General features: G+C 69.2%; 105 protein-coding genes, 1 pseudogene and 1 riboswitch (1 of these 107 only partly in view). Of the genes and pseudogenes, 61 read left to right on the forward strand and 45 right to left on the reverse strand.

Annotated features, from left to right (window positions below; translation table 11 throughout):
• From CKO28_RS04045 to CKO28_RS04080, 8 genes are all read left to right on the forward strand, one after another.
• On the forward strand, positions 1–1,128 hold a 1,128-nt coding region (locus CKO28_RS04045; protein ID WP_200339261.1), incomplete at its 5' end, for a hypothetical protein.
• Positions 1,129–1,134: 6 nt separating this feature from the next.
• Positions 1,135–2,229, forward strand: a complete 1,095-nt coding sequence (locus CKO28_RS04050; RefSeq protein WP_200339262.1) for a DUF262 domain-containing protein — start codon at positions 1,135–1,137, stop codon at positions 2,227–2,229.
• Complete coding sequence (locus CKO28_RS04055) at positions 2,226–3,188, forward strand: RelA/SpoT-related domain-containing protein (protein WP_200339263.1); 963 nt, start codon at positions 2,226–2,228, stop codon at positions 3,186–3,188. Before CKO28_RS04050 ends, CKO28_RS04055 begins: the two co-directional genes overlap by 4 nt.
• Positions 3,189–3,409: 221 nt before the next feature.
• Entirely contained in the window at positions 3,410–4,864 is a 1,455-nt protein-coding gene (gene guaB / locus CKO28_RS04060; protein ID WP_200339264.1) for an IMP dehydrogenase, read from the forward strand.
• Positions 4,865–4,894: 30 nt separating this feature from the next.
• A complete protein-coding gene (locus tag CKO28_RS04065) occupies positions 4,895–6,301 on the forward strand; it encodes an RsmB/NOP family class I SAM-dependent RNA methyltransferase (RefSeq protein ID WP_200339265.1) in 1,407 nt (468 codons plus the stop codon).
• Positions 6,298–6,852, forward strand: coding sequence for a GNAT family N-acetyltransferase (locus CKO28_RS04070; RefSeq protein ID WP_200339266.1), 555 nt, complete (start codon positions 6,298–6,300; stop codon positions 6,850–6,852). The genes CKO28_RS04065 and CKO28_RS04070 overlap by 4 nt, the downstream gene beginning before the upstream one ends.
• Before the next feature lie 283 nt (positions 6,853–7,135).
• A complete protein-coding gene (gene guaA, locus CKO28_RS04075) occupies positions 7,136–8,704 on the forward strand; it encodes a glutamine-hydrolyzing GMP synthase (RefSeq protein WP_200339267.1) in 1,569 nt (522 codons plus the stop codon).
• Between the two features lie 191 nt (positions 8,705–8,895).
• Positions 8,896–9,552, forward strand: coding sequence for a Crp/Fnr family transcriptional regulator (locus CKO28_RS04080; RefSeq protein ID WP_200339268.1), 657 nt, complete (start codon positions 8,896–8,898; stop codon positions 9,550–9,552).
• Positions 9,553–9,662: 110 nt separating this feature from the next.
• Here CKO28_RS04080 and CKO28_RS04085 read toward each other — a convergent pair whose 3' ends face one another.
• The 4 genes from CKO28_RS04085 to CKO28_RS04100 form a co-directional block, all read right to left on the reverse strand.
• Entirely contained in the window at positions 9,663–10,070 is a 408-nt protein-coding gene (locus tag CKO28_RS04085; protein WP_200339269.1) for a hypothetical protein, read from the reverse strand.
• A 396-nt stretch (positions 10,071–10,466) separates the two neighbouring features.
• Positions 10,467–10,934, reverse strand: coding sequence for a RidA family protein (locus CKO28_RS04090; RefSeq protein WP_200339270.1), 468 nt, complete (start codon positions 10,932–10,934; stop codon positions 10,467–10,469).
• A gap of 246 nt (positions 10,935–11,180) precedes the next feature.
• Positions 11,181–11,804 (reverse strand): glutathione S-transferase family protein, encoded by a 624-nt coding sequence (locus tag CKO28_RS04095; RefSeq protein ID WP_200339271.1) that lies wholly within the window; start codon positions 11,802–11,804, stop codon positions 11,181–11,183.
• A gap of 42 nt (positions 11,805–11,846) precedes the next feature.
• Entirely contained in the window at positions 11,847–12,047 is a 201-nt protein-coding gene (locus tag CKO28_RS04100; protein ID WP_200339272.1) for a DUF2905 domain-containing protein, read from the reverse strand.
• A 121-nt stretch (positions 12,048–12,168) separates the two neighbouring features.
• On the opposite strand from CKO28_RS04100, the gene CKO28_RS04105 reads away from it, so the two are divergent.
• From CKO28_RS04105 to CKO28_RS04135, 7 genes are all read left to right on the forward strand, one after another.
• Complete coding sequence (locus CKO28_RS04105) at positions 12,169–13,308, forward strand: hypothetical protein (protein ID WP_207168735.1); 1,140 nt, start codon at positions 12,169–12,171, stop codon at positions 13,306–13,308.
• A gap of 368 nt (positions 13,309–13,676) precedes the next feature.
• Positions 13,677–13,808: riboswitch (guanidine-I (ykkC/yxkD leader) on the forward strand.
• Positions 13,809–13,943: 135 nt separating this feature from the next.
• Entirely contained in the window at positions 13,944–15,023 is a 1,080-nt protein-coding gene (locus tag CKO28_RS04110) for a putative urea ABC transporter substrate-binding protein (protein WP_200339274.1), read from the forward strand.
• A gap of 186 nt (positions 15,024–15,209) precedes the next feature.
• A complete protein-coding gene (locus tag CKO28_RS04115) occupies positions 15,210–16,031 on the forward strand; it encodes an ABC transporter permease (protein ID WP_200339275.1) in 822 nt (273 codons plus the stop codon).
• On the forward strand, positions 16,028–16,864 hold the full coding sequence (locus CKO28_RS04120) for an ATP-binding cassette domain-containing protein (protein ID WP_200339276.1): 837 nt from the start codon (positions 16,028–16,030) through the stop codon (positions 16,862–16,864). The genes CKO28_RS04115 and CKO28_RS04120 overlap by 4 nt, the downstream gene beginning before the upstream one ends.
• The gene (locus tag CKO28_RS04125; protein ID WP_200339277.1) at positions 16,851–18,089 is read left to right on the forward strand and encodes an agmatinase family protein; all 1,239 of its coding nucleotides are present in this window, start codon (positions 16,851–16,853) and stop codon (positions 18,087–18,089) included. The genes CKO28_RS04120 and CKO28_RS04125 overlap by 14 nt, the downstream gene beginning before the upstream one ends.
• Positions 18,086–18,559 (forward strand): hypothetical protein, encoded by a 474-nt coding sequence (locus CKO28_RS04130; RefSeq protein WP_200339278.1) that lies wholly within the window; start codon positions 18,086–18,088, stop codon positions 18,557–18,559. The genes CKO28_RS04125 and CKO28_RS04130 overlap by 4 nt, the downstream gene beginning before the upstream one ends.
• Positions 18,560–18,711: 152 nt before the next feature.
• Positions 18,712–18,936, forward strand: coding sequence for a hypothetical protein (locus CKO28_RS04135; RefSeq protein WP_200339279.1), 225 nt, complete (start codon positions 18,712–18,714; stop codon positions 18,934–18,936).
• Between the two features lie 69 nt (positions 18,937–19,005).
• On the opposite strand, the gene CKO28_RS04140 is transcribed toward CKO28_RS04135, so the two are convergent.
• Positions 19,006–19,542, reverse strand: a complete 537-nt coding sequence (locus CKO28_RS04140; protein WP_200339280.1) for a DUF2867 domain-containing protein — start codon at positions 19,540–19,542, stop codon at positions 19,006–19,008.
• 192 nt (positions 19,543–19,734) lie between these two features.
• Between CKO28_RS04140 and CKO28_RS04145 the strand changes: the two genes are divergently transcribed.
• Entirely contained in the window at positions 19,735–20,358 is a 624-nt protein-coding gene (locus tag CKO28_RS04145; RefSeq protein ID WP_200339281.1) for an SAM-dependent methyltransferase, read from the forward strand.
• Positions 20,359–20,634: 276 nt separating this feature from the next.
• Here CKO28_RS04145 and rpmG read toward each other — a convergent pair whose 3' ends face one another.
• The 13 genes from rpmG to CKO28_RS04210 all read right to left on the reverse strand — a co-directional run bounded on the left by rpmG (position 20,635) and on the right by CKO28_RS04210 (position 35,977).
• A complete protein-coding gene (rpmG, locus tag CKO28_RS04150) occupies positions 20,635–20,802 on the reverse strand; it encodes a 50S ribosomal protein L33 (RefSeq protein WP_200339282.1) in 168 nt (55 codons plus the stop codon).
• A gap of 128 nt (positions 20,803–20,930) precedes the next feature.
• Positions 20,931–22,604, reverse strand: a complete 1,674-nt coding sequence (locus CKO28_RS04155) for a S41 family peptidase (RefSeq protein ID WP_200339283.1) — start codon at positions 22,602–22,604, stop codon at positions 20,931–20,933.
• Between the two features lie 240 nt (positions 22,605–22,844).
• Complete coding sequence (gene rnr, locus CKO28_RS04160) at positions 22,845–25,346, reverse strand: ribonuclease R (RefSeq protein WP_242480329.1); 2,502 nt, start codon at positions 25,344–25,346, stop codon at positions 22,845–22,847.
• A 52-nt stretch (positions 25,347–25,398) separates the two neighbouring features.
• Positions 25,399–28,245: a type I DNA topoisomerase gene (gene topA / locus CKO28_RS04165; protein ID WP_200339284.1), complete on the reverse strand. Its 2,847-nt coding sequence runs from the start codon at positions 28,243–28,245 to the stop codon at positions 25,399–25,401.
• A gap of 49 nt (positions 28,246–28,294) precedes the next feature.
• Positions 28,295–29,443 (reverse strand): DNA-processing protein DprA, encoded by a 1,149-nt coding sequence (dprA, locus tag CKO28_RS04170; RefSeq protein ID WP_338050047.1) that lies wholly within the window; start codon positions 29,441–29,443, stop codon positions 28,295–28,297.
• A 174-nt stretch (positions 29,444–29,617) separates the two neighbouring features.
• Positions 29,618–30,250: a glycerol-3-phosphate 1-O-acyltransferase PlsY gene (gene plsY, locus CKO28_RS04175; protein WP_200339286.1), complete on the reverse strand. Its 633-nt coding sequence runs from the start codon at positions 30,248–30,250 to the stop codon at positions 29,618–29,620.
• A gap of 35 nt (positions 30,251–30,285) precedes the next feature.
• Entirely contained in the window at positions 30,286–31,617 is a 1,332-nt protein-coding gene (gene pyrC / locus CKO28_RS04180) for a dihydroorotase (RefSeq protein ID WP_200339287.1), read from the reverse strand.
• On the reverse strand, positions 31,614–32,642 hold the full coding sequence (locus CKO28_RS04185; RefSeq protein ID WP_200339288.1) for an aspartate carbamoyltransferase catalytic subunit: 1,029 nt from the start codon (positions 32,640–32,642) through the stop codon (positions 31,614–31,616). The genes pyrC and CKO28_RS04185 overlap by 4 nt, the downstream gene beginning before the upstream one ends.
• Positions 32,643–32,708: 66 nt before the next feature.
• Positions 32,709–33,104, reverse strand: a complete 396-nt coding sequence (locus CKO28_RS04190) for a PIN domain-containing protein (RefSeq protein ID WP_207168736.1) — start codon at positions 33,102–33,104, stop codon at positions 32,709–32,711.
• Entirely contained in the window at positions 33,101–33,388 is a 288-nt protein-coding gene (locus CKO28_RS04195) for a type II toxin-antitoxin system VapB family antitoxin (protein WP_200339289.1), read from the reverse strand. Before CKO28_RS04195 ends, CKO28_RS04190 begins: the two co-directional genes overlap by 4 nt.
• Before the next feature lie 57 nt (positions 33,389–33,445).
• Complete coding sequence (locus CKO28_RS04200) at positions 33,446–33,724, reverse strand: hypothetical protein (RefSeq protein WP_200339290.1); 279 nt, start codon at positions 33,722–33,724, stop codon at positions 33,446–33,448.
• Between the two features lie 79 nt (positions 33,725–33,803).
• On the reverse strand, positions 33,804–35,021 hold the full coding sequence (locus tag CKO28_RS04205; RefSeq protein ID WP_200339291.1) for a CaiB/BaiF CoA transferase family protein: 1,218 nt from the start codon (positions 35,019–35,021) through the stop codon (positions 33,804–33,806).
• 47 nt (positions 35,022–35,068) lie between these two features.
• Positions 35,069–35,977, reverse strand: a complete 909-nt coding sequence (locus tag CKO28_RS04210; protein WP_200339292.1) for an AEC family transporter — start codon at positions 35,975–35,977, stop codon at positions 35,069–35,071.
• Between the two features lie 214 nt (positions 35,978–36,191).
• Here CKO28_RS04210 and CKO28_RS04215 point away from each other — a divergent pair, with 214 nt between their 5' ends.
• On the forward strand, positions 36,192–36,737 hold the full coding sequence (locus CKO28_RS04215) for a DUF29 family protein (protein ID WP_200339293.1): 546 nt from the start codon (positions 36,192–36,194) through the stop codon (positions 36,735–36,737).
• Between the two features lie 155 nt (positions 36,738–36,892).
• Here CKO28_RS04215 and ruvX read toward each other — a convergent pair whose 3' ends face one another.
• The 7 genes from ruvX to proV all read right to left on the reverse strand — a co-directional run bounded on the left by ruvX (position 36,893) and on the right by proV (position 45,793).
• Positions 36,893–37,366 carry a Holliday junction resolvase RuvX gene (gene ruvX / locus CKO28_RS04220; RefSeq protein ID WP_200339294.1) on the reverse strand — a complete coding sequence of 158 codons (474 nt, stop codon included), beginning with the start codon at positions 37,364–37,366 and terminating at the stop codon, positions 36,893–36,895.
• A 3-nt stretch (positions 37,367–37,369) separates the two neighbouring features.
• Positions 37,370–40,609, reverse strand: a complete 3,240-nt coding sequence (locus tag CKO28_RS04225) for an efflux RND transporter permease subunit (RefSeq protein WP_200339295.1) — start codon at positions 40,607–40,609, stop codon at positions 37,370–37,372.
• Positions 40,606–41,775 carry an efflux RND transporter periplasmic adaptor subunit gene (locus tag CKO28_RS04230; protein WP_200339296.1) on the reverse strand — a complete coding sequence of 390 codons (1,170 nt, stop codon included), beginning with the start codon at positions 41,773–41,775 and terminating at the stop codon, positions 40,606–40,608. The genes CKO28_RS04225 and CKO28_RS04230 overlap by 4 nt, the downstream gene beginning before the upstream one ends.
• 33 nt (positions 41,776–41,808) lie before the next feature.
• Positions 41,809–42,354: a PadR family transcriptional regulator gene (locus CKO28_RS04235; protein WP_200339297.1), complete on the reverse strand. Its 546-nt coding sequence runs from the start codon at positions 42,352–42,354 to the stop codon at positions 41,809–41,811.
• A gap of 278 nt (positions 42,355–42,632) precedes the next feature.
• A complete protein-coding gene (locus CKO28_RS04240; protein ID WP_200339298.1) occupies positions 42,633–43,502 on the reverse strand; it encodes a glycine betaine ABC transporter substrate-binding protein in 870 nt (289 codons plus the stop codon).
• A gap of 160 nt (positions 43,503–43,662) precedes the next feature.
• Positions 43,663–44,598, reverse strand: a complete 936-nt coding sequence (locus CKO28_RS04245) for an ABC transporter permease (protein ID WP_437127611.1) — start codon at positions 44,596–44,598, stop codon at positions 43,663–43,665.
• 4 nt (positions 44,599–44,602) lie between these two features.
• On the reverse strand, positions 44,603–45,793 hold the full coding sequence (gene proV / locus CKO28_RS04250; protein WP_200339299.1) for a glycine betaine/L-proline ABC transporter ATP-binding protein ProV: 1,191 nt from the start codon (positions 45,791–45,793) through the stop codon (positions 44,603–44,605).
• A 525-nt stretch (positions 45,794–46,318) separates the two neighbouring features.
• Between proV and otsB the strand changes: the two genes are divergently transcribed.
• The 5 genes from otsB (at position 46,319) to CKO28_RS04275 (ending at position 52,637) form a co-directional block, all read left to right on the forward strand.
• Positions 46,319–47,176, forward strand: coding sequence for a trehalose-phosphatase (otsB, locus tag CKO28_RS04255; protein WP_200339300.1), 858 nt, complete (start codon positions 46,319–46,321; stop codon positions 47,174–47,176).
• Positions 47,177–47,309: 133 nt separating this feature from the next.
• The gene (locus CKO28_RS04260) at positions 47,310–49,190 is read left to right on the forward strand and encodes a glycoside hydrolase family 15 protein (RefSeq protein ID WP_200339301.1); all 1,881 of its coding nucleotides are present in this window, start codon (positions 47,310–47,312) and stop codon (positions 49,188–49,190) included.
• The gene (gene otsA, locus CKO28_RS04265) at positions 49,187–50,569 is read left to right on the forward strand and encodes an alpha,alpha-trehalose-phosphate synthase (UDP-forming) (RefSeq protein ID WP_200339302.1); all 1,383 of its coding nucleotides are present in this window, start codon (positions 49,187–49,189) and stop codon (positions 50,567–50,569) included. Before CKO28_RS04260 ends, otsA begins: the two co-directional genes overlap by 4 nt.
• Positions 50,570–50,576: 7 nt before the next feature.
• Positions 50,577–51,536 (forward strand): glucokinase, encoded by a 960-nt coding sequence (gene glk / locus CKO28_RS04270; RefSeq protein WP_200339303.1) that lies wholly within the window; start codon positions 50,577–50,579, stop codon positions 51,534–51,536.
• Between the two features lie 195 nt (positions 51,537–51,731).
• On the forward strand, positions 51,732–52,637 hold the full coding sequence (locus CKO28_RS04275; RefSeq protein ID WP_200339304.1) for a peptidoglycan-binding protein: 906 nt from the start codon (positions 51,732–51,734) through the stop codon (positions 52,635–52,637).
• 21 nt (positions 52,638–52,658) lie between these two features.
• Here CKO28_RS04275 and CKO28_RS04280 read toward each other — a convergent pair whose 3' ends face one another.
• Positions 52,659–54,647 carry a M1 family metallopeptidase gene (locus CKO28_RS04280; RefSeq protein WP_200339305.1) on the reverse strand — a complete coding sequence of 663 codons (1,989 nt, stop codon included), beginning with the start codon at positions 54,645–54,647 and terminating at the stop codon, positions 52,659–52,661.
• A gap of 182 nt (positions 54,648–54,829) precedes the next feature.
• Complete coding sequence (locus CKO28_RS04285) at positions 54,830–55,879, reverse strand: SEL1-like repeat protein (RefSeq protein WP_200339306.1); 1,050 nt, start codon at positions 55,877–55,879, stop codon at positions 54,830–54,832.
• A gap of 335 nt (positions 55,880–56,214) precedes the next feature.
• Between CKO28_RS04285 and CKO28_RS04290 the strand changes: the two genes are divergently transcribed.
• Positions 56,215–57,240, forward strand: coding sequence for a rod shape-determining protein (locus tag CKO28_RS04290; RefSeq protein WP_200339307.1), 1,026 nt, complete (start codon positions 56,215–56,217; stop codon positions 57,238–57,240).
• A gap of 196 nt (positions 57,241–57,436) precedes the next feature.
• On the forward strand, positions 57,437–57,640 hold the full coding sequence (locus CKO28_RS04295; RefSeq protein WP_200339308.1) for a YgaP family membrane protein: 204 nt from the start codon (positions 57,437–57,439) through the stop codon (positions 57,638–57,640).
• 19 nt (positions 57,641–57,659) lie between these two features.
• Here CKO28_RS04295 and CKO28_RS04300 read toward each other — a convergent pair whose 3' ends face one another.
• The 3 genes from CKO28_RS04300 to crcB form a co-directional block, all read right to left on the reverse strand.
• Positions 57,660–58,067: a GFA family protein gene (locus CKO28_RS04300; RefSeq protein WP_200339309.1), complete on the reverse strand. Its 408-nt coding sequence runs from the start codon at positions 58,065–58,067 to the stop codon at positions 57,660–57,662.
• Between the two features lie 91 nt (positions 58,068–58,158).
• Positions 58,159–58,599, reverse strand: coding sequence for a VOC family protein (locus CKO28_RS04305; protein ID WP_200339310.1), 441 nt, complete (start codon positions 58,597–58,599; stop codon positions 58,159–58,161).
• 227 nt (positions 58,600–58,826) lie between these two features.
• Complete coding sequence (gene crcB, locus CKO28_RS04310) at positions 58,827–59,219, reverse strand: fluoride efflux transporter CrcB (protein ID WP_200339311.1); 393 nt, start codon at positions 59,217–59,219, stop codon at positions 58,827–58,829.
• Between the two features lie 191 nt (positions 59,220–59,410).
• Here crcB and CKO28_RS04315 point away from each other — a divergent pair, with 191 nt between their 5' ends.
• The 6 genes from CKO28_RS04315 to CKO28_RS28825 all read left to right on the forward strand — a co-directional run bounded on the left by CKO28_RS04315 (position 59,411) and on the right by CKO28_RS28825 (position 64,313).
• Positions 59,411–59,842 carry a DUF4399 domain-containing protein gene (locus CKO28_RS04315; protein WP_200339312.1) on the forward strand — a complete coding sequence of 144 codons (432 nt, stop codon included), beginning with the start codon at positions 59,411–59,413 and terminating at the stop codon, positions 59,840–59,842.
• A gap of 307 nt (positions 59,843–60,149) precedes the next feature.
• The gene (locus tag CKO28_RS04320; protein ID WP_242480330.1) at positions 60,150–60,803 is read left to right on the forward strand and encodes an LpoB-related protein; all 654 of its coding nucleotides are present in this window, start codon (positions 60,150–60,152) and stop codon (positions 60,801–60,803) included.
• Between the two features lie 98 nt (positions 60,804–60,901).
• Positions 60,902–62,188, forward strand: a complete 1,287-nt coding sequence (locus CKO28_RS04325) for an outer membrane protein assembly factor BamD (RefSeq protein ID WP_200339313.1) — start codon at positions 60,902–60,904, stop codon at positions 62,186–62,188.
• A 42-nt stretch (positions 62,189–62,230) separates the two neighbouring features.
• The gene (locus CKO28_RS04330; RefSeq protein WP_200339314.1) at positions 62,231–62,740 is read left to right on the forward strand and encodes a putative periplasmic lipoprotein; all 510 of its coding nucleotides are present in this window, start codon (positions 62,231–62,233) and stop codon (positions 62,738–62,740) included.
• Positions 62,737–63,636, forward strand: a complete 900-nt coding sequence (locus CKO28_RS04335) for a hypothetical protein (RefSeq protein ID WP_200339315.1) — start codon at positions 62,737–62,739, stop codon at positions 63,634–63,636. Before CKO28_RS04330 ends, CKO28_RS04335 begins: the two co-directional genes overlap by 4 nt.
• Before the next feature lie 152 nt (positions 63,637–63,788).
• The gene (locus CKO28_RS28825) at positions 63,789–64,313 is read left to right on the forward strand and encodes a glycine zipper 2TM domain-containing protein (protein ID WP_200339316.1); all 525 of its coding nucleotides are present in this window, start codon (positions 63,789–63,791) and stop codon (positions 64,311–64,313) included.
• A 135-nt stretch (positions 64,314–64,448) separates the two neighbouring features.
• On the opposite strand, the gene CKO28_RS04345 is transcribed toward CKO28_RS28825, so the two are convergent.
• Positions 64,449–64,610 carry a hypothetical protein gene (locus CKO28_RS04345; RefSeq protein WP_200339317.1) on the reverse strand — a complete coding sequence of 54 codons (162 nt, stop codon included), beginning with the start codon at positions 64,608–64,610 and terminating at the stop codon, positions 64,449–64,451.
• Between the two features lie 303 nt (positions 64,611–64,913).
• Here CKO28_RS04345 and ubiT point away from each other — a divergent pair, with 303 nt between their 5' ends.
• The 5 genes from ubiT (at position 64,914) to CKO28_RS04370 (ending at position 69,558) form a co-directional block, all read left to right on the forward strand.
• Positions 64,914–65,612, forward strand: coding sequence for a ubiquinone anaerobic biosynthesis accessory factor UbiT (ubiT, locus tag CKO28_RS04350; RefSeq protein WP_200339318.1), 699 nt, complete (start codon positions 64,914–64,916; stop codon positions 65,610–65,612).
• Positions 65,609–66,601, forward strand: coding sequence for a ubiquinone anaerobic biosynthesis protein UbiU (gene ubiU, locus CKO28_RS04355; protein WP_200339319.1), 993 nt, complete (start codon positions 65,609–65,611; stop codon positions 66,599–66,601). Before ubiT ends, ubiU begins: the two co-directional genes overlap by 4 nt.
• Complete coding sequence (ubiV, locus tag CKO28_RS04360; protein ID WP_207168737.1) at positions 66,601–67,530, forward strand: ubiquinone anaerobic biosynthesis protein UbiV; 930 nt, start codon at positions 66,601–66,603, stop codon at positions 67,528–67,530. Before ubiU ends, ubiV begins: the two co-directional genes overlap by 1 nt.
• Positions 67,531–67,705: 175 nt before the next feature.
• Positions 67,706–68,188, forward strand: a complete 483-nt coding sequence (locus CKO28_RS04365; protein ID WP_200339320.1) for a type II toxin-antitoxin system RatA family toxin — start codon at positions 67,706–67,708, stop codon at positions 68,186–68,188.
• Positions 68,185–69,558 carry an ABC1 kinase family protein gene (locus CKO28_RS04370; RefSeq protein WP_200339321.1) on the forward strand — a complete coding sequence of 458 codons (1,374 nt, stop codon included), beginning with the start codon at positions 68,185–68,187 and terminating at the stop codon, positions 69,556–69,558. Before CKO28_RS04365 ends, CKO28_RS04370 begins: the two co-directional genes overlap by 4 nt.
• A gap of 250 nt (positions 69,559–69,808) precedes the next feature.
• Here CKO28_RS04370 and CKO28_RS04375 read toward each other — a convergent pair whose 3' ends face one another.
• From CKO28_RS04375 to CKO28_RS04390, 4 genes are all read right to left on the reverse strand, one after another.
• The gene (locus CKO28_RS04375; protein ID WP_200339322.1) at positions 69,809–70,882 is read right to left on the reverse strand and encodes a Glu/Leu/Phe/Val family dehydrogenase; all 1,074 of its coding nucleotides are present in this window, start codon (positions 70,880–70,882) and stop codon (positions 69,809–69,811) included.
• Positions 70,883–71,059: 177 nt separating this feature from the next.
• Positions 71,060–72,115, reverse strand: coding sequence for a threonine-phosphate decarboxylase CobD (gene cobD / locus CKO28_RS04380; protein ID WP_200339323.1), 1,056 nt, complete (start codon positions 72,113–72,115; stop codon positions 71,060–71,062).
• 3 nt (positions 72,116–72,118) lie between these two features.
• The gene (locus CKO28_RS04385; RefSeq protein ID WP_200339324.1) at positions 72,119–72,712 is read right to left on the reverse strand and encodes a 2-hydroxychromene-2-carboxylate isomerase; all 594 of its coding nucleotides are present in this window, start codon (positions 72,710–72,712) and stop codon (positions 72,119–72,121) included.
• Between the two features lie 88 nt (positions 72,713–72,800).
• Positions 72,801–73,694 (reverse strand): DMT family transporter, encoded by an 894-nt coding sequence (locus tag CKO28_RS04390; RefSeq protein WP_200339325.1) that lies wholly within the window; start codon positions 73,692–73,694, stop codon positions 72,801–72,803.
• Between the two features lie 376 nt (positions 73,695–74,070).
• Here CKO28_RS04390 and ugpB point away from each other — a divergent pair, with 376 nt between their 5' ends.
• The 4 genes from ugpB (at position 74,071) to CKO28_RS04410 (ending at position 78,539) form a co-directional block, all read left to right on the forward strand.
• Positions 74,071–75,396, forward strand: coding sequence for a sn-glycerol-3-phosphate ABC transporter substrate-binding protein UgpB (ugpB, locus tag CKO28_RS04395; protein WP_200339326.1), 1,326 nt, complete (start codon positions 74,071–74,073; stop codon positions 75,394–75,396).
• Positions 75,397–75,667: 271 nt separating this feature from the next.
• The gene (ugpA, locus tag CKO28_RS04400) at positions 75,668–76,555 is read left to right on the forward strand and encodes a sn-glycerol-3-phosphate ABC transporter permease UgpA (protein WP_200339327.1); all 888 of its coding nucleotides are present in this window, start codon (positions 75,668–75,670) and stop codon (positions 76,553–76,555) included.
• A 13-nt stretch (positions 76,556–76,568) separates the two neighbouring features.
• Positions 76,569–77,417: a sn-glycerol-3-phosphate ABC transporter permease UgpE gene (ugpE, locus tag CKO28_RS04405; RefSeq protein WP_200339328.1), complete on the forward strand. Its 849-nt coding sequence runs from the start codon at positions 76,569–76,571 to the stop codon at positions 77,415–77,417.
• Positions 77,418–77,456: 39 nt separating this feature from the next.
• A complete protein-coding gene (locus tag CKO28_RS04410) occupies positions 77,457–78,539 on the forward strand; it encodes a sn-glycerol-3-phosphate import ATP-binding protein UgpC (RefSeq protein ID WP_200339329.1) in 1,083 nt (360 codons plus the stop codon).
• A 131-nt stretch (positions 78,540–78,670) separates the two neighbouring features.
• Here the strand turns inward: CKO28_RS04410 and CKO28_RS04415 are convergent, their stop codons facing one another.
• Positions 78,671–79,345: a DapH/DapD/GlmU-related protein gene (locus CKO28_RS04415; RefSeq protein ID WP_200339330.1), complete on the reverse strand. Its 675-nt coding sequence runs from the start codon at positions 79,343–79,345 to the stop codon at positions 78,671–78,673.
• 269 nt (positions 79,346–79,614) lie between these two features.
• Here CKO28_RS04415 and phnC point away from each other — a divergent pair, with 269 nt between their 5' ends.
• The 7 genes from phnC (at position 79,615) to phnX (ending at position 87,846) form a co-directional block, all read left to right on the forward strand.
• Positions 79,615–80,445 (forward strand): phosphonate ABC transporter ATP-binding protein, encoded by an 831-nt coding sequence (gene phnC, locus CKO28_RS04420; protein WP_200339331.1) that lies wholly within the window; start codon positions 79,615–79,617, stop codon positions 80,443–80,445.
• A 176-nt stretch (positions 80,446–80,621) separates the two neighbouring features.
• The gene (gene phnD / locus CKO28_RS04425) at positions 80,622–81,569 is read left to right on the forward strand and encodes a phosphonate ABC transporter substrate-binding protein (protein WP_200339332.1); all 948 of its coding nucleotides are present in this window, start codon (positions 80,622–80,624) and stop codon (positions 81,567–81,569) included.
• Between the two features lie 277 nt (positions 81,570–81,846).
• Entirely contained in the window at positions 81,847–82,755 is a 909-nt protein-coding gene (gene phnE, locus CKO28_RS04430; protein WP_200339333.1) for a phosphonate ABC transporter, permease protein PhnE, read from the forward strand.
• An 18-nt stretch (positions 82,756–82,773) separates the two neighbouring features.
• Positions 82,774–84,153, forward strand: coding sequence for a phosphonate ABC transporter, permease protein PhnE (phnE, locus tag CKO28_RS04435; protein ID WP_200339334.1), 1,380 nt, complete (start codon positions 82,774–82,776; stop codon positions 84,151–84,153).
• A gap of 10 nt (positions 84,154–84,163) precedes the next feature.
• Complete coding sequence (locus tag CKO28_RS04440; RefSeq protein ID WP_200339335.1) at positions 84,164–85,741, forward strand: alkaline phosphatase family protein; 1,578 nt, start codon at positions 84,164–84,166, stop codon at positions 85,739–85,741.
• Positions 85,738–86,919, forward strand: a complete 1,182-nt coding sequence (locus tag CKO28_RS04445) for a TIGR03364 family FAD-dependent oxidoreductase (RefSeq protein WP_200339336.1) — start codon at positions 85,738–85,740, stop codon at positions 86,917–86,919. Before CKO28_RS04440 ends, CKO28_RS04445 begins: the two co-directional genes overlap by 4 nt.
• Before the next feature lie 99 nt (positions 86,920–87,018).
• A complete protein-coding gene (gene phnX, locus CKO28_RS04450) occupies positions 87,019–87,846 on the forward strand; it encodes a phosphonoacetaldehyde hydrolase (RefSeq protein ID WP_200339337.1) in 828 nt (275 codons plus the stop codon).
• 145 nt (positions 87,847–87,991) lie between these two features.
• Here phnX and phnF read toward each other — a convergent pair whose 3' ends face one another.
• Positions 87,992–88,717 carry a phosphonate metabolism transcriptional regulator PhnF gene (gene phnF / locus CKO28_RS04455; RefSeq protein ID WP_200339338.1) on the reverse strand — a complete coding sequence of 242 codons (726 nt, stop codon included), beginning with the start codon at positions 88,715–88,717 and terminating at the stop codon, positions 87,992–87,994.
• A gap of 172 nt (positions 88,718–88,889) precedes the next feature.
• Here phnF and phnG point away from each other — a divergent pair, with 172 nt between their 5' ends.
• Genes phnG through CKO28_RS04490 form a run of 7 tightly spaced genes read left to right on the forward strand, consistent with a single transcriptional unit; the run spans position 88,890 to position 94,799 of the window.
• A complete protein-coding gene (gene phnG, locus CKO28_RS04460; protein ID WP_338050048.1) occupies positions 88,890–89,420 on the forward strand; it encodes a phosphonate C-P lyase system protein PhnG in 531 nt (176 codons plus the stop codon).
• 6 nt (positions 89,421–89,426) lie between these two features.
• Positions 89,427–90,056, forward strand: coding sequence for a phosphonate C-P lyase system protein PhnH (gene phnH / locus CKO28_RS04465; RefSeq protein WP_200339339.1), 630 nt, complete (start codon positions 89,427–89,429; stop codon positions 90,054–90,056).
• 5 nt (positions 90,057–90,061) lie between these two features.
• Positions 90,062–91,162 (forward strand): carbon-phosphorus lyase complex subunit, encoded by a 1,101-nt coding sequence (locus tag CKO28_RS04470; RefSeq protein ID WP_200339340.1) that lies wholly within the window; start codon positions 90,062–90,064, stop codon positions 91,160–91,162.
• Entirely contained in the window at positions 91,159–92,046 is an 888-nt protein-coding gene (locus CKO28_RS04475) for an alpha-D-ribose 1-methylphosphonate 5-phosphate C-P-lyase PhnJ (RefSeq protein WP_200339341.1), read from the forward strand. The genes CKO28_RS04470 and CKO28_RS04475 overlap by 4 nt, the downstream gene beginning before the upstream one ends.
• Positions 92,043–92,840, forward strand: coding sequence for a phosphonate C-P lyase system protein PhnK (gene phnK / locus CKO28_RS04480; protein WP_200339342.1), 798 nt, complete (start codon positions 92,043–92,045; stop codon positions 92,838–92,840). The genes CKO28_RS04475 and phnK overlap by 4 nt, the downstream gene beginning before the upstream one ends.
• A 4-nt stretch (positions 92,841–92,844) precedes the next feature.
• Positions 92,845–93,603: a phosphonate C-P lyase system protein PhnL gene (gene phnL, locus CKO28_RS04485; RefSeq protein WP_338050049.1), complete on the forward strand. Its 759-nt coding sequence runs from the start codon at positions 92,845–92,847 to the stop codon at positions 93,601–93,603.
• The gene (locus CKO28_RS04490; protein ID WP_200339343.1) at positions 93,600–94,799 is read left to right on the forward strand and encodes an alpha-D-ribose 1-methylphosphonate 5-triphosphate diphosphatase; all 1,200 of its coding nucleotides are present in this window, start codon (positions 93,600–93,602) and stop codon (positions 94,797–94,799) included. The genes phnL and CKO28_RS04490 overlap by 4 nt, the downstream gene beginning before the upstream one ends.
• Before the next feature lie 126 nt (positions 94,800–94,925).
• On the opposite strand, the gene phnE (CKO28_RS04495) is transcribed toward CKO28_RS04490, so the two are convergent.
• Genes phnE (CKO28_RS04495) through CKO28_RS04505 form a run of 3 tightly spaced genes read right to left on the reverse strand, consistent with a single transcriptional unit; the run spans position 94,926 to position 97,499 of the window.
• Entirely contained in the window at positions 94,926–95,738 is an 813-nt protein-coding gene (gene phnE, locus CKO28_RS04495; protein WP_200339344.1) for a phosphonate ABC transporter, permease protein PhnE, read from the reverse strand.
• Positions 95,731–96,603 carry a phosphonate ABC transporter ATP-binding protein gene (locus CKO28_RS04500; RefSeq protein ID WP_200339345.1) on the reverse strand — a complete coding sequence of 291 codons (873 nt, stop codon included), beginning with the start codon at positions 96,601–96,603 and terminating at the stop codon, positions 95,731–95,733. The genes phnE (CKO28_RS04495) and CKO28_RS04500 overlap by 8 nt, the downstream gene beginning before the upstream one ends.
• Positions 96,603–97,499, reverse strand: coding sequence for a PhnD/SsuA/transferrin family substrate-binding protein (locus CKO28_RS04505; RefSeq protein ID WP_200339346.1), 897 nt, complete (start codon positions 97,497–97,499; stop codon positions 96,603–96,605). Before CKO28_RS04505 ends, CKO28_RS04500 begins: the two co-directional genes overlap by 1 nt.
• 312 nt (positions 97,500–97,811) lie before the next feature.
• Between CKO28_RS04505 and CKO28_RS04510 the strand changes: the two genes are divergently transcribed.
• The 3 genes and pseudogenes from CKO28_RS04510 to CKO28_RS04520 all read left to right on the forward strand — a co-directional run bounded on the left by CKO28_RS04510 (position 97,812) and on the right by CKO28_RS04520 (position 101,415).
• Positions 97,812–99,038, forward strand: coding sequence for an alpha-D-ribose 1-methylphosphonate 5-triphosphate diphosphatase (locus CKO28_RS04510; RefSeq protein WP_200339347.1), 1,227 nt, complete (start codon positions 97,812–97,814; stop codon positions 99,036–99,038).
• Positions 99,039–99,186: 148 nt separating this feature from the next.
• On the forward strand, positions 99,187–99,933 hold the full coding sequence (locus CKO28_RS04515) for a GntR family transcriptional regulator (protein WP_200339348.1): 747 nt from the start codon (positions 99,187–99,189) through the stop codon (positions 99,931–99,933).
• Between the two features lie 256 nt (positions 99,934–100,189).
• Positions 100,190–101,415 (forward strand): annotated as a pseudogene (locus CKO28_RS04520) (IS256 family transposase).
• Between the two features lie 131 nt (positions 101,416–101,546).
• Here CKO28_RS04520 and CKO28_RS04525 read toward each other — a convergent pair.
• From CKO28_RS04525 to xdhA, 5 genes are read right to left on the reverse strand one after another with little or no spacing between them, the layout of a single operon-like run.
• Entirely contained in the window at positions 101,547–102,761 is a 1,215-nt protein-coding gene (locus tag CKO28_RS04525; protein WP_200339349.1) for a urate hydroxylase PuuD, read from the reverse strand.
• Between the two features lie 42 nt (positions 102,762–102,803).
• Positions 102,804–103,682: a 2-oxo-4-hydroxy-4-carboxy-5-ureidoimidazoline decarboxylase gene (uraD, locus tag CKO28_RS28250; RefSeq protein WP_338050050.1), complete on the reverse strand. Its 879-nt coding sequence runs from the start codon at positions 103,680–103,682 to the stop codon at positions 102,804–102,806.
• Complete coding sequence (gene xdhC, locus CKO28_RS04540; protein ID WP_200339350.1) at positions 103,679–104,629, reverse strand: xanthine dehydrogenase accessory protein XdhC; 951 nt, start codon at positions 104,627–104,629, stop codon at positions 103,679–103,681. The genes uraD and xdhC overlap by 4 nt, the downstream gene beginning before the upstream one ends.
• The gene (gene xdhB / locus CKO28_RS04545; protein ID WP_200339351.1) at positions 104,626–106,989 is read right to left on the reverse strand and encodes a xanthine dehydrogenase molybdopterin binding subunit; all 2,364 of its coding nucleotides are present in this window, start codon (positions 106,987–106,989) and stop codon (positions 104,626–104,628) included. The genes xdhC and xdhB overlap by 4 nt, the downstream gene beginning before the upstream one ends.
• The gene (gene xdhA, locus CKO28_RS04550) at positions 106,986–108,425 is read right to left on the reverse strand and encodes a xanthine dehydrogenase small subunit (protein ID WP_200339352.1); all 1,440 of its coding nucleotides are present in this window, start codon (positions 108,423–108,425) and stop codon (positions 106,986–106,988) included. Before xdhA ends, xdhB begins: the two co-directional genes overlap by 4 nt.
• A gap of 323 nt (positions 108,426–108,748) precedes the next feature.
• Between xdhA and CKO28_RS04555 the strand changes: the two genes are divergently transcribed.
• The 5 genes from CKO28_RS04555 to CKO28_RS04575 form a co-directional block, all read left to right on the forward strand.
• Complete coding sequence (locus tag CKO28_RS04555) at positions 108,749–109,789, forward strand: ABC transporter substrate-binding protein (RefSeq protein ID WP_242480331.1); 1,041 nt, start codon at positions 108,749–108,751, stop codon at positions 109,787–109,789.
• Positions 109,790–109,986: 197 nt separating this feature from the next.
• Complete coding sequence (locus CKO28_RS04560; protein WP_200339354.1) at positions 109,987–110,775, forward strand: ABC transporter ATP-binding protein; 789 nt, start codon at positions 109,987–109,989, stop codon at positions 110,773–110,775.
• Positions 110,768–111,607, forward strand: coding sequence for an ABC transporter permease (locus CKO28_RS04565; RefSeq protein WP_437127612.1), 840 nt, complete (start codon positions 110,768–110,770; stop codon positions 111,605–111,607). Before CKO28_RS04560 ends, CKO28_RS04565 begins: the two co-directional genes overlap by 8 nt.
• Entirely contained in the window at positions 111,594–112,568 is a 975-nt protein-coding gene (puuE, locus tag CKO28_RS04570; RefSeq protein WP_437127613.1) for an allantoinase PuuE, read from the forward strand. Before CKO28_RS04565 ends, puuE begins: the two co-directional genes overlap by 14 nt.
• Positions 112,565–112,980: the 5' portion of an ureidoglycolate lyase gene (locus tag CKO28_RS04575; protein ID WP_200339355.1), read on the forward strand. 91 nt of this gene lie beyond the right edge of the window; the window shows 416 of its 507 coding nt (coding positions 1–416); its start codon is at positions 112,565–112,567; its stop codon lies off the right edge, out of view. Before puuE ends, CKO28_RS04575 begins: the two co-directional genes overlap by 4 nt.

The following is a 112,980-nucleotide window of genomic DNA, read 5'->3' on the forward strand; positions in this document are numbered from 1 at the left end:
ACTCCGCGATCTGGGCACAACTTTTGCCGTCATCCAGCAGCAGAAGGGCATTTGCCCGCCGTGCAACGCCGTGGTCCACGCGATGCCGACGCACGCACGCTTCGAGTTCGCGGCGATCTTCAAAGGAAAGGAAACCGGGGTGTATCATGCTCGCAACTGAATCCCGATTCAACCTCGCGTCAAGCCGGAATTCGGGTCTCCAAAGACTCTGAGTATAACACGGTTGTTGAGAGCATTACGCTTATCGGCTCTCGAAAGCTGGCGTTTGCGCGCGATGATGTTCTTCAAGAGATCGTGATCTTGAAAGCGCAAAGATCATCTGGCGAAAAATTGGAGCAGAACGAAATCTGTATTTCATACATGGATGGCTATAGCAACACCGGCGGTCGCGAAGTCGTTGTTAGACCAAATGTCGTGTTTCCTGAGCGACAGAAAAACGCACGTTTACAAATACCTACAAGTCAAGAGGATTTGAAAATCCTGAATTCTTTCGCCAGGCACACTGAAACGGTCGAAACAGCGGGTTTTCGCGTTAGAACCGGGGAGGTCGTACCATTTCGGTGCCAAAATTCGTTAAAATTCGAGCCTAGAAACGGACGTGTTCCGCTAATTTGGATGTCCGATGTTTGCCCAACTAAAAAGAATAACGCAAGGAAACGGGCGCAACCGCGATTTATTGACGCCACATCGAAATCTGCTATTAACTTTACACAAAATTTGGCTTTGGTTCGGCGATTCAGCGCAGGCGATAACGGCGTCAAGGTTATGTCACAAGAGTGCCTGAAAACAACGGAATCATCCGAAAAAATTGGGATCGAAAATCACGTGAACTATATTTTTCACAAAGAGTTTCACGATGATGAAAATCTTATTCGCGGGTTGGTCAAATATCTTAATTCGCTTCCCGTTCAAACATACTTCAAGTGCGTCTGTGGGACCACACAGGTGAGCGCACATGACCTCAGAGCGTTACCGGTACCATCCCTCGAGAAACTTAGGCGAGTCGCTCTTGACGAGCACAGCTCAGCGGACACTATCGCGGACACAGAAGAGGCGAGTGAGAGCGAACGTCATCTTTATGGCACTCTCACAATAGTGAAGTCCCAGAAAGTTGATAATGGAGCGTAACCAACCATGGCAGATGTAAAACGAAGCCCGCGTACCCAAGATATAAGTTGGTTTCTTGATCTAAACGAGAAGAACCAGCTTGATTTAGAGCCACCATATCAAAGGAGGAGTGTGTGGTCACCCAAAGATAAGCAATTTTTCATTGATACAGTTTTAAACGACTATCCGGCACCCCCGATTTTTTTGCACAAATCGCTAGATGAAGATGGCCGACCAACTTATCACGTCGTAGATGGAAAGCAAAGACTTGAGACACTTATCGAGTTTAAGAACAATCGGATCCGTGTTCCTGAGGGATATGGAAATGTCGAAATCGAGAAAAAAAAATGGAATGACTTACCTCGAAGTGTCAAGGAAACTTTCTGGAACTATGAGATCGTAGTCGAAATGCTACCGGATGTTAGCGAGCCGTACATCAAAAACATTTTCGAGAGGATTAACCGAAACTCACGTCGCCTAACTCGACAAGAGCTGCGTCATGCGAAGTATGACGGGTGGTTTATAAATTTTGCAGAAGATCAAGCCGCGCAACCTGAATGGCAACAGTTCGGCGTAGTGACGCGTGCTCGAAGCAAACGTATGGCAGATGTGCAATTTATTTGTGAGTTAATGATCGTCGTGATTGAAGGGAAAGTTATGGGATTTGATCAAGACAGATTAGACGACTATTCCGCGGATTATGATGATTTGGAATATGCTCCTGAGACGTTTGAAGAGACAGAGTTTCGGGAGAAATTTGGGGCTGTTAAAGATACTGTGAAAGGGATATTTGACGTAAGGGGAGAAGTGCTGAGAGATTACCTCAAAATTCAGGTTCATTTTTACTCGCTGTGGGGATTTTTGGTTGTCAACCTCGAAAACATGCCTGACGTTGAAACAATCACGCGGCTGTACGCAGAGTTCATGGAGAGTGTCGGGGTGGCGGTAGAAAGGTTTAAAGAAGGAACTGATTCAGAAAATTTGGTCGAGCGTGGTTCTTGTTGGGACAAGGCAGTAGCCAAATATGCGCTAAGCAGGACGGGTGCAAGTACTGAGGAACCGCAGCGCGTTGACCGTCATAAAGCGCTTGAGGAGGCACTGTTAGGTGGTGCTATTGCATGAAGGTTGCGAGGAGTATACGCGTCCTACATGAGGATAATCGCGCCACCTTTGAACGCCTCGGTGCATTTGTGGGGGAGTATCTTGGAAAAGTTTGCAACGATAAGGGTTGGTTTTTTTCGCAACGTGTTAAAACGCTTGAGAGCTTTGCGCTAAAGTTTGAAACAGGCAGATTCTCTAAAGAACGCATTTTTGAAGATTTCTATGTGTGTACAATCATCGTTCCCACGTTGCTCGATATTGACCAAGCAGAGGATGTGGTTGATGGGAAATTTGAACAGGTGGAGCGACGCCCTCGCGATGATCAGCATACCGCAAAAAATTCTTCAGACTTCCGCTTCGATTCGCTCCGAAAGTATGTGCGGAAAAAGCCTGCGGATACCGGTCGGGGGGAAGATATCGATGGCTTGATCTTTGAGGTGCAGATCAAGTCGATTCTTGAGCATGCATGGAGCCTTGCTACTCACGACTTAATATATAAGACAAATTCGGTTAGTTGGCCGAAAGAAAGAATTGCGTATCAAGTAAAAGCCACGTTAGAGCATGCCGATGTGTCGATTGCGGAGGCGGAGAAATTATCGCGAAGTCCGAGTGTCGCAAAAAGAAATAAAGATACCGAAGAGATGTTGTCGATTATCGAGTTGTGTGAGGATATTTGGCCGTTAGAGTCATTGCCCGAAGATCGCCGGCGTTTAGGAGAGAATATCCGTAATTTGAAACGCATTGCGAGTATTGGAAACGACGTGTTAGGGGAGGTTGTCCGGGAGGAGATACGCAGGTCAGGAATATTGCCGAAGAATCTATCTCCGTATTCATTTGTTGTTCAGGCGCTTTTACACTCTCGCAGATTTAATTTTATTGAGATGGTGCGCAGGAGCCGCCGTCAGGTGATCATTCATTCGGAAATGGAATTGCCGGCAGAGTTGGTAGCGGGTTCCGATGGGTTTGTGAAAATAGATTAAACAAATGTGGGGGTGGGCGCAGCGTGCTAGGTTGCCGTTGGCGATGGTGGAGGTCTTATCATTGGCCCGTGTTACAGGGCTTGGATGGGGTCGCTTCAAGCACGATCTGTTGAGTCGTCGAGCGTGTGCAAGTCTGGAATGCGCGCCGTCGAACCCCCTTGTTCGCCTAGGCTTAGACTGTATGATGCGGCGCCACGTTTCCGGGACAGGATAGCTGGCACATGGAACTTCGCACGGCGCTCACCTTCGACGATGTCCTCCTCGAGCCCGCCGAAAGCGCCGTCCTGCCCAACCAGACCGATACACGCACGCGCTTTACCCGGTCGATCGAGCTCGGCATTCCACTGGTGTCGGCGGCGATGGACACCGTGACCGAGAGCGCGCTCGCGATCGCCATGGCACAGGCCGGCGGGATCGGCGTGGTGCACAAGAACCTCGATATCGCCGAACAGGCCGACGAGGTGCGCGCGGTCAAGAAGTACGAGAGCGGCATGGTGATCAACCCGGTCACCGTACGCCCTGAACAGACCCTGGCCGATGCGCTGGCGCTGATGGACCGGCACAAGATCTCCGGCATTCCGGTGACCGAACAGCAGGGCCGCCTGGTCGGCGTGCTGACCAACCGCGACGTGCGCTTCGCCTCCAACCGCAAGCAGCCGGTCTCCGAACTGATGACCAAGGAGAACCTGGTCACGGTGAAGGAGAACGTCGGCCGGGAAGAGGCCAAGCGGCTGCTGCACCAGCACCGGATCGAGAAGCTGCTGGTGGTCGACGAAAGCTACCGCTGCGTCGGCCTGATCACGGTCAAGGACATCGAAAAGGCGAGCGCGCACCCGGACGCCTGCAAGGACGAGCAGGGCCGCCTGCGCGTCGCCGCCGCCACCGGCGTGGGCAAGGACGGCATGGCGCGCGCCGAAGCGCTGTTGGAGGCCGAGGCGGACGTGATCGTGGTCGATACCGCCCACGGCCATTCGCGCGGCGTCTTGGAGCAGATCAGCCAGCTCAAGCGGATCTCCAACAAGGCCGACGTGGTCGCCGGCAACATCGCGACCGGCGAGGGCGCGCAGGCGCTGATCGACGCCGGGGCGGACGCGGTCAAGGTCGGGATCGGCCCAGGCTCGATCTGCACCACCCGGATCGTCGCCGGCGTGGGCGTGCCGCAGCTGACCGCGCTGCAGAACACGGTCAAGGTCTGCCACGACAACGGCGTGCCGGCGATCTCCGACGGCGGCATCCGCTTCTCCGGCGACCTCGCCAAGGCGATCGCGGCGGGCGGCGACGTCTGCATGATCGGCTCGCTGCTGGCCGGCACCGACGAGAGCCCCGGCGAGGTGTTCCTCTACCAGGGCCGCACCTACAAGGCCTACCGCGGCATGGGCTCGACCGGGGCGATGGCGCGCGGCTCCGCCGACCGCTATTTCCAGGAAGAGGTCTCCGACCGCCTGAAGATGGTCCCGGAAGGCATCGAAGGGCAGGTGCCTTACAAGGGTCCGGCTGGTACGGTGCTGCACCAGCTGGTCGGCGGCCTGCGTGCGGCGATGGGCTACACCGGCTGCCCGACCATCCCGGAACTCCATCAACGCGCCAAGTTCCTGCAGATCACCAATGCCGGCATCCGCGAGAGCCACGTCCACGACGTCACCATCACCCGCGAGGCGCCGAACTACCGGAACTGACGCCGCGATGCGGTCCAGACGGTTCGGCCGATGACCCCCGGAGCCCGGATCGCCGCGGCGATCGAGCTGTTGGCGGAGGTCGACGCGCACGACCGGCCGGCCGATCAGGTCGTCCAGGACTACGTGCGCCAGCGCCGCTTCATGGGCGCCAAGGACCGGCGCGCGGTCACCGACATGGTGTTCGCCGCGATCCGCACCCGGGCGCGCACGGCCTGGTGGCTGGCGCTTGCCGGCGGCGCCGACGGCGCGCAGGCGGATGCGGTCGCCGGCGGTACGCCGCCCGACCCGCGCGCGCGGATGTTCGCCGAGCGGATCTTGAACGCCGGCTGGTCGGTGGCCCAGCTGGCCGAATTGTGCGACGGCACCGGTTACAATCCCCCGCCCCCCGACGCCGACGAACGCGCCCGGCTGACCGCGCTCGAGGGGCAGGGCCTGGACGACCCGCGCCAGCCCGACTGGGTCCGCCTGGAAACGCCGGCCTGGCTGCTGCCCGCCTTTCAGAAGGGGTTCGGCACGGCGATGGAGGCGGAGCTGACCGCCCTGCGCCAGGAAGCGCCGGTCGATCTCCGGGTCAACCGCCTGCTGGCCGACGGGCCCCGGGAGGTGTCGGAGGCGCTGGCGGTCGAGCAGATCGAGACCCAGGCGACGCCCTATTCCCCGCTCGGCCTGCGGCTGGTCGGACGGCGCGCGGTGCAGGCGACGGCACCCTACCGCGACGGGCTGGTCGAGCTGCAGGACGAGGGCTCGCAGCTGATTGCGCTGTTGGTCGCGGCCAAGCCCGGCATGGCCGTCTGCGACTTCTGCGCCGGGGCGGGCGGCAAGACCCTGGCCTTGGCCGCCCAGATGGAGGATCGCGGCCGCCTGGTCGCGCTCGACGTCGACGGCGAACGGCTGGGCCGGGCCGGCCCGCGTCTGCAGCGCGCCGGCGCGCGCAACGTCGAGCGGCGCCTGCTGGCGACCGGTGAGGACGGCGACGGCGATCCCTTCCTCGACGAAAACGTCGGCAGCTTCGACCGCGTCCTAATCGACGCGCCCTGCACCGGCGTGGGCGCCTGGCGCCGCCAGCCGGACAGCCGCTGGCGCCTGTCGGAGCACGCCCTGCGCCAGCGCATGGATAGCCAGGACCGGATCCTGGCGCAGGCGGCGAAGCTGGTGAAACCGGGCGGCCGGCTGATCTACGCCACCTGCTCCCTGCTGCCGCAGGAGAACCGGGAGCGCACCTGGGCCTTCCAGTCCGCCCACCCGGAGTTCCGCCAGATCCCCGCCGCGCAGGTCTGGGCCGAGGCTTTCGCCACCCGGCCGGACGCCGCCGGCGGCGACGGCCCGGCCGCGGACGCCCAGGACCTGACCCTGACCCCGGCCCGCCACGGCACCGACGGCTTTTACGTCGCCGTGTTGGAGCGCCTGAGCCGCGCGAACGGGGGCGGCGGCAAATGAGCGCGCGGATCCGCCTGGCCCAGCCTGCCGACGCCGCGGCGATCGCGCACGTCCATGTCGAGACCTGGCGCGCCGCCTACGCCGGCGTGGTGCCGGACAGCTACCTGGTGCGGATGAGCGAGCAGGGCCAGGCGCTGACCTGGCGCAAGCTGCTGGCGCGCCGGTCGAAGGACGAGCGCACGGTGGTCGCCGAAGTCGCGAAGGGCGAGGGCGACCTGCAGACCCTGGTCGGCTTCGGCTCGTACGGCCGGCAGCGCGGCACCGAGCTCGGCTACCGCGGCGAGATCTTCACCCTCTACGTGCTGCCCCACTTGCAGGGGCAGGGGATCGGCCAGCAGCTGATGCACGCGATCTTCCGGCGTCTGTGGGAAGCCGGCACCGCCGACTGCCTGATCTGGGTGCTGGCGGAGAACCCGGCGCGCTTCTTCTACGAACACATGGGCGGCCAGCGCGTCGCCGAGCGGATCGAGAGCTTCGCCGGCGAACATCTGACCCAGATCGCCTACGGCTGGCCCGACCTGGAAGCCTGGCTGCAGCAGACCGGCGGGTAGGGTGGTGAACCAATCTCCCTCCTCCAGCGGGAGGAGGGGCGAGGGGAGGAGGGACCACGCGCATCTAGGCCGCGGGCAACCGTGCCACAGGCTCGGGCGCCGCGGGCAACCTCCTCTCCCCGGCCTTCTCCTCCCACTGGAGGAGAGGGGATTAATTGAGTGGGGGATTAATTGAGTGTTGGAGAGGCGACCCGCGTTCTGCGCCCTGCCACGCTTGCCGCCTTTCGCCGCCGCCGCTAGCCTCCGCGCGCAGAGCCCGCCCGTTCCTGAGAAGATGCCCCGCATGACCGACGCCATCGCCCAGCAGCACGACTGCATCCTGATCCTCGACTTCGGGTCGCAGGTGACCCAGCTGATCGCCCGGCGGGTGCGCGAGAGCGGGACCTTCTGCGAAATCCTGCCGTATAACGCCGAGCAAAGCCGGATCCGCGGCTATAACCCCAAGGGCATCATCCTCTCCGGCGGGCCGGACTCGGTGACCCGCGAAGGCGCGCCGCGCGCGCCCGAGGTGGTGTTCGAGCTGGGCGTGCCGCTGCTCGGCATCTGCTACGGCCAGCAGACGCTGGTCGACCAGCTGGGCGGCCGGGTCGAGGGCTCCGACCATCAGGAGTTCGGCAAGGCGTTCCTGGAGGTCGACCGCGAGGTACCGCTGTTCGACGGCATCTGGCGGGCGGGCGAGCGCCATCAGGTCTGGATGTCGCACGGCGACCGCGTGGTCGATCTGCCGGATGGCTTCCGGGTGGTGGGCACCAGCGACGGCGCCCCCTGCGCGGCGATCGCGGATCCCGAGCGCGGCTACTACGGCGTGCAGTTCCATCCGGAGGTCGTGCACACCCCCGACGGCGGCAAGCTGATCCAGCGCTTCGTGCGCGCGATCGCGGGCTGTTCCGGCGACTGGTCGATGGCCGCCTTCCGGGCGGAGGCGATCCGCAAGATTCGCGCCCAGGTGGGCGACGCCCGGGTGATCTGCGGCCTGTCCGGCGGCGTCGACTCGTCGGTGGCGGCTGTGCTGGTGCACGAGGCGATCGGCGCGCAGCTGACCTGCATCTTCGTCGACCACGGCCTGATGCGCGCGGGCGAGGGCGAGCAGGTCACCGAGCTGTTCCGCAACAGCTACAACATCCCGCTGGTCCACCGCGACGCGTCCGATCTGTTTCTGGGCAAGCTCGACGGCGTCGAGGATCCGGAGCACAAGCGCAAGATCATCGGCACCACCTTCATCGACGTGTTCGAGGAGGCGGCGACCCGGATCGGCGGCGCCGACTTCCTGGTGCAGGGCACACTGTATCCCGACGTGATCGAATCGGTGGCGCCCAAGGGCGGGCCGTCTCAGACCATCAAGTCGCACCACAACGTGGGCGGCCTGCCCGAACGCATGAACATGGACCTGGTCGAGCCGCTGCGCGACCTGTTCAAGGACGAGGTGCGGGCTTTGGGACGCGAACTGGGCCTGCCGGAGAGCATGGTCGGCCGACACCCCTTTCCGGGGCCGGGCCTGGCGATCCGGATTCCGGGCGGGGTCACGCGCGACAAGGCCGAGATCCTGCGCAAGGCCGACCGGATCTTCCTGGAAGAGATCCGCGAGGCCGGTCTGTACGATGCCATCTGGCAGGCGTTCGCCGTGCTGCTGCCGGTACGCACCGTCGGCGTGATGGGCGACGCGCGTTCCTACGACTTCGTCTGCGCCCTGCGCGCGGTCACCAGCGTCGACGGCATGACGGCGGAGTCCTACCCGTTCGACCACGGCTTCCTGTCGCAGGCGGCGACCCGGATCATCAACGAGGTGCGCGGCATCAACCGGGTGATCTACGATGTGACCTCGAAGCCGCCCGGGACCATCGAGTGGGAGTGATGCGCGCCGAAACGCCTCCAAAGGCCGTCCTAAAGCCTCGGTGCCCGCGAAAAATGCATCCGGCCATGCGAGAAGGTCTGTATACTTCTGTTCAGGAATCGTCTTTGATTCCTGAGTGACGAAGCGGGCCCACGCGCCGGCGGTCGTCTTCCGACGTCAACGTGTAGACCTGCGTAAAAGTACAGACCCGCATGACTGATCTTCCCGTGACCGACCGTCCGGTATCGCACACCCACGGTCGGCTTGCTGCCGGGTATAGCGTCGCCTGCGAAGCCGGCCGAGACATTGCGCAGGCCGGCGACCCGAACCAGCTCTACCGGCTGGCTGACGGCTGGGCGTTCGGCGCGCACATGCTGGAGGACGGCCGGCGGCAAATCGTGTCGTTCCTGCTGCCGGGCGACCTCGTCAACGCGCCCGCCGTGCTGGGCTGTCGCGAGGCGACGCCGCTCTACGCCCTGACCGACGTCCGCCTGGAGGCGGAGCACGGCAGCGGTCCGACGGATGCGCTGCCGGCGGTGCTGGCGCAGATGGCCCGGCTGGGCGAGCAGGTGGTCAGTCTGGGCCGGCGCACCGCGTACGAGCGGATCGCGGCCTTCCTGCTGCAGATCGGGGAGCGGCTGGACGGCGCCGTCGGCGGGGCCGGACAGCGTTATTTGGTGCCGCTGCGCCTGGAACACCTGGCCGACCACCTGGGCCTGTCCGTGGTCCACGTCAGCCGGACGATGCGCCAGCTGCGCGACAACGGTCTGGCCAGCCTGTACCGCGGCGAGATGGAACTGGGCGACCGCACCGCCCTGGCCCGGGTCCGCGAGTGCGGCGGGCCGAAGCCAGCGACCGCCCCGAACTAAAGCAAAACCGATGCAAGCCGAATCGGCCTTCATCGTCTTTTTTTGCTCTAACTTCCTGAAGAGAGAGCAAGATTCAGCTGAAAGCTCGCTTCACCTTTCAGCATCTTGCTCTAACCGCGGCGCCGGCCGGGCGGATCGCCGCGGGCGGTCGTCTGGTCGGCGGGGGCAAGCGTGTCGGGCTGCGTGTCGGCGGCCGGGCGTTCCGCATTAGGGGCGGGGCTCTCCCCCGGTTCCGGATCGGGCGCGTGACTGGTGACCGGACCCAGGCCAGGCCAGGCGGGACGGGTGGCGATGTCCTTGCCGCCGCAGCCGGTGCAGCGCAGCCGGCCGCCGACTTCGGGCACAGGGAAGGCCGCGCCCAGCTCGCCGAGCAACCGGCCGATTTCAAGCACCGCGTTGTGGCCGCAGCGGTTGCACCAGCAGAAGACGCCCAGTCCGTCGGCCGCCAGTTCGCCCAGCGTCGCCGCCCCGAGCCGCGCGTCCACCTCCCGTTGCGCCGATTCCTTGATCCGACCCATCGCGTTCGCCCTGTTCCGACCGCTGCCCGCGCAAGAGAACATAAAGCGAACATAGGGGCCGGACAAGCGGGTTCGGCGCCCGGCCGGAACACCCGTCAGGCATCCTTCGAGACGCCCGGCCGCGCCGGGCTCCTCAGGATGAAGTTATAGGTTTTCCAATAAGATGTAATAGCTTCATGCTGGGGATCTGCCCGCGAGGGCCGCGTCTCGAAGCCTCCCAGACGGGTGTTGAACCGCCCGCACAAATGTCGTCCCTGAGGGGAGAGGGCTAGGTGGAATCCCACCCTCACCCTCCCACGACCCTGCGGGTCGCGGGCCCCTCTCTCTCCCCTCAAGGGAGAGGGGATTGGGGCACGCTCTCCGGCAGACTGAAAACAGGTCGTCGGGGTGGCCAGGCTATTTGATCTCGAAAATCCCCTCGACCTCGACCGCGACGCCAAACGGGAGGGAGCCGGCGCCGACGGCCGCGCGGGCGTGCGCGCCGGCATCACCGAACACCTCCGCCATCAGGTCGGAGACGCCGTTCACCACCTTGGGCTGGCCCGCGTAGTCCGGCACGGCGTTGACGAAGCCGGTCAGCTTCACCACCCGCTCGACGCGGTCCAGATCGCCGCCCAGGGCCTGGCGCAGCTGCGCGATCAGGTTCAGCCCGCACAGCCGGGCGGCCTTCTGGCCGTCCTCCAGGCTGACGTCGTCGCCCAGCTTGCCCTTGACCTGGATCTCGCCGTTCAGCATCGGCAGCTGGCCGGCCATGAACACCAGGTTGCCGCTGATGACATAGGGCAGGTAAGCGCCCTGCGGCGCCGCCACCTGCGGCAGCTCGATCCCCTTTTCCTGCATGCGTGCCTCGACCGTTCCGGCCATGTCCGTCTCTCCCCTGTGTGTCGGTTGAACTGCGATCGGTGCGCGGCAGCCTAGGCGTCTGAGCCGCGCGCGCAATCGTCCAGGCGCGACGGCGCTCGGCGTGGACGCGTCCTAACCGTCGCACAGGCAACGCCTAGAGCAAGATGCTGCAAGGTGCAGCCACTTTTCAGCTGAATCTTGCTCTCTCTTCAAGCAGTTAGAGCTAAATTCACGATGAAGGTCGATGCGACCTTCATCGATTTTGCTCTAGCTGAGCGGGACCATCACGTGATCGCGGAACGCCGGGCGCGCGCACAGCCGGGCGTACCAGTCAGCCACGTTATGCACCTGGGTGCGCCGGATCGCCAGCTGGTACCAGCGGTAGGCGCAGGCGCCGAGCGGAATGTCGCCCATGGTCAGGCGCGCGCCCGCGACAAAGGCGCGCCCGTCAAGCGCCTGATCGAGCAGGGAAAATGCGCGGTCGGCAGCGTGCTCGCAGCGGCGCACCAGGTCCAGGTCGCGTTCGGCCTCCGGGGTCCGGACCAGTTGCCAGAACGCCGGGTTGAAGGACGGCAGCAGCACCGTCTGCTGCCAGTCCATCCACCGGTCGGTCTCGCTGCGCGCGCCGGGATGCTCGGGCCACAACCCGCCCGGATCGTACTGCGCGGCGAGGTAGCGCACGACCGCATTGGATTCCCAAATCACCCGGTCGCCGTCGACCAGGACGGGCACCGTGCCGTTCGGGTTGAGGGCGCGGAACCATGGTTCGCCGCCGTCCTCCCGGTGGCCGCGGCCGATCTCGACGCGCGTGTGGGCAAGGCCGAGTTCGCCGATCACCCACATCGCCTTCTGCACGTTGAGCGAGTTCGGACGGCCGTACAGGGTCAGCATGCGCGGTCAACTTCCCAGGATATCGTGACGGCGAGGAGCGTGCTACCGGCCGATCAACCAGAGCACGAGCGAAATCACGACCGACACCAGGATCGACGTCGTGATCGGCAGATACAAGGTAAAGCCGTCGCGTTGGATCAGGATGTCGCCCGGCAGCCGGCCGATCCCGGCTTTCTGCAGCCAGGGCCACAGCAGCCCCGCCGCGACCAGCACGATGCCGAGGATGATCAGGGTTCGCGCCATACCCTGGTAGGTGGGGATCGGGCGCGCTCGCGTCCATGGGGATATCGGGGCGCGGGATGCTTCGACAAAGCCACAGTTTGGCCGTTTGACGGGCACGCCCTGGGCTCCGATACTTACGGCCATGCACCCGATGCGTTCGCGTCTGTTGCCGCTTGCCCTCGGCGTCGTGCTCGCCGGCTGCGGGCCGCTGCTGCCCGAGCCGGACCCGGGCGCGGCGCAAGCCGCGTCCGCCGGCGGCGCGGACAGCCGGGCCGGGCGCGCGGTCGACGCCGCCGGCGATACGGTGCGCTTCGATTACCGCTTCCGCGATGCCGCCGGGCAGACGCACAGCGTTTCCTTCGCCCTGCCGGCGGACGCCTACGCCGAGGCGCGACAGGGCTTGAAGCCGCTGCAGTCGGACGCGGTGACCGGCCGGCTGGACCGCAGCGTGCAGCGCTATGCCGAGGCCAGCAGCGAAACCTGGGCGGACGGGATGCGCGCCCGGATGGAGGCGCTGAAGGGCACGCTGCCGGCCACCATCCAGTTGGTCTACGAGTTCGAGGGTCGGCAGCTCAGCTGGTCGCTGCAGGGCCGGGGGGTCACGCAGCGCGAGCTGGAGCGGGAGGCGCAGCGTCTGGCCCGGCAGATCCGCCGCGCGAGCGCGCGGCTGAAGCAGCAGCAGCGCCGCGAGGTCCGGACCTACGCCCAGAACGTCCGCGCCGACCTGCTGGACGACCTGAACTACGTCCGCGACGGCGAGCTGGGCGGGCTGATCCGGCCCGACTACGCCGCCCTGGCGCGCGGGCAGGCGGACCTGCTGCGCCCGATGGCGCGCGCGATCGCCGAGGCCGCCGGCACCGGCGACACCCGCCGGCAGGTCGCGCTCGCGCTCGCGCTGATGCAGCAGATCCCGTACGACCCGTTGCGCATCCGCGGGGCGATCGACGGCACCGGCTTCGCGGTTCCGGCGGAGCTGCTGCACGTTAACCGGGGCGATTGCGACAGCAAGGCGACCGCGCTCGCGGCGCTGATGCGCACGCTCGCCCCGGACACGGCGGCGGCGATTGTGCTGCTGCCGGGCCACGCCGTGCTGGCCGCCGACCTGGAACCCCAGCCGGGCGATCGCACCCTGGAGTTCGACGGCGAGCGGTTCGTCCTGATGGAGCCCGCCGGGCCCGCCCCCATCCCGCTGGGACAGATCGGCGATACCAGCCGCCAGCTGCTGAGCGAGCAGGGCGTGGACTCCCTGGTCTGGATCACCGGCGGCCCGCAGGGCGCGTAAGCCGGCTGCTGACCCGCGATCCAAGCAGGCGTACAGCCCAGGTAGCGCCCGTTCAGGGTCCTTCGACACGGACGCCTTCGGGCGCCCTACTCAGGATGAAGCGTATGGTGGATCGATAACTTACTCCTCATCTTCCTGCTGATTGGCCAGCCGCAGGCTGGCGTGTCGAAGCGCGCCACACGCCCGCCCATGCCCGCCTGGGCCGCTTGGCGACGCTGCGCGTGGGCCCGAAAACGCTCCTAATCCTGTTGGCCAACGACCTGAAAAGCTAGCAAGAAAGGCTTTTCGTCGCCCCAGCTTCGGGCGTGCGGCGCCGCGCGCGCCATGCGTTCCTTGCGCCCCCGGCATGCGCTTGTTACATTTGTGCAGTGCAGCGCATCTAGGGTTCCGGCTGTTGCAGTGCGGCAGCGGCGACTGGTCCGAGAGATGCAACCCGGACGCCGGCGGTGCGCCGCCCTCATAGCCGTCCGGGGACACGGCGGGACAAAAGCCCGGGAGGACACTGCACCGGTTTGCCAGCGCAAGCCGCCTCCCGGAGCCGATCTTCCACGAGGCGTCCGCCCAAGCTGGCAATCCGTTCAAACCGTGAGAGGCCGCCCGCAAAGAGGCCCGGCCGCTTGAACAGGGAGCCAGCGATGCAACCGATCAAGATCGCCGCGAGCGCGTTCGCGCTCACGCTCACCGCCGCGCTTGGCGCCGCCCCGGTCCAGGACGCGCGCGCCCAGGACCGCGAGTCCTTCCAGGTCTGCTGGTCGATCTATGCCGGCTGGATGCCCTGGGGCTGGATCGAGAGCTCCGGCCTGATGGATAAGTGGGCGGACAAGTACGACATCTCCGTCGATGTCGTTCAGATCAACGATTATATCGAATCGATCAACCAATACACCGCCGGCCGGTTCGACGGCTGCACCATGACCAACATGGACGCGCTGTCGATCCCCGCGGGCGGCGGCGTCGACACCACCGCGCTGATCGTCGGCGACTTCTCCAACGGCAACGACGGGATCGTGCTCAAGAACAAGGACGAGCTGAGTGCGATCGAGGGCATGGACGTGCACCTCGTGGAACTCTCGGTGTCGCATTACCTGCTGGCCCGCGCGCTCGACCAGATCGGCCTGTCCGAGCGCGACGTGAACGTGGTCAACGTCTCCGACGCCGACCTGGTGGCGGCGTTCGACACCGAGGACGTCCAGGCGACGGTCACCTGGAACCCGCTGCTCTCCACCATCCTGAAGAAGCCGGAGGCCAACGAGGTCTTCGACAGCTCCCAGATCCCGGGCGAGATCATCGACCTGATGGTGGTCAATACCGAGACGCTTCGAGCGAACCCCGAGCTCGGCAAGGCGCTGGTCGGCGCGTGGTACGAGGCGATGTCGATCATGTCCTCCGACACCCAAGCAGGCCGTGACGCGCGCACCTGGATGGCCGAGGCCGCGGGCACCGATCTCCGGGGCTACGAGAGCCAGCTGGAGACCACGCAGATGTTCTACGACCCGGCCGAGGCCGTGGAGTTCACCCGGGATGACAAGCTGATCCAGACGATGGACTTCGTCCGGCAGTTCCTGTTCAAGCACGGCATCCTGGGCCAGGGCGCGCCCAGCCCCGACTACGTCGGCATGCAGTTTCCGGGCGGCGAGACGCTGGGCAACACCAACAACATCCAGCTGCGCTTCGACCCTAGCTACATGAAAATGGCCGCCGAGGGCGAGCTTTAAGCAGCCCTCTCTGATTCCCTCTCCTCCACGTGGGAGGAGAGGGCTCGGGAGAGGAGGTCGCCTTGGATATGGCCGCGGGGCCTCCTCAGCCTGTCCCTCTCCTCCCATTGGAGGAGAGGGGACCCGCCGCTAAGCGCGTCACGCTCTCGTACGCGCTCCCGGCTCTCCGGTGACGAAAGCCAGCCGATGCGTCTGATCAACCAGAAGCCAAGCCGGATCGCCCGCTACGCCCTGGGGGCGCTGCCGTTCGCGGCCGTCCTGCTGATCTACTCCGTGGCGAGCAAGCTGCGCCACATGGAGAACCCGCAGGACCGGCTGCTGCCGTCGCTGCAGCAGATGGCGGCGGCGGTCGAGCGGATGGCGTTCACGCCCTCCAAGCGCACCGGCGAGTACACGATGTGGCTGGACACCCTGGCCAGCCTGGAGCGGATCGGGATCGGCATGCTGGTGTCGACGGTGCTGGCGCTGGTGCTCGGCATCGCCATGGGGGCGATCCCGCGGATCCGGGCCACCCTGGCGCCGTTCGTCGGCGCGTTCTCGCTGATCCCGCCGATCACGGTGCTACCGATCCTGTTCATCGTGTTCGGCCTGGGCGAGACGGCCAAGATCGCGCTGATCGTGGTCGGCACCGCGCCGGTGATGACCCGCACGGTCGCCCAGGCGACCGCGGACGTCCCGGACGAGCTCTTGGTCAAGGTGCAGACCCTGGGCGCGAACAGCTGGCAGATCGTCACCCGCGTGTTCGTGCCGATGGTGCTGCCGCGGCTGATCGGGGCGATCCGGATGGGGCTGGTGCCCGCCTGGATCTTCCTGGTCTCCGCCGAGGCGATCGCGGCGGAGCAGGGGCTCGGCTACCGGATCTTCCTGGTCCGCCGGTACTTGGCGATGGACGTGATCCTGCCCTACGTCGCCTGGATCACGATCATCGCCTATGTGCTGGACCGCGCGTTCTATCTGCTGTCGCGCAAGGGCTTGCGCTGGGCGCACGGGGAAGGGGGTGCGCTGTGAGCGTGCTTGAGGTGCGCGGGCTCGGCGTCGATTACGACGGCGTCCGGGTGCTCGAGCGGATCGACCTGTCGGTCGCGGCTGGCGCGTTCTGTACCGTCGTCGGCGCCAGCGGCTGCGGCAAGTCGACCTTCCTGCGGATCCTGTTGGGCCAGGAGCGGCCGACCCGGGGGGAGGTGCTATTGGACGGCGTCCCGATCCCGCCGGAGCCGATGCCCGACCGCGGCGTGGTGTTTCAGAAGTACTCCGTCTTCGCGCACCTGAGCGTGCGCGACAACCTCGCCCTGCCGCTGGAAATCCAGCGGGCGCGCGGGCTCGGCCGGCTGTTCGGCCGCGCCAGGCGCCAGGTGCGCGCGGAGGTCGCGGACCTGCTGCATCGGATCGGCCTGGAGCACGCCGGCGACCGCTATCCGGGCCAGCTGTCGGGCGGCATGCAGCAGCGCCTGGCGATCGGGCAGGCGCTGGTGCTGAAGCCCCGGGTGCTGCTGCTGGACGAGCCGTTCGGCGCGCTCGATCCCGGCATCAAGAAGGACATGCACGCGCTGATCCTGAACCTCTGGCAGGACACCGGGATGACCGTGTTCATGGTCACCCACGACATCCAGGAAGCCTTCCAGCTGGGCACCCGGCTGGTGGTCTTCGACAAGCTCCGCCACGACCCGCACGCCCCGCGGGCGTTCGGTGCGACGATCACCTACGACCTGCCGTTGCGCCCGCCGCAGCCGCCCGCGGCCGACCGGCCGGCCGGCCCGGACCCGGCGGCGGCCGCCGCTTCGCAACCGCCGGCGCCCGACGCGGCGCCCGAGACAGGAGAGACCCCCGATGCTGCCCCATGATCTCCGCCACGGCCGCCGTTCGACCCGGCGCGCAGGCCTGGCCGCCGCCGTGCCGACCGGCGCGCGCCGGCACCACCCGGACTTCGACGCGCTCAACGGCCGCGGCTGGAAGGCTGCGCAGGCGGAAGGCGAGCTCGGCGATACCGCCTGGCGGCGCGAGCTGGAGTGGGCCAAGGAGATGGGCCTGCCCGGCTCCGGCAGCCTGGACGACCGGGACATCCCGACCTTCGCCCGGGGCGAGCTGCCGCATTTCGCCGGCATCAACACCTTCCTGAAGGCGCCTTATGTGGAGAACGTGCGCGATGTCGCGCACTACGACGCCGCCGTGCTCGGCGTGCCGTTCGACGGCGGCACCACCTACCGGCCGGGCACGCGCTTCGGTCCGCAGGGGATGCGGCGGATTTCCGCGCTCTACACGCCCTACAACTACGAGCTGGGCGTCGACCTGCGCGAGCAGATGACCCTGTGCGACGCCGGCGACGTGTTCACCATCCCCGCCAACATCGAGAAGTCGTTCGACCAGATCACCCGCGGCGTCGGCCATGTCTCGGGCACCGGCGCGCTGCCGATCATCCTGGGCGGGGACCATTCGATCGGTTTCCCCTGCGTACGCGGGATCGCGGCCAACACCTCCAAGCGCATCGGCATCATCCACTTCGACCGGCACCTGGACATTCAGGCCAAGGACCTGGACGAGCGGATGCACACCACGCCCTGGTACTGGGCGACCGAGCTGGACAACGTCCCGGCGACCAACCTGGTGCAGCTCGGCATCGGCGGCTGGCAGGTGCCGCGGCCGGGCGTGGAGGAGGCGCGGCGCCGGCGCACCAACGTGCTCACCATGGCCGACATCGAGGAATTGGGCGTCGACCGGACCGCGGAGATCGCGCTCGAGCTCGCCTGGCAGGACGCGGATGCGGTCTACGTCTCCTTCGACATCGACTCGGTCGACTGCGGCTTCGTCCCCGGCACCGGCTGGCCGGAGCCGGGCGGCTTCCTGCCGCGCGAGGCGCTGGCGCTCCTGGGCAAGGTCTGCGCGCCCGGGATCTGCGGGCTGGAGATCGTCGAGGTCTCCCCGCCGTACGACACCAGCGACATCACGGCCCTGCTGGGCACCCGCGTCGCGGTCGAGGCGCTGGGCTCGATGGTCGCGCACGGCACGCTCGGCCGGCACCGGGCAGTCCTGGACAAGCCTGCGGGCTGGCAGGCGGCGGTGCCGGAATGAGCCGGGGCAACAACGGCATCGGCGCCTGGGGGGCGCCGCACGGCGGTCCGGGTCACAACGCGCGGCCGGCGCGGGAGACCCAGTGGCAGGTGCCGCACAGCCACGGCGCGCCCGGCGACGACCGTGGCGACGCGCACGCCGAGGCGGAACCGGATTTCGACCTTGTCGAGGCATCGTTCGTCGAGGGGTTCTGGGCGGCGAGCGACCCGACCAGCTTCCTGCGCCTGGCCGGCGTGCCGTTCCACGGCCGCGACGACCAGGGCCGCGGCCTCGCGCTGGTGCGGGTGGAACAGGACCAGGCAGCCGACGTCGCCGCCGTGACGCCGCAGCTGGACGGGCAGGGCGTGCGCACCGATCCCCTGCCGGCCGCCCGGGTCGGCCGGCGCCGCCGGCTGCGGCTGGTCTACCTGCACGGCACCGAACCTCGGCACCTGACCCTGGCGGAAGCGCGCGCGCTGTCGTCGAACTAAGCCTGGACGGCCGCGGTCGGCGATTTACTTCGCAGGGGGGAACGGCGCAATCGGTCTTCTCTCCGCTAATCGGAGGAGAGGGGACGCGCTTGGACGTTCTTCGGACCGGTCGATGCCAGCCTTGAGGGTAGGCGGCCAGGAGGGGTGCGCTGATGGCGAAGGACTACCAGCCGCTGCGGGTGCTGACGTGGGCGGTGTACGCGCTCGGCGCCGCCGGTGTGGGCGCGCTCGCGGTGGGCGTGCTGATGGAGATCGGGCTGCTGTTCCTGGGCGGCGTCGGCGCGGTCGTGGGCGCGCTCGTCGGGCACAACACCCTGGACGCGCACGCCCGGCGCCAGTCGTTCGAACCGGGCGACCGGCAGGGCCACTGGGGCTGACTCTTGCCCTATCTGCAACAAGTTGGAGCTACATGCTCGAAAGCCGTTTCGGCCTTCGAGCATTTTGCTCTAAGTCGAGGAAGCGGTGCGGTCGCCGTGGGCCGGTGCCGCGCGTTCCAGATCGAGCGCACGCCGGCAGATCTCCTGGGTCAGGCGGTCGAACAGGATCAGGTGGGCGGGTTGCATCGCCCGCCAGTACAGCACGCCGGACAGGCCGTCCGGCTCCCAGTAGGCGGTGGCGCTCAGCCGGTTGCCGCGGTCGGCCGGCTGTATGTCGAACGCCAGCACGCCGCGCCCGGGGGCCTTCATGCCAAAAATCAGCGCCAGTCGCTTGGGCCGTTCGATGTCCAGCACTTCCCAGCTGTCGATCCGGTCGCCCGGCCGAAGCTCGCGATCGTGCGGGCGTTCGTGGCGCAGGCCGTTGCCGCCGATCGCCGCATCCATCAATTCCCGGACGGTCCAGAGCGCGTTCAGCGTGTAGTAGCGGTTCTCGCCGCCGATGTCGGTCACGACGTCGAAGATCGCCTGCTGCGACGCGCGCGTCCGCGCCGACCCGCCGGCGCGGTAGCGGAAGCGTCGGTAGCCCCGGAACTGGCTGCGGTCCATGGCCGCTGTCTCCCGCTCGTTACGGATCGCTGCGCCGCCCGTCTTGTCGCGGAGCCTAAACCACATGGTTGCCGCGTCCACCCGCCGCGGGCGCACCCCAGTGCGACGGGTGACCGAGCTGCGCCGTCGGCTTATATTCGCCCGCGCAAATACGTCCAACCCGCCCTTCAGCGCCCGAAGAGGTCCGACCTCATGCCGCAGTTCGACGACGCCGCCAGCTTCTGGGACAGCCGCTACGCCGAGGAGAGCTACCTGTTCGGGACCGCGCCGAACGCCTTTCTGGCGCGCGAGGGTTGGCGGCTGTCGCCCGGTTGGCATGCCCTCGCGGTCGCCGACGGGGAGGGGCGCAACGGCGTCTGGATGGCCGAGCAGGGCCTCCGGGTGACCAGCATCGACATCTCCCCGCGGGGTACCGAGAAGGCCCGCGCGCTGGCGGCCGAGCGCGGCGTCACGCTCGACATCCGCCGGGTCGATGTCACCACCTTCGACATGGGCGAGGGCGCCTACGACGCCGTCGTCGCGATCTTCATCCAGTTCGCGCCGCCGGGCACCCGGGAAGAGCTGTTCGCGCGGATGGTCCGGGCGCTCAAGCCGGGCGGCCTGCTGTTCCTGCAGGGCTATCGCCCGGAACAGGTCGACTACGGCACCGGCGGCCCGCCGCACCGGGAGCACATGTACACGCTCGACATGCTGGAAACCCAGTTCGGCTCGCTTGAGTGGCTGCACAGCGCCAGCTACGACGCGCCGCTGCGCGAGGGCGACGGCCACGACGGCCTGTCCGCCCTGATCGAGCTGGTCGCGCGCAAGCCCGGGTGAGGCGGCCTCTGGCGTTCGGCAACCAGGTATCAGCGCCCGCGCGGCGCGCCTCGATACGCCAGCCTTTCGACCAGCGCAGGATCGGCCGCGCAGGTTCAAGCTGGGGCCAAGTCGCCGATACGCCCAACCTTCATCCGGAGGCGGACGCCGATCGCGCCCGTGTCGAACCAGCCCACATGGGTGTCAGCGAGCTGTACCGCGGGTCTCGGAACGCAAACGGGGCCGGCTCCCGTCATCGGAACCGGCCCCGCGCGAGACCTCAGCGCGTGGGCGCGCTTACTTCATCTTGGATTCCTTGAAGATCACGTGCTTGCGCGCCTTCGGATCGTACTTCTTGAGCTGAAGCTTTTCCGTGGTCGCGCGCGTGTTCTTCTTGGTGACGTAGAAGTAGCCGGTGTCGGCGGTGCTCACGAGCTTGACTTGCTGCGTGGTTGGCTTGGCCATGGGTCTTTTCCTCGCGCTCGCGGGCAGTGAAGGGAGCTGTCTGGGGCCGCAAGATACTTGCGGGCGGCGGCCTGTCAAGATCGGGCGCGCCGCGGCGATGCGCGTGCGCCACCGCCGTCGCAGCCCGGCTACTGCTGGGCCGCCTGGGCGATCGCCGGCGCGTCGGCGCTGACGCTGCGGTAGAGCGTGCGGTCGGTCAGCAGCCGGCGCGCGACCGCGAGGTCCGCGGCGGAGCCGCCGGGCCGGCCCGGGCAGCCGGCGGCAGGCGCACCCGCGTCGGCGGCCAGATCGCCGGCGCGCGGGAGCGGATCGCCGGCCCGGGTGTCGGCGCGCCGGCTGTCGGTCAGAGCCGCCAGCACCTCGTTCAGCGCGGTATCCGGATGCCGGCTGGTGCAGACGTCCGGGGTCACGCCGCGGTCGGTGAGGGCGTAGCCCGAGGGCGCATGGAAGCGCGCCCAGGTCAGGGTCAGCTCGCCGCGGTTGGGCAGGCGCAGCACGGTCTGCACGGTCCCCTTGCCGTAGGACAGCGAGCCGACGACCACGCCGCGGCGGTTGTCCTGGATCGCGGCGGCGACGATCTCCGCGGCGGACGCGGAACCGCTGTCGATCAGCACCACCACCGGGCGGTCGTCGCCGACGTCGTCCGGGCGGGCTGTGAAGTACTGATGGCTGTCCGCGTGACGGCCGTGGGTCGAGACGATCCGGCCGTGGCGGACGAACAGGTCGGCGACGTCGACCGCTTGGTCCAGCAGGCCGCCCGGATTGCCGCGAAGGTCGAGGACGTAGCCGGCCAGCCGGTCGCCCATCCGGGCGTCGAGGTCGGCGACCGCCTGCTCCAGGGCGTGGGCGGTGTCCTGATTGAAGCCGCTGATCTCGATCACCGCCAGCCGGCCGTCGGCGCGGGCGTCGACCGTCTTGGGCACGATGTGCGCGCGGCGCAGGCGCAGGGTGCGCGTGGTCGGGCCGTCCTGCGGCCGCACGGTGAGCGCGAGCCTGCTGTCGACGTGGCCGCGCAGGCGGTCGATCGCCTCGCGCTGGCTGAGCGCCGCGGCCGAGCTACCGTCGATCGCCACGATCATGTCGCCGGCCATCAGGCCCGCGTGGGCCGCCGGGCTGCCCGCGCGCACCGAAACCACGGCGATGCCGCCGTCGCGGGCGTGGACGCGCGCGCCGATCCCGCCGAAGCCGTCGCGGCTGGCGCGGTTTTCCCGCGCGGCGTCCGCCCCGGCGTAGCGGGAGTAGCCGTCGAGGCGCGCCAGCATGCCGTCGAACACGCGGGCGTAGATGTCTTCGGTGCTGTAGCCCGCCAACGCGTCGGACGAGCGCAGCGCGAGGTCGATCACCCCGGCGGTGACGGCGCCCCAGGCGTCGGCGTCGCGCGGGCCGGGGACGTGGTAGCTGCCGATCCGCCGGCCGTCGAGCCTGACCACGATCTCCCCGTCCGTGCGGGCGACGCGGATGTCGTCGTCGAGGCTGCTGAGCGCGTGCACGCCGTCGAGCGCGAGGGCGGGCAGGGCAACATCTTCGATATAGATCTTGGCGATGTCGTTGTAGCCGGCGGCGAACAGGCGGCTTGCCTGGTAGGCGTTGTAGTCGCTGCCGATCGCCCGCTGGTCGGTGCCGGCGGCGGCGACCAGGAACAGCGCCAGCGACACCGCACCGGCGTGCAACGACCGGCGCAGGCCACGACGCAACCGGCCGCTCAACCGGGCCCGGCCGGACGCCGCTGCGTGCGGGGCGCGCGCGGACGCGGGCCCGGTGTGCCAGGGGAAACTCCGCTGGTTGCCCAGTCGCAACGCCATACCCAACTCCGCCTCGCCCGAGGTACCCCTAGAGCAAGATGAAGGCCGACTCCACCTTCATCGATTTTGCTCTAGCGTATCGGGGCCGACTCCGCAGTTCCATAAGCATTTTACCCGCTTTCGGGCAAATCGCGAGGCAGTGTCCCCGATCCCGGGTCAACAAGGCGTTAAACGTTTGTGAGAAGCTTGTGCCCGCCTTATCCGGAACCTGCGCCCGGAAGTTCGGCCGCCCGGGTGGGTTTACGTCTTCGGCTTGGCGTTCGGCTTGCGCGGCGCCTTGCCGGTCTTCTTCGGCTTGGCGGACCGCGCCTTGGGCTTGTCGCCGGCCCCCTGGGATGCGGCCCCCTGGGATCCGGCCGACTGTGACTTGGCCGCCTTGGATGGGGTCTTCTTGGCGGCGGGCTGGGTCGACGGCGGCGGGCCGCCGGTCTTTTTCGCCTTCTTCGACGCCGCCTTGTTTTTCTTGTCGGCCGCGCGGGCGGTCTTGCCGGTGCGCGCGGCATGGCGGCGCGGGCCCTTGCCCGGGCCACCGGGGGTGACCGGCTCGTCTTCCGGCTTCTCGCCGGAGGCGGTGGCGATCACCTCGACCATCTCCAGCACGATTCCGCCGGTGATCGGATCGGCCTCGGTCAGGCGCACCCGGACCTTGTCGCCCAGCCGGTAGACCCGGCCCCAGCGCTCGCCGATCAAGCGATGGGTCGACGCGTCATGCTTGTAGAAGTCGTTGGGCAGGGTGTTGATCGGCACCAAGCCGTCCGCGCCCGTCTCGCTCAGGGTGACGAACAGCCCGAACCGGGTAACGCCGCCAACCCGCCCCTGGAACTGCGCGCCGACGTGTTCCTTCAGGAAGGCGGCGGTGAAGCGGTCGATCGCATCGAACTCGGCCTTCTGCGCCCGGCGCTCGGTGACCGAGATGTGCTCGCCAATCTCGTCGAACTGCTCGGCCTCGCCCGGGCGCAGGCCGTCCTCGCCGAGGCCGAGCGCGTCGATCAGCGAACGGTGGACCAGCAGGTCGGCATAGCGCCGGATCGGCGAGGTGAAGTGGGCGTAGCGGTCGAGCGCGAGGCCGAAGTGCCCCTCATTGTCCGGCGAATAGTACGCCTGGCTCTGGCAGCGCAGGATCAACTCGTTGAGCATCGGCGCCTCGGCCCGGCCCTTGACCTGCTCGAGTACGCGGCCGAACGCCTCCTGGCTGGCCGACCGGTCCTTGGCGAGGTTGATGCCGTAGGTCTTCAGCGTCTCCCGCAGCGCGTCGACCTTGTCCTCGTCCGGCGGCGTGTGCACGCGGTACATGCACGCGGCCTGCTTACGCTCCAGCGTCTGCGCGGCGGCCACGTTGGCCGCGATCATGAACTCCTCGATCAGCCGGTGGGCGTCCAGCCGCTCCCGGCTCTCGATCCCCGTGACCTCGCCCTTGTCGTTGACCACGACCTGTTTTTCGGGGAGGTCGAGATCGAGGGTGCCGCGCTGCTGACGGTTGCGCATCAAGGCGTGGAAAGCGCCGTACAGCGGCTCGATCACCGGTTCCAGCAGCGGGCCGGTGATGTCGGACCACTGGCCGTCCTTGGCCGCCTGCACCTGTTCGTAGGTCAGACGGGCGGACGAGCGCATGATCGCCCGCATGAAGCGGTGCTTGCCCTTGAAATGGCCGTCCCGGTCGATCCGCATCTCGACCGCCAGGCAGCCGCGGTCCTCGTGCGGGCGCAGCGAGCACCAGCCGTTGGACAGCCCCTCCGGCAGCATCGGCACGACCCGGTCGGGGAAGTAGACGGAGTTGCCGCGCTGATAGGCGGTCTTGTCGAGCGCGCTGCCGGAGCGGACGTAGTGCGCCACGTCGGCGATCGCGACGATGATCCGGTAGCCGTCGGGATTGTCCTCCGCGGTGTCCGGCTGGGCGAAGACCGCGTCGTCGAAGTCCTTGGCGTCGGCGCCGTCGATCGTGATCAGCGGGGTGTCGCGCAGGTCGGTCCGGCCGGCCGGGCTGACGGCCTTGGCCTGGTTGGCCTGGTCGATCGCCTGGTCGGGGAAGTCGGTCGGGATGTCGTGCTCGTGGATCGCGATCAGGCTGATCGCCCGCGGGCTGTCGACGTGGCCCAGGCGCTCTTCGACCAGCACCTCGGTCGGGCCGCCGCCGGCGCGCTTGTGGCTGGGCTTGATCCGGCAGAGCACGAACTCGCCGACCTGGGCGTCGCCCAGATCGCCCTTGCGCAGCACGAACTCGCCCTTCGCGCGCTTGTCGGTCGGGCGCAGGACGCCGCCGGGCTCGATGATCCCGAGCACGCGCTTGGCCGGCCCGCCGAGCACGCGGATGGTGCGGGCGTCGTAGGTGCCGTCGGGCTCCCGCTTCAGGCGGGCGAGCACGCGCATCCCGGGTTCGAGGGTGGGATGGCCGCCGCGTTCCGGCTGGATGAAAATGCGCGGCGGTTCCGCCGCGCGCCGCCAGCTCGCCGGCCGGCCCAGCAGCTCGCCGTCCGCGTCGCGATCCTTGACCTCGATCACCGTGACCTCGGGCAGGGCGCCAACCGCCTGCCAGGTACGCTTCTCGCCGCGCTCGACGCGCCCCTCGTCCTCAAGCTCGCGCAGCATGTCCTTCAGCCAGGCACGCTGCGCGCCTTTCAGCCCAAAGGCGCGGACCAGCTCGCGTTTGTCGACCGGGGTCTCGCTGGTTTCGATGTAGTGGACGAGTTGCGCGCGCGAGGGCAGCTCGCCGGCCGGTTTTCCCTTGGCTTTGTCTTGCGCCAACGCTGGGGGCGTATCCTTGCGTACCTGGGACTAATTGGCGTCGGCAAAGGCGCTAGCCGGAGCCGTCAGCCTTGGCGGTGCCGGTCTTCGCGCTGCCCGACTTGGTGGTGCCCGACTTGGTGGCGCCCGACTTGGTGGCGCCCGACTTCGCAGACGCCGACTTACCGGACCCGGCCTTGGCGGACCCGGATTTAGCAGCCTTGCTCGCGGCCGCCTTCTTCGCCGTCGTCTTGTTGCCGCCGGTCTCGGCGGCCTTGCCGACAGTCGCCGCCGAGGTCCCGGTCCCGGCCTTGTTGCTCGACGTGCTCTTGGTCGTACGCGACTTGGTGGCCTTGCCACTCCCCTTGGCCGCGGTCTTGCCGCCCTTGCCCTTCTTGGCGGCCTGCTCGTCCAGCAGCGGAACGGCTTCCTCCAGGCTGACGGCGTCCGGCTCCGTCCCCTTGGGCAGCGACGCGTACAGCCGGCCGTGCTTGACATACGGGCCGTAGCGGCCCTGGCCGGCGGTGACCGCGCCACCGTCGCGCGGGTGCTCGCCCAGCTGGATCTGGTTCGACTGCCGCTTCTTCTTCGGCGATTCGTCGATCAGTGTGACCGCGCGGTTCTGGCCCACCGTCAGCACGTCGTCGTCCGGGCTGAGCGAGACGTACGTGCTGCCGTGCTTGACGTACGGGCCGTACTTGCCGATTCCGGCCAGGATCGGTTCGCCGTCGGCCGGGTGCTTGCAGACCTCGCGCGGCAGCTGCAGCAGCTTGAGCGCCCGGTCGAGCGTCAGCTCGGCGGGGTCGTAGTCCTTGGGCAGGGAGACGCGCTTGGGCTTCTTGCCTTTCTGCGCCTCGCCCAGTTGGATGTAGGGGCCGTAGGGGCCTTTCTTCAGCGTCACGGAGTCGCCGGTCTCGGGCTCGGCGCCGAGCTCTTTCGGGCCGGTGTCGCCTACCGGCGGGGCCTCGCCCGGGGCGGGGGCGATCAGCGGCCGGGTGTACTTGCAGTCGGGATAGCCGCCGCAGCCGATGAAGCCGCCGGTGCGGCCGATCTTGAGGCCCAGCCGACCGCCGCAGTTCGGGCACTTGCGCGGGTCGTGGCTCTCGTCGTCGGGGTCGGCGGGGAAGAAGTGCGGGCCCAGCTCGGCGTCCAGCGCGTCGATGACGTCGGCCATCTTCAGGCCCTGGGTGCGGTCGACCTCCGACTTGAACTGGTCCCAGAAGTCGCGCAGCACCTGCTTCCAGTCGGCCTTGCCGCCGGAGATGTCGTCGAGCTGCTGTTCCAGCTTGGCGGTGAAGTCGTACTCGACGTAGCGGTCGAAGAAGGACGACAGGAACGCGGTCACCAGCCGGCCGCGGTCTTCCGGCACGAACCGGCGCTTGTCCAGCTTGACGTATTGCCGGTCCTGCAGGACCTGCAGGGTCGAGGCGTAGGTCGACGGCCGGCCGATGCCGAGCTCCTCCAGCTTGCGCACCAGGCTCGCTTCGGAGTAGCGCGGCGGCGGCTGGGTGAAGTGCTGCTCCTCGACGATTTTATCGCGCCGGGTCGGCTCGCCTTCCTTCAGCGGCGGCAGGCGCTTGTCGTCCTCGGTGCCGGAGCGGTCGGAACTTTCGTTCTCCTCGTCGCGGCTTTCGCGGTACAGGCGATAGAAGCCGTCGAAAGTCACGGTCGAGCCGTTGGCGCGCAGCTGGGCCAAGTCGTAGTCGACCCGGATGTTGGCCTGCACCTGGTCAAGGCGCGCGCTTTCCATCTGGCTGGCGACCGTGCGCTTCCAGATCAGCTCGTAGAGCTTGTAGGCCTCGTCGTTGAGGACGCTGCGGACGTCTTCCGGGGTGCGGAACAGGTCGGTCGGGCGTACCGCCTCGTGCGCCTCCTGGGCGTTCTTCGCCTTGGTGGCGTACTGCCGGGGCTTGTCGGGCAGGTAGTCGCTGCCGAAGCGCCGGTTCACCAGGTCGCGGGTCTGGGTCAGCGCTTCCTGGGAGATCTGCACGCCGTCGGTCCGCATATACGTGATCAGGCCGACGGCCTCGCCGCTGATCTCGACGCCCTCGTACAGCCGCTGGGCGACCTGCATGGTCCGGCTGGCCCCGAAGCCCAGCTTGCGCGAGGCCTCCTGCTGCAGGGTCGAGGTGGTGAACGGCGGCTGCGGGTTGCGCTTGGTCTGCTTGCGCTCGACGCTGGCGACCTTGAAGTCGCTGGCGTTCTCCAGCTTCGCCTTGGCGGCCTGCGCGCTCTGCTCGCCCGGCAGGCCGAACTTGTCCAGCCGCTGGCCGTCCAGGTGGGTCAGGCGGGCGGTGAACTGGCCGCCCTGCTGGGCGGTCAGGTGGGCGTCGATGGTCCAGTATTCCTGCGGCCGGAACGCCTCGATCTCCGCCTCGCGCTCGCAGATCAGGCGCAGCGCGACCGACTGCACGCGCCCGGCCGACTTGGAGCCGGGCAGCTTGCGCCACAGGATCGGCGACAGCGTGAAGCCGACCAGATAGTCGAGCGCGCGCCGTGCGAGGTAGGCCTCGATCAGTTCCCGGTTCAGCTCGCGCGGCCGCTCGAAGGCTTCTTGGACGGCCGACTTGGTGATCGCGTTGAACGCCACCCGCCGGATCGCGAGGTTTTCGCCCAGCACCCGCCGGCGGCGCAGCTCTTCCAGGATATGCCAGGAGATCGCCTCGCCCTCGCGGTCGGGGTCGGTGGCGAGGTAGAGCGCGTCGGCACCCTTGACGGCGCTGGCGATCTCCTTGATCCGCTTTTCGGCCTGGGAATCGACTTCCCAGTCCATCTCGAAGTCGGAATCCGGTCGCACCGATCCGTCCTTGGACGGCAGGTCGCGGATGTGGCCGTAGGACGCAAGGACCTGGAAGTCCCGGCCTAAGTATTTGTTGATCGTCCGGGCTTTGGCCGGAGATTCGACGATGACGACGTTCATGCTTTAACCAGGCTGATCGGCCAGCCCGGTGACGCGGCCGGGACCGGCCTTAGGACGCGTCCGCGATGTCGTCCTGGCGCCGGGCGACACGGTTGCCCGGATGCCGCTCGCAGCGTCCGGCAAGCTCCATCTCCAGGAGGACCAGCGTCACGATCGCTGGCGATAACTGGCATTGCCGGATCACTTCGTCAACCGCGACAGGGGTCGGGTCCAACAACTCCGCGATCTCCCGGCGTGCCCGGGCGAGCTCCTGATCGCTCAGATCCATCGGCGTTACCTCCGCCTCGGCCCGCATGTCGCCGTCCCAGCCGAGCGCGCCGAACAGGTACCCGCGGCCCGGCGCCTCGTGCGGATCGCTGCGCAGCAGCGGGCCCAGGCCGTCCAGCACGTCGCGGGCCGATTCGACCAGGATAGCGCCGTCGCGCAGCAGCCGGTTGCAGCCCTTGGCCCGCGGGTCGAGTGGGCTGCCCGGCACGGCGAACACCTCGCGCCCCTGTTCGCCAGCCAGGCGCGCGGTGATCAGGGAGCCGCTCTTGAGCGCCGCCTCGACCACGACGACGCCCAGCGACAGACCGGAGATCAGGCGGTTGCGCCGCGGGAAGTGGCGCGCCTGCGGCTCGGTGCCGACCGGCATTTCCGACACCACGACGCCGCGGTCGACGAGGTCGCCGTACAGCTGTTGGTGTTCCGGCGGGTAGATCACGTCGACCCCGCCCGCCATCGCGGCACAGGTCCCGGTTTCGAGCGCGCCCGTATGGGCGGCGCCGTCGATCCCGCGGGCGAGGCCGGAGACCACCAGCAATCCTTCGCCCGCCAACTCGTGCGCCAGCGCTCGCGCCATCCGGCGGCCATTGGCGCTGGCGTTGCGCGCGCCCACGAGGGCGACCGCCGGGCGCTCCAGCAGGAACGGATGGCCGCGCACGAACAACAGCGGCGGCGCGTCGTCGAGCGCGGCAAGTTGGGCAGGAAAGCCCGCATGGCCGCACGCGAAGGCATGGCCGCCCAGCTTGTCCAGCTGCGCGAGTTCCTTTTCGGCGAGCGACCGCGGACAGATCTTGATCGGCTTCTTGCGCCCGCCGCGCGCCGCCAGCTCGGGCAGGGCGTCGAGCGCGGCCGCGAGCGTGCCGTAGCGGCGCAGCAGGGCGTGGAAGGTCACCGGGCCGACGTTCTCGCTGCGGATCAGACGCAGCCAGTCCACCGTCTCCTGCCGTGACAAGGCCCGCCCATCACCGCCGTCCATACACGCGATTGTAGGTGGGCGGATACGGGAGTCAATCGATAAGTGTCGGCGTCCGATAAGGCCACTTTCGGACGGCTAGAAGTTCGGTCGGCCGTGAGTCTCGGCCGTGAGTCATAGCTCCCGCTCGCACGATTACGTCTTCGGCTCGCCCTTCTGCCCGATCTTGCTTTCCTCCCCCTTCAGCAGCCGGCGGATGTTCTCGTGGTGCTTGAGCCATACGACGACGGCGATGACCGCGGCGAACTGGGTGAGCTGGACGTCTTCGACCAAGTACCAGGCCCAGACGGGGGCGCTCGCCATCGCAAGCAATGCGGCCAGGCTGGAGAAGCGGGTCGCGGCGGCGGTCGCCAGCCAGACCGCGCAGCAGGCCAGCCCCATCGGCCAGGCGATGGCGATGTGCACGCCAAGCGTGGTCGCGACCCCCTTGCCGCCGCGGAACTTCAGCCAGATCGGGAAGAGGTGGCCCAGGATCGACCCGTAGGCCGCCATCAACGCGATGTCCGGGCCGTACAGCCAGCCCGCGACCAGCACCGCGACGGCGCCCTTGCCGGCGTCCAGCAGCAGGGTGGCGGCCGCGAGGTCCTTGCGGCCGGTGCGCAGGACGTTGGTCGCCCCGATGTTGCCGGAGCCGATCTTGCGCAGGTCGCCGTGGCCGAACAGCCGAGTGAGCACGATGCCGAAGGGAATCGACCCCAAGAGATAGCCCGCCAGGAAGCCGGCGAGCAGGTAGGGGCCGGACAGGCTCCAGGAGATCGGATCGGGCATCGCGCGTGCGGTCCCTCGCGGCTTGGGCGGCGCTCTTACGCCGCGGCAGGAGCGGGCGTCTCGGCATAGATCGTTCGGCCGTCGACGACCGTGCGCACGACCCGTCCGCGCGCCGGCCAGGCGTCGAACGGGGCGTTCTTGCACTTGCCGAGGAAGCTGTCCGGGTCGATCGTCCAGGCGCGCTCGGGGTCGAACAGGATCATGTCGGCGGGTCCGCCCGCGGCGAGCCGGCCGGCGTCCCGCCCCAGAATGTCGGCCGGCTTGTAGGTCAGGCCGGCCAGCAGGTCGAGCAGCTCAAGCTGCCCGGCGTGCACCAGGTCGAGCGACAGCGCGAACAGCGTCTCCAGGCCGGCGATGCCGTACTCCGCCGCCGTGAACGGCAGGCGCTTGCTGTCCTGGTCCTGCGGGTTGTGGTCGCTGACCACGGCGTCGATCGTGCCGTCGGCGAGGCCGGCCACGATCGCCTGCCGGTCGGCCGCGCCGCGCAGCGGCGGGTTGACCTTGGCGAACGTGCGGTAGTCGCCCACCGCATCCTCGGTCAAGGTGAAGTAGTGCGGGGCGGTATCGCAGGTGACCCGCAAGCCGTTCGCCTTGGCCTGCCGGATCGCCTCGACCGCGGCGCCCGTGCTGATCAGGCTGGCGTGGTAGCGTCCGCCGGTCATCTCGACCAGCCGCAGGTCGCGTTCAAGCTGGATCAGTTCGGCCATCGCCGGGCTCCCCGACAGGCCCAGGCGGGTGGCGAGCGCGCCGCCGTTCATCACCCCGGTTGCGAGCGTCGGCTCCAGCGGATGCTGTAGGATCACGGTATCGAACACGCTGGCGTAGGCGAGGCAGCGGCGCAGCGTCTGCGCGTTGGCGACCGCCCGGTCGCCATCGGTGAAGCCGACCGCGCCCGCCTCCGACAGCAGCCCGATCTCGGTCATCTGCTCGCCCGCGCAGCCGCGGGTCAGCGCGCCGTAGGCGTAGACCTTGACCAGCTTGGTCTCGCGCGCCCGCCGGGCGACGAACTCCAGGCCGGCGACGTCGTCGATCACCGGGTCGGTGTTGGGCAGACAGGCGATCGAGGTGATCCCGGCCGACGCCGCCGCGCGTCCGGCAGAGGAGATCGTCTCCTTGTGCTCGCGCCCCGGCTCGCCCAGCTGCGCGCGCATGTCGACCAGGCCGGGCGCCAGGCACAGGCCGGCGCAGTCGACCTCCTGCGCGTCCGGCGGCACACCGTCGCGGAACAGGCCGGCGCCGACCTCGACGATCCGGTTGCCGTCGACCAGCACGCCGCCCCGGGCGTCCAGGCCGCTCGCCGGGTCGAGCAGGCGGGCGTTGGTGTAGGCGACCTTGGCGGTGCCGGCGGGCTTGGCGTGCAGGCTCATGCCCCGATGCTCCCATCGAGGTCGCCCGTCGTGGCACGGGTCGGCGCCTGCCGGGTCAGGGCGTCGAGCACGCCCATCCGCACGGCGACGCCCATCTCGACCTGCTCGCGGATCGCCGAGCGGTCGATGTCGTCGGCGACCACGCTGTCGATCTCGACGCCACGGTTCATCGGTCCCGGGTGCATGATCAGCGCGTCCGCCTTGGCGTGCGCCAGCTTGTCGTAATCCAGGCCGTAGAAGCGGAAGTACTCACGGATCGAGGGGACGTAGGAGCCCTGCATGCGTTCGGTTTGCAGGCGCAGCATCATCACCACGTCGCAGTCCGCGAGCCCGGCGCGCATGTTGGTGTAGGCGGTCACGCCCAGGCGCTCGATCCCGCTCGGCAGCAGGGTAGGCGGCGCGATCACCCGCACCTCCGCGCCCAGCGTGGTCAGCAGATGGATGTTGGAGCGGGCCACGCGGGAGTGCGCCACGTCACCGGAGATCGCCACCTTCAGCCCCGCGATCTCGCCGCGCCGCCGGCGGATCGTCAGCGCGTCCAGAAGCGCCTGGGTCGGGTGCTCGTGGCTGCCGTCGCCGGCGTTGATGACCGCGCAGTTGACCTTTTCGGCGAGCAGCTGCACCGCGCCGCTGTCCGGCGCGCGCACCACGAGCACGTCGGGATGCATGGCATTCAGGGTCATCGCGGTGTCGATCAGCGTCTCGCCCTTTTTGATCGACGACCAGGCGACCTCCATGTTGATGACGTCCGCGCCGAGGCGCTTGCCGGCCAGCTCGAACGAGGTGCGGGTGCGCGTGGAGGTCTCGAAGAACAGATTGATGACCGTGCGCCCGGCCAACAGGTCGGAGGTCTTGTTGGCCGCCTGGTTGACCGCGACGTAGCTTTCCGCCCGGTCCAGCAGAGCCACGATCTCCGCCGCCGTCATCCCCTCGATCCCGAGGAGATGACGCAGCGGCGCGCCGGAACCGGACTCGGCGGCGGCGCGGGTCGGGATATCCTGCAGGGCGCGGTCGGCGGGGCTCATCGCGGGCGGATCATGTCACTGGCCCCCGGTGCAGGCAAGCGGACCGCACCCTGCCCGGTGCCGCTGTTACGCGACCGCCGCTCGGATGTCCGTCGCCGTGAAGTCGGCGCCTTTGAAGAGCAGCGGCGCGTCCAGCGCCTTGGCGAGTGCGTAGGCGAAGCAGTCGCCGAAGTTCAGACCAGCCGCGTGGCGGCCCTTGCCGTAGGTGCGATAGGCCTCGGCCGCGAGATCGGCCTGTTCGGCGTCAAAGGGGACGAGGCGAATGTCCGCAGATCGCAGGAACGCATCCATCTCGCCCACTGCACGATGACCGGCACGCCGCAAGCACACAATCGAAAGCTCGACGTACGTTCCTGTCGACATGCGCGCCTGCACGGCATCCTCAAGGGTGCTGCGTAAGGGCGCGCTGTCGTGCTCTTTCGTCAAGATCGCAAAAACGGCTGACGTGTCGACCGCGATCACGTCGGTAAGCCGTGATCGTCGTAGCCGATGATCTCGTCAGGTGCGCGCGGGTCCAGCACATCCAAAGCGGCGAAGCGGTCGATGATCCGACGTGCTTCCGCCAAGCGCTTCTGACGTGCCTGCTCGGTTTCCTGGCCCGCGTTATCCTCGGCGGGATCGCGAGACCGCGTTGCGCCGTCCGATCTCAGGGCACGCCGCACCACATCCTCGACACGCTCGCCGCGTTGGGCGGCTAGGGCGCGAAGATCGCGTTCCAGATCCGGGTCGTCAATGACGAGGCTCATGCTTGCGAATATAGCGCGCCCGGCCGGCGGAATCACGCCCGGTCGGGTCCGGAGGCCTTACGCGCTCTTCGCCAGCAGGTCCAGTTGGCGCGGGTCGGCCTCGGTCGCGGCCTCCTCGGGATGCTCGGCTGTAGCCGTGCGGGCGCCGTCGTCGCTGCCCAGGCCGCCCAGCAGGACATCGTCCTGGTGCATCATCTGCGGCGCGCGCATGGCGCCGGACAGCGCGTCCAGCAGCTCGGCATTGTCGCTGCGCTTGGCGGCGCGGTGCGGGGCGATCGGTTCGACCTTGTCCGCCACGAAATCCTGGTCGCCGCGGGGTTTCTGGCTCTCGCTCACGGGTTTGTCCTCCGAGCTCGCGCGGTTGCTTGCGCGTCGTTGGCGCTGTTCGCGCGCGCTCTATAACCCCTTTCGCCGATTAAATCACCCCCCGATCGCGCAGGCGGGCAATCTCGTCGGCGTCGAGGCCGAGCGCGTCCTGCAGCACCGCGTCGGTATGCTCGCCCATCCGGGGCGGCGATTGGCGGTAGCTGACCGGGGTTTCGGAGAAGCCGATCGGGTTGCCGATCAGGTCGACCTTGCCCTTGGCGGCTTGCGGATAGTCCATCTCGATCTGCATCTTGCGGTGCTGGATCTGCGGATCGGCGAACACGCGGTCCAGCGTGTTGACCGGCCCGCTGGGCACGCCGCGGGCGTTCAGCGCCGTAACCCAGTCTTCCAGCGGGCGGGCCGCGGTGATCTCGTCCAGGATCGGATACAGCGCCTGGCGGTTGCGCACCCGTTCGGCGTTGGTGGCAAAGCGTCGGTCCCGCGGCAGGTCGGGCCGGCCGGCCTCGTCGCAGAACTTGGCGAACTGGCCGTCGTTGCCGACCGCCAGGATGAAGTAGCCGTCGGACGCCGGCATGGTCTTGTAGGGCACGATGTTGGGATGCTCGTTGCCGCGTCGTTTGGGCAGTTCGCCGCCGGTCAGGTAGTTGAGGCCCTCGTAGGTCAGCCAGGATACCTGCGTGTCCAGAAGCGCGAGGTCGATGTGCTGGCCCTGGCCGGTCCTGTGGCGGTGGTGCAGGGCGGCCAGGATCGCGGAACTGGCGTACATCCCGCACATGATGTCCGCGATCCCGATCCCGACCTTCATCGGTTGGCCGTCGGGCTCGCCGGTCAGCGACATGATCCCGCCCATCCCCTGCGCCAGATAGTCGTAGCCCGCGCGGCTGGCGTACGGTCCGGTCTGCCCGAAGCCGGTGATCGAGCAGAAGATGATGTGCGGCGCGATCTCCTTAACGTCGTCGTAGGCGAGGCCGTACTTCTTCAGCCCGCCGGCCTTGAAGTTCTCGACCAGGATGTCGCTCTCCCGGATCAACTCCCGGGCCAGGCGCTGGCCCTCCGCGCTCGCGATGTCGAGCGTGACCGAGCGCTTGTTGCGGTTGGCGGACAGGTAATAGGCGCTCGTCTCGGTGTCGTTGCCGTCCGCGTCCTGGACGTAGGGCGGCCCCCACTTGCGGGTGTCGTCGCCCTGGCCGGGCCGCTCGATCTTCAGCACCTCCGCGCCCAGGTCGCCCAGCAGCTGGGTGCAGGTCGGCCCCGCCAGGATCCGGGTCAGGTCGAACACGCGCAGGCCGGCGAGCGGTGCGGTCATGGCAGGCGGTATCCCACAAGTGTCGGTGTCGCCGGCTTTTTCGCTGGCTAGCCCGCGAGGGTCAAGATTACGGGCAGGCTGACCATCGAGACCGCCGTTTGCAGCGTGATCACGCCCGCCATCAGGGTCGCGTCGCCGCCCAGCTGGCGGGCCAGGATATAGCTCGAGGTCGCGGTCGGGGAGGCCATGAACAACAGCGCGATCGCGGCCGTCAGCCCCTCGACCCCGAACGCCCACAGCATCCCGGCCGTCAGCGCCGGCATGGCGACCAGCTTGAGCGCCGTCGTTTGCGCGACCGGGCGCGCGTTGCGGCGCACCGCGGGCCAGTCGAGCGCCGCGCCGACGCACAAGAGGCCGATCGGCAGGGCCGCCCGGCCAAGGATATCCAGCACGTCGCCGATCACGATCGGCATGCCGGTGAAGTTGCTGAGCGCGCCCAGCACAGCGGCGATGATCAGCGGGTTGCTGATCACCTGCTTGATCGTGCCGACCACGGTCGGCTCGGCGGCGGAGCCCCAGCGGGCTAGCGCGATCACACAGATCAGGTTGACCGTGGGCACGATCACCGCGATCGCGATCGCCGCGACCGTCAGCCCGGCGCTGCCCCAGATCGCGCCGGCGATCGACAGGCAGATGTAGACGTTCATCCGGACCGCGCCCTGGACCATGCTGGTGAACGCCGGTCCGTCGACGCCCCACAGCTTCTGCACGGCCATCATGCCGCCCGCCATCACCAGGATCGCCGCGACCAGCGCCCCCGCCATGGGCAGCACCGACAGACCGGCGAGGTCCGCGCCCGATAGGGTGGTCACGATCAGCGCGGGGAAGAAGATCCTGTAGGTCAGGCGCTCCGCCGGCTGCCAGAAGCCGTTGCCGGGAAACCCCCGACCCTGCAGCCAGCTGCCCAGGAAGATCAGCAGGAACACGGGCAGGATGGCGGTGACGATGGCGAACATGCGGCGGTCCGGGAACGGTGGCGGTGAGCGGGAGGCTAGGGCGCGCCGGGGTGGATGGCTAGGGCGAGCTGTTGAAACGGGGACCTATGAGCCCGTTGAACGCGCCTTCGCATCGCGTCCGCATACCGTCGTTCAGGTGAAGGCTTTGGCCCAGACGGCCCGGCGTGTGTATTTTAGCACCCGAACACCGTGGCGGCCGGGGGAGAGCGCACGCATGGCCGAGGACGACCTGTATCACCGCGACTTCTTCCGCTGGACCCGCGATCAGGCGGCCCGGCTGCGCACGCTGGCGCAGCGCCAGTCCGAGCACGGACGCGATCCGGACAGCGCGTCCGATGGAGTCTTGGATGCGGGCCACTTGGCCGAGGAGGTGGCCCAGGCCGGGCGGAGCGAACTGAATCGTGTGGCCGCGCACCTGACCAACACGCTGGTCTGCCTGTTGGAGGCAGCCTGGCTCGAGGACGCGGCGACCAACCGCCGCTGGCGCGGCGAGGCCAAGAGCACCGCGCGCGAGGCGCGCCGGGCGTTCACCGACGGCATGCGCCCGTACCTGGATATCCAGGAGATCTGGGAAGACGCGCTGGACGAGACCAACGCCCGCCTGCGCGACACCGGCGAGCAGATGCTGCCGGCGCGGTTGAGCTGTCCGCTGACCCTGGACGATCTGCTGGCCCGGCGGATGGACGCCGACGCCGCCGTCGACCGTCTGCGTGCCGCGCTGCTGGACGACGACGCCGAGCCTGCCGGGCGCGAGGGGTGAGGATTGAGGGTTTGTGTTAGGGATGCATGCTCGCTCGAGACGCAGCACGCATATCCCCTCGCCCTTGAGGGGAGAGGGACCCGCCTAAGCTGTGTGCACACCCGCCAACGGGCCTACCCATAGCGGAATATCCTCCCCCACCCGCCGCACCGCGCTCACCCCCGCCGGAGTGCGTCCAGCGCGCCCTGGAGGATGTAGGCGGCGGCCATCTGGTCGAGGTGTTGCTTGTGCTTGTGCCCGGCCATCTCGGCCTCGTCGCTCAGCACGCGTTCGACCGCGGCCGTGGACAGGCGTTCGTCCCAGAACGCGATCGGCAGGGTGTAGCCGGCCTCCGCGATCAGGTTGCGGGCGAACTGGCGGGTCGCCTGGCAGCGCTTGCCTTCCTGGCCGTTCAGGCCGACCGGCAGGCCGATCACCAGCGCCTTGACCGAGCGTTCCGCGATCGCCGCCGAGAGCGCCCGGGCGTCGGCGGTGAACTTGGTGCGCTGGATCGTGCCGACCGGGGAAGCCACGGTGCGGCCGCGGTCGGAGACGGCCATGCCGATCGTCTTGTCGCCGAAGTCCAGGCCCATCAGGCGGGCCTTGGCCGACAGGTGCTGTTCCAGGGCCGCGAGGTCGACGATCGCCATGGCTTATTCGGCGGCGTGCGGCAGTTGCGCCTGTCGGTCCCGGCCCTGCGCATCGTCCGCGGCGGACGGCGTCCCGCGGCCGCGCCGGCGGCGCAGCCAGGCCTGCAGGTTGGCCCGCCACATCAGCGCGCACGGCGTGATGAACAGGGTCAGGACCGTGGCGAAGCTCAGGCCGAACACGATCGCGATCGACAACTGCTGCCACAGCTCGGTCGACGGTGCGCCGACCTGAACCAGGCGGTTGAAGAAGTCGATGTTGACCCCGAGCACCATCGGCATCAGGCCCAGGATGGTGGTCACGGTGGTCAGCATCACCGGGCGCAGGCGCTGGGCGCCGGTGCGCAGGATCGCGGTGGTGACGTCCGGCTCGTCGTTCTTCAGCCGGTCGAAGGTGTCGATCAGCACGATGTTGTTGTTCACCACGATGCCGGCCAGCGCGATCACGCCGATCCCGGTCATCACGATGCCGAACGGCTGGTTGGTGACCAGCAGGCCGATCATCACCCCGATGGTCGACAGGATCACCGCGGACAGGATTAGGAACGCGCTGTAGAAGCTGTTGAACTGCGTCACCAGGATGATCGCCATCAGGAACAGTGCCACCGCGAACGCCTTGGTCAGGAACTGCTGGGCTTCCTTCTGGTCCTCGTTCTCGCCGGTAAAGGCGACGTTGACCGCCGGCGGAATGTCGGCCTGCTTGAGGAAGCCCTGCATCTCCTGGATCTTGTTGCTGGCGAGCACGCCCTCTGCCACGTCAGCCTTGATGGTGATCGACCGGTCGCCGTCGGTCCGGCGGATCAGGCTGGTGCGCTGCTGGGCGGTGCGGGTAACGAAATTGGCGAGCGGCACCTGGCCCTGGTCGGTGTGCACGCGGATCTGGTCGAGCTGGTTCAGACTGCGCTGGTCCTCCGGGAAGCGCACCACCATGTCGATCTCTTCGTCGGCGTCGCCGGAGCGGAATTCGCCGACCTTGAGGCCGTTGGTGACCATCCGGATGTAGCTGCCGACCAGCGAGACGTCGGCGCCGAACTTGGCGGCCTGCGCGCGGTCCACGGAGAGTTCCCATTCGATGCCCGGGATTGGGCGGCCGTCCTCGATCTCGATCAACTCGGGGTCCTGCTGCATCCGCTCGACGATGCGCTTGACCGTCGGCGCGATCAGTTCGGTGCGGTCGCTGGTCACCTCGATCTGGATCGGCTTGCCGCTGGGCGGGCCCATCTGCTGCTTCTGCGCCTCGACCTTGATGCCGGGCAGGGCGGAGGCGCGCGTCTTGATGTCTTCGATGATCTGCTGTGCCGGCCGGCGGGTCCACCAGTCGGTGAACTCGAGGGTCACCTGGCCGATGATGTCCTCCGCCTCCTCGCGGCGCTGGCCGGAGGCGATCTGCGAGCGTGCGTAGATCGCGTGGAACTCGCGGCGTTCCTTTTGCAGCTGCAGGATCTGACTCTCGACCTCCTGGACCAGCCGGTCGCGTTGCTGGATCGAGAGGTTGCCGCGGCCGTGAATTTGCAGCACGGCGCTCTCCGGCTCGACGTCGGGGAAAAACTCCACGCCGCGGCCGTACATGGCGTAAGCGGCCTGGACCGCGACCAGGGCGGCGACGGCGGCGAGCAGCAGCTTGCCCGGATGCTTGAGTGCGTGGCGCAGCAGGCGGACGTAGCCGCCGGTAAAGCCGCCCAGGCGCGTCAGGTCGTCCTTGCCGCCGGCGGCGATCGCCTGCGCCTTGGCGTCGCCCGTCGGCTCGCCCCCGGGGTCACCGCTGGGGTCACCGCCGGGCCCGCCGCCCAGCACCGAGCCCAGCGTGGGCACGAAGATCAGCGCCATCGCGAGCGAGGCGGTCAGCACCGCGAGCAGCGTGATCGGCAGGAACTTCATGAACTCGCCGACCATGCCCGGCCAGAACAGCAACGGCAGAAACGCCGCCAGCGTGGTCGCGGTGGCGGCGATGATCGGCCAGGCCATGCGTTTGGCGGCGAGGCCGTAGGCGTTCCTTTTGGGCAGGCCCTCGCGCAGCTTGCGGTCGGCGTACTCCACCGTGACGATCGCGCCGTCGACCAGCATGCCGACCGCCAGGATCAGCGAGAACAGGACGACCACGTTGACCGTCAGACCGGCCAGGTAGACCACCAGCACCCCGGTTAGGAAAGATCCCGGGATCGCCACGCCGACGAACGCGGCCGAGCGCAGGCCGAGGGCGGCGACGATCACCACCATGACCAGCAGCACCGCCGCCAGGACGTTGTTCTGCAGGTCGCTCAACATCGTGCGGATGTTGGTCGACTTGTCCTGGGTATAGGTGACCTCGACTGCCTCGGGCCACGCCTGCCGTTCCGCCTCGACCGTCTGGCGGACCCTCTCGATGGTCTCGATGATGTTCTCGCCGGTGCGCTTGGAGACCTCCAGCGCGATCGCCGACTGGCCGTTGATCCGGGCGTAGCCTTCCGGGTCCTTGAAGGTCCGCCGCAGGGTGGCGATGTCGCCGATCGTGACGACCCGGTCGCCGTCGACCTTGACCGGCATGTTCAGGATGTCCTGGGGGCTCTGAAACAGCCCGGGAACCTTGATGGAGAAGCGTCCGTTCCCGGTGTTGACCGCACCCGCGGCGACCAGGCGGTTGGAGCGGTCGACCGCGTTCAGTACCTGCCGGGCGTCGATGTCGTAGCTCTCCAGCATCGTCGGATCGACGACCAGCTCGACCAGCTCCTCCCGGTTGCCCGCCATCTCGACGTCCAGGACCGGCTGCAGGCTCTCCACCTCGTCGCGCAGGTCGCGCGCAAGGTCGAGCAGGGTACGCTCCGGGACGTCGCCCGACAGGGTGACCACCAGCACCGGAAACAGGCTCAGGTTGACCTCGTGCACCTGCGGCTCGTCGGCGTCGGCGGGCAGCTCCGGCTTGGCCGTGTCGACGGCCTCGCGGACGTCCTGCATCGCCTGGTCGGCGTTGAAGCCCGCCTCGAACTCCAGCACCACGTTGGCACCGTCCTGGTAGGCGGTGGAGCGCATCTCCTTGACGCCCTCCACCCCTTCGAGCTCCTGCTCCAACGGCTTCACGATCAGCCGCTCGGCGTCCTCCGGGGAGATGCCCTCGTGGTGGACGTTGGTGTAGATGATCGGAATGTTGACGTCCGGGTCGCTCTCCTTGGGGATCGCGAGGTAGGCGTAGCCGCCCGCGAGCAGCAGCAGCACGAGCAGGCTCAGCACCGTGCGGACGTGGTTGAGGGCGGCGTCGACCAGCGTGTTCACGGCCGGCCCTCCGGCCCCGGCATGCCGGGTGCGCCCTGGGGCAGGTCGAGCGGCGTGTTTTTCAGGCGCTTGACCACCTCGGCCTCGGTGACCGGCTTCACTTTCTGGCCGGCGGTGACGAAGTTCTGGCCGAGCGTGATGAAGGTAACCGTCTCGGGCAGGCCGGTGATCCAGACGCCGTCCGGCTTATCGGCCATCAGGTCGACCTCGCGGAACCGCACCCGGTTCCGGTCGTCCAGGACCTTCACGCCGACCTGGCCCTGCTCGTTCAGGGTCAGGATCGACGGCGAGACGGTGTGCGCCAGACGCTGCTTGAGCGGCACGGACATCTGCGCCGTCACGCCGTCGCGCAAGGTGCCGTCCGGGTTGGCGATCTCCATCTCGATCCGGAAGGTGCGGGTGCGGTCGTTCGCCTCGCTGGCGACGAAGGAGACGGTGCCGGAGACCCTCTCGCCGGTGACCAGCTCCGCCGTGGCCTCGGTTCCCGGCTCGATCTGGGAGACCAGGCGCTCGTTGACGTTGCCCTGGATCCTCAGCGGATCGAGGTCGATCAGCCGCAGCACCTCCCGGCCGCTGCGCATGAAGTCGCCGACCTCCGCCATGGTATCGCCGATCCGGCCGGCGAAGGGGGCGTAGATCGTGGTGTTGTCGAGCGCGGTGCGCGCGGCCTCGACGTCCGCCTGCGCTTCGCGAAATGCGGCCTTGGCGGCGGCGAGTTGGGTGTCCGACCGGTGGCCGCGCTCGTGCAGGCGCCGGGCGGCCTCCAGCTCGAGCCGGCGTTGCTCCAACAGCGCCTTCGCCTGGCGCAGCTTGGCCGGCCGGTCCTCCTCCGCGAGTTGGGCCAACACCTCGCCCTGTTCGACGACATCGCCCTTCTCGACCAGCATCTCCTCGATCCGGCCGTTCGTCTGGGCCTGCACCGTGACCTTGCGGTCCGCCACGGTGCGGCCCTGGACGCGCAATCGGTCGGTGCGCGGCTGGGCCGACTGGGTGTTCACCCGGACTTCCGGCGCCGCGTTTAACGCGCTCAGTTCGGCCGGTTGCTTGCGCGTCTCCGGTTCCGCCGAGCCCAGATACTCACCCGAAGCGATCCAGAGCACGGCGGCCAGCGCGATCAGCAGGGCGACCGACAGGGACCCGAAACGGCGATACAGCCTGGACAGCATGATCAGTCTCTCGTGCCTTGGCCGCTGGGCGGCTTACTCGGCCGCGTGAACGCGGGCATCCGCCGCGCCGGCCAGCAGGGTGTCGCGGTGATCGCGCAGATAATCGCGCGCGCAGCGGTAGACCGCCAGCCCGAGGCCGTGGACGAACCGCTCGCCGGCCGGGCGGTGGTCCAGGTCGGCGTTCTCCGTCATCCGCAGCAGGACGTCCTCGTACCAGGCGATCCGGTCGTCGATCAGGCGGTTCAGTGTCGCGGCGGGCAGCAGGTGCGCGAAGAACAGCACGAACAGGAAGTCCGAGCGCACCTCGTCGTCGGTCGGCCGGCGGTGCAGGGCATCCTCCAGCGCCGCGCGGCCGGCGTCGGTGATCGAGTAGAGCTTCTTGTCCGGGCGCTTGTTCTGCGCCTGCGCCCGGCAGACCACCAGCCCGTCGTCCGACAGCCGGGTCAGGGCCGGGTAGATCGATCCGAAGCTGGCCTCCTGGAAGTGGGCGAGGGGGCCTTCCTCGAAGCTCTTCTTGATCGCGTAGCCGCTGGCGTCGCCGCGGTTGAGGACGCCCAGGCAAAGGGTGCGCGTATCCATCGACTGGTCCAAACGCGCGTCCGCGCGCCAAGTGAGTGCATTTATGCAGACAAGAGTATCGGTCCGATATAACGCGAGTCCAGCCTATATCCGTCCGATATATGCACCGCTGACTTGCAGCCGGCGCATGCCGGGCCCGGCTGCCGGGACGAACGTTGGTCCGGCGTGCATGCAAGTTGGGCACATGAAAAGGGGCCCGGCGCATGGCCGGGCCCCTTCACCTCGCCGGGCGAGGTCGTCATCGAGACGGGGCCGCGCGGGCCCCCTGGGTCGGGGTGTTACCCCTGGCTCGGCATTTCGCCGGTCACCCAGTAGTGCACGCGGGCCTCGTTGTTCTTGATGTAGGTGTCCACGGCTTCCTCGTAGGAGGTCTCCTGGGCATCGTACATCGCCGCCTGGAGGTCATCCAGCGGGATCCACATACGGGCCAGGGTCATCGCGGCGTCGATGTTGTCCTGATAGAAGCCCTGACGCGCGATCGCGTGGATGCGCTCGAAGCTACCCAGGGTGTTCTTCGGATCCTTCAGGTACTTCAGGTCGTACGCGCCGAACTTCCAGTGCGGGCTCCAGCCGGTCACGACGATCGGCTCCTCGCGGCGCACCGCGCGCTCGAGGGCCGCGGTCATGCCCGCGCCGCTGGAGGTCTGCAGGTTGTACATCTCGCCCAGGCCGTACTCCTTGATGGCCTTCTTGGACAGCCGGGTCAGACCGGCACCGGGATCGATGCCGGTGATCGTGCCGTCCAGCTTCTCGGCCATCTCCTGGGACTTCAGGTCGTTGATCGAATCCACGTTCATGTAGGTCGGCACGACCCAGCCCAGGCGGGCGTGGTCGTACAGGATGCCCAGGCTGACGACCTCGTCCTCGACCCTATCCATGTAGTCGGCGTGGGTGCTGGGCAGCCAGGACATCAGCATGACGTCGATGTCGCCCTGGGCGACGCCCTGGTACTGCGGCGCGATGCCGGTCTGGGTCAGGGTGACCTCTTCACCGACGCGGTTCTCCAGAACCTGGTGCGCCAGCTTGGTCACGAACTCCGCGTCCGACCAAGCGGTCCAGCCGATTTCGACTTCGGCCGCAGCCGGGCTCGCCGCCAAGGTGACGGCCGTGGTCGCCGCGATAAGGGTCTTCTTGCTATGGTTAAGCATCAGATCCTCCTCTGTTGCCTCTCTTCAAGGCTGTTCACCGCCCTCTTCGACGGGGCGATGGGGCGCCGACGGCCGGAACCGTACGGCTCCGATCGGCCGGCGCCCAGGTTGCAGCTTCACCGGCACTAACGCGCGTCGCAGGGCGCGTGTTCCAGCCCGATCAAGCCGCGCGACTGGTCTTAGCTTCCTGCTCGTCCTCGGCCGCGGGCTGACGGCCGCCCAACAGGCGGCGGACCTTGGCGACCAAGCCTTCGCCGTGGCCGACCTGGCCGATGCTCTGGGTCAGGCGGTCCAGCAGGATCGCCACGATCACCACGCCAAGGCCGCCCTCGAAGCCGAGGCCGACATTCAAGCGCTGAATGCCGGTCAGCACCACGTTGCCGAGGCCGCCCGCCCCGATCATGGACGCGATAACCACCATGGAAAGGGCCAGCATGATGGTCTGGTTCACGCCCGCCATGATCGACGGCAAGGCCAACGGCAACTGTACTTTCGTTAACAGTTGGCGGTCGGTACAGCCGAACGCAAGGCCCGCCTCGACGTTCTCTTTACTGACCTGGCGGATGCCCAGGTTGGTCAGGCGGACCGCCGGCGGCATGGCGAAAATTACCGTTGCGATCGTGCCCGGCACCTTGCCCAGGCCGAAGAACATCGCCGCCGGGATCAGATACACGAACGGCGGCATGGTCTGCATGAAGTCGAGGATCGGGCGGACCACCGCCTCGATCGTATCGTTCTTGGCCATCGCCACGCCGACCGGGAAGCCGACGACCAGCGCCACGAACGCGGCGGAGACGACCAGCGCCATCGTCGACACGGTCTCTTCCCAAAGGTTCATGCCCATGATCAGGAACATCGAGACCGCCACGAAGACGGCGAACTTCCAGTTCACGCGCCACAGGCCGATCGCGATCAGCAGGGCCGCCAGCACGAACGGGTGAAGCCACAGCAGGAAGTCCTCCAGCGTGGTCGACACCGCGCCGATCGCCGCGGAAATCGCGTCCAGCAGCGGCTGCAGGTTGTCCAGGATCCAGTTAACCAGCGCCTCGACCCAGGCGCCGATCGGGATCTTCACTTCCTTAACGAATTCCATCATGGCTTTAGCCTGCCCTGTCGAGAGTTTGCAGGAGGGCGGTCTTGGACACCGAACCCAGGTAGCGGCCATTCTCGTCGACGACCGGAACCGGGTGGGCGCTGTTGGCCACCTGGTGCAGCACGTCGGACAAGCCCTGGCTGGCCTTGACCGGCTGGGTGTCGGTCAGGAACGCGCTGGCGAGCTTGCCGTCGCCCTTCTTGGCGTTCGCCAGGCTCTCGGCGCTGACCATGCCCTCGAACTTCTGGTTCTTGTCGACCACCACCGCGACATCGCGGTCGGCGTTCTTGACCTGCTCGATCACCGCGTTGAGATCGTTGCCGCTGCGGTCGATCACCGACAGCTGGTTCTTGCGCGCGATGTCGCCGGCGGAGAACACCTGAGTGACGTCGACGCCCTTGAAGAACGAGCTGACGTAGTCGTCGGCGGGTTTGGTGACGATCTCCTCCGGGGTGCCGATCTGGACCACGCGGCCGTCTTCCATCACCGCGATCCGGTCGCCGATGCGCATCGCCTCGTCGAGGTCGTGGGTGATGAAGATGACGGTGCGCCGGCTCTGCTGCTGCAGGCGCAGCAGTTCGTCCTGCATCTCCGTGCGGATCAGCGGGTCGAGCGCGGAGAACGCCTCGTCCATCAGCATGATCTTGGGATCGTTGGTGAGCGCGCGCGCCAGCCCGACGCGCTGCTTCATGCCGCCGGACAGCTCGTCGGGGTAGGAGTTGGCGTTCGCCTTCAGCCCGACCGCCTCGAGCGCCTGCATGGCGCGCTTGTGGCGCTGCGTCCGCTCGATGCCGGCGACCTCCAGCCCGAACGCGGCGTTGTCGATCACCGAGCGGTGCGGCATCAGCGCGAACGACTGGAACACCATCGCCATCTTCTGCCGGCGCACCTCGATCAGGTGCTGGCGCGACATCTTGGTGATCTCCTCGCCCTCGATCTCGACGCTGCCGTAGGTCGGGTCGATCAGGCGGTTGAGCATCCGGACCATGGTGGATTTGCCCGAGCCGGACAGCCCCATGATCACGAACACCTCGCCTTCCTGGACCTCGAACGAGGCATCGCGGACACCGACCGTGTTGCCGGTTTCGGCGAAGATCTCGTCCTTGCCCTTGCCCTGCTCGATCAGTCGATAGGCTTCGGCGGGATTAGGTCCGAATATCTTATAGACGTTCTTGCAAACGAGTTGTGCGTTCGCCATTGCGTTTTCGGCCCCCTGTGGAACAAGCTGTCTTGTTATTAAATCCAGCGCGCCCAGCGTTATTATCGAATGCGGCGCGATGGATTGGCGGTCGACCGTCCCCCGTTCAATCACGGGATCGTTCTGCTAGGGCCAACGTTACCAGCCACCTAGGGTTCCCCGGCAACGGCGTCAAGCCGGCTGTCAAGGGGCGCACGCGTTGGAAGGCTGTGTCAGCGGCTGGCCGCGCGGCGCTTTCCGGGGTAACGGTCCCGGCGGGGAATTGCAAGGCACACCCTGGGCTGAAGGCGGAATCGCACGGCGCCCACCGGGGTGTGTTAGACTTCCAAACGGGGTGGCGCGGTCCCGGACGGTTGAACAGGTTCAGGTCCGCACGCGGGCAGGCCGGCCGCGTGACGAAAAACGGGGTGCGTCCCAAATCGGACCCGGGCTGGCCAGACCGGCCCGCCAGACCGGCGGGCCGCGCCGCCCGACGGCGTCCGTGCCGACGACGAGATGTCCACTGCGCGTGAAGGCAAGCAATCCATGAGCACACGCGATCCGGAGCGCCGGGCCGCCGTGCCCGGCGCCCGCGCGCCGGGCGGCGCACTGCCCGGTCCCGCGCCCGATCCGCTGGACCCGGCGGTCGAGCCCGGGCGCTGGGCGCTGTTCCTGGACGTCGACGGCACGCTGCTGGGCTTCCAGGGCCGGCCGGAAGACGTGCAGCTGCACGCCAGCCTGCGCGGCGTGCTGAACGCGCTCGACGCCGGGCTGGGCCACGCGGTCGCCCTGGTCAGCGGCCGCACGCTGGCCGATCTCGACCGCATCCAGGCGCCGTTGAAGCTGCCCGCGGCCGGCCTGCACGGCCTGGAGCGGCGGGACGCCGACGGCACGATCGACCATGGCGTCGAGGGCGCGGCGCTCGACCACCTGCGCGCCGGCCTGACCGACCTGGTGACCCGGCACGACGCGCTGTGGCTGGAGGACAAGGGCCGGGCGCTGGCGGTCCACTACCGCGCCGACCCGGCGCTACATGGCACCGTGCTCGACCGGGTGCACGCGCTGTGCGCGCGGGAGGCGCCGGACACGCTGGCCGTGCTGGACGGCAAGATGGTCTGCGAGGTCAAACCGCGCCACGCCGACAAGGGCTCGGCGATCCGCGGCTTCATGGCGCGACCGCCGTTCGCCGGACGGCTGCCGGTGTTCCTGGGGGACGACGTCACCGACGAGGACGGCTTCCGGGCGGTCAACGCGCTGGGCGGCCTGTCGATCCGGGTCGGCACGCAGCCGGCCGGCAAGCTGACCCACGCGGCCTACCGCCTGGCCGACGAACCGGCGGTGGAGGCCTGGCTGGACCGGGTGCGACAGGCGGTCGTGCCGGGCGCCCGGCCGCCGAACGGTTGAGCCGCGCCGTTGCAGCCCGCATAACGGAGCCGCACGAGGTGCGCTTCACCGCCGAGATTGGCGCCCGACAGCGCCTGAGGGCGAGCGCGATCCCAGAACCCGAGACCGGACCAGAACCCGAGACCGGACATCGATGGACAGCACCGCTTCCGATCCGACCGCGCGCCCTGTCGGCGCCCCCGATCTGACGCCCGCCGAGAGGCCGGTGCGGACCGATCTGGCGCAGACCGCGAGCGACCTGAACCTTGCGGTGATCGGCAACTGCGCCCACGCCGCGCTGATCGACCGGCGCGCACGGATCGTCTGGAGCTGCCTGCCGCGGTTCGACGGAGACCCGGTGTTCTGCTCCCTGGTCGACAACGACGATCACGCCGAGCGGGGCTTCTGGGACATCGTGCTGGACGGCCAGACCAACAGCGAGCAGGTCTACTGGCGCAATTCCGCCGTGCTGGAGACTCGCCTGTACGACGATCGGGGCGGCGGGATCGCGATCGTCGACTTCGCCCCGCGCTTCAAGCAGTACGACCGGACCTTCCGGCCGACCACGCTGGTGCGCCGGGTGCGGCCGCTGGGCGGGGCGCCGCGCATCCGGATCCGGCTGCGCCCGGCGTGCGACTACGGCCGGGCGCGCCCGGAGGTCACGCGCGGCAGCAATCACGTCCGTTTCGTCATGCCCGACATGACGCTGCGCCTGACCACCGACGTGCCGCCAACCTACGTGCTGGACGAGACGCCGCACATCCTGGAGCGCGAGATCACGCTGCTGCTCGGGCCGGACGAGAGCCTGACCCAGGCGGTCGGCGACACCGGCCGCGACTTCCTGGAGATGACCGACAACTACTGGCGGGAGTGGGTGCGCTTCCTGTCGCTGCCGTTCGAATGGCAGGACGCGGTGATCCGCGCGGCGATCACCCTCAAGCTGTGCTCGTTCGAGGAAACCGGCGCGGTGGTCGCCGCCCTGACCACCTCGATCCCGGAAGCCCCGGACAGCGGGCGCAACTGGGACTACCGCTATTGCTGGCTGCGCGATTCCTACTTCGTCGTGCACGCGCTCAACCGGCTGGGCGTGACCCGCACGATGGAGGGCTACCTGTCCTACATCACAAACATCGTCACAGGCCACGAGACCGGGCCGCTGCAGCCGCTGTTCGGGATCGTCCTGCAGCGCCGGCTGGACGAACGGCAGGAACTGGACCTGGCCGGCTACCGCGGCATGGGGCCGGTTCGGGTAGGCAACCACGCCTACATCCAGACCCAGAACGACGGCTACGGCGCGGTGATCCTGGCGGCCGCGCAGGCGTTCTTCGACAAGCGGCTCGCCCGGCCCGGCGACACCGCCTTCTACCGCCGTCTGGAGGCGTTGGGCGCGCAGGCGGTCGAGCTGTGGAACACCCCGGACGCTGGGCTGTGGGAGCTGCGCACCCGGGAGGCGGTGCACACCTTCTCCGCGCTGATGTGCTGGGCGGCCTGCGACCGGCTGGCGCGGATCGGCGCGCATCTCGGCCTGGACGACCGGGCGGCGTACTGGCACGGGCAGGCGACGGCGATCCGCGAGGCGATCCTGACGCACGGCTGGAGCGACGCGCAGAACAGCTTCACCAGCACGTTCGACGGCGAGGAGATCGACGCCAGCCTGCTGCTGATGCCCGAACTCGGGTTCCTGGAGCCGCGCGATCCGCGTTTCCTGGGAACGCTCGACCATGTGGAGCGGCGGCTGAGGCAGGGCTCGACCGTCTATCGCTACGCCGCGCCGGACGACTTCGGCGCCCCGGAGACGTCGTTCAACGTCTGCACCTTCTGGTACATCGACGCGCTCGCCGAGGTCGGCCGGGTCGACGAGGCCCGGCAGCTGTTCTGCGAGATGCTCGCCAAGCGCAACCATTTGGGCCTCCTGTCGGAAGACATCGACAGCGAGACCGGCGAGCTCTGGGGCAATTTCCCGCAAACCTACTCCATGGTCGGGCTGATCAACTCCGCCCTGCGCCTCAGCATTTCCTGGGAGGAGGCGTTTTGAGCCGTCTCGTCGTCGTCTCCAATCGCGTCGCCACCCCGCGCCACGCCCGCTCCGGCGCGCAGGGCGGCCTGGCCGTCGCCCTGCAGGCCGCGCTGGAGGAGCGCGGCGGGCTCTGGTTCGGCTGGAGCGGCGAGGTCGACGAGCAGCCCAAGCGCAAGCCGGACGAGTTCACCAGCGGCGACGTCAGCTACGTCACCAGCGACCTGACCCCGCGCGACTACGAGGAATACTACAACGGCTTCGCCAACCGCACGCTCTGGCCGCTGATGCACTACCGGCTGGACCTGACCGAGTTCAGCCGGCGCAACTACTCCGGCTACGAGCGGGTGAATTCCCTGTTCGCCGACCGGCTGCTGCCGTACCTGAAGGACGACGACGTCGTCTGGGTGCACGACTACCACCTGATCCCGATGGCGGATCAGCTGCGCCACGCCGGCTGCGCGCAGCGGATGGGTTTTTTCCTGCACATTCCCTGGCCGGCGCTGGAGGTCTTCCTGGCGCTGCCCAACCACCGCGACATCGTCAAGCAGATGTGCGCCTACGACCTGCTGGGCTTTCAGACCGAGCGCGACCTGGTGAACTTCCAGCACTATATCCGGGTCGAGGCTGGCGGGCGCGTCGAACCGGACGGGACCATTCTGGCGTTCGGCCGGCGGCTGGTCGCCGGTGCCTATCCGATCTCGACCGACACGCAGCGGGTCGTCGAGTTCGCCCGCGAGGCGGCGGACGCCCGGCAGACCCAGCGGCTGCGCGACTCGCTTCGCGGGCGCGACCTGCTGATCGGGGTCGACCGGCTGGACTATTCCAAGGGCCTGCTGCAGCGCTTCCGCGCTTTCGGCACGCTGTTGGAGAATTACCCGGCCAACCGCGGCCGGGTGGTGATGATGCAGATCGCCCCGCCGTCGCGCCAGGACGTGCCGGAATACGCCCAGCTGCGCCAGCAGCTGGAGAGCGAGGCCGGGCACGTCAACGGCGCTTATGCGGAGTTCGACTGGAATCCGATCCGCTACCTGAACAAGGGCTTCAGCCGGCGCATTCTGGCGGGCTTCCTGCGCCAGGGACGGGTCGGCGTGGTGACGCCGTTGCGCGACGGCATGAACCTGGTCGCCAAGGAGTACGTCGCCGCGCAGAACCCCGAGGATCCGGGCGTGCTGATGCTGTCCCGGTTCGCCGGCGCCGCGCTGGAACTGGACGGCGCGCTGCTGGTCAACCCCTACGACGCCGAGGGCATGGCGGAGGCGATGCAGACCGCGCTCGCCATGCCGCTGGAAGAGCGGCGCGAACGCTGGCAGTCGATGTTCCGCCGGCTGGAAACCCACGACGTCGACGCCTGGTGCAAGCAGGTGGTGGGCCAGCTGGACCGGGTCGCACGGGACTGAGGCGGCGATGGGCGCCGCGCTGCTGGCCGACATCGGCGGCACCAACGCCCGGTTCGCGCTGCGCCGGCCGGATGGGGCGCTGCGGCCGCTCGCCACCCTGCGCGTGCAGGATTACCCCGATCCCGCTTCCGCGATCGCGGCCGCGCTGGACGCCCGGCCGACCCCGGAACTGGCGGTGCTGGCCGTCGCGGCCCCGGTGCACCGGGCGCCAGTCCGCCTGACCAACGCCGGCTGGACGTTCGATCCGGCCAGCCTGCGCGCGGCGACCGGGATCGCCCGGTTCGAGGTGGTCAACGACTTCGCCGCGCAGGCCTGGGCGATCGGGCAGTTCGCCCCGCAGGACCTGCTGCCGATCGGCGGCGGCGACAGCCTGCCGGGGGCGGCGCGCGCGGTATTGGGCGCCGGGACCGGTCTGGGGGTCGCCGTCTGGCTGCCGGCGACCGCGGAGGCGCCAGCGCGCGTGGTATCGGGCGAGGGCGGACACGTCGCCCTGGCCGCGGAGGACGGCCGCGACGCCGCGCTGCTCGCCCGTTTGCGCCGGGCGGTCGGCGGGCGCGTCTCGGCCGAACGGATCCTGTCGGGCTCCGGCCTGGTCCTGCTCGCTCAAGCGGTCGCGCGCGAGGACGGCTTGCCACCGCCGCCGGACGATCCGTCGCGGATCACCGCCGGCGCGGCGGACGGCGATCCGACCTGCGCCGCCGCCGTGCGCCAGTTCGTCGCTTTCCTGGGCAGCTTCGCCGGCGACCTGGCGCTGCTCTCCGGCGCCTGGGACGGCGTCTACGTCGCCGGCGGCATCCCGCCGCGGATCGCGGGGTTCCTGCACGACGGGCCGTTCCGGTCCCGGTTCGAAGCGAAAGGCCGGTTCGCGGGCGAACTGGCGCGTATTCAGGTCCATCTGGTGGTGCGCGCCGACCCGGCGCTCCTGGGCCTGTCGGTGCTGGCCGAACGACTGGAGCGAGAGCGATGAAAGCCCAACCGGCTGTGATCGTGAAGTGGGCGCTCACTTCTTGAATAGCAAACAAGATTTAGCTGAAACGAGGTCCCATCCTCGAGCATCTGGCCTGGGCTGAGGGCGCTTGCCGGCCGGCCGCTGGCCGCCGTACCGTGCCGGGGGCGCCCGTTTGCTCCCGGGTGGCGCCTAAATTTGGAGTCGCGATCTGCCGTGCCCACCGTGCGCCGCACCCTGATCCCGATCCTGGCTGCCCTAGCACTCGCGCTGCCGACGGGCGCCGCAGCGCAGGACGGCGCACCCGCGCCGTCGGCGAGCGAGCGCGAGGCGGAACCGGGCGCCGAGACCGGTCGAGGCGCCGACGGCGGCGACACCGACACCCAGCAGCGCGACTGGCCGGGCGACCCGCTGGTGGCGCAGATCCAGCAGGGCCTGATGGACCTGGGCTACGACCTGAGCGTGGTCGACGGGCTGATGGGCCCGAACACGCGCACCGCGATCCAGGCGTTCCAGCAAGACCAGGGCATGACCGTCACCGGCGAGGCGACCGACGCGGTTAAGCGCGCGATCGCTCGGGAGAAGTTCCAGCGCACCCAGGAGGCCGAACGCCTGTGGCGCAAGGCCCGCCTATATCTGCGCGCATTGGGCTACCGGCCGGGCGACGGCGCGTTCGACAGCGACCGGGCGCAGGCCGCGCTGCAGCGCTTCGCCAACGACCACTGGCTGCAGCTGGAGACCACCTTCAACGCGCGTCTGGCCGACGTCATCAAGCGCGCCGCCGGGGCCGATCAGCTGGCCCAGCAGCGCCTGTGCGGACATCACCTGGACGCCGACCGCTATCAGGAAGCGTTCGAGTGGTGCCAGCGCGCCGCGCGCAACGAGGACCGCCGGGCGCAGTACATCGTCGGCTGGATGTACTACTACGGCAACGGCGTTGCGCGCGACTATGCGGCCGCGTTCAAGTGGTACCGGAAGGCCGCCCTGCGGGGCGATCCGCGGGCGATGACCTTCCTCGGCCTGATGTATCGCCAGGGCAAGGGCGTCGCCCGCAACCCCGACCGCGCGATCGCCTGGTACGAACGCGCGGTGGAAGCGCGCAAGCAGCCCGGCGGACAGTAGCGACGCGGCCCCGGCGCGCGCCTATTCGCCGAAGGTGCGGCTCAGCGGGTTGGCCCCGGTCGGCCAGGTACCCCGGGTCCGCAGCTGACCGTTCTGCATCACCAGCCAGCTGGCGCGCAGGTAGTACGGCAGCACCCGTGCGGCGCGCCCCAACTGGTCCGGCGCATCGGCCGCCACGGCGAGCGCGATCCGGCCGTCGGCCTGGGCGGTCCAGGCGCGCAGGTCACCCTTGCCGGCGACCGCTTTCGGCGGCGCACCGAAGCCGGCCTGCTGCATCACCCGCGCGACCTCGGCGCTCGCGCCCACGATCAGCAGCGGCGCCGTGGCTTCCGCCGCCGCCGACACAGACAAGGTCGAGACCGCGGTATCCAACAGCCGGCCGGCGAACCGCTCGGCCGTGCCGGGGTTGATCCCGGCCGTCACCAGCCGCGTTGCCGGGTTCAGGGTCAGGGCCCGCATCACCAGCGGCACCTGGCTGTCGGGCAGCGTCCGGAACAGGTCGTAGTCGGGATCGACGCGCACGGCCGTTGGCTTGGCGCGCAGGTCGATCTCACGGGTCACCCGGCCGCCGGTCAACGCCAGCGTCACGCGTTCCGGGCCGATCGCGGTCTGGATTTCAACCGGGACGCGCAGATCGTAGTGCGGCGCGTCCTGCGATAGGGCGATTTCGAGCTGCCAGCTGTCGTCGCCGCTCCGGATCCGTTCGGCACGGTCGAGCGACAGCGTCGGCGCGCCGGGCCGGGTCAGCCACTGCTGCAACACGCCGTCCAGTTGCTTGCCGCTGGCCGCCTCGAACGCCTGGCGCAGGTCGGCCCAGCTGCCGGTCTGGAACTTTCGGTACTGGTAGAACCGGCCGAGGCCCTCCCGGAAGGCCGCGTCGCCCAGCCGCTGGCGCAGCATGTGGAAGACCATCGCCGCCTTGTTGTACCCGGTTACCTGGGCGGCGTCGTGCAGCTTGCTGGTGAATTCCGCGAGCGGCTGTCGCCGGCTCTCCGGCAGGGCGGCGAAGTCGCGCAGCCACTCCTGGCGCAGCTGCCGCCCGGCGACGTCGCTGCGGGCGGCGGCCAGCCGGTGGTCGGCCTGATAGGTGGTCAGGCCTTCGGCCCAGTTGCCCTGGTCGACGGCGATCTCGACCGCGTTGCCCCACCAGGAGTGCAGGATCTCGTGCGCCAGCGAGCGGCCCTTCATGTACGGCAGGTAGAGGATCCGCGCGCTGACGTAGGTCGCGCCCTCGAAACCCAGGCCAACCGGGAACGGGGCGGCCACCACCGTGAACGCCGGGTAGGGATAGGCGCCGATCGCGTCCGCATAGTGGCCGAGGTAGTCCGCCGTGCGGTCGAGGTAGGTCCGCGCCAGTTCCGCCCGGTCCTGCGGAAACAGGGTGCGCAGTGTCACGCCGCCGACCGTGCGCGTCGTCTCGCGGTAGCGACCGGCGAACACGGTCGGGCCGTGGCTCGGGTAGTCGGCGCGGTAGACCGCCCGGTACCGGCCGCCGCGCTCGCTTTGCGACTGCCGGGCGCCGGTCACCAGGCCGGTCTGCGGGCTTGGGACGGTGAGCGTGACCTGGTAGCTGATCCGCGCGGCCGCGCCGCGCGGCAGCCAGCCGCTGCGCGCGGGCAGGACGCTGCCGTCCGGGCGGATGGTCGGGCCGACGCCCGCCCCCTGCCGGCCGATGTCGAGCGTTCCGGCGTAGGCGATCTCGACCGTGTGCTGGCCGGCCGCGCCCAGCATCACCGTCAATTGGTCTCCGTCGCGCCGGACCGGCTGGCTTTCCCCGTCGACCGCGACGCGCGAGACCTCGAGCGGCGCGCGCAGGAATAAGGTCTGTGCCCCGCTGCCGGACAGGCTGATCGTGTCGGTTGCCCGCAGCCGGTGCTCGGCCGGGCTGAGCGTCAGATCGACCGTATGGTGCACCGGCGCGGCCGCCGCCGCGGGCCCGACAGCGAGGCTCGCGGCAATCGGAACGACGGCCGCGAGCACGGCCCGGACGGGTCGGGGCAGCAACGCCAAGGTCGACCTCCTGATCGCGTGGACGGCGGTAGGTGGACGTGCGGCAAAGACGGCGCCCAGCCGTCGGGACGTGGGACGCACACGGGCAGACGGGTGACAGCCGACGATGAGGGAGGGTGGGGTCTCGGTCCGGCGGGATCAAGCTGCCAGCGGCCGCGCCGCCGGGCCCCCGGCCAGCTTGGCTACCCCGCGGTTCGCCGCGCGCGCGTCAGCAGTCGCTGCGCGGCGTCCAAGTCGGCGGCGCTCATCCGTTGGCGCAGCTGCTCCAGCAGCGGACCGGCGTTCTGGGAGCCGTTGTCGCGTGCGATCGTCAGCCAGGCGTAGGCGAGCGGATCGCTACGGTCGGTTCCGCGCCCCTCCAAGAACAGGGCGCCCAGATGCAGCTGCGCGCGGGCGTAGCCGGCGCGGGCCAGCGGCAGCCAGGCGCTGAACGCCGCCTGGTAGTCGGCATCCTGGTAGGCCTGGACCCCGGCGACCAGCCGGTTCGCCTGCCGGGTCGACGGGTCGATCGGGGACAGCGCGTCCGGGCCCGGCCGCGGGTCGGCGTCGACATCCGCCGGGCCGGCGCCCGCGACGGCGGGATCCGTCGCGGGCGCCGCGGCGGCCGCGCCATCGGCCGGCTCGGCATCCGCGGCCGTCTGTGCGTCCGCGGTCGTCTGTGCGTCTGCGGCCGGCCCGGCGTCGGCGGCTTCCGGTGCCGGGGTGTCGGTCGCCTCGGCCGTCTCGGCGGTCTGGGGCGCCTGCTGCGCGGCGTCGCCGTCGTCCGGCGCAGCATCGGAGGCCGCGGCGTCAGTCCCGGTGTCCCCGGTCTGCGTCGGCGTCTGTGCCGGTTCGCGCGCCTCGGCTGTCTGAGCGACGTCGGTGTCCGCGCGTGCTTCGAGCGCCGCGACCCGGGCTGCGAGCTCGCCGATTCGCGTCTGGGCGTCCGCGCGCGCCTGCTCCGCGGTTTCGGCGCGCTGCTGTAGCTCGGCGATCCGGGTGCGGGTCTCCGCCAGGTCGGCACGCAGGCGGTCGATCGTGGCCTGGGCGCGCCGCAGTTCGCCGGTCAGGTCGGCCGCCTCGCCGCGCGCCTGCTCCAACTGGCGGCGCAGCTGCAGCGCCGGCGGCGCCAATTCGCCGGCGACGCGCGTTTGGGTCGGGGCGAACGGGTCGGTGACCGCGCCCGCCAGATAACCGGCGGCCCCGAGCACCAGGGCCAGCAGCAGATAGGGAAGCGCGCGCGCGATCGACATGGCCCCTCTCGAATGACGCCCGATCTAATGCGGCGCCCATGCTAGGATGGCGCCGGAGTCTAAGATGACGGTGGGGTGCTTGCGGTCAACTTAAGAGTTCACGGCTCTGGGTCCCGTTTCCATGCGCCGATCGCCGCGGCGTCCCGCTCACGCATTTGGCTTAAAACCAACGGGCTGACCGCTGAAGATCACACGCACGGTCATCGACGAAGGCTTGCGTCCCCGGCCGGCAACGGCTAATCCCGGCGCTGGCCGGCCGGCGCTGCCCGCGCCCATGCGCGCGTGGCCGACCGCCGCCAACGGCAGCCACATTCGACGTTCCGGTTGGAGGGGGCATGCTTTCCTTCGGGTCTCGCGGCGGCGATCTCGCGATCGACCTGGGCACCGCCAATACGCTGGTCTTCGCCAAGGGCCGGGGGATCATCGTCAACGAACCCTCGGTGGTCGCGATCACCCAGCGCGGCGGCAAAACCCAGGTGCTCGCGGTCGGCGAGGACGCACGCCAGATGCTCGGCAAGACGCCGGAGCAGATCCGCGCGATCCGGCCGATCCGCAAGGGTGCGATCGGCGACTTCGAGGTCGCCCAGGCGATGATCGCCCACTTCATCCGCAAGGTTGCCAAGCGTCGCGGCTTCCGCCGGCCGCGCGTGGTGATCTCGACCCCGCAGGGCGCCACGCCGGTGGAGCGGCGGGCGATCCGTGAGGCGGCCGAGGGCGCGGGCGCCGGGCAGGTCTACCTGATCGAGGAACCGATGGCGGCGGCGATCGGCGCCAACCTGCCGGTGACCAGCCCGCAGGGCTCGATGATCGTGGACCTTGGCGGCGGCACGACCGAGGTCGCGGTGATTTCGTTGGGCGGGGTGGTCAACTCCGTCTCGGTGCCGGTCGGCGGCGACGACTTCGACGAAGCGGTGGGCGCCTACGTCCGCCGGCTGCACAATGTGGCGATCGGCGAGGCCACGGCGGAGCGGATCAAGCGCGAGGTCGGCAGCGCGCTCGAGCCGCAGGGGGAGGGCCGGTCGATCCAGGTGTCCGGCCGCGACCTCGTGACCGGGGTGCCCAAGGCGGTGACGGTCACCGAACTGGAGATCGCGCAGGCGCTGGCCGAGCCGGTGACGGGCGTGATTGAGGGGGTGAAGGACGCGCTCGAGCGCACCGCCCCGGAACTGGCGGCGGATATCGTCGACGGCGGTCTGGTGATGACCGGCGGCGGCGCCCTGTTGAGCCGGCTGGACGAGGCGATCCGCGAGGCCACCGGCCTTGCCGTCGTGGTCGCGGAGGATCCGCTGACCTGCGGCGTGCGCGGCGCCGGCCGGGCCCTCGACGAGATGAAGGCGATGCAGAACGTCCTGCAGGACTAGCTCTCGCCCCCGTGAAGACGGAATCCGCTCTCAACCCGTGTTGTGTGTCTGACCGCCGGCCCGGCGAGCCATCCGAGCGGCCGAACCCCGATGTAAGCGCGCTTGACGTTGGCCGGTCCCCGATCCGATATATATATTCAAAAGCGCTCATACGTTTTGGGTGCGGCCCACCCTGGGACATCGAGGAGATTTCGAGATGACGCTGGATCGGATCGTGATGGCGCTGATCGGCGCAATCGTCGTGGTGACGGTGATACTGAGCCAGGTGCATGCCACGGGTTGGCTATGGGTGACCGGCATTTTCGGTGCGCACCTGTTGCAGATGGCCTTCACCGGCTTCTGCCCGCTGGCGAAGGTGCTGAAGTCGATCGGCCTGAAGCCGGGCGCGGCGCTGAGCTGATCGGCCGCTAGCTAGCGAGCTAGCGGCGGTCCGGCTCGCCCGGGTACTGCTTGGCGTCCGGCGGGATTGGGATGCCCGGCAGTTTGCTGGCGGTCCAGATGTGCACGGCCTGCGACACATCAGGCGGTCGATCCATGCAGCCGCCTTTCAGCGTCACGGTCCCGTCGGGCGGGTGGCGCTCGTGCCACAGCCGACTGCCGCAGGTCGGACAGAAGTGGCAGATCAAGCGGGCGCCCGGCGTCGGCCGGGACCATCTGCGGGCCGTGCCACGAACGACCTGCAAGGCGGCTGCCGGGACATCGACCGAGATGCCGAACGCCGACGCGGACTGCCGTCGACACTCCGTGCAGTGGCAGACGAAGACGGCGCTCGGCTCGGCGTCGACCTGATACCGCACCGCGCCGCACTGACAGCCGCCTTCGATCAATCCACCCTCCCGGTCGGGATCATGGGCCTCCAGGGCCGGCGGGGCGCCGCCGCCGGCCCTGGAGCGCGAACCAGGGCCGGCCGGCGCGAGGTTACCAGCTGCCGGTGTTCTCCATCGACGCCCAGGGCTCTTTCGGCTCCTTGGCGTCGCCCTTCTGCAGCAGTTCGATCGAGATGCCGTCGGGCGACTTGACGAACGCCATATGGCCGTCGCGCGGCGGGCGGTTGATCGTGACCCCGCCGTCCATCATGCGCTGGCAGGTTTCGTAGATGTCGTCGACGCGGAACGCCAGGTGGCCGAAGTTGCGCCCGCCGGTGTATTCCTCCGGCGTCCAGTTGTAGGTCAGCTCCAGCATCGGAGACTTGTCCTGCTTGGCGCGCTCGACGTCCTCGGGCGCGGCCAGGAAGATCAGGGTCGCCTCGGCCTTCTCCAGATCGCGCCGGCTCATCTCCACGAGGCCGAGCTTGTCGCAGTAGAAGTCCAGCGACGCCGCGATGTCGCTGATCCGGACCATCGTGTGCAGGTATTCCATGGTGTCTCGGGCTCTCCTGTTCGCTTGGGACGAGGGCAATTCTGCGCAGGCGGGCCGCCGCCCGACAGATTGGCATCGGGCCGCTGGCTGACAAGCCGCCGGCCGATCCGCGAGCTAGCGCAAGATGCTGAAAGGTGAAGCCACCTCGCAGCTGAATCTTGCTCTCTCTTCGAGCAGTTAGAGCAAAATTCACGATGAAGGTCGGCTCGACCGTCATCGATTTTGCTCTAGCGCTGCGCCGCCAGCGCCAACAGATGGCCGAGCCAGGCGGCCAGGACGCACAGCGCCGCCGAGGCGCCGATGTAGGCGGCGGCCTTTACCACCTCGCCGTCGCGCAGCAGGTTGAGCGTCTGCAGCGAAAACGAACTGAAGGTGGTGAACCCGCCGAACAGGCCCAGCAGAAAGAACTGCTTGGTGAGCGGATGCGCCATCCAGCGGCCCTCCGGCGCGCTCAGGCTGGCAACCAGGCCGATCAAAAGCGAGCCCAGCACGTTCACCGCGAGCGTGCCCCAGGGCAGGCCGTCGCCCGCCAGGCGCCCGACCAGCACCGTGCCCCAGACGCGCGCGACGCCGCCCAGGGCGCTGCCCAGCGCCACCACCAGGGCCGTGCTCCAGCTCATCCGCCGTTCCGCTCCTTTGACCCGTGTCCCGCATCGGCGTCCGCGCGAGATGGAAACGGGATACGCCGCGCGCGCCGGGGATGCAAATGTTCGGGCAGCGCCTCTGGACCACCGGATCGCCCGTGATACCTCTTACGGTGTCGCCGAGAACGAGCATGCAATCCAGGCGACCAATCGGGGAGGTTCACGCCATGATCAAATATCTGACTGCCCTGGCCGCCGCGGCGGCCGTCAGCCTGCCGCTGGCCGCGGCGGCGCAGATGGACCGGACGCCGGCGCCCGAGGGGGCCAACGTCTACATCATCACGCCCAGCGACGGCGAGCGGGTCACCAGCCCGGTGACCGTGCGCTTCGGCGCCAACAACGTCGGCGTCGCGCCGTCGGGCGTCGATCACGAGAACACCGGCCATCACCATCTGCTGGTGGATACCGGCCTGCCCAACCTGAATTCGCCGATCCCGGCCGACGACAACCACATCCACTTCGGCGGCGGGCAGACCCAGACCACGATCGACCTGGAGCCCGGCGAACATACGCTGCGGCTCCTGATGGGCGACGCCAGGCACGTCCCGCACGACCCGCCGATTGCCTCGGCGACGATCACGATTACCGTGGCGGAATAGGCGCCGCGCACGCGCGGGCGGGACCCGCGGCGGTGCACCGCCGTGGGTCCGTTTCCGTGTCGGGCGGTCGGGCGATTGCACGTTGCGCTCGTGACCGTCTGTCGGGTTTAATCGCGCATTCGGTGCTGGCGGCGGAGTGCATCTAGAGCAAAATCGATGAACGTCGAGCTGGCCTTCATCGTGGATTTTTCTCTAACTGCTTGGAGAGAGAGCAAGATTCAGCTGAATGGTGGCTTCACGTTTTAGCATCTTGCTCTAACCGCGCCACCGGGACTTGGGGTGCCGGCGAACGGCCGGGCCCGGCAACATGACTTCAAGCGGGGACTTCATGCGCTTTTCGACCGCCGCGGCGGCACTTCTGGCGGGCTTGACGCTCGCGGCCTGTTCGACCGGCGTGGACAACACCGCCGGAACGCCGACCACCTATCAGGATCCGGAAACCCGCGGGGCCGTCAGCGGGATCGGCATCGAGTCGCAGGACATCGTCGCGATGACCGATCAGATGATGCGCGACATGCTGACCAACCCGCAGCTGACCGCCAACGGCGGCACGCCGCCGCGGGTGATCATCGACGGCGCCTATTTCGAGAACCGCTCCAGCCAGCGGATCGACAAGCAGCTGGTGGTCAACCGGCTGCGCGTCGGCCTGGCGCGCGCGGCCAACGGGCGCATGGTGTTCGTCGGTCGGCAGTATGCCGACGCGGTGGAGAAGGAGCGTGAGCTCAAGCGCGACGGCGTGGTCGACAGCGCCACCACCGGGCTTACCGAGGCGACGGCCGGCGCCGACTACCGGCTGGTCGGCACGATCAATTCGCTGGACGCCCGCGATAGCTCGACCGGGACGGCGCAGCGCTACAACCAGATCACCTTCGAGATGCTGGACCTGGAATACGGTACGATCGTCTGGAGCGGGATCTACGAGTTCTCCAAGGCCGCGCAGGACGACGTGATCTATCGCTGAGGCAGCCAGGCGGCCGGGTCCGGGGCCCGCCAGGGTCGCGGACCCGGCCGGCGTGCCATTGCAGTGGCGGGTGTCCAGCGGCGGGGTGGATAGAGTGCATGCGTAAAGCGATCGGAAAGCGCCGGCTCCACCGCCGGCTGGCCGGCGTATTGCTGGCGGCGACCGCGCTCTCCGGCTGCGCGGCGACGCAGCCGCACGAACGCGAGATCGAGGTGCCGCAAGCGGAGATGCAGAGCTACCTGTCGGACAAGCCGGGCGAGCTGCACCGCCTGTATGCCAAGGTGCTGACCCAGGGCGAGCGCAACGCGGTGCTGAACCATATGCGCGCCGGTCTGGCGGCGATGCAGATCGGCGCCTGGGAGGTCGCGGAACGGTCGTTCGATCAGGCGCTGCTCGGGATCGAGACGGTCTACGCCGACAGTGAGCAGGCGGAGGAAGCGCGCAGCACCTGGGTCAAGGAGAACTACAAGGCGTTCAAGGGCGAGCCCTACGAGCGCATGATGGCCTACTACTACCGCGGGCTTCTGTACCTGCGCGAGGGCGACTACGAGAACGCCCGCGCGTCGTTCAAGGGCGGCCTGCTGCAGGACACGCTGGCCCAGCAGGAGACCTACAGCCAGGACGTTGCCCTGCTGGCCTACCTGTCCGGCTGGGCGTCGCACTGTTCGCACGACCCGGGTCTGGCGTTCCAGGCGTTCGAGGAGGCGCAGGAGTACAACGCCGAGCTCGATCCGCCGGCGGACGACGCCAACCTGCTCCTGGTCGGCGAGACCGGGCTGGCGCCGCGCAAGGTCGCGGTCGGGGCGTACGACGAGGCGCTCGCCTTCGCGCGCGCCGAGGGCTTCGGCGACACGGCCGTGGAAATTGACATCGCCGCGGCCGACACCGAAGCCGCGCGGAAGGTCCAGCTGACCGAGGCGGAGGATGTCTTCTTCCAGGCGAACACCCGCGGCGGCCGGCAGATCGGCCAGATCCTCGAGGGCCAGGCGCGGTTCAAGGGAGCCAGCGACGCGGCCGGCGACGCCGCGATCCAGGGCGGCGCCGCGGCGATGTCGTACGGCGCCTACAGCGACAGCAACAACGCCATGGCGGCCGGGCTGGCGGTGATGGCGGCCGGCCTGATCGCCAAGGGCATCTCCGCCGCCACCCGGCCGGAGGCCGACCTGCGCGCCTGGGACAACCTGCCCGACCGGGTCCACCTGGCAGCCGTCGAAGCTGACCGGATGCCCCAGCAGGTGACCGCGCGCTTCATCGGCACCGGCGGCGCCACGATGGCCCGCACGACCGCCCCGGTGACCCAAGCGGGTCCTTGCGCGATCGCCTGGACGCGCGCCCACAGCGCCACCGACATCCCGGATGCCGCGCCCGGCAGCACCGCCAACTGATCGTCGCGCACGACGACGCACAAACCAGGAGCCCGACCGCCCATGACCCCGACCCCCACCACCTGCGTGCGACGATCCGCTGCGCTGGGCGGCCTGCTGCTGGCCGGCGCGGCGCTGGCGGCGTGCAGCAGCACCGTCACCCCCGGTCCGGCGTGCGACTTCCGCGCCTACAAGGAGCAACTGGCCGAGGCGGAGCAGACCGGCCCGGTGATGGTGCCGCAGACGCCGGGCGCGATCGCCGACATCCCGCTCAACGCCGTCAACGTCACCGACAAGGCGATCAGCAACAAGGTTCTGGTGCAGTCGACCAACGCCCAGCGTCTGCCGGGCGGCCAGGTCGAGGCGCGGACCCGGATCGTAAACTGCACCGACTTGGCCCTGCAGGTGGAGGGGCGCACCCACTTCCTGGACGACGGCCAGGGCGAGGTGGAGCCGCCGACCGCCTGGAAGCGCGTGCAGCTGGCCCCGCACACGATCGCCACCTACCAGGCGACCTCGACCCGCACGCAGGCGGTCGACACCTACTACATCGAGCTGCGGGAGGGGTCGTGAGCGCCCGCCGCCGTCGCGCGTGGCGGCGTCCCGGGCCAGCCCTCGCGGCCGGGCTGCTTGGCGTCGCCCTCGGGATCGCCGGAAGCCCGGCCGCGGCGCAGGACTACCGGACCAACCTGCCCACGGTACTCGACGGCGCCGGGCGCGAAACGCCCTCGGCGGAGCAGAGCGGGCCCGGCGCGGCGGCGATCCGGGCGGACTTCGCGCGCGCTTATGCCAACGTCGGGTCGCCGCGCATGGCGGTCTACTGGAACCGGCCGTTTTCCGACCGGTTGAGCCAGTGGGTCGCGCTCGGCCGCCTGCGTATCGAGCAGCGCGCCAGCGGGGCCGGCACCTTCGAGGGCAGCGACGGCCGGCAGGGCCGCATGCGGATGGAAAGCACCGAAAGCGCGAGCGTCGTGCTCGAAGGCAACGCGGGCCAGGACCAGCGCGACCGCCGGCTCGACCCGCTGGCCGCCGCGGAGTTCGAGACCGGCTTCAGCCGCCCGATGCTGGCCGGTGGCGCCGAGCTGGTCGACCGCGCCACCATCATGCGGGTCACCGAGAGCAACATCGGACGCGGCGCCGGGCAGGAACGGCTGGACGACGCCCAGCTGGTCGAAACCGAAGCGCTCAAGTCGTTCGCCGACCTGCTGGTGCAGATCACCATGCTGGACGACGCCGACGCCCCGCTGGACACGGCGTTCCGGGTGCGGGTGACCCGGATCACCGACGGGGTGATCGTGGCCGACATGGTGACGCGCGGGCGCAAGGAGCTGAAGAGCCAACAGCGCAGCTGGACCGCGACGGCCGGCGGGTACGTCGAGGACGGCCGGACCGAAAGCGTGCGGGTGGCCGCCCTCGGCCGTTTCGTCGCGCGCGAGACGATGCAGGCGCTGGCCGAGCGCTGGCGCTAGAGCGAGAAGCTGCAGGGTGGACCCACCGTTCAGCCGAATCTTGCCCGTTCTTCGGGGAGTTAAAGCTACGGGACCAACGGCTGCCAGCGCTTCCAGCGCGCCCAGCCGCCCGGTAGACTGATTGTATCCTGCAAGACCATGGGATCTCCGACATGACCCGGAAACACGATCGCCCCAAGCTTGGCTTCGCCGTCGCGGTGGCTGCTCTCGTAACGCTGGCCGCCTGCGGGACCGGACCGCGCGAGCAGGTCGGCGGCGTCCTGGGCGGGGCCGCCGGCGGTGTTGCGGGCGCGCAGATCGGCCAGGGCACCGGCCGGCTGGCCGCGACCGCGGCGGGGGCCGGGCTGGGCACGCTCGCGGGCGCCGCGGCCGGGCGCAGCCTGGACCGCGCGGCGACCACCCGGGAGGTGGCGACGCGCAGCGCATCCGGGCGTACGGTGGTCCGCCGGCTCGACCGGCCGGTTGCGGACCCGACCCGCCAGGTCCCGATCCCGGGCGCCCGCGTTCCGGGTAGCTTCTGGTCCTGGCTGCCGGACTTCGCCCCGCCGGCGCCGATGCGCAACGTCAAGCAGGCCGCCGCGCCGGCGCAGTCGGACGACTGCGTCCCGCTCGACGGCCCGCGGCTGAAGCCGGCCTACCGCTGCACCACGGATGGTGTGACCTACATCGTCCAGTAGCCCGGAAAAATCCCCGCCGGGGCAGGGCACCCGGCGGGGGTCGCGGAAAGCTGGAGGGCGTCTTCATGGCGGCCGGCAGGATCGAAACATGACGGGGCGTGCGCGCCGGCACCGTACGCCCGTCGCGAGCCGGACTTACGTCAGCCCGCCCATCGCCAGTACACCCACCGCCAGCGGGGTGGTGAATGCCACCAGGGCGTACACCAAGTGCTTGAGTTTCACGGTGCCGCCCGCCATGTCGCCGACCGCCTTGTCGATCGCGTTGTACCGGTTGTCCATCGCCTGCTCGACCTGCATCTCGCCGTTCCTTCTGACCCGAGGTTTGCCGCGGCGTTCGCCATCGCCGCACCCCGCAAATTGGTAGAGCGAACAGCGGGCGTCAAAGGCGCATTTATCCGGTCCGAACACCCCCGCAATGGCGTGTGTGCATAACGGCCCGGTCGTGAAACATCGGTGTGAGCGCTGTACGTACGTACGCCCCGTGGCAGCGCGTTTCACTGGCCATGGCGGTACACGGCCGACCTATTGATCCAGGTCATTTCGGCCCGGTTCGCGGCCTGCCTATAGACCGCCGACGCGGTTGCGAAACGGAGGTGGATCGTGAGTGCCGGGGTCAAGAGGCTGACACCGCTGACGCCGATCGCAGTGCTGCTGCGCCCCTTGCCGACGGCCCCGTTGCAGGCGGCCCTGCAGCGTCTGGCCGACCGGTTGAGTGCCCGGCATCCGGACGTGCTGGACCGGGTCGCCGACATCGGCCGGGCGCGGCTGCTGCTGCTGGCGACCGACTTGCCGTGGCGCGCGCTGGTCACGCTCGAGCGCGACGGTGCGCGGGTCACGGTGGACCGGCATGCCGACGGCCCCGACCCGCAGGCGGACGCGGCCGTGACCGGCCCGGTCGAGCGGCTTCTGGCCTGCGTCCAGGGCGGCGGGGACGGCGACGCGATGTTCTTCGCCCGCGAGATCGCGGTCACCGGCAACACCGACGTGCTGGTCGCGCTGCGCAACGCCCTCGACGGCGCGGAGTTGGATATCGCCGGCGAACTGGCGGCGCTGACCGGTCCGCTGCAGGGCCCCGCGACGCAAGCACTCGGCCGGGCAGGGGCGGTGTACGGCCGCGCGTCCGCCGGGCTCGACGCGTTCAAGGCGGACGTCCGCGCCCCGCTGCAGGCCCGCCTGGACGCGCAGGCCGCCGAGCTGGCCGAACTGCGTACGGAAGTCCAGCGCTTGCGGCGCAAGCAGCCGCGCGGCGAGCGCACGGCCGCTCAGGGGGCCCAGGGGCGGCAGGAGGCTGCGCCATGAGCGCCACCGGGCCGGAGCTGGTCTGCCCGGCCGGTACGCCGGCCGCCCTGCGCGCGGCCGTCGACGCCGGCGCCGACGCGGTCTACGTCGGCTTCCGGGACGAGACCAACGCCCGCAATTTCCCCGGCCTGAACTTCTCCCGCGCCGAGCTTGCCGACGCCCGTGCTTACGCCCAGGCGCGCGGCACCAAGCTCTACCTCGCGATCAACACCTTCGCCCGGGCCGGCGATCTGCGGCCCTGGCGCCAAGCGCTCGACGACGCGGCGCGGATCGGCGTCGACGCGGCGATCCTGTCCGACCTCGGGGTGCTCGCGATGGCTGCCGAGCGGCACCCGGACCTGCGCTTGCATCTGAGCGTGCAGGCCAGCGCCGCGCACCCGGAGGCGCTGGCGTATTACCGCCGCAGCTTCGGCATCCGGCGCGCGGTGCTGCCGCGGGTGCTGACGGTCGACGACATCCGCGCCATGGGCAGCCAGACGGACGTCGAGTACGAGGTGTTAGTCTTCGGCGGCCTGTGCCCGATGGCGGAGGGGCGATGTTTCCTGTCGTCCTATGCCACCGGCAGGTCGCCCAACACCGTTGGCGTCTGCTCGCCCGCGGCGGACGTGCGCTACCTGGAGCGCGCGGACGGGCTGGTGACCCAGTTGGGCGCGTTTACCATCAACCGCGTCGCCGACGGCCAGGCGGCGGGCTACCCGACGCTGTGCAAGGGCCGTTTCAAGGTGCGCGGCGAAGAGGCGTACATCTTCGAGGAGCCGTCCAGCCTGAACGCGGCCAGCGTGATGCGGCAGCTGGTCGCGGCCGGCGTGTCCGCGCTCAAGATCGAAGGACGCCAGCGCGGGCGCGCCTACGTCGCCCAGGCGGTCGCCCACATGCGCGCCTTGCGCGACGCCGCCGTGCGGGGGGAACCGCTGGAGGCCGGCGACCTGGCCGGCCTGGAAGAGGGCGCGCGCAGTTCCACCGGCGCCTACCGCAAGGACTGGCAGTGATGGCCGAGACGGTGCAGCCCGAATTGACCCTGGGACCCCTGCTGCTGCACTGGCCGGGCGCGGCCTGGCGCGACTTCCACTTCCGGGTTGCCGACGAAGCGCCCGTCGATACGGTGACGCTGGGCGAGGTGGTTTGCCCCAAGCGCTGGCCGTTCAACCGGCCCTATCTGGAGGCCGTGATCGACCGGCTGCAGCGTGCCGGCAAGCGGGTCGTCGTCGCCACGCCCGCGCTGGTCGGCAACGACCACGACGCCGCGCTGGTACGCGAGCTTGCGGGTCACGGGCTGCCGGTCGAGATCAACGACATGGCGGCTTTGGGTCTGCTGCAGCGCGACGGCCGGCCGGCCGAAATCGCCGGTCCCGGGGTCAACAGCTATAACGAGGCGACGCTGCGCCATCTGGGCCAGCAGGGGGTGTCCCGGGCCGTGCCCCCGCCGGAGCTGCCGCCGGCCTCGGTGCGCCATCTGGCCGGGCTCTCCGCCGCAGGTTCGGGCGATCTCCCGGCGCTGGAGGTGCAGGCGTTCGGCCGCTGGCCGTTGGCGATATCGGCGCGCTGCTATCACGCCCGAGCCTACGGCCGCGACAAGGCGACCTGTCAGTACGCCTGCGCGAACGATCCGGACGGCTTGCCGGTCGACACGCTGGACGATCAGCCGTTTCTTGCGGTCAACGGCGTGCAGACCCTGTCGCACGCTTACGCCTGCCTGGCCGGCGAGCTGGCCGATCTGGCCCGGACCGGGGTCAGGGCGTTCCGCCTGCTGCCGCAGGACGTCGACATGGTTGCGGTGGCGCGGGTGTACCGCGAGCTGCTTGGCGGGGATGTGGAAACGTCCGCCGCGCTGGAGGCGATCCAGCAGATCTGCGGCGCGGTTGCGCTCGCCAACGGCTATCAGCACGACGCCCCGGGGGCGGCCTGGTTCGAGGCCTGAAGCGTCCGACCGGGGTTCCGGTCCGCACGCAGCCCTTTCAGTTCGCGGTCCAAGCGGCCATCTTCGCGATACGAAGGATTGGCCGCGACCATGCGGCGCATGGCGTCGCCGCGCGCCGGTCCCGACATCTTGGAACGCCAAACACGCGGACGGGCACCCGCGCGAGGAGCCGGATATGGAGTTCGACACTGCGCGCACGCTTCCCTACGACGCCGAGGCGCTGTTCGACCTCGTCGCGGACGTCGACAAGTACGAGGAGTTCGCGCCGTTCTGCGTCGACAGCCGGATCACGCAACGCCGGGAGGACGGCTTCGACGCGCGTCTGTCGGTCGGCGTGCGCGGCCTGCGGGAGAGCTTCATCAGCCGCGTCCAGCTGGACCGCGCCAACCGCACGATCGCTTTCCGCTATCTCGACGGGCCACTGTCCAACCTGGCCGGTACGTGGACGTTCACGCCGGTCGACGGCGGCACCCACGTGCGTTTCCACGTCACCTTCAGCTTCCGCGGCCGCCGGCTCAACATGCTGGCGAGCAAACTGTTCGACGCGGTGTCGAAGCGGATGATGGACGCCTTTGTCGTGCGCGCGCGATCCAAGCTCGGCCGGGCAGCGTACCGCACCCGGACGGGCCGCACCACCACCGCCAAAGGCGCCATATGAGCGACATTTATTCCGACGAGACCCTGCGGGGCGCGCGTCGCAACTTCAAGATCGGCTCCACCGCCGGCTCCGTCCTGTTCAATCAGCTGCGCCAGCGCACCGGTTTCGGCGGCGACCGGGAGCGCGAAGCGCAGGCGCTGAAGGAAGCGCAGGCGCTGAAGGAAGCGCTGGGGACCCTGCGCGGCCCGCTGGTCAAGTTCGCGCAGTTGATCGCCTCGCTGCCCGACCTGCTGCCGCCCGAATACGCCCGCGAGCTCGCAGAGCTGCAATCCAATGCGCCGCCGATGGGCCGCCCGTTCGTCAAGCGCCGGATGGCGCACGAATTGGGGCAGGGTTGGCGCAAGCGGTTCGCCGAATTCGACCTGGAACCCAAGGCCGCCGCGTCGCTTGGCCAGGTCCACCAGGCGAAGCTGCACGACGGCCGCGCGGTCGCCTGCAAGCTGCAGTATCCGGGAATGCAGGATACGGTGGAATCCGACTTGAAGCAGGCCGGCTGGCTGCTCAACATGTTCGAGCGCTATGAAGGCTCGGTGCGCACCGGCCGGATCGTCGAGGAGCTGAAGGAGCGGATCTTCGAGGAGCTGGACTATTCGCTCGAGTTCCGCCGGATCGCGATGTACCGCGAGATGCTGGCGAGCGAGCCCGGCGTGCACGTGCCCGAGCCGATCGCGGAGCTGTCGACCGGCCGGCTGCTGACCGCCGAGTGGCTGCCGGGCCGGCCGATCATGGAGGCGGCCGAGTACCCGCAGGAGGTGCGCGACGGGATCGCCACCCAGATGTTTCGCCTCTGGTACAAGCCGCTCTACGACTACGCGGTGATTCACGGCGACCCGCATTTCGGCAACTACACGATCCGCGAGGATCGCAGCATCAACCTGCTGGACTACGGCTGCATCCGCGTCTTCCCCGCGACCTTCGTGGAGGGCGTGATCCGGCTCTACGAAGCGCTCCGCGACGACGACCGCGACAAGGCGGCCTACGCCTACCGCTGCTGGAACTTCCAGAACCTGTCGAACGACCTGGTCGACGCGCTGAACGACTGGGCGCGCTTCATCTACGGACCGGTCCTGACCGACAGTGCGCAATCGGTGAATTCAACCAACAACGTCGAAACCGGCCGGCGCAAGGTGGAGGAGGTGCGCAAGCTCCTGAAGGAAGCCGGCGGGGTCGAGATGCCGCGCGAGTTCGTGTTCATGGACCGGGCCAGCGTCGGCCTGGGCGCGCTGTTCATGCGCCTGGACGCGCAGGTCAACTGGCACCGCCTGTTCAACGAGATGGTCGAGGGCTTCGACGTCGACACGGTCGCCGCCCGGCAAAAGGAGCTACTGGCGCGGCACAACCACCCGGCGCCGCACGTGGCCGATCTTTAGGGGGGCTATACCAGCATGGCACCAAGGCACCAAGGTGGCCGGGAGAGGCCTGCAGCCGTAGGCCACCCGTCGACACGGCCCTTCGGGCCTGCTTCTCAGGATGAAGTGTTAAGTTTTCCAGGGAATTAAACCCTGAACTTCGTGCTGAGCAGCTGACCGAGCGTCATCCCATACAAGCAAGCCTGACAGATTTCTGAAGCGCCCCAGGCCCCAGTCCGCCAAGTGCCTTGGCGTCTTGGCGGTGGACCCCCTAAGCCGCCTTGGCCGGGTTGGGGTTGGGGTGGGTGAAGCGTTCCTCGGCCAACTGATCGGCCGCCTTCGAGGTCGGAATGCCGGCGGCGTCGGCGCGCTGGAAGATCGACAGCAGCGTGTCGTGGATCAGGGCGACGTGGCTGAACGCGCGCGACCGGTCGTAACCCGGGCCCTCGTAGCTGATATTGATGATCCCGCCGGCGTTGATCAGGTAGTCCGGCGCGTAGAGGATCCCGCGCGCGCGCAGCATCTGCCCATGGCGGGCTTCCGCCAGCTGGTTGTTCGCGGCGCCCGCGACGATCGGGGCACGGATCTTCGGGATCGTGTCGTCGTTCAGCAGCCCGCCCAGCGCGCAGGGGGCGAGCACGTCCACGTCGGCTTCCAGGAAACGCTCGACCGACACGGGGGTCGCGCCCAGTTCGTCCTGCGCGCGCCTGACCCGGTCCGGGTCGACGTCGGCGATTTGAACGTCCGCGCCCGCGCCCGCGAGGTGCCGGGCGAGCTCGTAGCCGACGTGGCCCGCGCCCTGGATCGCGACCGAGACGCCGGTCAGCTTGTCGCCGCTGATCCGGTCGGCCCCGAGGCGGTGCTTGACCGCCGCGCGAATGCCGACGAACACGCCGTAGGCGGTGGCCGGCGAGGGGTCGCCGCTGCCGCCGGCCGCGACGCCGGCGACGTGCTGGGTTTCGGTCGCGACCTGCTCGATATCGGCGACGTCGATGCCGACGTCCTCGGCGATCGTGTAGCGGCCGCCCAGGCTGGCGACGTAGCGGCCCAGCGACCGGAACAGGGCCGGCGACTTGTCGCGGTTGGGATCGCCCAGGATCACCGCCTTGCCGCCGCCGAACGGCAGCCCGGCCAGCGCCGACTTGTAGGTCATGCCGCGCGACAGGCGCAGCACGTCGGTCAGGGCCGCGGCGCTGTCGGCGTAGCTCCACATCCGCGCGCCGCCCAGCGCGGGGCCACGGCTGGTGTTGTGGATCGCGATGATCGCGCGTAGGCCCGAGTCGGCGTCTTCACAGAAGACGACCTGCTCGTGGTTGTCGAAGGCGGGATCGTCGAAGACGGGCATCGTCTCGCGGCCTTCCTAGCCAAGAAGCGAAGGATATCTCGCCTCAATAGTTTTGGACAACGGCGCAGAAGATCAATGCGCAACGCCGCTTCACGGATCAAAAAGACGGGAAATATAACGTGTAGGCCCCTGCGCTGATCGAATCTAATGCGATCGCGTCTAGAAACTGTAACGTTATTACGCGCTGTTTTGGGTCCGCGCCGGGCCCAGGGCCGCCGCAAGACGCTGCCAGCCGCGTTCGTCGCCCGGCAGGCCCACGCGCAGCCGGCTCGGCCGGTCCGGGAACGCGCGCACCCAGATCCCGAGACGCGCCAGACGGTCGTGCCAGCCGGCGGCGTCGGCGTGCTCGACCAGCCGATAGAGCGACGTGCCGCCGGCCGGCGTCAGCCCGGCACCGGCCAGCAGGTCGTCGAGGGCGCCGGCCTCACTGGCGAGCCGGGCCCGCATCGCGGTCTGCCAGGCCCGGTCGGCGAGGGCGGTCCGCCCGAGCGCGATCGCCGGCCCGGCAACCGCCCAGGGGCCGAGCGCGTCGCCGATCGCCCGGGCCAGCGTGCCGGGGGCAAGCGCGAAGCCGAGCCGCAGGCCCGCCAGCCCGAAGAACTTGCCGAACGAACGCAGCACCACCAGCCCCGGCCGGTCGGCCGCGTGGGTGACCGACACCTCGGGCACGACGTCGGCGAACGCTTCGTCGACCACGACGGTGCCGCCATGCGCGGCAAGTGTGCCGGCCAGATCGATCAGCCGGTCGGGCGACCAGGTCCGGCCGTCCGGATTGTTCGGATTGCAGACGACGAGCGCCGGGCGGGCGGCTCCCGCCAGCGCCGTGAGACCGGCCTCCAGGTCGCCGACCGCCTCGACGGTGGCGCCGGCGGCGCGCCAGGCTGGCGCGTATTCGCCGTAGGTCGGTCCGACCACGGCCGCGCGGTCGCTGCCCAACACCCGCGGCAGCAGCTGGATCAGCGCCTGCGTCCCCGGGGCCGGGACGACGGTCGCGGCCGACGGCGCGCCGTAGGCATCGGCCGCGGCCTGGATCAGCGCGGCCTCCGCGTCCGCCTGCGGCAGGGCGGTCCAGAGGTCCCGCGGCAGCTCGGGCAGCGGATAGGGGTGCGGGTTGATTCCGGTCGACAGGTCGAGCCAGCCCGCCTCAGGCGTGCCGTAGCTGGCCCGGGCATCGGCCAGGTTGCCGCCGTGCGCGACCCGCGGGCCGTCGTGTCCGCCGTTGCCGCCTTCCATCGCCTAGCCCAGTTTGCGCGCGACCATGTCCAGGCGGTCCTGGCCCCAGAACGGTTCGCCGTCGACGATGTACCAGGGCGAGCCGAACACGCCGCGGTCGATCGCCTCGCGCGTCATCTGCTCGACCTTCTGCGCCATCGGCTGGCTCTCCGCCTTGTCGAGCAGGGCATCGGCGTCGTGGCCGGTCTCGCCGGCGATCGCGTGCAGGGTGGCCCGGTCGGAGACGTCGCGCTCCTCCGCCCAGCAGGCCTTCAGGATGGCGTGGGCGAGCTGCAATTGGTCGCCGCCCAGCTCCTCCGCGGCGTAGACGGCCGCGCAGGACAGCTGGTCGGGGACCGGAAAGTGCGCCGGCTGCTTGGTGAGCGGTAGATTGCGTTCGCGCGCCCAGCGGTCCAGCTCGACGAAGCGGTAGTCCTGGCGCGGCTGCGGGCGCTGCGCGGGCGGAACGCCGCCGGTTTCCTGGAACACCGTCTTGACCTGGATCGGCCGGACGTTGATCTGGGCCCCGGTCTGGCGCGCGATCCGCTCCAACTGGGCGCTGCCCAGATAGGCGAACGGGGAGATCGTGAAGAAGTAGTAGTCGATCGTCTTTGACATAAGCCTGCATGCCTCTTCGTTGTGCCGCGGCACGCTTACGCGCCGGGACCGCTTCTGGCAAGGCGCGCCATGTCCGGGCATTCCGGCGTTACGACGCCGCCCGCGCCACCCGGGTCTCGCGGTCGCGGGTGGTGATCCGGTTCACCGCGTAGGTGGCGGCAAGCACGATCGCCCCGCCGGTCCAGGTCTGCCAGGTCGGGCTTTCGGGGAAGATCAGCTGGCTCATCGCCACGCCGAACACCGGCATCAGGACGTAGAACGGGATTACGGTCGCGACCGCGTAGCGGCGGTACAGCGAGAACATCCAGACGTGCCCGATCAGCGACACCACCAAAGCGGAGTGCAGCAGCACGCCCCACTGCAGCCAGCCGGCGGTGGCGACGGCGCGCCACTGGCCGTCCTCGAAGACGAGCGACAGCAGACCGAGCGGCAGCACCGCGCTCACCGCCATCCAGCCGTTCATCGCGAACGCGCCGACCCCGCGCAGCGCGCGGGCGAACATCGTCGCGAGCGCGTAGCAGAACGCGCTGACCGCGATCGCGCCGAGCGCCGCCAGGTCGCCGACCATCGCCGGGTCGAACGCGATCACCACCACACCGGAGAAGGCGGCGAGGATCGCCGCCCAGGTCGCGCGGCCGACCGGCTCCTTCAGCACGAGGCGGCCGAGCAAGACCGCGAACGGCACCGACAGCTGGGTCCCGATAATGATCGGCGCGACCGTGTCGGTCAGCATCAGCGCCAGGTACATGGTCGCATAGACGGCCGTGCCCATCGCCAGGCAGAAGCCCGCCAGCGCCGGCCAGGCCGAGCGGTCGGGCAGCTTGAACCGGAACAGCGGGATCAGCGCCGCCGCCAGAATCGCCGAGCGCAGCGCGGCGAAGACAAACGGTGGAAAGTGGTCGACCCCCAGCTTGCCGACGACATAGGCGCTGCCGAACACGGCCATGATCAGGATGACGGAGACGAGGTCGCGCGGGCTCATGGTGGCACAGCCTAGGGCAAGATGCTGCAAGGGGGATACACCTTTCAGCTGAGTCTTGCCCTCTCTTCAAGAAGTTAGGGCTACATTCAGCCCGAAGGCCGTTTCGGCCTTCGGGCATGTAGCTCTAGGCGGCTGCGGCCGGCGCGTCCCGAGTCGGCTTGCAATAGCCGACCCTCCGAGCTGGGTGAAACAGAACCTTCATCGTGCTGAAACCAAGCTGTCCCGCGCCGGCCCCTAGCTTCGCGCCCGTTCGGCCACCGGGCCGGAGCGCATCTGGCGCTAGCACCAAGCTGTCTGGTTGCGCTACGTCGTGTTACAGAGCCAAGCGCTCAAAACACATAAGATGCGCTCGCATCACATCAGGGAGGAACGAGGGATGCGCACTTCCAAGCGTTGGCTGGCCGCGCTGACGACGACCGCGATCGTGGGCGTTGCAAACGCCGCGCAGGCGGAGCCGATCACCATTCAATGGTGGCACGCGATGGGCGGCGAGACCGGCAAGTCGCTGGAGAAGATCGCCGACGGCTTCAACGAAAAACAGGACACGTACCAGATCAAGCCGGTCTACAAGGGCAACTACACCGAAACGATGACGGCGGCGATCTCCGCGTTCCGCGCGCAGGAGCATCCGGCGATCGTGCAGGTGTTCGAGGTCGGCACCGCGACCATGATGAACGCCCAGGGGGCGATCTATCCGGTGCATCAGCTGATGGAAGAGCAGGGCGTCAAGTTCGACGAGAGCGACTACATCCCGGCGGTGGCATCGTACTACACGACCACCGAGGGCGACATGCTCTCGATGCCGTTCAACAGCTCCAGCCCGGTGCTGTGGTACAACAAGGACGCCTTCGAGAAGGCCGGCCTGGACCCGAACGACCCGCCGGAGACCTGGGGCGAGGTCAAGACCTACTCCCAGAAGATCATGGACTCCGGCTACGAGTGCGGCTTCTCGATCGGCTGGCAGTCCTGGGTCGCGATCGAGAACTTCTCCGCCTGGCACGACAGCCCGATCGGCACCAAGCAGAACGGCTTCGGCGGCCTGGGCACCGAGCTGGTGTTCAACAACGACTTGGTGACCCGTCACATCTCCGATCTGCGCGATTGGCAGCAGCAGGGCATCTTCCAGTACGGCGGCCGCCGCGGCGAGAGCCTGCCGATGTTCACCAACGGCAAGTGCGCGATGTGGCTGAACTCCTCGGCGTACTACGGCGGCATCAAGGCGCAGGCGGACTTCGACTTCGGCCAGGCGTTCCTGCCGCACTACGACGACGTCGAGGCCGCGCCGCAGAACTCGATCATCGGCGGCGCGACGCTGTGGGTGCTGCGCGGTAAGGACAGCGAGAAGTATCGCGGCGTGGCCGAGTTCTTCGACTACCTCTCGCAGCCGCAAGTGCAGTTCACCTGGCACAGGGAGACCGGCTACGTGCCGATCACCAAGGCTGCCTACGAATTGGCCCAGGAAAAGGGTTACTACGAGCGCAACCCGGGCACCGACACCGCGATCAAGCAGCTCAGCCTGAATCAGCCGACCCCGAACTCGAAGGGTCTGCGGTTCGGCAACTTCGTGCAGATCCGCGACATCATCAACGAGGAGCTCGAGGCGGTCTGGGCCGGCGAGAAATCGCCCGAGGCGGCGCTCGACAACGCGGTGAAGCGCGGCAACGAGCTGCTGCGCGAGTTCGAGCAGCAGAACGCGAGCTAACGCCGGCCTGCACGGCAAGACTGGCGCCCGCACGGCCCGCGAAGGTTCGTGCGGGCGTCGCGTCAGTATGCCTTCGGCGTGTAGGCCGCGGCGTTTGCGGAGGGTCCCTCTCCCTTGATGGGAGAGGATAGGTGAGGGTGGGTCTCCTCGGCATATGGCGAGGAGACCCACCCTAACCCTCCCGCGGACCTGACGGTCCGCGGGTCCCTTCCTCTCCCCTCAAGGGAGAGGGGATTTGGCCTCACGCGCAGTCACTGGTTATTCGACACCCATGCTCAAACGCGTTCACTTCAAGCACCCGGTGCTGCCCTACCTGCTGGTCGCCCCGCAGCTGGCGGTGACGCTAATCTTCTTCATCTGGCCGGCGGCGCAGGCGCTGTGGCAGTCGATGCTGGTGCAGGATGCCTTTGGCCTGGGCACGCAGTTCGTCTGGTTCCAGAACTACCTCGAGCTGTGGGGGGACCCGCAGTATCTGAACTCGATCAAGGTAACGGCGATCTTCACCATCTCCGTGACCGCGCTCGGGATCGGGTCGGGGCTGTTCCTGGCCACCATGGCCGACCGGGTGATCCGCTTCGCCAGCGGCTACCGGACGCTGCTGATCACGCCGTACGCCGTGGCGCCGGCGGTCGCGGGCGTGCTGTGGCTGTTCCTGTTCAACCCGACGGTCGGCATCCTGGCCTATCTGATGCAGGGGATGGGGATCGCCTGGAACCCGCTGGTCAACGGCGAAGACGCGATGATCATGGTGATCATCGCCGCCGCCTGGAAGCAGGTCAGCTACAACTTCGTGTTCTTCCTGGCCGGGCTGCAGTCGATCCCGCGGTCGCTGATCGAGGCGGCGGCGATCGACGGCGCCGGGCCGTTCCGACGGTTCTGGACGGTGATCTTCCCGCTGCTGTCGCCGACCACCTTCTTCCTGATGGTGGTCAACCTCGTCTACGCCTTCTTCGAGACCTTCGCCACGATCCACGCGACCACCAGCGGCGGCCCGTCCAACGCCACCAACATCATGGTCTACAAGGTCTACAAGGACGGCTTTGTCGGGCTGGACCTGGGTTCCTCCGCGGCGCAGTCGGTGGTGCTGATGTTCATTGTGATCGCGCTCACGGTGGTCCAGTTCCGCTACGTCGAGCGCCGCGTCGAGTACGGCACGTGAGGGGGCGCATCCGATGATCGAACGCAGGCGCGGGCTCACCGTGTTTTCGCACGCCGTGCTGTGGTGCGGCCTGGCGGTCGTGGTGCTGCCGGTCTACCTGGCCTTCGTCGCCTCCACCCACCCGCTGGACGCGGTGCTGACCGCCCCGATCCCGGTGCTGCCCGGCGACATGTTCTGGGAGAACTACACCGCCGTCCTGACCGGCGACGTCGCCAACTTCGGCAGCGCGCCGGTGGTGCTGATGCTGGCGAACTCGCTGGTGATGGCGCTCGGCATCGCGGTCGGCAAGATCGCGATATCGGTGATCAGCGCGTACGCCATCGTCTACTTCAAGTTCCCGCTGCGCACGCTGTTCTTCTGGCTGATCTTCGTCACCCTGATGCTGCCGGTGGAGGTGCGGATCATCCCGACCTTCGAGGTCGCCGCCAATCTGGCGCTGCTGAACACCTACCAGGGGCTGATCCTGCCGCTGATCGCGAGCGCCACCGCGACCTTCCTGTTCCGGCAGTTCTTCCTGACCATCCCCGATCAGATGCTGGAGGCCGCGCGGATCGACGGCGCGGGGCCGATCCGGTTCTTCATCGATATCGTATTGCCGCTGTCGCGCACCAACATCGCCGCGCTGTTCGTGATCCTGTTCATCTACGGCTGGAACCAGTACCTGTGGCCGCTGCTGGTCACCACGGATCAGGACATGGGCACGATCGTGGTCGGGATCAGCAACCTGATCCAGGTCGCCGAGGCGGAGCCGCGCTGGCCCTACGTGATGGCGACCACGATCCTGGCGCTGATCCCGCCGGTGGTGGTGATCGTGCTGATGCAGCGGCAGTTCGTGCGCGGACTGGTCGAGCAGGAAAAGTGATACCCCCCGAAACGACGACTGGAAACGTGAGTTAACGCCATGGGCGCGATCGGCATCCGCGACGTACGCAAGAGCTTCGGCCGGACCCAGGTGATCCACGGGGTCGACCTCGACGTCGCCGACGGCGAGTTCATCGTCGTGGTCGGGCCGTCCGGCTGCGGCAAGTCCACCCTGCTGCGCATGGTCGCGGGGCTGGAGGAGATCACCGAGGGCGAGATCGCGATCGCCGGGCGCAGCGTGAACAAGCTGGAGCCCAAGGAACGCGGCATCGCGATGGTGTTCCAGAACTACGCGCTCTATCCGCACATGAGCGTCTACGCCAACATGGCCTACGGCCTGAAGATCGCCCGCAAGCCGAAGGACGAGATCGACCGTCGGGTGCGCGAAGCCGCGCGTATCCTGGCGATCGAGGACTACCTGGAGCGCCGGCCCGGGCAGCTGTCCGGCGGGCAGCGCCAGCGCGTCGCGATGGGCCGGGCGATCGTCCGCGATCCCAGTGTGTTCCTGTTCGACGAGCCGCTGTCCAACCTGGACGCCAAGCTGCGCGTGCAGATGCGCCTGGAGATCAAGCAGCTGCAGCGCCGGCTGGGCACGACCTCTCTCTACGTCACGCACGACCAGGTGGAGGCGATGACGCTGGCCGACCGGCTGGTGGTGATGAACGCCGGGGTGGCGGAGCAGATCGACACCCCGCTGGAAGTCTATCAGCGCCCGGCGACCCGGTTCGTCGCCGGCTTCATCGGCTCGCCGGCGATGAACTTCCTTGACGCCCGGATCGCGGAAGGCGGCGACCTGCGGCTGCCAGAGCTTGAGGACCCGCTCGCGCGCCATCCGGGCGCGTCGAACCATGCCGGCCGCGCGGTCTCGCTGGGCGTGCGGCCGGAGCATCTGCGCCCGCCGGAGAACGGCGAGGCGCCAGGCTTCCAGCTGTCGGTCGATCTGGTCGAAACGCTGGGCGCCGATACGCTCGCCCACGGCCGGATCGACGATACCCGGCACGAACTGACCGCGCGCCTGCCGGGTACGCACAAGGTGGCGGAAGGCGAGCGTGTGCCGCTGACGGTCGACGCCAGCGCCCTGCATCTGTTCGACGCCCAGAGCGGTCAGCGCATCGCCGGGTAAGCGGCGCCCGTGGCCGCACCGTCTAGAGCAAGATCCAGCTGAAAAGTGAAGCCGTCTTTCAGCTGAATCTTGCTCTTTCTTCAAGCAGTTAGAGCAAGATGAAGGTCGCCTCGACCTTCATCGATTTTGCTCTAGCCGCCGTATTTCGCGATGAATGCGCGCACGTCGAGGGCGCGGAAGTCGGGCAGGGCGGCTTGCAGGGTCGCGTGCGACCAGTCCCACCAGGCGATTTGCTGCAGCGCGTCTGCCACATCGGCCGGGAAGCGCTCGCCGATCGGCTTGGCCGGCGTGCCGCCGACGATCTTGTACGGCGCGACGTCGCGCGTGACCACCGCGCCCGCCGCCAGGACCGCGCCGGTGCCGACCGTGACGCCGGGCAGCACGACCGCGCCGAACCCCATCCAGACGTCATGCCCGAGCGTCACCGGATGAGCCCGGCGCCAGTCGAAGAACGCTGCTTCGCGGTCGCCCAGGCCATATTGGTCGGCGCGGTACTGGAAATGGTGCTGGGAGGCCCGCCAGGTCGGATGGTTGCCCGGATTGATCCAGGTGTGCGCGGCGATCGAGCAGAAGCGCCCGACGGTCGCCCGCTCGATCGCCGCGTTGTCCATGACGTAGCTGTAGGCGCCGAAGTCGGTTTCGGAGACGGTCGCGCGCGCGGCCACCTGGGTCCAGGGGCCGAGCCGCGAGTCCCGGACGACCGCCGCCGGATGGATCGACGGCCCGGCGGGCGTCAGCGGCGGCTGCCGGTCGTGCGTGTCGCCGGCGGCCGTGATGTAGGTGAGGTCGTCTGGTTGTTCGCTCATGGATCCGGTGTCTAGCCCGGAACCGATGACAGTGCGATGAAGCCGGCCGGGGCGTGAGCGCGACGGCGTGTGCTTTGGTCACGCCCGCAGCCGTCCTGTCACGCGACTGCAACACCCCGACGCCCCTGTCAAATAAGGTTAATAGAACGGAAAGCCGGCTGTCGCAGCCCGCCTGTAGCACCCCTGATGACGCGAGGCGGCGCGGATCGCCGCGGCCAGCACGCCGCCGGCTGGATCCGCCGCCCGCCGCCACCAACCGGGGGAAGCCCATGCTGGACGTGCGCAACCTGACCAAACGCTATGCCAACGTCACGGCCGTCGACGACGTCAGCCTGCGGGTCGACGGGGTCGGCATGGTCGGCATCATCGGCCGCTCGGGTGCCGGCAAGTCGACCCTATTGCGCTGCATCAACCGCTTGACCGATCCGAGCGACGGCCAGGTCACGTTCGACGGCGTCGACGTCACCGCGCTGACCGCTAGGGACAAGCGTGCCTGGCAGCGCGACTGCGCCATGGTGTTCCAGCAGTTCAATCTGGTGCCGCGCCTGGACGTGATGAGCAACGTCCTGATGGGCCGGCTGAACACGACGGCGACCGCGAAGAGCCTGTTCAAACTGTTCGGCCCCGACGAGCGGCGCGACGCGCTGCTGGCGCTCGACCGCCTCGGGATCGCCGAGACCGCGCTGCAGCGGGCCGAGACGCTGTCCGGCGGCCAGCAGCAGCGCGTCGCGATCGCCCGCGCGCTGATGCAGCGCCCGCGGATGGTGCTGGCCGACGAGCCGATCGCCTCGCTCGACCCGCTGAACGCGCAGATCGTGATGCAGGCGCTGCGCAGCATCTACGAGCGCGACGGCATCACCGTCGTCTGCAACCTGCACACCCTGGATACCGCGCGCAGCTACTGCGAACGGGTGATCGGCATGGCTGAGGGCCGGGTTGTGTTCGACGGCCCGGTCGCCGAGCTGACCGACGCCAAGGTGCGCGAGATCTACGGCGCCGAGGAGGCGTTCGAGGAGGCCACCACCTCGACCGCGATGCCGGGCCGGGGTGCGCGCCAACCTGCCGGCCTCGCAGCGCAGCAGGCGGTCGGCACCGCCTGAGCCGTTCGATCGAGTTCGGGTCCGGCCCCGGCCGTGGACAAGGGGGTCGCCCGCGCGGGAGGAGGGCCCGTGCCGGCGACGGCCGCCGTACCCGTCACGTCGCCCCCATTTCACGACAAGAGACCCTTCCGCCTTAACGCAGATCCAATCCAACTCGCTTCATCAGGAGACGCGTGATGAACGCTTTCAAGAAGATCGGCATGGCCGCCGCGGCCGCCATGATCGCCGTGACCGGCGCCAGCCTCGCCCAGGCTCAGGAGCGCCCCAAGTTCGACCTGGAGACCGACGCCTTCCGCATCGGCATCATCGGCGGCGAGAACCAACAGGACCGCCTGCGCAAGTACCAGTGCCTGGAAGAGCGGTTCGAGACCCTGCTGGGCGTGAACACCAAGCTGTTCCCGTCCTCCGACTACGCCGGCACGATGGAAGGTCTGCTGGGCGGCAACCTGGACTACGCTTTCCTGGGCTCGAGCGGCTACGCCGGCATCCATATCGAGGATCCGGACGCGGTCGAGCCGGTGCTGAGCCGCATCCAGGTGAACGGCTCCAAGGGCTACCACTCGATCATGCTGAGCCGTAAGGGCTCGGGTATCGACTCGATCGAGGACGCCAAGGGCAAGATACTCGGCTATGCCGACCCGAACTCCACCTCCGGCTACCTGATCCCGGTTTCGGCGTTCGACGAGATGGGCATCAATCCGGACCAGTACTTCAAGAAGACGGTCTTCTCCGGCGGCCACGAGCAGAACGTGCTGGCGCTCTTGAACGGCGACGTGGACGTTGCGGTCACCTGGACCTCCGGCGTCGGCGAGTGGGAAGACGGCTACACCTCCGGCAACCTGCGCAAGATGGTCGACAAGGGCATGCTCGACATGTCCGAGATCCAGAAGGTCTGGATGTCCGATCTGATCCCGAACGGCCCGGCGGTGCTGCGCACCACCCTGCCGCAGCAGGTCAAGATCGCGGTCGAGGGCTCGCTGATGACCATGCCCTTCGACAATCCGGAGTGCTTCTACCAGACCTTCGGCGGCAACTATAAGGGCTTCTTCGAGGTCAGCCACGACTTCTACCAGGGCATCGTGAACGCCCGGAAGAAGGAGATCGAGCAGGCCGAGGCGGAGTAATACGCCCGCTTCGGGCCGCTCTCAAGCGAGGCTCGGAAAAGACGGGGCGCGGTCCGATCCCGCGCCCCGTCGGCCTTGGCCGCAGCCGTCAGCGGCACCCGTCAGACGTCCTTCGACACGGCTTGCTTTCGCATGCCTGCTCGGGATGAAGCCAATTCTTCATTTTAATCAGGGACTTCATCCTGAGCAGGCCGCCGCAGGCGGCCGTGTCGAAGGACGCCCGACGGGTATCGCCATTCCCGTTTGCTAACCCAGCCGCGATCGGAGCACTTCGCCGATGGCCAGCGACACCACCGCCCCCGGCAGCGGGCTCTCCGGCACGGCCGCGCGCAGCCTGAGCGATCGGCGGATCGAGGAGATCGAGAGCAGCTACGCCAGTGTCGTCCGCCGCCGGAACCTCTACACCCTGCTGATGATCGTGGTCTGCACGGTGGTGATCGCGGGCGGCTTCCGCACCGCGGAAGAGGCGAACAGCGGCACCTTTTGGGGCGGGATCACCGCCTTATTCGACTATCCCGCCGACATCATCGGCGAGGCGATCGAGCGCGGCTGGGGCTGGTTCGCGGTCGTTTGGAAGTACGTTCCTGCCCTGATCGAGACGATCAACATCGCGATCCTGTCGACCCTGATCGGCTTCGTCGGCGGCGGGCTTCTGAGCTTCGTCGCCAGCCGGAACCTGGTCGGCAGCAAGCCCGTCGTCTGGTCTATGCGCCGGGTGATGGACGTCACGCGCGCGCTGCCGGAACTGGTCCTGGCGCTGTTCGCCGTGCTGATCATCGGGCCGGAGGCGCTGGCCGCGGTGTTCGCGATCGCCTTCCACACCACCGGCGCGCTTGCCAAGCTGTTCTCGGAGGTCAACGAGAACGCCGACATGCGCCCCGTCCACGGCCTGCAGGCGGCCGGCGGCAACTGGGTTCAGCGCATGCGCTTCGGCGTGCTGCCGACCGTGCTGCCGAACTTTCTGTCCTACGGGCTGCTGCGCCTGGAGATCAACGTGCGTGCTTCGGCGATCGTCGGCTTCGTCGGCGCGGGCGGCCTGGGGCAGGCGCTCAAGACCAACGTTGGCTGGAGGCACGGCGCCGACGTCGCGGCGATCATGTTCCTGCTGATCGCGACGATCATCGTCATCGACTACGTCTCGACCTGGGCGCGCCGGCGGCTGACCGGCAGCGCGGGCGTCATCTAGACCGAGGGGGATCTCACGATGACCGCCAGCAACAACGCGCACGCCAGCCCCGCCGCGGGCGACCCGGACCGCTTGCGCGAACTGGAGGCCAGTCAGCCGCGTGCGATCCACGGCAGCTGGGCGCGCCGGGCGATCCCGATCGGCGCGGTCCTGGCGGCGATCGCCTACCTAGTGTTCTCGGTGTTCTACTTCGAGGTCCCTCGGGTCATCCGGGAGGCGCGCTTCGACCTGATCGAACTCTACGCGCTGGATTTGTACGCCTACAAGGTGCACGTGACCAAAGAGGTCGGCGAGCCCGAGGCGGTCACCGTGCAGCTCGAAGGCAGCCGGTTAAGCGAATACGACGAACCGCCCGCCTGGGTGAGCCTGTCCGGCGACACCCAGACGGTCGACTTGGGCGACAGTGGGTCGGTTACGATGCAGCCTGGGCTGGTCACGATCCGCCCGGCCGACGCCAAGCCGATCCGCGTGCGCGCGACGGAAGACGGGGTCAAGGTACTGTCCGGGGACGTGCCGGACCGGCTGCAGATCTCCGAGCTCAAGGTCGACGCCCGCCTGGACACCTGGGCGCGTGTCCAGATCACCAAGTCCAAGGTGGAGGTGCACCGCTACTTCCTGGGCTGGGCGAACTTTTTCTACACCTTCGACAGCGAACTCAAGGGCAAGTCGTTGGGCGAGCTCGTCGATCTGGCGTTCTTTTCCGACAAGCGGCTGTCGTTCGACATGCCGAACTGGCAGTTCATCCTGGCGGAGTTCTGGGGCAACCCGCTCTGGCAGCACGGCGCGATCTTCTGGGCCATGGTGCAGACCCTGATCATGGCGATCGTCGGCACGCTGTGCGCCGCGCTGATCGCGCTGCCGCTATCGTTCGCGGCGGCCTACAACGTCAACCCGCTGAAGGGTGTGCGCTTCGGGGTCCAGCGGCTGTTCGACAGCTTGCGCGCGGTCGACCACCTGATCTGGTCGCTGATCTTCATCCGCGCCTTCGGGCTGGGACCGCTGTCCGGCATCTTCGCCTTCATGTTCACCGAGACCGGTACCTTCGGGAAGCTGTTCTCGGAAGCGGTCGAGAACATCGACCGGCGCGAGCCGGAGGGCGTGCAGGCGACCGGCGCCAGCCGGCTGCAGAAGTACCGCTTCGGGGTGCTGCCGCAGATCCTCCCGGTGTTCGTCTCGCAGCTGCTGTACTTCTTCGAGTCCAATACCCGCTCGGCGACGATCGTGGGCGCGCTCGGCGCGGGCGGCATTGGGCTGAAGCTGATGCAGACGATCCAGACCCGGCAGGACTGGGAAAACACCCTCTACATCGTGACCATCATCGTGCTCACGGTGATCGCGATGGACTCGATCTCCGGCTGGCTGCGCAGGCGGCTGATCGGCGCGCCCGAAAGCAACTGAGGTCCGGTCCTTGAGCTCGAAGAACGTCCTGTTCGTGACCCTGGACCAGTGGCGCGCCGACGCCCTTGGGCTTCTCGGTCATCCCTGCGCCCGGACCCCGAACCTGGACCGGCTGGCGGGCGAGGGGGTGCGCTTCCGCAACCATTTCGGCCAGGCGAGCCCGTGCGGGCCGGCGCGCGCGTCGCTTTTGACCGGGCTCTACGCCATGACCCACCGGTCGGTGCGCAACGGCACCCCACTCGACCGACGGTTCACCAACCTGGCGCTGGAGGCCCGGCGTCTCGGCTTCCGGCCGACGCTGTTCGGCTACACCGATACCACGCCCGATCCGCGCACCAGGGTCGACGGCGACCCGGACCTGGAGAGCTACGAGGGGGTGCTGCCCGGCTTCGACGTCGGCTGTCAGATGGCGGAGGTGTCCTGGCCTTGGCTCGCGCATCTGCGGGCGGGCGGCTACGCGCTGCCGGCGGACCCGAACGACGTCTACCGTCCGCTCGACGGCGGCGCCGGCTTCGCGGGGCCCGAGACGCACGTCCCGCGGCCGCTCTACGCGGCGGAGGACAGCGACACCGCCTTCCTGACCGACCGGCTGCTGGACTGGCTGGGCCCGCGCGTGGGGCAGGGGTGGTTCGCTCACCTGAGCTATCTGCGCCCGCACCCGCCGCTGATCGCGCCGGAGCCGTGGGCCAGCCTGGTCGACCCGGCGGACGTGCCGCTGCCCGACCGGCCGTGGACCCTCGAGCAGGAACGCGCGGCGCATCCGCTGCACGACTGGCTGCACCACAAGCACGACCGCCCGTACGTCTACACCGGCCACGACACCACACTGTGCGAGATGGGCGAGCGCGAGCTGCGCCAAGTGATCGCGACCTATTACGGCCTGCTCGCGGAAGTCGACCACCACCTGGGCCGCGTCCTCGACCACCTGCGCGCCACCGGGGAGATCGACGAGACTCTGTTGGTGGTCACGGCCGACCACGGCGAAATGCTGGGCGGGCGCTGGCTGTTCGGCAAGGAGGGCTACTTCGACGACGCCTTCCACGTGCCCCTGATCGTCCGCGATCCCGACGCCCCTGCGACCCGCGGCAGCGAAGTCCGGGCGTTCACGCAAGCGGTCGACCTGCTGCCGACGATCCTGGACACGCTGGGCGGGAAGGTGCCGCAGACCTGTGACGGCCGCAGCCTGCGCCCGTTCGTCCAGCACGGCCGCACGCCCGCGGGCTGGCGCGAGGCGGCGATGTTCGAGTTCGACTTCCGCGACGTCGCGGGGCAGGGCGCGGAGCGCTACCTCGGCCTGGCGCCGGACGAGTGCGCGCTCGCCGTCTGGCGCGGGGCGCGCTGGAAATACGTCCACTGCGCCGGCCTGCCGCTGCTGTTGTTCGACCTGGAGGCGGACCCGCGGGAAAGCTGCAACCTCGCCGGTGATCCCGCCACCGCGGCGATCGAGCGGGACTGCGCGCAGGCGCTGCTCACGAAGCGGCTGCGGCACGCCGACCGAACCTGGACCAACACCCTGCTGACCGACGGCGGACCGGTCGGCTACCGCGGCCCGCGCCGCGCGGCGGAGCGCGAGGACGGCACGGCATGAGCCGGCAAGGCATCAGGAGGGGACCCTACGATCTGGCGGTGGTCGGCGGCGGGATCGTCGGGCTGGCGCACGCGCTGGCCGCCCGGCGGCTCGGCAAGCGGGTCGTCGTGCTGGAGCGCGACGCCGCGAACGTCGGCGCGTCGATCCGCAATTTCGGCTTCGTCACCGTCACCGGGCAGGCGCGCGGGGCGCAGTGGCGCCGCGCCCTGCGCAGCCGCGACGTCTGGGATGCGGTCGCCGGGCCTGCCGGGATCGCCAGCCAGCATGCCGGCCTGACCCTGGCCGTGCAGACGCAAGAGGGGCTGGCGGTCGTCGAGAGCTTCCTCGCGACCGAGATGGGCACGGGCTGCCAGTTGCTCGACCCCGCGCCCGCGCTCGCGCGCTATCCCCACCTCAATCCCGAAGGCCTGCTGGGCGTGCTGGAAAGCCCGCACGAGCGCCGGGTCGAGGCGAAGCACGCGATCCCGCGCCTGACCCGCTGGCTGGCCGAGGCCCTGGGGGTCCAGTTCGCCTTCGGCGTCAACGTCCGCGCCGTCGATCCGCCGCGGGTGGAGACCAGCGCGGGGCCGATCGACGCGGGGGCGGTCGCAATTTGCCCGGGCAGCGACGACACCGGCCCGTTCGCCGAACGGCTCGCCGGCTACCGGCTTTCGAAGTGCAAGCTGCACATGCTGCGCGCCGCGCCGCTGCCCGGCACCTACCGGCAGACCGCGGCGGTGATGGGCGATCTATCGCTGGTGCGCTATCCCGGTTACGCCAGCCTGCCCGAAGCCGCGGCCCTGACCGAGCGGCTGGAGGCGGACCCAGGTGCGGGCCCCGCGCTCGCTCACGGCATCCATCTGATCGCGGTGCAGAGCGCGGACGGCTCGCTTGTCCTGGGCGACAGCCACGCCTACGCCGACGCGCCCGATCCGTTTCAGCCGGCCGAGGTCGACGACGCCATTCTGAATCTGGCGCGGGCGACGCTCGCGCTCGACGACTTCCGGGTGACCGAGCGCTGGACCGGCGTTTACGCCGCGGCGGCGGGGCGGGAGAACCTGATCGACCGGCCGCGCGACGACGTCCGGCAGGTGGTGATCACCTCGGGCACCGGCATGTCCACCGCGTTCGCGCTCGCCGAGGAAAGTGTCGGCGAACTGTTCGCTGGCGACCCCAGCGCCCACCCGCTGCCCGTGTGATGGCAGGGCCGCCGCGTCCCCCATCCGCTTAGGGTGATGGGAAACCCGCCGGCGCGATGTGTGCGCGTGCAATTCCTTCAGGTCAGGGGAGACTTGCCGATGTTCGCCTACCAGCGTCGCTATACCGGGCCGGTGCGGGCGGTCGTGCTCGACTGGGCCGGGACAGCCGTGGACTTCGGCTGCCTCGCGCCGGCCGCGGTGTTCCGGCGGATCTTCGCGGACGCCGGCGTGCCGGTCTCGGTTGCGGAGGCGCGCGCGTTCATGGGTCGGCACAAGCGCGACCATATCCAGGCGATGCTGGCGACCCCGCCGATCCGTCAGCGCTGGCAAGACGCGCACGGCCGGGCGGCCGGGGAGGCCGACGTCGACCGGCTGTTCGCCGATTTCGTGCCCCAGCAGCTGGCCGCCCTGGCGGACCATCACGAGCTGATCCCGGGCGCGGCGGAAACGGCCGCCGAATTGCGCCGGCGCGGGATCGCGATCGGCTCCACCAGCGGCTACACGCGCGAGATGATGGACCGGGTCACCGGGCGCGCGGCCGCAAACGGCTACGCACCCGACGCCGTGGTCGCGGTCGACGAGGTCAGACGCGGCCGGCCGGCGCCGTTCATGGCGCAGCGGGCGATGGAACGGCTCGATGTCTGGCCGGCGGCGGCCTGCGTGAAGGTCGGCGACACGCTGAGCGACGTCGAGGAGGGGCTGAACGCCGGCATGTGGACGATCGCGCTCGCCGTCTCCGGTAACGAGGTCGGCCTGTCGCTGGCCGACTGGCGGGCGCTGCCGCCGGACCGCCAGCAGGCCCTGCGCGACAGCGCGACGGCCCGCCTGGCATCCGCCGGCGCGCACCGGGTGATCGACACGATCGCCGACCTGCCGGCCGCCCTGGACGCGATCGAGGCGGCGATGGCGCGCGGGGAGGGGCCGTGAGTTCGGTCGGATCGCGTTGGCGCACGTCAACCGATTCCCTCCTCCGGCGGGAGGAGGCGCCGCGCGCCCTATGCGGCGGGCATCCTTTTCCCAGCCCTCGCCTCCCAGAGGAGTAGGGGGAACACGCGCGCCGTCACGCCTTGCGCTACGGCTCGACCGTCAGCTGGACGCGGTCGGCGGCGTAGAGGGTCTGGCTGAATTCGATCGGCCGGCCGTCGAGGTCGACGTTCAGGTTCTCCGTCACCAGCACCGGCGCGCCCTCGGCAAGCTGCAGCAACCGGGCTTCCCGGCGGCTGGCGGGGCGGGCGGACAGGCGGGTTTCGCGGCGGGTGTAGTCGCCCACGCCGAACTCCGCCAACGCCGGCGTGATCGCGCCGTGGCGCTCGACCGCTTCGGCCAGGCCCGGGAAGCGGTCGCCCGGGAAGTGCTGGTGCGACAGGTTGATCGGCACGTTGTCGGCGGTGCGCAGGGAGTCCAGCCGCTGCACGCTCGCCCCGACCGGGATCGCCAGCCGCTCCGCGACCGCCCGGTCCGCGCTCACCGTGGCGGCGGCCAGCAGCTTGCCGCCGGGTGTTTGCTTGTTACGCCGGATGTTCTCTGAAAACCGGGTCCGCCGCGACAGGCGATAGTCGATCAGGTCGGTACAGACGAACGTGCCGCGCCCCTGGGCGACCGTGACGATCGCCCGGTCCTCGAGGTCCGCCACCGCCCGCCGGACGGTGTGGCGGTTGACGCCGTAGCGCTGGGCGAGCGCCGCCTCGGTGGGCAGCTGGCCGCCCGGCGGCAGCGTGCCGTCGGCGACCTGCCCCTCCAGGTCGCGGGCGATCTGACGCCAGATCGCAAGCCCGCCGCGGCGTTCGATGTCGGTCACCTTGCCTCCTCAGGGCGGAATTCGTGTGGCAACGGGCGAAACCTTCCGCGAGCTTGCCAGTGCGCGGCTTCACGAAAGCTTCACACCGCCGGCCTTTACACCGGCGGCCGCCCGACGCAGGCTACCACTCACTCATATAGACATCTAGACAAATCTGCGAGTTGTCGAGCCCGTGAGCGCGAACCCCGGCATCCCCGATACCCCCGCGGCGTCAGCCGATACCGAGCCCGGCGGTGCGTCCGTGTCGGATGCCGTCGCCCGGCGGCAGCGCTGGATGGGTGCATTGGCCAAGGCCGACCCGGGCGAGCTGGCGGAGCACTGGGCGGGGCTGTCCGAGCTGCCGGGCTGGCAGCGTCTGCGGGCGCCGGAGGCCGGCATGGTGATGACCCGCGGGCGGATCGGCGGCGACGGCCAGCGCTTCAACCTCGGCGAGGTGACGGTGACCCGCTGCACCGTGCGGATCACCGACGGTGCGGAGCAGGGCCTGACCGGGCATGCCTACGTCATGGGGCGCGACAACACCCACGCCGAACGCGCGGCGGTGCTGGACGCGCTCCTGCAGGAGGCGTCCTGGGCGGCGCGGCTGGAGCGCACCGTGATCCGGCCGCTGCTGGCCGCGGCAACCGCCCGGCGCACGGCCGCCGCGCGCAAGGCCGGCGCGACCAAGGTCAATTTCACCACCGTCACCCGCGGGGAGGACTGAGGCGCCATGACATCCGCGTCGCAAGCTGCCGCCGGCGGCCGCCTCAAGCCCGGCTTCGCCGAACCCGTGCACGGCGCGCAGCAAGCGTTCCGGCGAATCCTGCAGGCGATGGCCCGGCCCGGCACGCTCCAGGACTGCGGCCGCGATCTCGACCCGCCGCCCGGCCTGTCGCCCGCGATGGCGGCAGTCTGCCTGACCCTGGCGGACGCCGACGCGCCGCTGTGGCTGGCGCCCGCGCTCGGGAGCGAAGCGGTCCAAGGCTACCTGAAATTCCACTGCAACGCGCCGATCCGCGACGACGCCCGGGAGGCGGCGTTCGTGCTGGCGGATGCCGCGGGCATGCCGGCGCTCGACGCCTGCGCGCAGGGGTGCGACCGCTACCCGGACCGAAGCGCCACCCTCGTGGTGGAGGTGCCCAGTCTGGCCGCCGACGGGCGCGGCGCGTGGCGCCTACAGGGCCCGGGGATCGCATCGACCGCCAGCCTGGCGGTGGGCGGCCTGCCCGGCGACTTTCCGGCGCGCTGGCGCGACAATGCGGCGCTGTTTCCCTGCGGCGTCGATCTGATCCTGACCCAGGGGCACACGCTGGCCGCGCTGCCGCGCACCACCCGCATCTCCGATCCGGTGGAGGGCTAAAGGCGATGTACGTGGCCGTCAAAGGCGGGGCCGAGGCGATCGCCAATTCCCTGCAGCTGCTGGCTCAGACCCGGCGCGGCGATCCCCAGGCGGCCGACCTCGGCGTCGCGCAGATCCGCGAGCAGCTGGGCCTGGCTGTCGACCGGGTGATGGCGGAGGGCGCGCTGTACGACCGCGAGCTGGCCGCGCTCGCCCTCAAGCAGGCGTGCGGCGACGTGCAGGAGGCGGTGTTCCTGCTGCGCGCCTACCGCACGACGCTGCCGCGCTTTGGCTACGCCCGCGCGGTCGACACCCAGGCGATGGCGGTGCGCCGGCGGATCTCGGCGACCTACAAGGATCTGCCGGGCGGGCAGGTGCTCGGGCCCAGCTTCGACTACACCCAGCGGCTGCTGGACTTCCAGCTGCTGGCCGACGGTGAGGCGCCGGCCGCGCCGGAGGACGCCGAAGACCCGGTCGCGCCGACGATGCCGGGTGTGCTGCAGCACCTGGACCGCGACGGCCTGATCGAGCCGTCGCCAGCGGACGATGCGACCGAAACGCCGGCCGACGTCACCCGCGCGCCGGTGACCTATCCGGCCGGCCGCGACACCTGGCTGCAGATGCTGGCGCGCGGCGACGAGGGCTACCTGCTGGCACTCGCCTATTCGACGCAGCGCGGTTACGGCAACGCGCACCCCTTCGCCGGCGAGATCCGGCTGGGCGAGGTCGCGGTCGGCTTCGTGCCGGAAGAGCTCGGCTTCGAGGTCGAGATCGCGGAGGTCACGCTGACCGAGTGCCAGATGATCAACCAGTTCCAGGGCTCCGAGGCCGCGCCGCCGCAGTTCACCCGCGGCTACGGCCTGACCTTTGGCCACAACGAGCGCAAGGCGATGTCGATGGCGCTGGTCGACCGCGCGCTGCGCTCCCGGGAACTGGGCGAGCAGCTGGTCGCGCCGGCGCAGGACCAGGAGTTCGTGCTCGCGCACAGCGACAACGTCGAGGCGTCGGGCTTCGTCCAGCACCTGAAGCTGCCGCACTACGTCGACTTCCAGTCGGAGCTGGTGATGCTGCGCGAGCTGCGCCGACGCTTCCACGAGAGCCGGTACACGCGGGAGGCCGCGGAATGAGCGCGCACGCCGACAGCCTCGCGGCCGCCCAGACGGTCGAGGGCTACAACTTCGCCTACCTGGACGAGCAGACCAAGCGGATGATCCGCCGGTCGCTGCTGAAGGCGGTGGCGATCCCGGGCTACCAGGTGCCGTTCGCCAGCCGGGAGATGCCGCTGCCCTACGGCTGGGGCACCGGCGGTATCCAGGTGACCGCAAGCATCCTGGGCGCCTGTGACACGCTGAAAGTGATCGACCAGGGCGCGGACGACACCACCAACGCAGTCAACATCCGCGCCTTCTTCGCCCGCACCGCCGGGGTCGCGACCACCACCCGTACCGAGGAGGCGAGCGTCATCCAGACCCGCCACCGGATCCCGGAGACGCCGCTGACCGACCAGCAGATCCTGGTCTACCAGGTGCCGATCCCGGAGCCGCTGCGCTGGCTGGAGCCGCGCGAGCGCGAGACCCGTATGCTGCATGCCTTGGGCGAATACGGCCTGATGCAGGTGTCGCTCTACGAGGACATTGCCCAGCACGGCCGGATCGCCAAGACCTACAACTACCCGGTCCAGGTCTCCGGCGGCTACATCATGGCACCCAGCCCGATCCCCAAGTTCGACAACCCGAAGCTGCACCGCAACCCGGCGCTACAGCTGTTCGGCGCCGGGCGTGAGAAGCGGATCTACGCGGTGCCGCCGTATACGGACGTGCGCAGCCTCGACTTCGACGACTACCCCTTCGATGTCGAGCACTGGGACACCGCCTGCGCCCTGTGCGGCGCCACCGACAGCTACCTGGACGAGATTGTGACCGACGATGCGGGCGGCCGGCGCTACGTCTGCTCCGACAGCGACTACTGCGATCGGCGGCGCCAGGCCGGCGATACGGGAGCAGCCCGATGAGCGCGCACGCGGCCCGCGGCGCCGATCACCCGATCCTGTCGGTGCGCCACCTGAGCAAGCGGTTCGGCCGGGTGCAGGCGGTCGACGACGTCTCGTTCGACCTGTTCCCGGGCGAGGTCCTGGGAATCGTGGGCGAAAGCGGCTCCGGCAAGACCACGCTGCTGCGCGCGGTCGCGGGCCAGGAAGCCCCGGATACCGGCGCCGTGCTGTACCGCGACCGTTGGGGCGGCTTGGTCGACCTGCACGCCCTGCCGGAGGGCCGGCGCCGGCGTCTGCACCGCACCGATTTGGGCCTGGTGCAGCAGAACCCGCGCGACGGCCTGCGCATGGGCGTCTCGGCCGGCGCCAACGTGGGCGAGCGGCTGATGGCGCTCGGCCACCGGCACTACGGCACCATCCGGCAGAGCGCGCACGACTGGCTGGCCCGGGTCGAGGTCGATCCGGCGCGCCTGGACGACCCGCCGGCGCAGCTGTCGGGCGGCATGCAACAGCGTCTGCAGATCGCCCGCAACCTGGTGTCGGAGCCGCGGCTGGTGTTCATGGACGAGCCGACCGGCGGCCTGGACGTCTCGGTCCAGGCGCGGCTGCTCGACCTGTTGCGCGGGCTGGTCGGCGAACTCGGCCTGGCGGTCGTGCTGGTCACCCACGATCTGGGCGTGGCCCGGCTGCTGGCGCACCGGCTGATGGTGATGCAGGCGGGTCGGGTGGTCGAAACCGGCCTGACCGATCAGGTGCTGGACGACCCGCAGGCCGCCTATTCGCAGCTTCTCGTCTCCTCGATCCTGCCGGTGTAGTACAATGGACGCAGACACCCCCGCCGCCGCCAGCGAAGAGACCATGCCGCGCACCGCCGACCCGGGCCGCCTGATGATCGACGTGCGCGGCCTCAGCAAGACGTTCACGCTGCACCACCAGGGCGGCGTTCGGCTGGCCGTGCTGGACGCGACCGACTTGCAGGTCGCCGGCGGGGAGTGCGTAGTGCTGCGCGGGCCCTCGGGGGCTGGCAAGTCCTCCCTGCTGCGCTGCCTCTACGGCAACTATCTGGCCCAAAGCGGCACGATCCAGGTGCGCGGCGCGGACGGCTGGGTCGACGTCGCCAGCGCGCCCGCCCGCCGGATCCTGGAACTGCGGCGCACCCATCTCGGCTACGTCAGCCAGTTCCTGCGTGCGATCCCGCGCGTTCCGGCCGAACAGGTGGTCGCCCAGCCCGCGATCGACGCCGGCACGCCCGGGGACCAGGCCCTCGAGCGGGCACGGACGGCGCTGGCCCGGCTGAACATCCCGGAAAACCTCTGGCATCTGCCGCCGGCGACCTTCTCCGGCGGCGAGCAGCAGCGGGTCAACGTCGCCCGCGCGTTCGCGCGCGACTTCCCGATCCTGCTGCTGGACGAGCCGACCGCCTCGCTCGACGCCGCCAACCGCGACGTCGTGGTCGAGCTGGTCAACGCCGCGCGCGACCGCGGTGCCGCGATCGTCGGCATCTTTCACGATTCCGCTGTGCGCGCGGCGGTCGCGACCCGAATTCTCGACCTGCCCGGCAAGGCGGAGGCCGCATGACCGTTCCCAAGGCGCCCGCAACCCGCAGCACCCTCTCCGGCCCGCTGGCCCGGGGCGACACCGACGAGCTGATCCTGACCAACGCCCGGGTGGTCGGCCCCGGCGGGGTCTGGCACGGCCACGTCGTGGTGCGCGAGGGCACGATCGCCGAGGTGGGCGAGGGCGACACCCGCGTGCCCGGCGCGGTCGACCTGGAGGGCGACCTGCTGACCCCGGGTCTGGTCGAGCTGCACTCCGACAACCTGGAGCATCACATCCAGCCGCGGCCCAAGGTGCAGTGGCCGTTCCCGCCGGCGATCATGGCGCACGACGCGCAGATCGCCGGCGCCGGGATCACCACGATCCTGGACGCGCTGCGGCTGGGCGACGACGACGTCGGCGGCGAGGCGGGCCAGTCGGCGCAGCTGGTCGACGCGATCGCCGAGGCCGGCCGGCGCAACATGCTGCGCGCGGAGCACCTGCTGCACATCCGCGCCGAGCTGGCGGTGCCCGACCTTGCCGAGGCGGTCGAGCCGTTCACCTGGAACCCGAGCCTCCGGCTGGTCTCGCTGATGGACCATTCGCCGGGCCAGCGGCAGTTCCAGGACGTCGAGGTCTGGAAGACCTACTACCGCGGCAAGTACGGCTATACCGAAGCGCAGCTGGACGCGCTCGCCTGTGATTTGCAGGCGCGCGCGGCGCGCCATGGCGTGCGCAACCGCGAGGCGCTCGCCAAGCTGTGCGTCGACCACTACATCCCGCTTGCCAGCCACGACGACACCACCGAAGAGCACGTCGCCGAGGCGGCGGCGCTGGGTGTGAGTGTGTCCGAGTTTCCGACCACGCGGGCCGCCGCCACGGCCGCGCACCGGGCCGGGATCGCCACGGTCGCGGGTGCGCCCAACGTGGTGCGCGGCGGCTCCCACTCCGGCAACGTCGCGGCGGAGGAGCTGGTCGGCGCGGGCGTGCTGGACTGCCTGTCCAGCGACTACGTCCCGGTCAGCCTGTTGCACGCGGTGTTCGGGCTGCATCGAAAGACCGGCCGGGACCTCTCCGACCTGTTCGCGCTGGTCACCCGCAACCCCGCGCGCATGGTCGGCCTGACCGACCGCGGCGAGATCGCGCCCGGTCAACGCGCCGATCTCTTGCGCGTCCGCGACCAGGCCGACGCCCCTGTGATCGGCACCGTCTGGCGCGCCGGCCGCCGGGTCGCCTGACCGAGTACCCGCCGAGGCGCGGTCGGGCAGGCTGGCACCGGCACCCGGCGGAGGCCTTTTTCCGTCCAGGCCCGCGCGCAACGTGGATTGCGCAAGCGCGGCGACCGTAACCCGATCGAACCGCCTTCAGATCAGGCGGGCGCGCAGGGCGGCGCTGGTGCGTTCGACCAGCACGACGAGCGCGAAGATCGACAGGATGATCGTGGCCGCCTCGTTATAGTCGAACATGTCCATCGCGGCCTTGAGCTCGATCCCGATGCCGCCCGCGCCGACCAGGCCGAGCACGACCGACGAGCGGGTTGCCTTCTCCAGGGCGAACAGCGAGGTGGCCACCATCGACGGCATTGCCGCCGGCAGAACCGCGCCCAGGACGATACCGCTGCGCCGGGCGCCGAGTGCGGTCAGCGCCTCCTGCGGGCCGGGATCCGCTTCCTCCATTGATTCCGCGAAAAAACGCGCACAGAAGCCGAGCGTGTCGACGGTGAGCGCGAGCACGCCCGCGAACGGACCCAGCCCCACGGTGATCACGAAGAAGATCGCCCAGATCAGGTCCGGGACGGTGCGCACGAAGGTGATCACCCCGCGCGCCAGGTAATAGACCGCGCGGTTGGGCGTCTGGTTGCGCGCGGCCATCACCGCGAACGGGATCGACAGAGCCACGCCGAGGACGGTACCGACGACCGCCATTTGGAAGGTCTCAAGCATCGTGGCGCCGATCGAGTCCATGCGCCCGAAGGCCGGCGGAAACATCTCGCTGACCAGTCGGCCCATCGATGGGACGCCTTCGATGAAGGTGGATACCGACATCTCCGCGGCCTGGAAACACCAGATCACGAACGCCGCGACCGCGACGTAGAGGGTGAAGGACAGGGCGTCCGGGCGCGGCAGGCGGTCGGGCAGCTCCCGTCGACGGTCGGGCTGGCGGGTCGGATCAGCCATACAGCACCTCCCGCGGCGACCGTTCGGCGGCCGGGACGGGGCCGTAGAGTTGGCGCAGGCCGTCGAAGTCGACCTCGCCGACGGCGCGGTCGAACATCACCCGGCCCTGTCGGAGCGCCAGGACGCGGTCGCCGTAACGCCGCGCGTGGTCGAGATCGTGGCAGGTGAACAGCACGCCCACGCCTTCGTCGCGCATCAACTGGGCGAACAGCTCCATCACCTCTTCGCCGGCCGTCGGGTCGAGCGAAGCCGCCGGCTCGTCGGCGAACACCAGGCGTGGGCGCTGCATCAGGGTACGCGCGATCGCGACGCGCTGCGATTGCCCGCCGGACAGCCGGTCGGATCGCCGGCCGGCCAGCTCGGTGAGGCCGACCCGCTCCAGGCACGCGAGCGCCTCCGCACGCAGCCGGCCGGGGGCGGTCGCCTGGAACCAGTTGCGCGGGCTTGCCGCACGCGCCTGGGCGCCGTGCAGCACGTTCGACAGCACCGACAAACGCGGCACCAGGTTGTGCCGTTGAAAGACGAACCCGACGTGCGCGCGCAGCCGGCGCAGCGACCGCTCGCGCGCGCTCATCACGTCTTGGCCGAGCATCTCGATTTCGCCCGTGTCCGGTTCGATGAGGCGCAGGCAGCAGCGCAGCATGGTCGACTTGCCGCTGCCGTTTGCGCCGATCACCGCCAGGCTCTCGCCTTCGCGCAAGACGAACGCGACGTCCTGCAGGACGTCCGCCTCTTTCGCGCCGTAGCGCTTGCGCAAGCCGCGTACCGTCAGTTGCTCCGAGCGGTGCGGTGCACCCGGCGAGGCGGCCGTCCCCGGTGCCCGCGCACCGGGGACGACCGCCGTCTCGGCCGGTTGGACCGACATTAGTTGCCTACGAACTCGGCGAACTTCGGCCGGTCGATCGTGCGGTAGGCCTCGCGGACGTAGTCGTAGTCGTCCGCGTCGATGTTGGCGACGAACTTCATACCGGCGTATTTCTTGTTCTCTTCACCGCCCTTCTGCACGACCGCCTGGACGAACTGGTCGGAGTTGCCCACGATCGCTTCGCGGACCGCTTTGACCATCGCGTCGTCGACGTGGGTGCCGGCGAGCAGCACGTCGTTCGGCAGGTCGGGGCCGCGCGCGATGACGCGGAACGCGCCGGGCGCTAGGTCCGACTTCTCGCGCAGCCGCAGGTAGTCGTCCATGTAGTTGGTGCCCCAGGCCGCGATGTCGCCGCGGCGGAGGCTTTCCAGGGCGATCTTCTGGGTGGTGTGGACCAGTTCGACGTCCTCCATCGGGTCGATGCCGTAGTCCATCAGCAGCTGCGCCGGGCCCAGGTGCGAGGAGGTCGAGCCGATGTCGCCGACCGCGACCTTCTTACCCGCGAGGTCGCTGACCGAGGTAATCCCGCTGTCGGCCATTGTGATGATGGCGGAGAAGTAGTCCGGCCGGCTGAAGCCCAGCACCGGCTGGGCGTCGGTCAGCTTGTTCATGACCACGAACTCGGCCGGGCCGGTCAGTACGAAGTCGACCCTCTCGCTCTTCAACAGCTCGACCGAGGCGGTCCGGCTGGTAACCGGCGCGAACTCGACCTCGTAGCCGGTCTCCTCCTTCAACAGACTCGAAAATGCGTCCCAGTCCCGACGTAGTTGCTCCAGGCCGGAGACGTCGGTGACCGTCATGGTGATCGTGTCGTCGGCGGCCTCGGCCGGAACCGCGGCCGGTGCGGCCAGCCCCAGTGCGACGGCCGCGGCCGACAGATAGGTGATCCAACGCATCGATGTATCCTCCCGTTGCTTGGCTATTACCGCGCGGTCCGTGGGCTGACGGACCCGCGCAGGGCGATCGCCCCATCTCCAAGGGCGCGAGCGCTCGTCGCGCAATCGGGACGATGCGCCATCGGGTATGACGGCAAGACCAAGGAACGGTGTCAGTGATGTTAAGTCTCCATGAATGGACCAATGACGAAATTGTCTAATAAAGAGATAGCAAGAACAGTGTGTAAACAAAATTGTAATATGACGAGTGGGGGTTAGGCGAATATAACTCGATCGTCGAAAAAACGATACACGTAAAAAGGGACGTGATTGATGTCACCGCAGGACCGAAGCATCGCAACTGAGGACATTCAAGCAGCGACGAATACCGCCGCACCCTCCGATACGCCGGATGTCACCCTGTTGGGCGGGCGTACGCTGTTGCCCGATGGGTCGTTGCAGGACGCCTGCGTAACCCTCGCCGCGGGCCGCATCGCGGCGGTGAGTGCGTCGGAGGGGCGTCCGGCGACCCGGCGGATCGACCTCGCCGGCCGTCTGTTGCTGCCCGGCATCATCGACCTGCACGGCGATGCGTTCGAACAGGTGTTGATGCCCCGCTCGGGCGTACGCTTCCCGATGGACCTCGCGCTGGCGGAGATCGACCGGCAGCTGATCGCCAACGGCATCACGACCGCGTACCACAGCCTGACCTACAGCTGGGAGCCTGGATTGCGCGGGCGCGAGACGGTGGTCGAGCTGATGGCCGCGCTCGACCGGCTGGGTCCGGAACTCGCGTGCCAGCCGCGCGTTCATCTGCGCTTCGAACTGCATAACGTCGATGCGGTGGCGGAGGTCGCGGATTGGCTGCATGCCGGCCGCATCGACCTGATTTCGCTCAACGAGCATCTGGACATGATCACCGACCGGCTGGAGCGGGTGGACAAGCTGGCCCAGTACGCCGAACGCACCGGCCTTTCGATCACCCGGTACAAGGAGCTGGTCCAGCAGGTCGCCAAACGCGGCGCGGAGGTGCCGAACGGCGTGGCGCGGGTCTGCGCGGCCGCGCGTTCGGCCGGTGTGCCGATCGCCAGCCACGACGACGACAGCCCCGACGTGCGCGGGCACTACCGCGACCTGGGCGCCCGGCTGTGCGAGTTTCCGGTCAATGCCGAAACGGCCGAGGCGGCGGCCGCGCACGGCGATCCCGTGATCCTGGGCAGCCCCAACGTGGTGCGCGGTGGCAGCCACGATGCGCGCATGACAGCCGAAAACGCGGTGCGCGCCGGCCTGTGCAACGTGCTTACCACGGATTATTACTATCCGGCCCCGCTGATCGCGGCGTTCCGGCTCGCCGACGCCGGCGCGTGCGACTTCCCGGCCGCCTGGGATCTGGTGTCCGCTGGGCCGGCGCGGGCCGCCGGTCTCGACGATCGCGGCACGGTCGCGGTCGGGCAGCGCGCCGATCTGGTGGCGGTCGAGCCGGGGCCGCTGCCGCGCGTGGCCGCCACTTGGACTGGCGGGCGGATGATGTACCGGGCCGACCCGCGCGTGGTCGGCTGAGCCGGTCGGGAGCCGCCGACCCAGGCTCCCGTCGGGTGCGCCCCGCGACACCGCGGCACGGCCCTACCTACCTGGAATGCGCGTGCCGGGCGTGCTACACGGAAATTGGCGACAGGATTGTTCACAATTCAGCGGATCTGGCAGGGGCATGCCGGAAGGACTGGACGGGGCTGCAGCCGGGTATAGCACGGCCGGGCACGTCGCGGCCGCGCCCGGCGGCGGGGACGCGGTCGCCGCGTCGATCTACGACCAGCTGTCGGGGGCGATCTTCGACCGGCGGCTACCGCCCGGCACCAAGCTGGTGGAGCAGAACCTGGCCGCGATCTTCGGGGTCAGCCGGGCGCGCATCCGCACCGTCCTGGGCCGGCTGGCGCACGATCATCTGGTCACGCTGGAGCGTAACCGCGGAGCACGCGTCTCCACCCCCGGCGTCGACGAGTCCCGCGAGGTGTTCGACGCGCGCAAGCTGATCGAGGACGGCACCGTGCGCGCCGCCGCGCGCAACGCCACCCCGGCCCAGCTGCGCCAGCTGCAGGCCCACGTCGGCGACGAAGCGGAGACCCGCCGGCGCGGCGACCGGCAGGCTGGGATCCGGCTGTCCGGGCGCTTCCATCTGCTGTTGGCGGAAGCCGGCGGCAACCAGGTCCTGCTCGACCTGCTGCGCGGGCTGGTCGCGCGCTCCTCGCTGGTGATCGCGCTCTACGAACGCCCGGGGCAGGGCGACTGCTCCAATCACGACCACCAGCAGTTGCTGGACCGCGTCGCGGCCGGCGACGCCGACGGTGCGGCCGGCAGCATGGCCGCCCATCTGGACGAGATCCGCGGCCAACTGGACCTGAGCGCCCAGGGCAGCAGCCGGGTCAGCCTGGAAAGCGTGTTCGGGCAGGCGGGGTAGGTCGTCTTACAGCATTCGTAGGGTGGGCAGCTTCCACGGAACCTGCGATCAATCGGCCAGAACGCACGGCGCGCCGGCGGGTTTCCGCTCCTTCCGGTCGTGTCCCGCCAGGTGGTGTAGGAGCTGTGGGTAAGTCGGCCGCCGCAGCGACCGCCACGAGTCCGGCGGCGGCGGCCGACTTATCCATAGCGGTGGTCATCGCGTTTCCCCGGCAAGGTTTCGTCGCCGAACGCAAACCAACACCCGGAGATCCACGATGACCGACGATATGATGACCCTGCAGACCCTGCTGGCCAAGCAGCCCGATGCCGACGTGCTGCGCGAGATGATCGGCTTTGCCGCGCAGCGCCTGATGGAGCTGGAGGTCGGGGCCAAGACCGGCGCCGCCCATGGCGAACGCACACCCGACCGCCTGACCCAGCGTAACGGCTACCGCGACCGGAGCTGGGAAACCCGCGCCGGCACGGTCGAGCTGCGTATCCCGAAACTGCGCCAGGGCAGCTACTTCCCGGGGTTCCTGGAGCCGCGGCGGATGAGCGAGAAGGCGCTCACGGCCGTCATCCAGGAGGCCTACATCCAGGGCATCTCCACCCGCTCGGTCGACGAGCTGGTCAAGGCGATGGGGATGAGCGGTGTCTCCAAGAGCCAGGTCTCGCGGCTGTGCGAGGAGATCGACGAGCGCGTCACCTCGTTCATGAACCGGCCGCTGGAGGGCGACTGGCCGTATCTCTGGCTGGACGCGACCTACGTCAAAGTGCGCCAGCAGGGCCGGGTCGTCTCGGTCGCCGTCGTGCTCGCCATCGGCGTGAACACCGACGGCCGGCGGGAGGTGCTGGGCATGGACATCGGTGTTTCCGAAGCGGAGACCTTCTGGGTCGAGTTCCTGCGCAAGCTGCGCCGGCGCGGCCTGAAGGGCGTCAAGCTGGTGGTCTCGGACGCGCACGAGGGTCTAAAGGCGGCCGTGACCAAGGTCCTGAGCGCCACCTGGCAGCGCTGCCGTGTGCATTTCGCCCGCAACATCCTGGCCCACGCCGGCAAACAGGGCCGGCGCCTGGTGGCCGCATAGGCGCCTCTGGCGCCGACTGCGTGTCCATCGGCACCGCGTTCGCCCAGCCCGATGCCGCCTCGGCCAAGGTGCAGTGGCGCCAGGTCGCCGACGAGATGCGTCCCAAGCTGCCCAAGCTCGCGGCGATCATGGACGAGGCCGAGGAGGACGTCCTCGCCTACATGACGTTCCCGCGGAACCACTGGACCAAGCTCAGCTCGACCAACTCGATCGAGCGCACCAAAGCGGAGATCAAGCGGCGCACCGACGTCGTCGGGATCTTTCCCAACGAGGCGGCGATCACTCGCCTGGTCGGGGCGATCCTGATGGAACAGAACGACGAATGGGCGGTCCAGCGCTGCCGCTACATGACGCTGGCCACCATCAGCGAGGTCAGCGACGATAACGTGCCTCTGCTGGCCGCCGTCGCCAGCTGAACCCCGACGGAACCACGCCAGGGAACGCATCGACACCGCGGCTCTTACACCACGCTATGGGGCACGATCCTCCTTCCAATGGAGGAGAGCGGTTTTACCAGGTTGCGGCGCGCCCCCGACCTGCCCCGCACCTACCTTTCCTCGCCGCCGCGCAGCCAACGGGCGAGCAGGGCGCGTTCCTCCGGCTGCATCTGGGTGACGTTGCCGATCGGCATGGCGTGGCTGTCGACCGACTGCTGCAGCACCGACGCCGACCAGCGGCGCACCTGGGCGGGCGTTTCCAGAACGATCCCCTTGGGCGGCGCGTCGAAGCCCTGGTAGCTCGGCTCCCGTGCGTGGCAGGCGGTGCAGCGCTGCTGCACGATCGCCATCGCGACCGGCCGCAGGTGGCTGGCTTCCCGGTTCGCCTCGGCGGCCGCGGGCGCGTCGCCGGGCGCGAGCGTCTTGACCCCGGCCGCGCCGACGATCAGCGCCGCCATCGCCGCCCCGCCGGCGGGCAGCAGCCACGCCGGCATCCGGCCGGTGTGGCGCAGCACTAAAGCGTGGCGCACCAGCGCTCCCAGCGCGCAGATCGCCAGCAGCAGCACCCCGGCGTAGGGGTGGCCGTAGACCATCGGGTAATGGTTGGAGAGCATCAGGAAGACGACCGGCAGCGTGAGGTAGGTGTTGTGCACGCTGCGCTGCTTGCCGGTGAGGCCGAGCTTCGGGTCGGGCGTTTCGCCCGCGCGCATCGCCGCCACGATCTTCTTCTGGTTGGGGATGATCGTGAAGAACACGTTGGCGGTCATGATGGTCGCCATCGCCGCGCCGACGTGCAGGAAGGCGGCCCGGTCGCTCAGCAGCCACAGCGCGGCATAGGTGATCGCCACGATCAGGGCGACGACCGCCAGACCCAGCAGCCGGTCGTCGCGGGCGATCGGGCTGCGGCACAGGCCGTCGTAGACCAGCCAGCCGCCCGCCAGCAGACCCAGCCCCACGGCGATACCGACCGGATAGCTGAGCGTGCTGCCGACCGGCAGCAGGACGCTGGGCCCGGCCAAGTAGTAGACGATCGCCAACAGCGCCATGCCGGTCAGCCAGGTGCTGTAGCTCTCCCATTTGAACCAGTGGAGTTCGTCAGGCAGGTGGCTGGGCGCAACCTTGTACTTCTGGGCGTGGTAGAAGCCGCCGCCGTGGACCATCCAGATCTCGCCCTGCAGGCGCTTCTGCTGGGGATCGTCGGCGGTCGGCGTCAGGCTGTTGTCCTTCCAGACGAAGTAGAAGGACGAGCCGATCCATGCGATCCCGACGATCACGTGCGCCCAGCGCGCGATCAGGTTCAGCCAGTCCAGGATGGCGAGTTCCATGAGCGGTCCAGGTTCGGCCGTTTTAGGCAGGCGTGAGGTGGCTCAGCTGCCCCGGTAGATCGAGATCGACCAGGGCGAGAGCAGCAGCGGCACGTGGTAGTGCGCTTCCGGGTTGGAAATCCCGAAGCTGAGCGGGATCCGGTCCAGGAACGGCGTCGCGGTCGTGGTGTGGCCGGCGCGGGCGAAGTAGACGCCGGCCTCGAACACCCACTGGTACAGGCCGGGGCGGACGTCCGCGCCCTGCAGGGCCGGGCCGGCCAGCCGGCCGTCGTCGTTGGTGACGAAGTCGCCCACGCGCGTCGCACCGTCGTCCGCGTCTAGATACCAGAGCGCGAGCGGCAGGCGTGCCGCCGGGCAGCCGCCGGCGGTGTCCAGGACGTGGGTGGTCAGCTTGCCGGTGGGCGCGGGCTCCACGGTGCTCAGCAGGCGCAGCCAGGCGATCTTGCCGACCTCGTGCAGCGCGGTCGCCAGCTCCCGGTGCCAGGGGGTGTCCACGCGCCCCTCGAAGGCCGCCAGGATACGGGCCTTGTCCGCTCCGCGCACCGCCTTGATGAACGGAAAGCCGAAGCGCTCCCGGTAACGGCCGTTGAGCTCCTGGAAGCGCGCCATCTCGTCTTCGCTCAGGCTGTCCAGCCCGGCCGAGGCCTGCTCGCCGGACGATGCTTCCGTCAGCTCGCCCGCCACCGCTGCCCGGCCGGCCAAGTCGGGGTGGTTGCGCAGCAGGGCGAGCTGGCCTTCCTCGCCGGCGGCCTCGACCGCCGCCGTCATCGCCGCGTGCAGGGCGGTCAGGCTGTCGAACGGGCGCTGGCCTGCGACGCGCTCGGGAATCCAGGGGCTGTGCTCGAAGAGGCCGCTCAGCGCGTCGACGAAGCCGGCGGCGTCGCGGGCGTTCAGGTCGGCCAGGGTCAGGCGGTCGCTCACTTGGCGGCTTCTCCGGTCCGGTGGGCCTCGGGGCGCGCTGCGCCGTCCTCGGCGACGCTGTCTTCGGCTGGGGCGCTGTCGCCCGCAGCGTGGAACCGCCGCAGCAGGTCCGCCGCAGCGGCGACCGCGATCTCTTGCGGGCGCTTGCCGGGGATGCCGGGCAGGCCGATCGGGCAGGTGACCGCCGCGACGCGCGGCTCCGGCAGGCCGTCGGCCAGCAGCTGCTTGCGGAACCGGGCCCATTTGGTCTTGGAGCCGATCAGGCCGGGCGCCGGCAGCTCCGGACGCGCCAGCAACGCGGCCAGCACTTTGTAATCGCGGGCGTGGCTGTGGGTCATCACCAGGCTCTGCGCGCCGGCGGGCAGCTCGGCAACGTAGGCCGCGGGCGCGTACGTGTGCACCGGTGTCGCGCGGCCGGGCAGCGGCGGCGTCAGCGCATCGTCGCGCTCGTCGATCCAGAGCACGCGCACGCCGCTGCCGTCCAGCGTGCGCACCAGCGCACGGCCGACGTGCCCGGCGCCGAACAGGGCCAGGGTGCCGATTGCCTGGGCCATCGGCTCGTACAAAAGCGTGACCGCCCCGCCGCAGCACTGTTCCCGGTCGGCGCCCAGCATCAGCTTTTCCGTGGTGGGCGTCGCGGCGCCCTCGGCCAGCAGGCGCCGGGCGGTCTCGCTCGCCGCGTACTCCAGCTGGCCGCCGCCGATGCTGCCGGCCTGAGTGTCCTCGGCCACCACCATCTTGGCCCCGGCCTCCCGCGGGGTTGAGCCGTGGGTTTCCAGCACGGTGACCAGCACGTGCGGCACTGCTGCCGCGTCCAGCCGGGCCAGGGCCGCGCGCCAGTCGCCGGCCCCGGCGCGGCCGGTTTCGTCGCCGATGCCGGCGGTCATGGCCGCGCGCCAGTCGCCGGCCCCGGCGCGGCCGGTTTCGTCGCCGATGCCGGCGGTCATGGCCGCATCGCCTCCACCGCGCGCAGGATTTTTTCCGGCGTCGCCGGCGCGTCCAGCGCGGCGGCGCGCCCACCGGGCCCACAGGCGTGAACCGCATCGCGCAGCGCCAGCCAGACCGAGTTCGCCAGCATCAACGGCGGTTCGCCCACCGCCTTGGAGCGGAACGCGGTCGCCTCCTCGTTGGGGGCGTTCTGCAGCAGCTCGATGCGCAGGTCCCGCGGGACGTCGCGGGCGGTGGGAATCTTGTAGGTGCTGGGCGCGTGGGTCAGCAACCGGCCCTCGGCATCCCAGACGCACTCCTCCATGGTCAGCCAGCCCAGGCCCTGGATGAAGCCGCCCTCGATCTGCCCGCGGTCGACGCCCGGGTTCAGCGAGCTGCCGACGTCGTGCAGGATGTCGGTGCGCAGCGGCTTCCACTCCCCGGTCAGGGTGTCGATCGCCACCTCCGACACCGCCACGCCGTGGGCGTAGTAATAGAACGGCCGGCCGCGGTTGGTCTCCCGGTCGAAGTGGATCTTCGGCGTGCGGTAGTAGCCGGTCGACGACAGCGACACGCGCGCCTGATGGCAGGCCTGCGCCAGTTCGCCGAAGCCGATCGTCTTGTTCCCGGCGACCGCCTGGTTGCCGGCGAACGTGACCGCGCGCGCGTCCGCCTCCAGCTGTTCGGCGGCGACCGCGCGCATCCGTTCGCGGATCGTCTCGGCCGCCTGCTTGGCCGCCATGCCGTTCAGATCGGAGCCGGAGGACGCGGCGGTCGGGGAGGTGTTGGGCACCTTCGCCGTCGTGGTCGCTGTCGCCCGCACCGCCGTGAGGTCGATGCCGAACACCTCCGCCACCACCTGGGCGACCTTGACGAACACGCCCTGGCCCATCTCCGTGCCGCCGTGGTTCAGCGCGACCGAGCCGTCGGTGTAGACGTTCACCAGCGCGCCCGCCTGGTTCATTTCCGGCTTGTTGAAGGAGATGCCGAACTTGACCGGCGCCAGCGCAAGGCCGCGTTTGATCACGTCGTTCCCGGCGTTGAAGCGGTCGATCTCGGCGCGCCGGCGGGCGTAGTCGCTGCTGGCGACCAGCTGGTCGATCATCTCCGGAATGCGGAAGTGCTCGACCGTCTGGTGGTAGGGCGTGAGCAGGCGGTCGGGCGCTGCGTAGAGGTTCAGCCGTCGGACCTCGAGCGGGTCCTTGCCCAGGCTGCGTGCGATCGCGTCCAGCATCGCCTCCGCCGCGAGCATGCCCTGCGGTCCGCCGAAGCCGCGGAAGGCGGTATTGGACTGGGTGTTGGTCTTGCAGAACAGCCCGGTCAGGCGGACGTGCGGGTAGTAGTAGGCGTTGTCGGCGTGGGAGAGCGCGCGCGACAGCACCCCGGGCGACAGGTCGACCGACCAGCCGCACTGTCCGGCGAGTTGCATGTCGACGGCCAGGATCCGTCCGTCGTCGTCGAAACCGACGTCCCAGTCGAGCTTGAAGGCGTGGCGCTTGCCGGTGACCAGCATGTCGCTGTCGCGGTCGAGGCGCAGCTTGACCGGCCGCCCGGTCTTGGCCGCTGCGACCGCGGCCAGCCCAGCGACCAGGCTGGCCTGGCTCTCCTTGCCGCCGAACGCGCCGCCCATCCGGCGCACCTCCACCTGCACGGCGGCGTGCGGCACCGCCAGCAGGTGCGCCACGATGTGCTGCACCTCCGTCGGGTGCTGGGTGCCGGAGTAGACGACCATCTCGTCGTCCTCCTGCGGCACGGCGAGGGCGACCTGCGTTTCCAGGTAGAAGTGGTCCTGGCAGCCGACCCGGGTGCCGCCCTGCAGGCGCCGCGGCGCCTCGGACAACGCCGGTCCCGGGTCGCCGCGCTGGAAGACGATCGGCGCCAGCAGGTAATGCTCGCGCGCAATCGCGTCGTCCAGGTCGAGCACAGGCTGCAGGGGTTCGCCGTGGACCTCGACCAGCTTGGCCGCCTGCCTTGCGGTCTCGAAATCCGCGGCCGCCACCGCCGCGACCGGATGACCGACGTATTCCGCGACCTCCGGCGGCAGCAGCGGTTCGCCCGGCATGACCGGCGCCATGTCGTTCTCGCCCGGGATGTCGCCCGCGGCGATCACGGTCGCGACGCCGTCGAGGGCCAATGCCTTCGCGGTGTCGATCCCGGTTATTCGGGCGTGCGCCCACTCGCTGGTGACCAGCGCCAGATGCAGGCAGCCGGCCGGTTCGCTCATGTCGTCGATGTATTTCGCCCCGCCGTCGACGTGGCGGAGCGCGCTGTCGTGCGGCGCGGTCTCGCTGACCCCGCCTTTATGGCGGGCGGTCGGGCGGGCCCGCGCCGGCGCGGCAGCGTTGTCGTCCGGGGCGAAGACGGGGCCGCGGCGGGTCATAGCGCCTCCAGCCGGGTGACGCCCTGACCGGCGGTGTCGTGCCAAAGGCGTTCGACCAGGTTGGCCGCGACCGCCTTGCGGTAGTCCGCCGTGCCGCGCGCGTCGGAGATCGGCGAGATGTCCTCCAGGACGGCCGATCTGGCCGCGCGCGCGGTCTCCCGCGTCCAGGGCTTGCCGGTCAGGAACGCCTCGGTGCCGGTAGCGCGCAGCGGCCGCGGCGCCACCCCGCCGAAGGCCGCGCGCAGCTCCGCGACCGTGCCGTCGTCCGCAACCGCGATCCGGAAGCAGCCCGAGACGCCGGAGATGTCCTGGTCCACCCGCTTGGCGATCTTGTAGCCGGCGAACCGGCTGCCGGGCGTGGGCGGGGGCACCCGGATCGCGGCGATCAGGTCGTCGGCCGCCATCACCGTCTGGCGATAGCCGGTGACGAAGTCCGCTGCCGCGACCCGGCGCCGGCCCCGCGGCCCGATCAGTTCCACCCCGGCGTCGAGCGCGATCAGGGCCGGCAGGCTGTCGCCAATCGGCGAGGCCGTGCCCAGATTGCCGCCGACCGTGCCGATGTTACGGATCTGCGCGCCGCCCAGCCGACGGAAATAGCTGGCGAGATCGGGCGCTAGCGCGGCGAGGCGGTCCAGCATGTCGGCGTAGGGCGCGGCCGCGCCGACGACGAGCCCGCCGTCATCGGTGCTGCGCACCTCGTGCAGCGCGTCCAACCGGTCGAGTGAGAGGATCGTCGGCGGGTGCGCGCCGTCCTTGGTGACCTTGAGGCCGAGGTCGGTGCCGCCGGCCCACAGCCAGGCGTCCGGCAGCGCCGCGCGCAACGCGGCCAGCTCGTCCAGCGTGGTGGGGGCGACGAACCGGCCGCCGTCCGGGGCGGTGTAATCCAGCCGTGTGGTGCGCCGGTCCTGCTGCCCGGCGTCGAGGGCCGGGTCGTTCGGGCGCGGCTGGGTCACCGGCAGGCTGCGTGCGGCGTCGAGGATCGGGCGGTAGCCGGTGCAGCGACACAGGTTGCCGGCGAGCGCGTCCATCAAACTGTCGTCGTCGCGCTCCGGGCGCGTCGCGATCGCCGCCAGCGACATCACGAACCCGGGCGAGCAGTAGCCGCACTGCGTGGCGAACTGCTCGGCCATCGCCGTCTGCGCTGGGTGGGGCTGGCCCTGGCCGTCGCTCAAGCCCTCCGTCGTTACCACGCGGCAGCCGTCGAGCTGAGCCAGCGGCAGGATGCAGGCGCACACCGCACGCCAGTCCGGCGTGCCGTCCGCCCGGGTCTGGCCGCGGTCGAGCAGGACCGTGCAGGCGCCGCAGTCGCCTTCCGCGCAGCCTTCCTTGGTCGCGCGCAGCCCCTGAGCCCGTAGCCAGTCCAGCGTCATCCGGTGGGCTGGCTGGTCGGCCACGCGCCGCGGCGATCCGTTCAGGGTGAACTGCAACTCCGTCATCACACGCCAGCGCCCCGCGGGGTTCCAGGAAAAGCACACCGGAAAAGGGTATCAGCGGGCGATATCGTCCACAATGTGTCCGAAAAATTGTCGACAATCCGCGAAAGCCGCGGCTACCCTCGCGTTCCGTCGGCGCTCTGGCCCCTTTGGCAAAGGCGCGGCCTTTCGCGCCGACGGCGAACCGGGCTACAACGACCCATCCGGCACACACGCGAAGATAACAGCCGGCTGGACGCAGGGAAGGTCGCGCGCAACCGCAAAGCAGCCGGGCGCGCCGCCAGGGCACGATCACGAGAGGGAGGCGTCGAGGGATGCCGTTTCGTTTGACACAGACCGTCCGGGCGCTGGCGCTTGGGATCGCCGTCGCGCTGGGCGGGATCGCCACGGGCGGTACGCCCGTCCATGCGCAGGATCAGTTGTCGGTCAAGTTCACGCTGGACTGGAAATTCGAGGGGCCGGCCGCGCCGTTCCTGCTGGCCAACCAGCGCGGCTATTTCGAACAGGAAGGCCTGGACGTCACGATCGACTCCGGCAACGGCAGCGCGGGCGCGGTAACCCGCGTGGCCTCGGGCGCGTACGACATCGCCATGGCCGACCTGAACTCGATGGTCGAGTTCAACGCCCAGAACCCGGACAAGGCGATGACGGCGATGTTCATCGTCTACAACGCGCCGCCGTTCGCCATCTTCACGTTGGACTCCAGCGACATCGAGACCGCGCAGGATCTGGAGGGCAAGACCCTCGGCGCGCCGGTGTTCGACGCCCCGCGCAAGCTGTTCCCGGCGTTCGCGCGGGAGATGGGGATCGACCGCTCCAAGGTCAGCTGGCAGTCGATGGACCCGCCGCTGCGCGAGCCCATGCTGGTGCGCGGCGATGTCGACGCGATCTCCGGCTTCTACTTCACCAGCCTGCTCAACCTGCGCGCGCTGGGCGTCGGCCGGGACGATCTGAAGATCTGGCAGTACAGCGACGCGGGCCTCGATCTCTACGGCAACGGCCTGATCGCCTCGCCGGAGATGATGCGGAACCATCCCGACAAGCTGACCGGCTTCCTGCGCGCGGTCGTGCGCGGCTGGGCCGCGGTGATCAAGAACCCGGACGCCGGCATCGCCGCGGTCAAGCAGCGCGATCCGCTGATCGACGCGGCCCTGGAGAAGGACCGCCTGATGATGGCGATCGACAACAACGTGCTGACGCCGGAGGTCGCGCGGAACGGCATGGGCGGGATAAACCGCGAGCGCATGGCCCGGGCGATCGACCAGGTGGCGCTGTCGTTCGGCATCGAAGACGAGCCGAGCGTGGACGCGGTGTTCACGAGCCGGTTCCTGCCGGCCAAGGAAGAACGAATGCTGCCCACGAACTAGTGGCATCCGACTGATTCCCTCCTCCACTGGGAGGAGGGGCTAGGGGAGGAGGGTGCCGCAGGCGTCGGCCGCGCTTACCCCCTCTCCCTAGCCCCGTCCTCCCACGTGGCGGAGCCGGGATTTGATGTGCGCCGCGCGGTACGCCAGACGTGCCCCGGCGCCCTGCATCATCCCGATCCCAGCGAAAGGCCCGGGACTTGTCCGGTTTCATCGAACTCGACCGTGTGCGCCTGCGCTACCAGGAGGGTGACGAACTCGCCCTGGAGCAGACCTCGCTGGAGGTCGCGGAAGGCGAGTTCGTCGCCGTGGTCGGCCCGTCCGGCTGCGGCAAGTCCTCGCTGATGAAGCTGGTGACCGGGCTGCTGCCGCCCAGCGAGGGCAACATCACGGTGGCCGGGCAGGACGTGTCCGGGCCGATCTCGATCGTCGGCATGGCGTTTCAGGCGTCCACCCTTTTGCCCTGGCGCACCACGCTGCAGAACGTGATGCTGCCGCTGGAAATCGTCCAGCCGCACCGCAGCCAACTGCGCAGGCACCGCGCGGCGTACGAGGAGAAGGCCCGCGCGCTGCTGGCAGAAGTCGGGCTCAGCGGGTTCGAGGACAAATACCCCTGGGAACTGTCCGGCGGCATGCAGCAGCGCGCCAACCTGTGCCGTGCGCTGATCCACGAGCCGAAGCTGCTGATGCTGGACGAGCCGTTCGGCGCGCTCGACGCGTTCACCCGCGAGGAGCTGTGGGACACCCTGCAGGCGCTGTGGATGCAGCACGGCTTCACCGTGATCCTGGTGACCCACGACCTGCGCGAGGCGGTCTATCTCGCCGATACGGTCTACGTCATGAGCAAGCGCCCCGGACGGATCCTGGAGCGCCGGCACAACCCGCTTCCGCGCCCGCGCACCCAGGAGACCAGCTTCACCAGCCAGTTCGTCGATCTGGTTCACGAACTGCGCGACAAGATCAAGGACGTGAGGGCGGCCGATGGCTGAGGAGAGCATCACCCGCGACGCCCCCGCGCCGCCGGCCCGCCGGGACGACCGTCCGCTGGTCAAGCGCATGGCGACCCACCGGCGCACCCAGAAGGCGGCGCCTTACCTGTCGACGATCGGGCTGTTCGTGCTGTGGGAAGGCATCGTCCGGCTGTTCGACGTGCCGACCTACATCCTGCCCACGCCCAGCGAGTCCTTTGTCGCGGTCTGGGAATATCGGGACGCGATCTGGATGCACGCCGCCCAGACGCTCTACACCACGCTCGCCGGCTTCGCGATCGCGGTGGTGTTCGGCGTGCTTCTGGGCGCGCTGGTCGGCTCCTCGCGGGCGATCTACGACGCGGTCAATCCGCTGCTGATCGGCTTCAACTCGATCCCCAAGGTGGCGGTCGTGCCGATCCTGGTGATGTGGTTCGGTATCGGGAGTGTGCCGGCGATCCTGACCGCCTTCCTGATCTCCTTCTTCCCGATCGTGGTCAACGTCGCGACCGGTCTGGCGACCCTGGAGCCGGAGCTGCGCGACGTGCTGCGCTCGCTGGGGGCGACGCGCCGCGATATCCTGGTCAAGGTCGGCTTCCCGCGTGCGCTGCCGTACTTCTTCGCCTCGCTGAAGGTGGCGATCACGCTCGCCTTCGTCGGCTCCGTCCTGGCGGAGACGGTCGCCTCCAACCTTGGCGTCGGCTATCTGATGATGTCCGCCAGTTCCAAGTTCAACATGCCGCTCGTGTTCGCCGGGCTGATGGTGATTGCCGCCATGGGCATCGCGATGTACGAGGTCTGCAACCGGATCGAGCGGCGATCGACCAAGTGGGCGCACCGTGGCGATCAGTAACGGCGATTCCTCTTCCGAAGACCCGAAGATCGGTCCGGTCGGGCGCGACTATCCGCGCGACCTGATCGGCTACGCCGGCGATCCGCCGGACCCGAAGTGGCCGGGCGGGGCGCGCATCGCGGTCCAGGTCGTGGTCAACTACGAGGAAGGCGGCGAGCGCTGCCTGCTGCACGGCGACGGCGAGTCCGAGGCATTCCTGTCGGAGATCGTCGGCGCCGCGTCCTGGCCGGGCGCGCGGCACATGAACATGGAATCGCTGTACGAGTACGGCGCGCGCAGCGGTTTCTGGCGGCTGCGCCGGCTGCTCGCGGGCCGCGGCGTCCCGGTGACGGTGTTCGGGGTGGCGAGCGCGCTGGTGCGCAACCCGCAGGCGGTCGCCGCCATGCAGGCCGACGGCTGGGAGATCGCCAGTCACGGCCTGAAGTGGATCGACCACGCCGGCCTGAGCCGGGCGGCGGAGCGCGCGCACATCCGCAAGGCGCTGGCGCTGCACGAGCATGCGACCGGCGAGCGTCCGCAGGGCTGGTACACCGGCCGCACCTCCGCCCACACGACCGAGCTCGTGATGGCGGAGACGGACGTGCTCTATTCCGCCGACAGCTACGCCGACGATCTGCCCTACTGGATTGACGGGCCGAACGGGCCGTTTCTGATGGTGCCCTACACGCTGGACGCCAACGACATGCGCTTCGCTACGCCGCAGGGCTTCAACAGCGGCGACCAATTCGAGCGGTATCTGAAAGACAGCTTCGACACGCTCTACGAAGAGGGGCGGGCGGGCGCGCCCAAGATGCTCTCGATCGGCCTGCACTGCCGTCTCGCCGGCCGGCCCGGCCGGGCGGCCGCGCTCGCCCGTTTCCTCGACCATGCACTGGCGCACGAGGGCGTCTGGTTCGCGCGCCGGATCGATATCGCCCGGCACTGGGCCGAGACCCATCCGCCGGCCGCCCGGCCGGCATGACCCAGTTGACGCCCGAGCCGCTGACGCCCGAACCGCTGACGAGCGGGGCGTTCGCCCCGTTCGGCACCGTGCTGCAGCGCGCGGAGGCCGAGGCCTATCCGATCAACCAGGGCACGACGACGCGCTACAACGCCCTGTCCCACGTCGATCCGGGGCCGGACGGCGAGGTGATCGTCTCGATCTTCGCCGGCACCCGCCGGCCGACGCCGATCGCGGTCCGCATGTTGGAGCGCCATCCGCTGGGCGATCAGGTGTTCTGGCCGCTGTCGGACGCCGACTGGCTGGTCGTGGTCGCGCCGGGCGAGGCGCCGACGGCGGCGGACTGCCGCTGCTTCCGGGCGCGCGGCGACCAGGGCGTGCGCTACGCCGCCAACGTCTGGCACCACCCGCTGCTGACGTTGGAGCCGCGGCA

The organism is Rhodovibrio sodomensis, assembly GCF_016583645.1.
GTDB lineage: Bacteria > Pseudomonadota > Alphaproteobacteria > Kiloniellales > Rhodovibrionaceae > Rhodovibrio > Rhodovibrio sodomensis.

Excerpts from the sequence above, each read along its gene's own strand:
- CKO28_RS04050 (WP_200339262.1), top strand. The coding sequence starts at position 1,135 with ATGGCAGATGTAAAACGAAGCCCGCGTACCCAAGATATAAGTTGGTTT.
- CKO28_RS04055 (WP_200339263.1), top strand. The coding sequence starts at position 2,226 with ATGAAGGTTGCGAGGAGTATACGCGTCCTACATGAGGATAATCGCGCC.
- guaB (WP_200339264.1), top strand. The coding sequence starts at position 3,410 with ATGGAACTTCGCACGGCGCTCACCTTCGACGATGTCCTCCTCGAGCCC.
- CKO28_RS04065 (WP_200339265.1), top strand. The coding sequence starts at position 4,895 with ATGACCCCCGGAGCCCGGATCGCCGCGGCGATCGAGCTGTTGGCGGAG.
- CKO28_RS04070 (WP_200339266.1), top strand. The coding sequence starts at position 6,298 with ATGAGCGCGCGGATCCGCCTGGCCCAGCCTGCCGACGCCGCGGCGATC.
- guaA (WP_200339267.1), top strand. The coding sequence starts at position 7,136 with ATGACCGACGCCATCGCCCAGCAGCACGACTGCATCCTGATCCTCGAC.
- CKO28_RS04080 (WP_200339268.1), top strand. The coding sequence starts at position 8,896 with ATGACTGATCTTCCCGTGACCGACCGTCCGGTATCGCACACCCACGGT.
- CKO28_RS04085 (WP_200339269.1), bottom strand. The coding sequence starts at position 10,070 with ATGGGTCGGATCAAGGAATCGGCGCAACGGGAGGTGGACGCGCGGCTC.
- CKO28_RS04090 (WP_200339270.1), bottom strand. The coding sequence starts at position 10,934 with ATGGCCGGAACGGTCGAGGCACGCATGCAGGAAAAGGGGATCGAGCTG.
- CKO28_RS04095 (WP_200339271.1), bottom strand. The coding sequence starts at position 11,804 with ATGCTGACCCTGTACGGCCGTCCGAACTCGCTCAACGTGCAGAAGGCG.
- CKO28_RS04100 (WP_200339272.1), bottom strand. The coding sequence starts at position 12,047 with ATGGCGCGAACCCTGATCATCCTCGGCATCGTGCTGGTCGCGGCGGGG.
- CKO28_RS04105 (WP_207168735.1), top strand. The coding sequence starts at position 12,169 with ATGCACCCGATGCGTTCGCGTCTGTTGCCGCTTGCCCTCGGCGTCGTG.
- CKO28_RS04110 (WP_200339274.1), top strand. The coding sequence starts at position 13,944 with ATGCAACCGATCAAGATCGCCGCGAGCGCGTTCGCGCTCACGCTCACC.
- CKO28_RS04115 (WP_200339275.1), top strand. The coding sequence starts at position 15,210 with ATGCGTCTGATCAACCAGAAGCCAAGCCGGATCGCCCGCTACGCCCTG.
- CKO28_RS04125 (WP_200339277.1), top strand. The coding sequence starts at position 16,851 with ATGCTGCCCCATGATCTCCGCCACGGCCGCCGTTCGACCCGGCGCGCA.
- CKO28_RS04130 (WP_200339278.1), top strand. The coding sequence starts at position 18,086 with ATGAGCCGGGGCAACAACGGCATCGGCGCCTGGGGGGCGCCGCACGGC.
- CKO28_RS04135 (WP_200339279.1), top strand. The coding sequence starts at position 18,712 with ATGGCGAAGGACTACCAGCCGCTGCGGGTGCTGACGTGGGCGGTGTAC.
- CKO28_RS04140 (WP_200339280.1), bottom strand. The coding sequence starts at position 19,542 with ATGGACCGCAGCCAGTTCCGGGGCTACCGACGCTTCCGCTACCGCGCC.
- CKO28_RS04145 (WP_200339281.1), top strand. The coding sequence starts at position 19,735 with ATGCCGCAGTTCGACGACGCCGCCAGCTTCTGGGACAGCCGCTACGCC.
- rpmG (WP_200339282.1), bottom strand. The coding sequence starts at position 20,802 with ATGGCCAAGCCAACCACGCAGCAAGTCAAGCTCGTGAGCACCGCCGAC.
- CKO28_RS04155 (WP_200339283.1), bottom strand. The coding sequence starts at position 22,604 with ATGGCGTTGCGACTGGGCAACCAGCGGAGTTTCCCCTGGCACACCGGG.
- topA (WP_200339284.1), bottom strand. The coding sequence starts at position 28,245 with ATGAACGTCGTCATCGTCGAATCTCCGGCCAAAGCCCGGACGATCAAC.
- plsY (WP_200339286.1), bottom strand. The coding sequence starts at position 30,250 with ATGCCCGATCCGATCTCCTGGAGCCTGTCCGGCCCCTACCTGCTCGCC.
- pyrC (WP_200339287.1), bottom strand. The coding sequence starts at position 31,617 with ATGAGCCTGCACGCCAAGCCCGCCGGCACCGCCAAGGTCGCCTACACC.
- CKO28_RS04185 (WP_200339288.1), bottom strand. The coding sequence starts at position 32,642 with ATGAGCCCCGCCGACCGCGCCCTGCAGGATATCCCGACCCGCGCCGCC.
- CKO28_RS04195 (WP_200339289.1), bottom strand. The coding sequence starts at position 33,388 with ATGAGCCTCGTCATTGACGACCCGGATCTGGAACGCGATCTTCGCGCC.
- CKO28_RS04205 (WP_200339291.1), bottom strand. The coding sequence starts at position 35,021 with ATGACCGCACCGCTCGCCGGCCTGCGCGTGTTCGACCTGACCCGGATC.
- CKO28_RS04210 (WP_200339292.1), bottom strand. The coding sequence starts at position 35,977 with ATGTTCGCCATCGTCACCGCCATCCTGCCCGTGTTCCTGCTGATCTTC.
- CKO28_RS04215 (WP_200339293.1), top strand. The coding sequence starts at position 36,192 with ATGGCCGAGGACGACCTGTATCACCGCGACTTCTTCCGCTGGACCCGC.
- ruvX (WP_200339294.1), bottom strand. The coding sequence starts at position 37,366 with ATGGCGATCGTCGACCTCGCGGCCCTGGAACAGCACCTGTCGGCCAAG.
- CKO28_RS04230 (WP_200339296.1), bottom strand. The coding sequence starts at position 41,775 with ATGCTGTCCAGGCTGTATCGCCGTTTCGGGTCCCTGTCGGTCGCCCTG.
- CKO28_RS04235 (WP_200339297.1), bottom strand. The coding sequence starts at position 42,354 with ATGGATACGCGCACCCTTTGCCTGGGCGTCCTCAACCGCGGCGACGCC.
- CKO28_RS04240 (WP_200339298.1), bottom strand. The coding sequence starts at position 43,502 with ATGCTTAACCATAGCAAGAAGACCCTTATCGCGGCGACCACGGCCGTC.
- CKO28_RS04245 (WP_437127611.1), bottom strand. The coding sequence starts at position 44,598 with ATGATGGAATTCGTTAAGGAAGTGAAGATCCCGATCGGCGCCTGGGTC.
- proV (WP_200339299.1), bottom strand. The coding sequence starts at position 45,793 with ATGGCGAACGCACAACTCGTTTGCAAGAACGTCTATAAGATATTCGGA.
- otsB (WP_200339300.1), top strand. The coding sequence starts at position 46,319 with ATGAGCACACGCGATCCGGAGCGCCGGGCCGCCGTGCCCGGCGCCCGC.
- CKO28_RS04260 (WP_200339301.1), top strand. The coding sequence starts at position 47,310 with ATGGACAGCACCGCTTCCGATCCGACCGCGCGCCCTGTCGGCGCCCCC.
- glk (WP_200339303.1), top strand. The coding sequence starts at position 50,577 with ATGGGCGCCGCGCTGCTGGCCGACATCGGCGGCACCAACGCCCGGTTC.
- CKO28_RS04285 (WP_200339306.1), bottom strand. The coding sequence starts at position 55,879 with ATGTCGATCGCGCGCGCGCTTCCCTATCTGCTGCTGGCCCTGGTGCTC.
- CKO28_RS04290 (WP_200339307.1), top strand. The coding sequence starts at position 56,215 with ATGCTTTCCTTCGGGTCTCGCGGCGGCGATCTCGCGATCGACCTGGGC.
- CKO28_RS04295 (WP_200339308.1), top strand. The coding sequence starts at position 57,437 with ATGACGCTGGATCGGATCGTGATGGCGCTGATCGGCGCAATCGTCGTG.
- CKO28_RS04305 (WP_200339310.1), bottom strand. The coding sequence starts at position 58,599 with ATGGAATACCTGCACACGATGGTCCGGATCAGCGACATCGCGGCGTCG.
- crcB (WP_200339311.1), bottom strand. The coding sequence starts at position 59,219 with ATGAGCTGGAGCACGGCCCTGGTGGTGGCGCTGGGCAGCGCCCTGGGC.
- CKO28_RS04315 (WP_200339312.1), top strand. The coding sequence starts at position 59,411 with ATGATCAAATATCTGACTGCCCTGGCCGCCGCGGCGGCCGTCAGCCTG.
- CKO28_RS04320 (WP_242480330.1), top strand. The coding sequence starts at position 60,150 with ATGACTTCAAGCGGGGACTTCATGCGCTTTTCGACCGCCGCGGCGGCA.
- CKO28_RS04325 (WP_200339313.1), top strand. The coding sequence starts at position 60,902 with ATGCGTAAAGCGATCGGAAAGCGCCGGCTCCACCGCCGGCTGGCCGGC.
- CKO28_RS04330 (WP_200339314.1), top strand. The coding sequence starts at position 62,231 with ATGACCCCGACCCCCACCACCTGCGTGCGACGATCCGCTGCGCTGGGC.
- CKO28_RS28825 (WP_200339316.1), top strand. The coding sequence starts at position 63,789 with ATGACCCGGAAACACGATCGCCCCAAGCTTGGCTTCGCCGTCGCGGTG.
- CKO28_RS04345 (WP_200339317.1), bottom strand. The coding sequence starts at position 64,610 with ATGCAGGTCGAGCAGGCGATGGACAACCGGTACAACGCGATCGACAAG.
- ubiU (WP_200339319.1), top strand. The coding sequence starts at position 65,609 with ATGAGCGCCACCGGGCCGGAGCTGGTCTGCCCGGCCGGTACGCCGGCC.
- ubiV (WP_207168737.1), top strand. The coding sequence starts at position 66,601 with ATGGCCGAGACGGTGCAGCCCGAATTGACCCTGGGACCCCTGCTGCTG.
- CKO28_RS04365 (WP_200339320.1), top strand. The coding sequence starts at position 67,706 with ATGGAGTTCGACACTGCGCGCACGCTTCCCTACGACGCCGAGGCGCTG.
- CKO28_RS04370 (WP_200339321.1), top strand. The coding sequence starts at position 68,185 with ATGAGCGACATTTATTCCGACGAGACCCTGCGGGGCGCGCGTCGCAAC.
- CKO28_RS04375 (WP_200339322.1), bottom strand. The coding sequence starts at position 70,882 with ATGCCCGTCTTCGACGATCCCGCCTTCGACAACCACGAGCAGGTCGTC.
- cobD (WP_200339323.1), bottom strand. The coding sequence starts at position 72,115 with ATGGAAGGCGGCAACGGCGGACACGACGGCCCGCGGGTCGCGCACGGC.
- CKO28_RS04385 (WP_200339324.1), bottom strand. The coding sequence starts at position 72,712 with ATGTCAAAGACGATCGACTACTACTTCTTCACGATCTCCCCGTTCGCC.
- CKO28_RS04390 (WP_200339325.1), bottom strand. The coding sequence starts at position 73,694 with ATGAGCCCGCGCGACCTCGTCTCCGTCATCCTGATCATGGCCGTGTTC.
- ugpB (WP_200339326.1), top strand. The coding sequence starts at position 74,071 with ATGCGCACTTCCAAGCGTTGGCTGGCCGCGCTGACGACGACCGCGATC.
- ugpA (WP_200339327.1), top strand. The coding sequence starts at position 75,668 with ATGCTCAAACGCGTTCACTTCAAGCACCCGGTGCTGCCCTACCTGCTG.
- ugpE (WP_200339328.1), top strand. The coding sequence starts at position 76,569 with ATGATCGAACGCAGGCGCGGGCTCACCGTGTTTTCGCACGCCGTGCTG.
- CKO28_RS04410 (WP_200339329.1), top strand. The coding sequence starts at position 77,457 with ATGGGCGCGATCGGCATCCGCGACGTACGCAAGAGCTTCGGCCGGACC.
- CKO28_RS04415 (WP_200339330.1), bottom strand. The coding sequence starts at position 79,345 with ATGAGCGAACAACCAGACGACCTCACCTACATCACGGCCGCCGGCGAC.
- phnC (WP_200339331.1), top strand. The coding sequence starts at position 79,615 with ATGCTGGACGTGCGCAACCTGACCAAACGCTATGCCAACGTCACGGCC.
- phnD (WP_200339332.1), top strand. The coding sequence starts at position 80,622 with ATGAACGCTTTCAAGAAGATCGGCATGGCCGCCGCGGCCGCCATGATC.
- phnE (WP_200339333.1), top strand. The coding sequence starts at position 81,847 with ATGGCCAGCGACACCACCGCCCCCGGCAGCGGGCTCTCCGGCACGGCC.
- phnE (WP_200339334.1), top strand. The coding sequence starts at position 82,774 with ATGACCGCCAGCAACAACGCGCACGCCAGCCCCGCCGCGGGCGACCCG.
- CKO28_RS04445 (WP_200339336.1), top strand. The coding sequence starts at position 85,738 with ATGAGCCGGCAAGGCATCAGGAGGGGACCCTACGATCTGGCGGTGGTC.
- phnX (WP_200339337.1), top strand. The coding sequence starts at position 87,019 with ATGTTCGCCTACCAGCGTCGCTATACCGGGCCGGTGCGGGCGGTCGTG.
- phnH (WP_200339339.1), top strand. The coding sequence starts at position 89,427 with ATGACATCCGCGTCGCAAGCTGCCGCCGGCGGCCGCCTCAAGCCCGGC.
- CKO28_RS04470 (WP_200339340.1), top strand. The coding sequence starts at position 90,062 with ATGTACGTGGCCGTCAAAGGCGGGGCCGAGGCGATCGCCAATTCCCTG.
- CKO28_RS04475 (WP_200339341.1), top strand. The coding sequence starts at position 91,159 with ATGAGCGCGCACGCCGACAGCCTCGCGGCCGCCCAGACGGTCGAGGGC.
- phnK (WP_200339342.1), top strand. The coding sequence starts at position 92,043 with ATGAGCGCGCACGCGGCCCGCGGCGCCGATCACCCGATCCTGTCGGTG.
- phnL (WP_338050049.1), top strand. The coding sequence starts at position 92,845 with ATGGACGCAGACACCCCCGCCGCCGCCAGCGAAGAGACCATGCCGCGC.
- CKO28_RS04490 (WP_200339343.1), top strand. The coding sequence starts at position 93,600 with ATGACCGTTCCCAAGGCGCCCGCAACCCGCAGCACCCTCTCCGGCCCG.
- phnE (WP_200339344.1), bottom strand. The coding sequence starts at position 95,738 with ATGGCTGATCCGACCCGCCAGCCCGACCGTCGACGGGAGCTGCCCGAC.
- CKO28_RS04500 (WP_200339345.1), bottom strand. The coding sequence starts at position 96,603 with ATGTCGGTCCAACCGGCCGAGACGGCGGTCGTCCCCGGTGCGCGGGCA.
- CKO28_RS04505 (WP_200339346.1), bottom strand. The coding sequence starts at position 97,499 with ATGCGTTGGATCACCTATCTGTCGGCCGCGGCCGTCGCACTGGGGCTG.
- CKO28_RS04510 (WP_200339347.1), top strand. The coding sequence starts at position 97,812 with ATGTCACCGCAGGACCGAAGCATCGCAACTGAGGACATTCAAGCAGCG.
- CKO28_RS04515 (WP_200339348.1), top strand. The coding sequence starts at position 99,187 with ATGCCGGAAGGACTGGACGGGGCTGCAGCCGGGTATAGCACGGCCGGG.
- CKO28_RS04525 (WP_200339349.1), bottom strand. The coding sequence starts at position 102,761 with ATGGAACTCGCCATCCTGGACTGGCTGAACCTGATCGCGCGCTGGGCG.
- xdhC (WP_200339350.1), bottom strand. The coding sequence starts at position 104,629 with ATGACCGCCGGCATCGGCGACGAAACCGGCCGCGCCGGGGCCGGCGAC.
- xdhB (WP_200339351.1), bottom strand. The coding sequence starts at position 106,989 with ATGACCCGCCGCGGCCCCGTCTTCGCCCCGGACGACAACGCTGCCGCG.
- xdhA (WP_200339352.1), bottom strand. The coding sequence starts at position 108,425 with ATGACGGAGTTGCAGTTCACCCTGAACGGATCGCCGCGGCGCGTGGCC.
- CKO28_RS04565 (WP_437127612.1), top strand. The coding sequence starts at position 110,768 with ATGGCTGAGGAGAGCATCACCCGCGACGCCCCCGCGCCGCCGGCCCGC.